At 65.9% G+C, this 111,855-nt stretch carries 102 protein-coding genes and 2 tRNA genes (2 of these 104 cut by a window edge); 46 read left to right on the plus strand and 58 right to left on the minus strand.

What is annotated here, in order from left to right:
- Nucleotides 1-179: the start of an aldo/keto reductase gene (locus tag AC1RT8_RS11775; protein WP_493075833.1), read on the minus strand. 775 nt of this gene lie to the left of the window's left edge; only the first 179 of its 954 coding nucleotides appear in the window; its start codon is at nucleotides 177-179; the stop codon falls past the left edge of the window.
- A 25-nt stretch (nucleotides 180-204) separates the two neighbouring features.
- Entirely contained in the window at nucleotides 205-1,215 is a 1,011-nt protein-coding gene (locus AC1RT8_RS11780; RefSeq protein ID WP_493075834.1) for a zinc-binding alcohol dehydrogenase family protein, read from the minus strand.
- A gap of 98 nt (nucleotides 1,216-1,313) precedes the next feature.
- Between AC1RT8_RS11780 and AC1RT8_RS11785 the strand changes: the two genes are divergently transcribed.
- Genes AC1RT8_RS11785 through AC1RT8_RS11805 form a run of 5 tightly spaced genes read left to right on the plus strand, consistent with a single transcriptional unit; the run spans nucleotide 1,314 to nucleotide 8,048 of the window.
- The gene (locus tag AC1RT8_RS11785) at nucleotides 1,314-2,174 is read left to right on the plus strand and encodes an SMP-30/gluconolactonase/LRE family protein (RefSeq protein ID WP_493075835.1); all 861 of its coding nucleotides are present in this window, start codon (nucleotides 1,314-1,316) and stop codon (nucleotides 2,172-2,174) included.
- Nucleotides 2,171-3,679 carry a family 43 glycosylhydrolase gene (locus AC1RT8_RS11790; RefSeq protein ID WP_493075836.1) on the plus strand — a complete coding sequence of 503 codons (1,509 nt, stop codon included), beginning with the start codon at nucleotides 2,171-2,173 and terminating at the stop codon, nucleotides 3,677-3,679. Before AC1RT8_RS11785 ends, AC1RT8_RS11790 begins: the two co-directional genes overlap by 4 nt.
- A 23-nt stretch (nucleotides 3,680-3,702) precedes the next feature.
- Nucleotides 3,703-6,351 carry a glycoside hydrolase family 3 C-terminal domain-containing protein gene (locus AC1RT8_RS11795; protein ID WP_493075837.1) on the plus strand — a complete coding sequence of 883 codons (2,649 nt, stop codon included), beginning with the start codon at nucleotides 3,703-3,705 and terminating at the stop codon, nucleotides 6,349-6,351.
- Between the two features lie 24 nt (nucleotides 6,352-6,375).
- Nucleotides 6,376-7,215, plus strand: a complete 840-nt coding sequence (locus AC1RT8_RS11800) for a phytanoyl-CoA dioxygenase family protein (protein WP_493075838.1) — start codon at nucleotides 6,376-6,378, stop codon at nucleotides 7,213-7,215.
- 2 nt (nucleotides 7,216-7,217) lie between these two features.
- Nucleotides 7,218-8,048: a sugar phosphate isomerase/epimerase family protein gene (locus AC1RT8_RS11805; protein ID WP_493075839.1), complete on the plus strand. Its 831-nt coding sequence runs from the start codon at nucleotides 7,218-7,220 to the stop codon at nucleotides 8,046-8,048.
- A 275-nt stretch (nucleotides 8,049-8,323) separates the two neighbouring features.
- Here AC1RT8_RS11805 and AC1RT8_RS11810 read toward each other — a convergent pair whose 3' ends face one another.
- The 6 genes from AC1RT8_RS11810 to AC1RT8_RS11835 are packed head-to-tail and all read right to left on the minus strand — an operon-like array spanning nucleotide 8,324 to nucleotide 16,720.
- Nucleotides 8,324-9,361, minus strand: coding sequence for a cupin-like domain-containing protein (locus AC1RT8_RS11810; RefSeq protein ID WP_493075840.1), 1,038 nt, complete (start codon nucleotides 9,359-9,361; stop codon nucleotides 8,324-8,326).
- Nucleotides 9,342-10,874 carry a tryptophan halogenase family protein gene (locus AC1RT8_RS11815; protein ID WP_493075841.1) on the minus strand — a complete coding sequence of 511 codons (1,533 nt, stop codon included), beginning with the start codon at nucleotides 10,872-10,874 and terminating at the stop codon, nucleotides 9,342-9,344. Before AC1RT8_RS11815 ends, AC1RT8_RS11810 begins: the two co-directional genes overlap by 20 nt.
- On the minus strand, nucleotides 10,871-12,226 hold the full coding sequence (locus tag AC1RT8_RS11820; protein WP_493075842.1) for a tryptophan 7-halogenase: 1,356 nt from the start codon (nucleotides 12,224-12,226) through the stop codon (nucleotides 10,871-10,873). Before AC1RT8_RS11820 ends, AC1RT8_RS11815 begins: the two co-directional genes overlap by 4 nt.
- The gene (locus AC1RT8_RS11825; protein WP_493075843.1) at nucleotides 12,223-13,743 is read right to left on the minus strand and encodes a tryptophan halogenase family protein; all 1,521 of its coding nucleotides are present in this window, start codon (nucleotides 13,741-13,743) and stop codon (nucleotides 12,223-12,225) included. The genes AC1RT8_RS11820 and AC1RT8_RS11825 overlap by 4 nt, the downstream gene beginning before the upstream one ends.
- Nucleotides 13,740-15,818 (minus strand): LamG domain-containing protein, encoded by a 2,079-nt coding sequence (locus AC1RT8_RS11830; protein ID WP_493075844.1) that lies wholly within the window; start codon nucleotides 15,816-15,818, stop codon nucleotides 13,740-13,742. Before AC1RT8_RS11830 ends, AC1RT8_RS11825 begins: the two co-directional genes overlap by 4 nt.
- 20 nt (nucleotides 15,819-15,838) lie before the next feature.
- Nucleotides 15,839-16,720 (minus strand): SMP-30/gluconolactonase/LRE family protein, encoded by an 882-nt coding sequence (locus AC1RT8_RS11835; RefSeq protein WP_493075845.1) that lies wholly within the window; start codon nucleotides 16,718-16,720, stop codon nucleotides 15,839-15,841.
- Between the two features lie 91 nt (nucleotides 16,721-16,811).
- Here AC1RT8_RS11835 and AC1RT8_RS11840 point away from each other — a divergent pair, with 91 nt between their 5' ends.
- The 7 genes from AC1RT8_RS11840 to dgoD all read left to right on the plus strand — a co-directional run bounded on the left by AC1RT8_RS11840 (nucleotide 16,812) and on the right by dgoD (nucleotide 29,124).
- The gene (locus AC1RT8_RS11840; RefSeq protein ID WP_493075846.1) at nucleotides 16,812-17,558 is read left to right on the plus strand and encodes an SDR family oxidoreductase; all 747 of its coding nucleotides are present in this window, start codon (nucleotides 16,812-16,814) and stop codon (nucleotides 17,556-17,558) included.
- The gene (locus AC1RT8_RS11845; RefSeq protein ID WP_493075847.1) at nucleotides 17,542-18,351 is read left to right on the plus strand and encodes a FadR/GntR family transcriptional regulator; all 810 of its coding nucleotides are present in this window, start codon (nucleotides 17,542-17,544) and stop codon (nucleotides 18,349-18,351) included. Before AC1RT8_RS11840 ends, AC1RT8_RS11845 begins: the two co-directional genes overlap by 17 nt.
- Before the next feature lie 59 nt (nucleotides 18,352-18,410).
- Nucleotides 18,411-20,870, plus strand: a complete 2,460-nt coding sequence (locus tag AC1RT8_RS11850) for a hypothetical protein (protein WP_493075848.1) — start codon at nucleotides 18,411-18,413, stop codon at nucleotides 20,868-20,870.
- On the plus strand, nucleotides 20,867-22,396 hold the full coding sequence (locus tag AC1RT8_RS11855) for a tryptophan halogenase family protein (RefSeq protein ID WP_493075849.1): 1,530 nt from the start codon (nucleotides 20,867-20,869) through the stop codon (nucleotides 22,394-22,396). Before AC1RT8_RS11850 ends, AC1RT8_RS11855 begins: the two co-directional genes overlap by 4 nt.
- On the plus strand, nucleotides 22,393-24,528 hold the full coding sequence (locus tag AC1RT8_RS11860; protein WP_493075850.1) for a beta-galactosidase: 2,136 nt from the start codon (nucleotides 22,393-22,395) through the stop codon (nucleotides 24,526-24,528). Before AC1RT8_RS11855 ends, AC1RT8_RS11860 begins: the two co-directional genes overlap by 4 nt.
- Nucleotides 24,529-24,664: 136 nt before the next feature.
- Nucleotides 24,665-27,862: a TonB-dependent receptor gene (locus tag AC1RT8_RS11865; RefSeq protein WP_493075851.1), complete on the plus strand. Its 3,198-nt coding sequence runs from the start codon at nucleotides 24,665-24,667 to the stop codon at nucleotides 27,860-27,862.
- A gap of 89 nt (nucleotides 27,863-27,951) precedes the next feature.
- Complete coding sequence (gene dgoD / locus AC1RT8_RS11870) at nucleotides 27,952-29,124, plus strand: galactonate dehydratase (protein ID WP_493075852.1); 1,173 nt, start codon at nucleotides 27,952-27,954, stop codon at nucleotides 29,122-29,124.
- Between the two features lie 36 nt (nucleotides 29,125-29,160).
- Here dgoD and AC1RT8_RS11875 read toward each other — a convergent pair whose 3' ends face one another.
- From AC1RT8_RS11875 to AC1RT8_RS11905, 7 genes are all read right to left on the minus strand, one after another.
- Nucleotides 29,161-30,357, minus strand: coding sequence for an MFS transporter (locus tag AC1RT8_RS11875; RefSeq protein WP_493075853.1), 1,197 nt, complete (start codon nucleotides 30,355-30,357; stop codon nucleotides 29,161-29,163).
- Nucleotides 30,354-31,142: a cyclase family protein gene (locus tag AC1RT8_RS11880; RefSeq protein ID WP_493075854.1), complete on the minus strand. Its 789-nt coding sequence runs from the start codon at nucleotides 31,140-31,142 to the stop codon at nucleotides 30,354-30,356. The genes AC1RT8_RS11875 and AC1RT8_RS11880 overlap by 4 nt, the downstream gene beginning before the upstream one ends.
- On the minus strand, nucleotides 31,139-32,095 hold the full coding sequence (locus AC1RT8_RS11885) for a fumarylacetoacetate hydrolase family protein (protein WP_493075855.1): 957 nt from the start codon (nucleotides 32,093-32,095) through the stop codon (nucleotides 31,139-31,141). The genes AC1RT8_RS11880 and AC1RT8_RS11885 overlap by 4 nt, the downstream gene beginning before the upstream one ends.
- Before the next feature lie 7 nt (nucleotides 32,096-32,102).
- On the minus strand, nucleotides 32,103-34,487 hold the full coding sequence (locus tag AC1RT8_RS11890) for a TonB-dependent receptor (protein ID WP_493075856.1): 2,385 nt from the start codon (nucleotides 34,485-34,487) through the stop codon (nucleotides 32,103-32,105).
- Between the two features lie 36 nt (nucleotides 34,488-34,523).
- Entirely contained in the window at nucleotides 34,524-35,261 is a 738-nt protein-coding gene (locus AC1RT8_RS11895; RefSeq protein WP_493075857.1) for a GntR family transcriptional regulator, read from the minus strand.
- Nucleotides 35,262-35,365: 104 nt separating this feature from the next.
- Nucleotides 35,366-36,712 carry a sensor histidine kinase gene (locus AC1RT8_RS11900; RefSeq protein ID WP_493075858.1) on the minus strand — a complete coding sequence of 449 codons (1,347 nt, stop codon included), beginning with the start codon at nucleotides 36,710-36,712 and terminating at the stop codon, nucleotides 35,366-35,368.
- A gap of 294 nt (nucleotides 36,713-37,006) precedes the next feature.
- Entirely contained in the window at nucleotides 37,007-37,408 is a 402-nt protein-coding gene (locus AC1RT8_RS11905; protein ID WP_493075859.1) for a hypothetical protein, read from the minus strand.
- A 113-nt stretch (nucleotides 37,409-37,521) separates the two neighbouring features.
- Between AC1RT8_RS11905 and AC1RT8_RS11910 the strand changes: the two genes are divergently transcribed.
- Entirely contained in the window at nucleotides 37,522-38,256 is a 735-nt protein-coding gene (locus tag AC1RT8_RS11910) for a response regulator (RefSeq protein WP_493075861.1), read from the plus strand.
- 11 nt (nucleotides 38,257-38,267) lie between these two features.
- On the opposite strand, the gene AC1RT8_RS11915 is transcribed toward AC1RT8_RS11910, so the two are convergent.
- Nucleotides 38,268-38,972 carry an EF-hand domain-containing protein gene (locus AC1RT8_RS11915; RefSeq protein ID WP_493075862.1) on the minus strand — a complete coding sequence of 235 codons (705 nt, stop codon included), beginning with the start codon at nucleotides 38,970-38,972 and terminating at the stop codon, nucleotides 38,268-38,270.
- 427 nt (nucleotides 38,973-39,399) lie between these two features.
- Here AC1RT8_RS11915 and AC1RT8_RS11920 point away from each other — a divergent pair, with 427 nt between their 5' ends.
- The 3 genes from AC1RT8_RS11920 (at nucleotide 39,400) to AC1RT8_RS11930 (ending at nucleotide 43,367) form a co-directional block, all read left to right on the plus strand.
- The gene (locus tag AC1RT8_RS11920; protein WP_493075863.1) at nucleotides 39,400-39,579 is read left to right on the plus strand and encodes a hypothetical protein; all 180 of its coding nucleotides are present in this window, start codon (nucleotides 39,400-39,402) and stop codon (nucleotides 39,577-39,579) included.
- 91 nt (nucleotides 39,580-39,670) lie between these two features.
- Complete coding sequence (locus tag AC1RT8_RS11925; protein WP_493075864.1) at nucleotides 39,671-42,820, plus strand: PepSY domain-containing protein; 3,150 nt, start codon at nucleotides 39,671-39,673, stop codon at nucleotides 42,818-42,820.
- Complete coding sequence (locus tag AC1RT8_RS11930) at nucleotides 42,810-43,367, plus strand: DedA family protein (protein WP_493075866.1); 558 nt, start codon at nucleotides 42,810-42,812, stop codon at nucleotides 43,365-43,367. The genes AC1RT8_RS11925 and AC1RT8_RS11930 overlap by 11 nt, the downstream gene beginning before the upstream one ends.
- 15 nt (nucleotides 43,368-43,382) lie before the next feature.
- Here the strand turns inward: AC1RT8_RS11930 and AC1RT8_RS11935 are convergent, their stop codons facing one another.
- Nucleotides 43,383-43,856, minus strand: coding sequence for a hypothetical protein (locus AC1RT8_RS11935; protein ID WP_493075867.1), 474 nt, complete (start codon nucleotides 43,854-43,856; stop codon nucleotides 43,383-43,385).
- Nucleotides 43,857-44,182: 326 nt separating this feature from the next.
- Between AC1RT8_RS11935 and bamA the strand changes: the two genes are divergently transcribed.
- From bamA to AC1RT8_RS11950, 3 genes are all read left to right on the plus strand, one after another.
- A complete protein-coding gene (gene bamA, locus AC1RT8_RS11940; protein ID WP_493075868.1) occupies nucleotides 44,183-46,717 on the plus strand; it encodes an outer membrane protein assembly factor BamA in 2,535 nt (844 codons plus the stop codon).
- A gap of 96 nt (nucleotides 46,718-46,813) precedes the next feature.
- On the plus strand, nucleotides 46,814-48,352 hold the full coding sequence (locus AC1RT8_RS11945; protein ID WP_493075869.1) for a methyltransferase regulatory domain-containing protein: 1,539 nt from the start codon (nucleotides 46,814-46,816) through the stop codon (nucleotides 48,350-48,352).
- Nucleotides 48,353-49,505: 1,153 nt separating this feature from the next.
- Nucleotides 49,506-49,997, plus strand: a complete 492-nt coding sequence (locus AC1RT8_RS11950) for a PilZ domain-containing protein (protein WP_493075870.1) — start codon at nucleotides 49,506-49,508, stop codon at nucleotides 49,995-49,997.
- 6 nt (nucleotides 49,998-50,003) lie between these two features.
- Here the strand turns inward: AC1RT8_RS11950 and AC1RT8_RS11955 are convergent, their stop codons facing one another.
- Nucleotides 50,004-50,576, minus strand: coding sequence for an aspartyl/asparaginyl beta-hydroxylase domain-containing protein (locus tag AC1RT8_RS11955; protein ID WP_493075871.1), 573 nt, complete (start codon nucleotides 50,574-50,576; stop codon nucleotides 50,004-50,006).
- 121 nt (nucleotides 50,577-50,697) lie between these two features.
- On the opposite strand from AC1RT8_RS11955, the gene AC1RT8_RS11960 reads away from it, so the two are divergent.
- Both AC1RT8_RS11960 and AC1RT8_RS11965 read left to right on the plus strand, forming a co-directional pair.
- Nucleotides 50,698-51,909 carry a hypothetical protein gene (locus AC1RT8_RS11960; protein WP_493075872.1) on the plus strand — a complete coding sequence of 404 codons (1,212 nt, stop codon included), beginning with the start codon at nucleotides 50,698-50,700 and terminating at the stop codon, nucleotides 51,907-51,909.
- Nucleotides 51,906-53,816: an asparagine synthase-related protein gene (locus AC1RT8_RS11965; RefSeq protein ID WP_493075873.1), complete on the plus strand. Its 1,911-nt coding sequence runs from the start codon at nucleotides 51,906-51,908 to the stop codon at nucleotides 53,814-53,816. Before AC1RT8_RS11960 ends, AC1RT8_RS11965 begins: the two co-directional genes overlap by 4 nt.
- Before the next feature lie 36 nt (nucleotides 53,817-53,852).
- Here AC1RT8_RS11965 and AC1RT8_RS11970 read toward each other — a convergent pair whose 3' ends face one another.
- Complete coding sequence (locus tag AC1RT8_RS11970; RefSeq protein ID WP_493075874.1) at nucleotides 53,853-54,032, minus strand: hypothetical protein; 180 nt, start codon at nucleotides 54,030-54,032, stop codon at nucleotides 53,853-53,855.
- A gap of 336 nt (nucleotides 54,033-54,368) precedes the next feature.
- Between AC1RT8_RS11970 and AC1RT8_RS11975 the strand changes: the two genes are divergently transcribed.
- From AC1RT8_RS11975 to AC1RT8_RS11990, 4 genes are all read left to right on the plus strand, one after another.
- Nucleotides 54,369-54,893: a phage tail protein gene (locus AC1RT8_RS11975; protein WP_493075875.1), complete on the plus strand. Its 525-nt coding sequence runs from the start codon at nucleotides 54,369-54,371 to the stop codon at nucleotides 54,891-54,893.
- Nucleotides 54,894-54,931: 38 nt separating this feature from the next.
- Nucleotides 54,932-55,468: a phage tail protein gene (locus AC1RT8_RS11980; RefSeq protein ID WP_493075876.1), complete on the plus strand. Its 537-nt coding sequence runs from the start codon at nucleotides 54,932-54,934 to the stop codon at nucleotides 55,466-55,468.
- Between the two features lie 14 nt (nucleotides 55,469-55,482).
- Nucleotides 55,483-56,031 carry a phage tail protein gene (locus AC1RT8_RS11985; RefSeq protein ID WP_493075877.1) on the plus strand — a complete coding sequence of 183 codons (549 nt, stop codon included), beginning with the start codon at nucleotides 55,483-55,485 and terminating at the stop codon, nucleotides 56,029-56,031.
- A 117-nt stretch (nucleotides 56,032-56,148) separates the two neighbouring features.
- The gene (locus tag AC1RT8_RS11990) at nucleotides 56,149-56,601 is read left to right on the plus strand and encodes a GNAT family N-acetyltransferase (protein ID WP_493075878.1); all 453 of its coding nucleotides are present in this window, start codon (nucleotides 56,149-56,151) and stop codon (nucleotides 56,599-56,601) included.
- A gap of 65 nt (nucleotides 56,602-56,666) precedes the next feature.
- Here AC1RT8_RS11990 and AC1RT8_RS11995 read toward each other — a convergent pair whose 3' ends face one another.
- From AC1RT8_RS11995 to AC1RT8_RS12015, 5 genes are all read right to left on the minus strand, one after another.
- Nucleotides 56,667-56,969 (minus strand): DUF6916 family protein, encoded by a 303-nt coding sequence (locus AC1RT8_RS11995; RefSeq protein WP_493075879.1) that lies wholly within the window; start codon nucleotides 56,967-56,969, stop codon nucleotides 56,667-56,669.
- Between the two features lie 126 nt (nucleotides 56,970-57,095).
- Nucleotides 57,096-57,572, minus strand: a complete 477-nt coding sequence (locus tag AC1RT8_RS12000) for a lasso peptide biosynthesis B2 protein (RefSeq protein ID WP_493075880.1) — start codon at nucleotides 57,570-57,572, stop codon at nucleotides 57,096-57,098.
- Nucleotides 57,544-57,807, minus strand: coding sequence for a PqqD family protein (locus tag AC1RT8_RS12005; RefSeq protein ID WP_372856882.1), 264 nt, complete (start codon nucleotides 57,805-57,807; stop codon nucleotides 57,544-57,546). Before AC1RT8_RS12005 ends, AC1RT8_RS12000 begins: the two co-directional genes overlap by 29 nt.
- Nucleotides 57,804-58,709 (minus strand): sulfotransferase domain-containing protein, encoded by a 906-nt coding sequence (locus tag AC1RT8_RS12010; RefSeq protein ID WP_493075881.1) that lies wholly within the window; start codon nucleotides 58,707-58,709, stop codon nucleotides 57,804-57,806. The genes AC1RT8_RS12005 and AC1RT8_RS12010 overlap by 4 nt, the downstream gene beginning before the upstream one ends.
- Nucleotides 58,706-59,641, minus strand: a complete 936-nt coding sequence (locus AC1RT8_RS12015; protein WP_493075882.1) for an HPr kinase/phosphorylase — start codon at nucleotides 59,639-59,641, stop codon at nucleotides 58,706-58,708. The genes AC1RT8_RS12010 and AC1RT8_RS12015 overlap by 4 nt, the downstream gene beginning before the upstream one ends.
- A gap of 186 nt (nucleotides 59,642-59,827) precedes the next feature.
- On the opposite strand from AC1RT8_RS12015, the gene AC1RT8_RS12020 reads away from it, so the two are divergent.
- Nucleotides 59,828-60,970 carry an aminotransferase gene (locus AC1RT8_RS12020; RefSeq protein WP_493075883.1) on the plus strand — a complete coding sequence of 381 codons (1,143 nt, stop codon included), beginning with the start codon at nucleotides 59,828-59,830 and terminating at the stop codon, nucleotides 60,968-60,970.
- 137 nt (nucleotides 60,971-61,107) lie between these two features.
- Here the strand turns inward: AC1RT8_RS12020 and mtnA are convergent, their stop codons facing one another.
- The 5 genes from mtnA to AC1RT8_RS12045 all read right to left on the minus strand — a co-directional run bounded on the left by mtnA (nucleotide 61,108) and on the right by AC1RT8_RS12045 (nucleotide 64,051).
- Entirely contained in the window at nucleotides 61,108-62,145 is a 1,038-nt protein-coding gene (gene mtnA, locus AC1RT8_RS12025; protein WP_493075884.1) for an S-methyl-5-thioribose-1-phosphate isomerase, read from the minus strand.
- Nucleotides 62,142-62,777, minus strand: a complete 636-nt coding sequence (gene mtnC / locus AC1RT8_RS12030; RefSeq protein ID WP_493075885.1) for an acireductone synthase — start codon at nucleotides 62,775-62,777, stop codon at nucleotides 62,142-62,144. Before mtnC ends, mtnA begins: the two co-directional genes overlap by 4 nt.
- A complete protein-coding gene (locus AC1RT8_RS12035) occupies nucleotides 62,778-63,320 on the minus strand; it encodes a 1,2-dihydroxy-3-keto-5-methylthiopentene dioxygenase (protein ID WP_493075886.1) in 543 nt (180 codons plus the stop codon).
- A complete protein-coding gene (locus AC1RT8_RS12040) occupies nucleotides 63,317-63,949 on the minus strand; it encodes a methylthioribulose 1-phosphate dehydratase (protein ID WP_493075887.1) in 633 nt (210 codons plus the stop codon). The genes AC1RT8_RS12035 and AC1RT8_RS12040 overlap by 4 nt, the downstream gene beginning before the upstream one ends.
- Nucleotides 63,950-63,977: 28 nt before the next feature.
- A tRNA-Gly gene (locus AC1RT8_RS12045) sits at nucleotides 63,978-64,051 on the minus strand.
- Nucleotides 64,052-64,185: 134 nt separating this feature from the next.
- Here AC1RT8_RS12045 and AC1RT8_RS12050 point away from each other — a divergent pair.
- Nucleotides 64,186-65,484, plus strand: a complete 1,299-nt coding sequence (locus tag AC1RT8_RS12050; RefSeq protein WP_493075888.1) for a methyltransferase family protein — start codon at nucleotides 64,186-64,188, stop codon at nucleotides 65,482-65,484.
- Here the strand turns inward: AC1RT8_RS12050 and AC1RT8_RS12055 are convergent.
- The 5 genes from AC1RT8_RS12055 to AC1RT8_RS12075 all read right to left on the minus strand — a co-directional run bounded on the left by AC1RT8_RS12055 (nucleotide 65,481) and on the right by AC1RT8_RS12075 (nucleotide 70,461).
- Nucleotides 65,481-66,734 (minus strand): RNA polymerase sigma factor, encoded by a 1,254-nt coding sequence (locus tag AC1RT8_RS12055; protein ID WP_493075889.1) that lies wholly within the window; start codon nucleotides 66,732-66,734, stop codon nucleotides 65,481-65,483. The two genes, AC1RT8_RS12050 and AC1RT8_RS12055, sit on opposite strands and share 4 nt — an antisense overlap.
- Before the next feature lie 314 nt (nucleotides 66,735-67,048).
- Nucleotides 67,049-67,489: a YciI family protein gene (locus AC1RT8_RS12060; RefSeq protein WP_493075890.1), complete on the minus strand. Its 441-nt coding sequence runs from the start codon at nucleotides 67,487-67,489 to the stop codon at nucleotides 67,049-67,051.
- 281 nt (nucleotides 67,490-67,770) lie between these two features.
- On the minus strand, nucleotides 67,771-68,211 hold the full coding sequence (locus AC1RT8_RS12065) for a hypothetical protein (protein WP_493075891.1): 441 nt from the start codon (nucleotides 68,209-68,211) through the stop codon (nucleotides 67,771-67,773).
- 89 nt (nucleotides 68,212-68,300) lie between these two features.
- Entirely contained in the window at nucleotides 68,301-69,674 is a 1,374-nt protein-coding gene (locus AC1RT8_RS12070) for a glutamate--cysteine ligase (protein WP_493075892.1), read from the minus strand.
- A 43-nt stretch (nucleotides 69,675-69,717) separates the two neighbouring features.
- A complete protein-coding gene (locus AC1RT8_RS12075) occupies nucleotides 69,718-70,461 on the minus strand; it encodes a 16S rRNA (uracil(1498)-N(3))-methyltransferase (protein ID WP_493075893.1) in 744 nt (247 codons plus the stop codon).
- Nucleotides 70,462-70,623: 162 nt separating this feature from the next.
- Here AC1RT8_RS12075 and AC1RT8_RS12080 point away from each other — a divergent pair, with 162 nt between their 5' ends.
- From AC1RT8_RS12080 to AC1RT8_RS12095, 4 genes are read left to right on the plus strand one after another with little or no spacing between them, the layout of a single operon-like run.
- Nucleotides 70,624-71,028: a hypothetical protein gene (locus AC1RT8_RS12080; protein WP_493075894.1), complete on the plus strand. Its 405-nt coding sequence runs from the start codon at nucleotides 70,624-70,626 to the stop codon at nucleotides 71,026-71,028.
- Between the two features lie 57 nt (nucleotides 71,029-71,085).
- On the plus strand, nucleotides 71,086-72,030 hold the full coding sequence (gene ubiA / locus AC1RT8_RS12085) for a 4-hydroxybenzoate octaprenyltransferase (protein WP_493075895.1): 945 nt from the start codon (nucleotides 71,086-71,088) through the stop codon (nucleotides 72,028-72,030).
- A gap of 31 nt (nucleotides 72,031-72,061) precedes the next feature.
- Nucleotides 72,062-73,408 carry a TldD/PmbA family protein gene (locus AC1RT8_RS12090; RefSeq protein WP_493075896.1) on the plus strand — a complete coding sequence of 449 codons (1,347 nt, stop codon included), beginning with the start codon at nucleotides 72,062-72,064 and terminating at the stop codon, nucleotides 73,406-73,408.
- Nucleotides 73,401-74,195 (plus strand): 3'(2'),5'-bisphosphate nucleotidase CysQ, encoded by a 795-nt coding sequence (locus tag AC1RT8_RS12095; RefSeq protein ID WP_493075897.1) that lies wholly within the window; start codon nucleotides 73,401-73,403, stop codon nucleotides 74,193-74,195. The genes AC1RT8_RS12090 and AC1RT8_RS12095 overlap by 8 nt, the downstream gene beginning before the upstream one ends.
- Before the next feature lie 554 nt (nucleotides 74,196-74,749).
- On the opposite strand, the gene AC1RT8_RS12100 is transcribed toward AC1RT8_RS12095, so the two are convergent.
- The 5 genes from AC1RT8_RS12100 to AC1RT8_RS12120 all read right to left on the minus strand — a co-directional run bounded on the left by AC1RT8_RS12100 (nucleotide 74,750) and on the right by AC1RT8_RS12120 (nucleotide 78,604).
- Nucleotides 74,750-75,010, minus strand: a complete 261-nt coding sequence (locus AC1RT8_RS12100; RefSeq protein ID WP_493075898.1) for a hypothetical protein — start codon at nucleotides 75,008-75,010, stop codon at nucleotides 74,750-74,752.
- A gap of 4 nt (nucleotides 75,011-75,014) precedes the next feature.
- A complete protein-coding gene (locus tag AC1RT8_RS12105; RefSeq protein WP_493075899.1) occupies nucleotides 75,015-76,127 on the minus strand; it encodes a DNA alkylation repair protein in 1,113 nt (370 codons plus the stop codon).
- A 98-nt stretch (nucleotides 76,128-76,225) separates the two neighbouring features.
- Entirely contained in the window at nucleotides 76,226-76,594 is a 369-nt protein-coding gene (locus tag AC1RT8_RS12110; RefSeq protein ID WP_493075900.1) for a hypothetical protein, read from the minus strand.
- Nucleotides 76,595-76,699: 105 nt separating this feature from the next.
- Nucleotides 76,700-77,404 carry a hypothetical protein gene (locus AC1RT8_RS12115; RefSeq protein WP_493075901.1) on the minus strand — a complete coding sequence of 235 codons (705 nt, stop codon included), beginning with the start codon at nucleotides 77,402-77,404 and terminating at the stop codon, nucleotides 76,700-76,702.
- Nucleotides 77,405-78,604, minus strand: coding sequence for a toxic anion resistance protein (locus AC1RT8_RS12120; RefSeq protein WP_493075902.1), 1,200 nt, complete (start codon nucleotides 78,602-78,604; stop codon nucleotides 77,405-77,407).
- Nucleotides 78,605-78,770: 166 nt separating this feature from the next.
- Here AC1RT8_RS12120 and AC1RT8_RS12125 point away from each other — a divergent pair, with 166 nt between their 5' ends.
- Nucleotides 78,771-80,006 carry a glycoside hydrolase family 27 protein gene (locus AC1RT8_RS12125; protein WP_493075903.1) on the plus strand — a complete coding sequence of 412 codons (1,236 nt, stop codon included), beginning with the start codon at nucleotides 78,771-78,773 and terminating at the stop codon, nucleotides 80,004-80,006.
- Nucleotides 80,007-80,056: 50 nt separating this feature from the next.
- On the opposite strand, the gene AC1RT8_RS12130 is transcribed toward AC1RT8_RS12125, so the two are convergent.
- The gene (locus AC1RT8_RS12130) at nucleotides 80,057-80,443 is read right to left on the minus strand and encodes a VOC family protein (RefSeq protein ID WP_493075904.1); all 387 of its coding nucleotides are present in this window, start codon (nucleotides 80,441-80,443) and stop codon (nucleotides 80,057-80,059) included.
- A gap of 55 nt (nucleotides 80,444-80,498) precedes the next feature.
- On the opposite strand from AC1RT8_RS12130, the gene AC1RT8_RS12135 reads away from it, so the two are divergent.
- Nucleotides 80,499-81,266 carry an AraC family transcriptional regulator gene (locus AC1RT8_RS12135; RefSeq protein WP_493075905.1) on the plus strand — a complete coding sequence of 256 codons (768 nt, stop codon included), beginning with the start codon at nucleotides 80,499-80,501 and terminating at the stop codon, nucleotides 81,264-81,266.
- A gap of 1 nt (nucleotide 81,267) precedes the next feature.
- Here the strand turns inward: AC1RT8_RS12135 and AC1RT8_RS12140 are convergent, their stop codons facing one another.
- Together AC1RT8_RS12140 and AC1RT8_RS12145 are read right to left on the minus strand one after the other, a co-directional pair.
- Nucleotides 81,268-82,389, minus strand: a complete 1,122-nt coding sequence (locus tag AC1RT8_RS12140) for a glycoside hydrolase family 5 protein (protein WP_493075906.1) — start codon at nucleotides 82,387-82,389, stop codon at nucleotides 81,268-81,270.
- Nucleotides 82,390-82,499: 110 nt separating this feature from the next.
- The gene (locus tag AC1RT8_RS12145; protein ID WP_493075907.1) at nucleotides 82,500-82,871 is read right to left on the minus strand and encodes a hypothetical protein; all 372 of its coding nucleotides are present in this window, start codon (nucleotides 82,869-82,871) and stop codon (nucleotides 82,500-82,502) included.
- Nucleotides 82,872-83,074: 203 nt separating this feature from the next.
- On the opposite strand from AC1RT8_RS12145, the gene typA reads away from it, so the two are divergent.
- Nucleotides 83,075-84,913 (plus strand): translational GTPase TypA, encoded by a 1,839-nt coding sequence (gene typA / locus AC1RT8_RS12150; RefSeq protein ID WP_493075908.1) that lies wholly within the window; start codon nucleotides 83,075-83,077, stop codon nucleotides 84,911-84,913.
- 3 nt (nucleotides 84,914-84,916) lie between these two features.
- On the opposite strand, the gene AC1RT8_RS12155 is transcribed toward typA, so the two are convergent.
- Nucleotides 84,917-85,318 (minus strand): EVE domain-containing protein, encoded by a 402-nt coding sequence (locus tag AC1RT8_RS12155; protein WP_493075909.1) that lies wholly within the window; start codon nucleotides 85,316-85,318, stop codon nucleotides 84,917-84,919.
- Between the two features lie 81 nt (nucleotides 85,319-85,399).
- Between AC1RT8_RS12155 and AC1RT8_RS12160 the strand changes: the two genes are divergently transcribed.
- The 3 genes from AC1RT8_RS12160 to AC1RT8_RS12170 all read left to right on the plus strand — a co-directional run bounded on the left by AC1RT8_RS12160 (nucleotide 85,400) and on the right by AC1RT8_RS12170 (nucleotide 86,759).
- Nucleotides 85,400-85,879, plus strand: a complete 480-nt coding sequence (locus tag AC1RT8_RS12160) for a DUF805 domain-containing protein (RefSeq protein WP_493075910.1) — start codon at nucleotides 85,400-85,402, stop codon at nucleotides 85,877-85,879.
- A gap of 135 nt (nucleotides 85,880-86,014) precedes the next feature.
- Complete coding sequence (locus AC1RT8_RS12165; RefSeq protein WP_372856917.1) at nucleotides 86,015-86,389, plus strand: hypothetical protein; 375 nt, start codon at nucleotides 86,015-86,017, stop codon at nucleotides 86,387-86,389.
- 100 nt (nucleotides 86,390-86,489) lie between these two features.
- Nucleotides 86,490-86,759, plus strand: coding sequence for a DUF3297 family protein (locus AC1RT8_RS12170; protein ID WP_493075911.1), 270 nt, complete (start codon nucleotides 86,490-86,492; stop codon nucleotides 86,757-86,759).
- On the opposite strand, the gene AC1RT8_RS12175 is transcribed toward AC1RT8_RS12170, so the two are convergent.
- The 4 genes from AC1RT8_RS12175 to AC1RT8_RS12190 are packed head-to-tail and all read right to left on the minus strand — an operon-like array spanning nucleotide 86,692 to nucleotide 90,321.
- Nucleotides 86,692-87,522 carry an isocitrate lyase/PEP mutase family protein gene (locus AC1RT8_RS12175; RefSeq protein ID WP_493075912.1) on the minus strand — a complete coding sequence of 277 codons (831 nt, stop codon included), beginning with the start codon at nucleotides 87,520-87,522 and terminating at the stop codon, nucleotides 86,692-86,694. The genes AC1RT8_RS12170 and AC1RT8_RS12175 overlap by 68 nt on opposite strands.
- A gap of 29 nt (nucleotides 87,523-87,551) precedes the next feature.
- Entirely contained in the window at nucleotides 87,552-88,373 is an 822-nt protein-coding gene (locus AC1RT8_RS12180; protein WP_493075914.1) for a class I SAM-dependent methyltransferase, read from the minus strand.
- A gap of 44 nt (nucleotides 88,374-88,417) precedes the next feature.
- A complete protein-coding gene (locus tag AC1RT8_RS12185; RefSeq protein ID WP_493075915.1) occupies nucleotides 88,418-89,218 on the minus strand; it encodes a LytR/AlgR family response regulator transcription factor in 801 nt (266 codons plus the stop codon).
- Entirely contained in the window at nucleotides 89,215-90,321 is a 1,107-nt protein-coding gene (locus AC1RT8_RS12190; protein ID WP_493075916.1) for a sensor histidine kinase, read from the minus strand. The genes AC1RT8_RS12185 and AC1RT8_RS12190 overlap by 4 nt, the downstream gene beginning before the upstream one ends.
- Before the next feature lie 270 nt (nucleotides 90,322-90,591).
- Here AC1RT8_RS12190 and AC1RT8_RS12195 point away from each other — a divergent pair, with 270 nt between their 5' ends.
- A complete protein-coding gene (locus AC1RT8_RS12195) occupies nucleotides 90,592-91,182 on the plus strand; it encodes an HD domain-containing protein (RefSeq protein WP_493075917.1) in 591 nt (196 codons plus the stop codon).
- A gap of 98 nt (nucleotides 91,183-91,280) precedes the next feature.
- Here AC1RT8_RS12195 and AC1RT8_RS12200 read toward each other — a convergent pair whose 3' ends face one another.
- The 3 genes from AC1RT8_RS12200 to AC1RT8_RS12210 form a co-directional block, all read right to left on the minus strand.
- Nucleotides 91,281-94,592, minus strand: coding sequence for a TonB-dependent receptor (locus AC1RT8_RS12200; protein WP_493075918.1), 3,312 nt, complete (start codon nucleotides 94,590-94,592; stop codon nucleotides 91,281-91,283).
- A 146-nt stretch (nucleotides 94,593-94,738) separates the two neighbouring features.
- Nucleotides 94,739-96,907, minus strand: coding sequence for an NAD-dependent DNA ligase LigA (gene ligA / locus AC1RT8_RS12205; RefSeq protein ID WP_493075919.1), 2,169 nt, complete (start codon nucleotides 96,905-96,907; stop codon nucleotides 94,739-94,741).
- A 786-nt stretch (nucleotides 96,908-97,693) separates the two neighbouring features.
- A complete protein-coding gene (locus AC1RT8_RS12210) occupies nucleotides 97,694-97,900 on the minus strand; it encodes a cold-shock protein (RefSeq protein WP_034159288.1) in 207 nt (68 codons plus the stop codon).
- Between the two features lie 350 nt (nucleotides 97,901-98,250).
- On the opposite strand from AC1RT8_RS12210, the gene AC1RT8_RS12215 reads away from it, so the two are divergent.
- Nucleotides 98,251-98,562, plus strand: a complete 312-nt coding sequence (locus tag AC1RT8_RS12215) for a hypothetical protein (protein WP_493075920.1) — start codon at nucleotides 98,251-98,253, stop codon at nucleotides 98,560-98,562.
- Nucleotides 98,563-98,569: 7 nt separating this feature from the next.
- Here AC1RT8_RS12215 and AC1RT8_RS12220 read toward each other — a convergent pair whose 3' ends face one another.
- From AC1RT8_RS12220 to AC1RT8_RS12230, 3 genes are read right to left on the minus strand one after another with little or no spacing between them, the layout of a single operon-like run.
- Complete coding sequence (locus tag AC1RT8_RS12220; protein WP_493075921.1) at nucleotides 98,570-99,781, minus strand: tetratricopeptide repeat protein; 1,212 nt, start codon at nucleotides 99,779-99,781, stop codon at nucleotides 98,570-98,572.
- Nucleotides 99,781-101,445, minus strand: coding sequence for a DNA repair protein RecN (gene recN, locus AC1RT8_RS12225; RefSeq protein ID WP_493075922.1), 1,665 nt, complete (start codon nucleotides 101,443-101,445; stop codon nucleotides 99,781-99,783). The genes AC1RT8_RS12220 and recN overlap by 1 nt, the downstream gene beginning before the upstream one ends.
- Before the next feature lie 18 nt (nucleotides 101,446-101,463).
- Nucleotides 101,464-102,276, minus strand: a complete 813-nt coding sequence (locus tag AC1RT8_RS12230) for an outer membrane protein assembly factor BamD (protein ID WP_493075923.1) — start codon at nucleotides 102,274-102,276, stop codon at nucleotides 101,464-101,466.
- Nucleotides 102,277-102,399: 123 nt separating this feature from the next.
- Between AC1RT8_RS12230 and AC1RT8_RS12235 the strand changes: the two genes are divergently transcribed.
- Together AC1RT8_RS12235 and AC1RT8_RS12240 are read left to right on the plus strand one after the other, a co-directional pair.
- Nucleotides 102,400-103,224, plus strand: a complete 825-nt coding sequence (locus AC1RT8_RS12235) for a class I mannose-6-phosphate isomerase (protein ID WP_493075924.1) — start codon at nucleotides 102,400-102,402, stop codon at nucleotides 103,222-103,224.
- Nucleotides 103,225-103,277: 53 nt separating this feature from the next.
- A complete protein-coding gene (locus AC1RT8_RS12240; RefSeq protein ID WP_493075925.1) occupies nucleotides 103,278-104,459 on the plus strand; it encodes a glycosyltransferase in 1,182 nt (393 codons plus the stop codon).
- Here AC1RT8_RS12240 and AC1RT8_RS12245 read toward each other — a convergent pair.
- From AC1RT8_RS12245 to yajC, 5 genes are read right to left on the minus strand one after another with little or no spacing between them, the layout of a single operon-like run.
- Nucleotides 104,438-105,625, minus strand: coding sequence for a DUF3089 domain-containing protein (locus AC1RT8_RS12245; protein WP_493075926.1), 1,188 nt, complete (start codon nucleotides 105,623-105,625; stop codon nucleotides 104,438-104,440). The genes AC1RT8_RS12240 and AC1RT8_RS12245 overlap by 22 nt on opposite strands.
- Nucleotides 105,626-105,682: 57 nt before the next feature.
- Nucleotides 105,683-106,054 (minus strand): MTH938/NDUFAF3 family protein, encoded by a 372-nt coding sequence (locus AC1RT8_RS12250; protein ID WP_493075927.1) that lies wholly within the window; start codon nucleotides 106,052-106,054, stop codon nucleotides 105,683-105,685.
- 21 nt (nucleotides 106,055-106,075) lie between these two features.
- The gene (gene secF, locus AC1RT8_RS12255; RefSeq protein ID WP_493075928.1) at nucleotides 106,076-107,044 is read right to left on the minus strand and encodes a protein translocase subunit SecF; all 969 of its coding nucleotides are present in this window, start codon (nucleotides 107,042-107,044) and stop codon (nucleotides 106,076-106,078) included.
- Nucleotides 107,045-107,057: 13 nt separating this feature from the next.
- Complete coding sequence (gene secD / locus AC1RT8_RS12260) at nucleotides 107,058-108,656, minus strand: protein translocase subunit SecD (RefSeq protein WP_493075929.1); 1,599 nt, start codon at nucleotides 108,654-108,656, stop codon at nucleotides 107,058-107,060.
- Between the two features lie 4 nt (nucleotides 108,657-108,660).
- Nucleotides 108,661-108,987 (minus strand): preprotein translocase subunit YajC, encoded by a 327-nt coding sequence (yajC, locus tag AC1RT8_RS12265; protein WP_372856935.1) that lies wholly within the window; start codon nucleotides 108,985-108,987, stop codon nucleotides 108,661-108,663.
- A 167-nt stretch (nucleotides 108,988-109,154) separates the two neighbouring features.
- Between yajC and AC1RT8_RS12270 the strand changes: the two genes are divergently transcribed.
- The 5 genes from AC1RT8_RS12270 to AC1RT8_RS12290 all read left to right on the plus strand — a co-directional run.
- Entirely contained in the window at nucleotides 109,155-109,466 is a 312-nt protein-coding gene (locus AC1RT8_RS12270) for a putative quinol monooxygenase (RefSeq protein ID WP_493075930.1), read from the plus strand.
- A 60-nt stretch (nucleotides 109,467-109,526) separates the two neighbouring features.
- Complete coding sequence (locus tag AC1RT8_RS12275; protein WP_493075931.1) at nucleotides 109,527-110,201, plus strand: hypothetical protein; 675 nt, start codon at nucleotides 109,527-109,529, stop codon at nucleotides 110,199-110,201.
- Nucleotides 110,202-110,624: 423 nt separating this feature from the next.
- Nucleotides 110,625-110,701 (plus strand) — tRNA-Pro (locus tag AC1RT8_RS12280).
- 214 nt (nucleotides 110,702-110,915) lie between these two features.
- Nucleotides 110,916-111,329 (plus strand): hypothetical protein, encoded by a 414-nt coding sequence (locus AC1RT8_RS12285; RefSeq protein ID WP_493075932.1) that lies wholly within the window; start codon nucleotides 110,916-110,918, stop codon nucleotides 111,327-111,329.
- A gap of 349 nt (nucleotides 111,330-111,678) precedes the next feature.
- Nucleotides 111,679-111,855 carry the 5' end (the start) of a plasmid pRiA4b ORF-3 family protein gene (locus tag AC1RT8_RS12290; RefSeq protein WP_493075933.1) on the plus strand. 435 nt of this gene lie beyond the right edge of the window, so only the first 177 of its 612 coding nucleotides appear in the window; the start codon lies at nucleotides 111,679-111,681; its stop codon lies off the right edge, out of view.

The raw sequence follows: 111,855 nt of genomic DNA on the forward strand, positions 1-111,855 counted from the left end.
GGCACGGGGCCGTCGTGCCTAGCCAGCGCCATGCCCAGCCGGCGCTCCGCCAGGCCGAAGCCATAATGCGGCGCGACGTCGACATAGCCGATGCCGTGCGAAAGGGCCGCCGCGACCGTCGCGATGGCGTCGTCGTCCGACATCGTCCAATAGAGATTGCCAAGGGCGCTGCAGCCCATGCCGAATCGCGGCAGGTGCATGTATCTAGACCTCGATCAGCGCCTTGATGACATGGCTCTCCGGATCGATCCAGTCGAGCAGCGCGCGCGGAAACTCGTCCAGCGTGGCGCGGTGCGAGCCGAAGGCATGGGTCGGCACCTTGCCTTCGCGCATCGCCTTCATGACGGTCTCGAAGTCGGCGATCGTGGCATTGCGCGACGCCAGCAGGGTCGTCTCGCGCTTGTGGAATTCCGGGTCCGAGAAGGTGATCGCCGAACTCACGACCGAAATCAGCACATAGGTTCCGCCATGCGCGACATAGGCAAAACCGGTTTCCATCGCCTTGGGATTTCCCGTGGCGTCGAAGACGATATCGAAGAAATCGCCGTCGGTGACGTCGCACAGCGCTGCCTCGGTATCGTCCGACAGCCGCACGACATGATCGACCCGGAGCTCGCGCTCGGCGAACGCCAGCCGGTCTTCCCGGGTATCGACGACCACGACCCGTGCCCCCGCCAGCACGGCGAACAGCGACGCCGCCAGCCCGATCGGCCCCGCCCCGACGACCAGCACGCGTTGGCCGGGGCGGATCGCGGCGCGGCCGACGGCATGCGCGCCGATGGAAAGGAACTCGACCATCGCTGCCTCGTCCAGGCTGAGACCGTTTGCCTTGAGGATGAACTGGACGGGAACGCTGACATAATCGGCGAGCGCGCCGTCACGGTGCACGCCGAGGACTTCCAATCTGGTGCAGCAATTCGTCTTGCCCTGCCGGCAGGCGACGCAGGTTCCGCAGGAAAGATAGGGCATCACCAGTACGCGATCGCCCACCGCAAGGCCGCTGCCTTCCGGCGCTGCCTCGACGTCCCCGGCGAACTCGTGCCCCATCACCCTGGGATAGGAGAGATAGGGCTGGCGGCCATGGAAGATATGCATGTCGGTGCCGCAGATCCCGACCCGCCGGATACGGATCAACGCCTCGTCCTCGCCGCGGGCGGGCGTCGGCCGCTCCTCCAGCGCGAGCGAGCCGGGCTCCAGACACACCAGTGACCGCATGCGAATCTCCAAACAATCTTGCCTTTACCTGTAATATAGGACTACACCTTATTGTCGATAGGCATACGCATATTGGAGTGGATGTGGGAGTAGTTGCGGTGCAATGCGCATGGGACGCCGGCTGCCTGCTTGGCGAAGGGCCCGTCTGGGATGCGCGCATAGGGGCCTTGCATTTCGTCGACCTGAAGGGCGGTGCCGTGCACTCCTGGCGGCCGGACGGCGAGCACCGGACATGGCGGCTCGGCGGGATCGTCTCGGCGCTCGCGCTGACCGAGGCACCGGATGCCATCCTGTGCGCCACCAGCCGCGGCTTCGAGCGCCTGTCGCTCGACACCGGCGCGCGCACGCTCGTCGCCCCGCCGCTGCCCCTGGCCGGAGACATGCGCACCAACGACGGCGCGTGTGACGCGCACGGCAATTTCTGGATCGGGACAATGGACGATGCGGAGCGGAGCTTTGTCGGAGCGCTCTACCGAATCGGCTTCGGTCAGGAACCCGTGACGAAACTTGACGGGGTCGGCGTGTCCAACGGGCTCGGATGGAGCCCGGACGGCGGGACATTCTACTTCACGGATTCGATGCGCCAGTCGATCTACCGTTTCGACTGCGATGTCGCGTCGGGCACCCTGGGCGAAAAGACCCTCTTTGCCGAGCTGGCGGATGGGGAAGCGCCGGACGGTCTGGCGGTCGATGCGGAGGGCCATGTCTGGAGCGCGATCTGGGATGGGGGGCGGATCGTCCGCTACGATCCCGACGGTGGCATCGACCGGATCGTCGAGCTGCCCGTGCCGCGCCCGACCTCGCTCGCGTTCGGCGGGCCGGACCTTGCCACGCTCTACGTCACCACGGCGCGCATCGGGCTGTCCGATAACGTACTGCGCGCCGCGCCGCTGTCGGGCGCGCTGCTCGCGCTCGAGTCCGGTGTTCGCGGCCTCGCCGCCCGACAGGTGCGGCTGTGACACGCGCGCGCCGCGCCGGCGTCGTCGCCGCGCTTCTGTCCCTCGCGCTCGCCACCCAGGCCGAGGCGCAGAAGCTGGTGACGCCGGGCTATCTGTTCAATTCGGACCCGACCTGTCGGCAGATCGGCGACCGTTTCTACCTGTTCACCACCCAGGATCCTTTCACGGTCCCGTTCCAGCGCGACAACAGCTTCTTCCGCGGCATGTTCGCCTATCACGCCCTCAGCACGACCGATTTCGACCATTGGGTCGATCACGGCTCGATCCTGACCGGCCGCGACGTGACCTGGAATTCGGGCGGGGCGCTGTGGGACGGCGATGCCGGCATCCCGCACCAGGGTCGCTTCTATGCCTATGCGCCCTTTCGGGTGAACGCCAAGAGCGAGCAGAATTACGGCCGCTTCCAGCTCGGCGCCTTCGTCGCCGATCGGCTCGACGGCCCGTACCGCGACGTCTTCGCCGGGCCGATGCGCGGCGCCGACGGCAAGCCGATCGAGGCGCTCAGCCCCTATGTCATCACCGCCGATGATGGGAACCCCTATCTGCTCTGGGGCTCGGGCGACACCGACAAGCATGAGGTGTGGATCGGGAAGCTCGCCGCCGACATGACGAGCCTGGCCGAGGCGCCCCGCCAGCTCCGCGTTCCGGCGCGCGACGTGTGTGGCAATCTCGAATATTTCGAAAGCCCGATGCTGTTGAAGTCGGGCGGGCGCTGGATCCTCACCTATGTCGCCTATAAGGAGATCAGGGCGAAGGGATGCGAGGCCAAGGGTTCCTATGTCCGCTATACAAGCGGGCCCAGCATGTTCGGGCCGTTCGACCAGGAGACGCCGCGGACGCTGATCTATCCCGCGCCCGGCGGGCATGAATCGACCCAGCAGGGCATGTGCCGGTACAAGGGCCGCGACTATCTCGCCTATCATGTCCCTTATGACGATGTGCAGCCCTATGCGGATCATCACCGTCAGGTCGCGATCACCCGGCTGGAGTTCCTGAACGACGGTACGCTGCGCCCCGTCCGGCCGGAGCAGGATGCCGGCGTCGGCACCCCCGGCGTCACCCATTTGACCCTCGATGCCTTTGCCGCGCGCCGCGAGGCGGCCGAGTTCCATGTCCGCACCGGCGCCACCGGCGAGGCCGGGCTGGCCGGCGAATATCAGATGAAGATGAAGCCGGGCGGCTATCTGCTTTTCCGCAACATGGATTTCGGCACCGGCGCGCGCGCATTCCGGGCCGAGGTCAGCGCGGAACAGCCGGACATCCGCGACGCTCGGCTCGAACTGCGGCTCGACAACCCTTCCGGCCGGCTGCTCGGGACGGTCCAGATCGAGCCGACGGCGGGGCGGACCAGCTACCGGCTGACCGGAACGACAATCGGCGCCCCGGTGCGCGGCGTGCATGATCTGGTCCTGGCCGCGCGGGGCTCGGGCGCGGACATCGACGGGCATCTCTTCAACATCACCTGGTTTGCGTTCGATCCGAAAACGGGTCGCGCGCGGCGATGACTTTCACGGGAGGAAAGCAGAATATGGCATCAAACACTGTCCGGACGCGCCGAAGCGCAACGGTGGTCGCACTGCTCCTGGCGAGCGTACCGTCGCTCGCCCAGGCGCAGCTCTATCGCGACCCCGACGCGCCGGTCGAAAAGCGCGCGGGCGATCTCGTCGGGCGGATGACCCTCGACGAGAAGGTGCGCCAGATGCAGAACGCGGCCCCGGCGATCCCGCGGCTCGGCGTGCCCTCCTATGAATATTGGAACGAGGCGCTGCACGGTGTCGCCCGCGGCGGCGAGGCGACGATCTTCCCCCAGGCGATCGGCATGGCGGCGACCTGGGATCGCGACCTGATGCACGCCATGGGCAACACGATCGGCGTCGAGGGCCGCGCGCGGTACAATCTCGCCCAGGCGCAGGGCAATCACGACCGCTATTTCGGGCTGACCTTCTGGACGCCGAACATCAACATCTTCCGCGATCCACGCTGGGGCCGGGGACAGGAGACGCTGGGCGAGGACCCGTTCCTCACCGGGACTCTCGCCACGGCGCTGGTCCGCGGCATCCAGGGCGACGATCCCCGCTATCTCCAGGCGATCGCGACGCCGAAGCATTTCGCGGTGCATAGCGGACCGGAACCGCTGCGGCACGGGTTCGACGTCACCCCCAGCCCGCGGGACCTGAACGAGACCTACCTCCCGGCGTTTCGCCGCGCGGTGGTCGACGGAAAGGCGCATTCGCTGATGTGCGCCTACAACGCCGTCGACGGTGTTCCGGCCTGCGCCAATCCTCAATTACTGCAGACGACGCTGCGCACCGATTGGGGGTTCGACGGCTTCGTCACCTCGGATTGCGGGGCGATCGACGACATCACCCGGGGCCACCATTTCACCAAGACCAATGTCGAAGGGGCCGCGGTGGCGGTGAAGGCGGGCACCGATACCGCCTGCACTTTCCGCGACGAATATCTCGATCTGGGCGAGAGCGTGCGCAAGGGCTTCATCGCGGAGAGTCAGCTCGACGTGTCGCTCCGCCGGCTCTTCGCGGCGCGGATCCGCCTCGGCATGTTCGATCCGTCGGCGCGCGTTCCCTTCTCGACCGTGCCGATCAGCGCCAATCACAGCCTCGATCATCAGGTGCTGGCGCTCCGCGCCGCACGCGAATCGATCGTGCTGCTCAAGAATGACGGCGTGCTGCCGCTCGCGTCGAAGGCCGGCAATATTGCCGTTATCGGGCCGAGCGCGACGTCGCTCATCGCGCTCGAAGGCAATTACAAGGGCACGCCCGTCTCCCCCGTGCTGCCCCTGGACGGGGTCGAGAAAAGGTTTGGCGCGGGCCGCGTGACCTATGCTCAGGGCGCACCGTTCGTCGATCAGATCGCCCTCCCGGCGCCGCGCACCTTGTTCGGACAAGGCCTGAAGGTCGAGTTCTTCAACGGTACCGATTTCTCCGGGCCGGTCGTGGCGCGGCGCACCGATCGGCAGATCGATTTCGACTGGAACGCCGTCTCTCCTGCCCCGGGGGTCGACCCCAACGCCTTCTCGGCGCGCTGGACCGGCACCATCGCGGTGCCGGCGCCGGGCGATTATAGTTTCGAGGTCGCCGACCGCCGCTGCGACCCGAGCGAAGACCATGAAAGCTACGCGCTGCGTGTCGAAGGCAACGCGGATTTCCGGGCTGGCTCGACCTGCGAGGATTTCGGCAAGCCGCGCAGCACGGTGACGATCCACTTCGCCGACACGCGTCCGCGCCGGTTCAGCTTCGACTACAGCCACCGGTCGCCGCGTTTCTCGGCGGGCGTGACCCTGTCCTGGAAGGCACCCCGTCAGGTCCTGCTCGACGAGGCGGTGGCGGCGGCGCGCAAGGCCGATGTCGCGATCCTGTTCGTCGGCCTGGTGCCCTGGCTCGAGGGCGAGGAGATGCCGCTGAAGGTCGAGGGTTTCGACGGCGGCGACCGCACCGATCTGCGTCTGCCCAGTGCGCAGCGCGAGCTGGTCGACGCGGTCGCCGCGACGGGCAAGCCGGTCATCCTCGTCCTCGAAAGCGGGTCGGCCATCGCGCTCGGGCCGACGGGCGAGAAGGCCCGGGCGATCCTTCAGGCCTGGTATGGCGGCGAACGCGGCGGCGAGGCGATCGCCGATGTGCTGAGCGGTGCGGTCAACCCTTCCGGGCGCCTGCCGGTCACCTTCTATGCGTCCGCCGGCCAGCTCCCGCCCTTCACCGCCTATGCGATGAAGGGCCGGACCTATCGCTATTTCGACGGCAAACCCGAATATCCGTTCGGCTGGGGGCTGAGCTATACGCGCTTCGCCTATTCCGACCTCTCGGTCGGCGCGCCGACTCTCGCCGCGGGCGGCGAGCAGCGCGTCTCGGTGAAGATTCGCAATGCCGGCAAGCGGGCCGGCGACGAGGTCGTCCAGCTCTATCTGTCGGGTCCAGCATCGGCGTCGGCGCCGCTCCGGTCGCTGCGCGGCTATGAGCGCGTGAGCCTGGCCCCGGGCGAGACGAAGACCGTGCAGTTCACTCTGTCGCCGCGCGAACTCGCCTTTGCCGGCGAGGACGGCCGGATGCGGGTCGAGGCGGGGCGCTACCAGCTCTGGGTCGGCGGCGGGCAGCCGGGCGGGCAGGCGCCGGGCATCTCGGGAGAGTTCCAGACCACAGGCAGCACGGTGCTTCCGCGCTGACCATCTGATCGAAAGGAGTGCGTAATGGCTAAGGGAATCGTCGGTGCTGAGGACGTCGCTGCCTATCGGCGGGACGGCTATGTGCTGGTGCGGGGCATGCTCTCGCCGGAGGAAATCGGCGCGGTCGCGCGCGCGGCGCGCGAGGACCGGGTGCTCGACCAGAAATCCTATGGCAAGGACGACGGCGAAGGCGGCATCGTCCGGCTGTCGCTCTGGAACCATCCCACCGACACGATCTACGGCATGGTGGCGCGGTGCCGCTCGATCGTCGGCTCGGCCGCCCTGCTGCTGGAGGACGAGCCCTATCATTATCATTCGAAGATGATCATGAAGGATGCGCGCGTCGGCGGTGCTTGGACCTGGCACCAGGATTATGGCTATTGGTACCAGAACGGCGTCCTCGAGCCGAACCTGACCAGCGCCTATATCGCGGTCGACCGCGCGACGCGGGAGAATGGCTGCCTTCAGGTGGTCCGCGGCTCACACCGCCTGGGGCGGATCGAACACCAGCTGTCGGGCGACCAGGCCGGCGCCGACATGGAGCGCATGGTGGAGATCCTCGAGCGCTACGAACTCGTCCATGTCGAGATGGAGCCGGGCGATATCCTGTTCTTCCATGCCAATATGCTGCATCGCTCGGATCAGAACCTGTCCGAACACTCGCGCTGGTCGATGATCTGCTGCTACAATGCGAAGTCGAACGACCCCTACAAGGAGTCGCATCACCCGCGCTACACGCCGCTCGATGTGGTTCCCGACAGCGCGATCCTGGAGGCGGCCGAGCGGCGCTTCACCGCCGACGAGAAAGCCGCCTGGCTCGACGATGCGGACGACCGGAGCGCACGCGGCCTGACGGCGGCCTGAGCATGGCGAACGGACCTCGCGTCGCGAGCTTCATGAACTGGCTCGCGCTCGATGGCCTCGCAGAGCCGCCCCGGGGATGGCCGGCGGCGATCCGGGCGGCAGGCTATGACGGCGTGCAGCTCATCGAGCCGCTTGACGCCGGCCTGCTCGCGTCGATCCGGGCGGAGGGGCTCCGCGTCTGCGGCAGCGGCCGGGTCAACCTGCCCGAAGATGCTTCCCGCCTTGCCGCGCAGGGCGCCGCGTCGGGGCTCGAATGCCTGACGATCCATCTGGGCTGGGGCATCGAGGAGGACGATGAGGCGTACCGGCTGATCGAGGCGGTGCTAGATGCCGCATCGGTCGAGCGCCTGCCGCTGTTCGTGGAAACCCACCGGGCGACCTTGCTCCAGGATCCCTGGCGGAGCGTAAAGTTAGTCGAGCGCTTCCCGGAGCTGCGCATCAACGCGGATTTCTCGCAATGGTATACCGGCCTCGAATTTCCCTATGGCGATTTCGACGACAAGCTCGCCTTCATCCAGCCGGTGATCGACCGGGTCGGTTTCATGCACGGACGGATCGGCGACGGGGGCGCGATCCAGGTCGATCTCGGCACGCTGGAGGAGGCGCTGGCGCTGCCGTTCGTCGAGCATTTCCGCCAATTCTCGGACGCCGTCTTCCGTAGCTTCCTCGACCGTCACGGGCCGGACGCCGAATTCCCGTTCGCGCCCGAGCTCCTGTCGTCCCGCGTCTTCTACGCGCGCCTCTTTGACGGCCGCGAAGTTTCGGACCGCTGGGAGCAGTCGCGGCTGCTCGTGCGGCTTGCCGAGCGATGGCTGGACGAGGCAGCGTCATGACGGACCGACAGTCAGGGGCCTGCGTCGATTCAAACTGACGGCCGACCATGGCAGGGTGGGATCGAAAGGCGCTCTCCTTGGGCGCTCCGCTCTTTCTCATCGCGGGTGAAATGGATTTCCCTGTTCCGGAGGAATTTTTCCCTGTTATCCGGAAACGAATTCCCTGTTATTTCCCTGTTCCTGGGCCAGGAACAGGGAATTTCGCGCTTCCGCCAGTGGGTCCGTCTAGATCGCGTTGCGTCAAATCTGAGCCATCGGACGCGCTGCCGCGGGGATCAGATTCGACGCACGCCGCCTAGATCGTCGTCCGGCAGGCCACGCAGCCCCGCGAGCCGCGCACCGCCCGTCTCGGCCAGCACGCCGCGCGCCGGTTCCGGAATATGGGCCGCGGGCGGCAGCCCTTCCTGCAGCACATAATAGCGCAGCATGACCTCGAACACGCGGCGCTGGTCGGGCGGCAGCCGGGCCATGGTCAGCATCGCCTGCATTGCCGCATCGAGTGGGTTGGCGACCTTCTGTCGGGACGCATCGATCCACCAATAGTTGATCAGCACGTTCACCGCGTCGAGCGACTGGACATGGTGCCACCAATAGAAGGGCAGATAGAGCGCGTCGCCCGGTTCGAGTTCCGCCACCAACGCCATCGCCATCGCCTCGGCAAAGGCCGGGAAACGTTCTAGGTCGGGCGCGGTCAGGTCGACCAGGCTGGTGAGCGGCCCGGCCGGGGTGAATTCGACCGGCCCGACATAGAGCTTGTCCATCGCCTCAGGCGGGAACAGCGTGAATCGCCGCCGACCGGCCACGTTGACGGCGATGTTCTCGCTGAGATCGGCATGGATCGCGACGCAGAGCGCATTGCCGATCCAGATGCGCGGCACCGCCACCGCCGGCGGCAGCGCGAGCGGGTTGGCCTCCATGAAGCCCGGCAACAGCGTCGGCACCGCGGCGGATTGCAAGGCGATCGCATGGGGCCGCGCGACGCCACGGTCCCGCAGCAGCCGGTCGAGGAAATTGCCCAGACTCGATCGGCCGCGCAGGAAGTTGAGCCCGGCGAGATCGCGCTTGTACGACAGGCGACCCTCCACCTCCGGCGGCGCGACCACCACGTCGATCGGCCCGTCGACGGCCAGACCAGCAATGTAGCTGAGGATGGCCTCGTCGCTTTGCCGCGCCTGCGCCACGGCGGGCCAGTGCCGCGCCGCGCCGCGCAACACCGCGGGGCGCCCGAGCGGACGTATCTCGGCGTCGAAGCGCACCCGGTCGACCGCCTCGAACACCGGGATCGGGGCGGGTTCAGGCAACCGGTAGGTCATCGGGTTGCGGCTCCGTCGCGTTCATCCGGTGCAGCGCGTCCATGTGCAGCGGCATGTCCGCCACCGCACCGGCGATGCCGGCCTGCGCCAGGTCGATCTGGCGCCCCACCTTGTCGGGGTCGAGCGCGTCGGTCAGCGGATCGTACCCCGACGGCCAGCCATTCTGGCCGAGCATGACCGCGACCCAGCTGTTCAGGGTGAACAGGTCGTTGTCGCCCTTGAGGTATCGGCCGCGGCGCAGGAACAGGTCCATGCGCTGCGCCAATGTCTCGGGCACGCTCATGTTGCGGCAATAGCGCCAGAAGGGTGTGTCGTCGCGCTGGGTCAGCTTGTAGTGCAGGATGATGAAATCGCGCACCGCCTCGAAGCTCGCGCGCATCTGGCGATTATATTCGTCGCGCTCGGCCGCGGCGAAATCCTTGTCCGGCATCAGCGCGAGCAGCATCGATATGCCGTGCTGGATCAGGTGGATGCTGGTCGATTCAAGCGGCTCGACAAAGCCCGCCGCAAGCCCGAGCGCAACGACATTGCGGTTCCAGGCGAGTCGTCGGCGCCCGGTCGCGAAGCGCAGCGGCCGCGGTTCGGCCAGCGCCGCGCCCTCAAGGTTCGCGAGCAGGATTGCCTGTGCCCGATCGTCGTCGAGAAAGGCGGATGCATAGACATGGCCGTTGCCGGTGCGGTGCTGGAGCGGAATGCGCCACTGCCAGCCGGCCTCGCGGGCGGTCGAACGGGTAAAGGGATGCGGGGCGCCGCGATTCTCGCTCGGCACCGCAATCGCCCGGTCACAGGGCAGCCAGTGCGACCAGTCCTCAAAGCCCGTCGAGAGCTGCTGCTCGGTCAGCAGGCCGCGAAAGCCCGAGCAATCGATGAACAGATCGCCGCCGATGCGCGTGCCGTCCGCCAGCAGGATCGACTCGACGAAACCCGATTGCGGATCCAGCGCGACGTCGACCACGCGGCCTTCGCGCCGCACGACACCCTGCCGCTCGGCAAAGCCGCGCAGGAACAGGGCATAGCGGGTGGCGTCGAAATGATAGGCATAGGCGATGTCATGCGCCGGCTGGGACGGGTCGGCCCTGGGGTGGGTGAACCGCCCGGCCAGCGCGGCCTGCGCGCCGATCGAGAAGGCGTCGATCGGCGGTAGCGGACGACGCTGCCGTTCGCGAAGATAGAGCTGGTGAAAGTCGATTCCAGCGATGTCGCGCCCGAACCGCCCAAAGGGGTGGATGTAGCGATCCCCGGGCCGCCCCCAATCGACGAACTCGATGCCGAGCTTGAACGTGCCCGAAGTCGCGCGCAGAAACTCGGCCTCGCCGATGCCGAGCAAATGATTGAACTTCTGGATCGGCGGGATCGTTGCCTCGCCCACGCCGATTGTACCGATCTCGTCGGATTCGACCAGCACCACTTCGGTGCCGCCGGGAACGATGAAGCGTCCCAGCGCCGCCGCGGCCATCCATCCCGCGGTGCCGCCGCCGACGATGACGATCCTGTCGAGGCGCTGCCCTGTCATCGTGCATTCTCCATCGGGAAGCGCCGTCCGGTTTCGACGGCAGCGTCGATTCGCTGCCGCGCAACCGCGAGCGGTATGGCGCGGGCAAGCGCGTCGCGCCGGCGCGGGCGGATACCCAGCCCGAGCATCAGGCCGATCCATTCGTCCGCCTCGATGCCGTCTTCGTCCCGCGGCACGAGCCGCCCGCGCTCGGCGAACAGCTCGAGGTCTTCCGCGAGCGCGGCGGACATCGTCTCGGAGACGCTGCGGTCCGGGGCGAGGTAGTGGAGCTGCGCGAAATCACGCAGGCGGTCGGCGTCCAATGCGGCGCGGTGATTGTACAGACCAAGCTCGGCGGGATTCAGATCGCCGCCCGGCCAATGCCCGATCAGCCGTTCGATCTGCCGGCAGATCAGATGCAGCGCCGTCGCCCCGATGGGGTCGAGCGCGACCGCCGCCAGGCCGATCGCGACCACATTGCCCCGGAAAGGCTCGGCGAGTCGGCCAGGTTCCAGCGCAAGCGCGCAAGCCTGATCCGGCTGCTGTTCTTCGGTGTCGAGGGGTGCGTCCTGCGCCAGTCCGGTCAACCGGATCGTCGTCCCGGCGAGCGGCGTTTCGATGTGCCAGCCCTCCGGCCGGACGACCAGCCGGTCGAACGGTGCCGCCGGAGTAGTCGAGCCGCGGCGTTCCCAGACGAGCCGGCGCGTCGGCAGGCAGGGCGACCAGTCGATCCACCCCGCCCCAGACCGGCCGATCAGGGACCGTTGCCCGCCGGTCGCATCCACATAAAGGTCGGCCGTCAGGTCCAGGCCGTTCGACAGACGCACCTTTTCGATGACCGCCCCGTCGCCCGAGCGCGTGATGTCGCCAATAGCCGCCTCGATGCGGACGACGCCGGCGCGCTCGCTCAGCGCGCGAAGCGCTCCCCGATAGCCATCGAGATCGAGCTGAAGCGCGGGCGTCCCGTCGACGCATCCGCCTCGGACGATCGCGCTCCAGGCCGGAGCCTCGGCATCGTCGTCCTCTTGCAGGCATACCCACAGATGGTGGATCGACACTCCCGCACTGCCCTGCGGCAACGGGCAATGAGTCCGCAAAAAAGTCTCAGTGCCCAGCCCCTCGACGATGGTCCCGAACCGGACGCCGCTCGCCATGCGGTGCAGGATGTCGCGGTCGTCCAGGCCGATGGCGCGATGATAAGCACCGAGCGACGGCCGCCCCGCGCCGGCCAGATCCTCCACGGCATCCTGTGTCCGGCCGGTGTCGATCCAGCTGACCTTGAGCCCAGGGAGGCGCCGCGCCAGCGCGACCGCCGCCATCGCGGCAGCCAGGCCGCCGCCGGCCACCGCCACATGGTGCAGCCGCCCGGTCATGCCGGACCTGCCGGGCAATAGCCCGCGACATAGTCACCGTGCGCCGTCATCCCATCGCTCGTCGCGGCGATCCGCTCGCGCATCTCCCGCAACGCCTCGGCCAGAACGGACTCGGCCATCATATCCGCGCGGACGTCATGGTCGCGCGGGAGGATGCCCTGGCCGATCAACACGGCAAGCCAGCTCGGCTCGAGGAACAGGCCCTGCGCATGCGGTTCGATCCGGCCCCGAGCTCGGAACAGGGCGATGCGCTCGACCAGGCTGTCGGGGATCGGCATCGTCCTGACATAGTCCCAGAAGGCGGAATCGGCGCGATCGGTGGCGTGATAATGGAGGATCAGGAAGTCGCGGATCCGGGAATATTCCAGGTCGATCGTGCGATTGAACGACTCCCGCTCGACCGACGAGCTGCTTCCATCGGGAAACAGCTCGAGCAGGGCGGTGATCGCCGCCTGGATCAGATAGATGCTCGTCGATTCGAGCGGCTCGAGAAAGCCGCCCGACAGGCCGATCGCGATGCAATTGCCGACCCAGGCGCGGCGGCGGCGCCCGGCCTTGAAACGCAGGATGCGAGGCTCGGCCAGCGGCGCGCCCTCGATCGCGCCAAGCAGCGCGTCGGCGGCGGCTTGTTCCTCGATAAAGGCGCTGGCGAAGACATAGCCGTTGCCGGTCCGGTGCTGGAGCGGGATGCGCCAGCGCCATCCCGCCGCCATGGCATAGGCCGAGGTATAGGGCGCGAGGGCCTGAGTCGTGCGGCAGGGCAGCGCGACCGCACGATCGCAGGGCAGCCAGGCGCTCCAGTCCTCGAAGGGTTCGCCCATCGCGCCGTCGAGCAGCAGCGCCCGAAACCCCGAGCAGTCGATGAACAGGTCGCCTATGATCCTGCGGCCGTCGGCAAGGATCAGCGCGCTGACGTCGCCGCTCTCATGGCGTTCGACATCGACCACCCGGCCTTCGCTGCGTACCGCGCCGGCAGCTTCGGCGATCCTGCGCAGATAGGGCGCGAAGCGCGTCGCATCGAACTGATAGGCATAGCCATAGCCCGCCTCGATCCGGCGGTCGTCCTGCGCCGGATGCGCGAAGCGATTGCCGCGCGCCATGGCCGCCGGGAGGCAGAAGGCGTCGAGCGGACCCGGCGCCAGGCCTCGATTCGACGCGCGCGCCCAGAGATGGTGGAAGCCAACGCCGTTCGCGTCGCGCCCGAACCGGGCAAAGGGATGGAGATACCGGTCTCCGGCCCGGGTCCAGTCGACGAATTCGATGCCGAGCTTGAAGGTCGCCGAGGTCGCCAGCATGAAATCGGCTTCGTCGATGCCGAGCCGTGCGTTGAACCCGCGCAGATGCGGCAAGGTCGCCTCGCCCACGCCGACGATCCCGATCTCCTCGGATTCGACCACCTGTACGGTGCACGAGTTGCCGACCAGGCGTACGAGCGCCGTGGCCGTCATCCACCCCGCCGTGCCGCCGCCGACGATCACGACGGAAAGGGGGGATGCGCGGGCCTCGGCCGCCGTCATGGCTCGGGGGTAAGAGTGACGACGAGACTCTGCTCGGCCTGGAGTGGCGCGAACACGACCAGCCTGCGGCCCTGTAGCGTCTCGACCAGCCCGGTCTTCGCCGCTGCATCGCCCGGACGCGCGCCCTCGATCGTCACCCGGGCATTGCCCTGCCAGCCCTCGACTACGAACGCCGGGTTGACCAGCGGCTGCTGCGTGCTGGCGGCGATCTCGATGCGGACGGGCCCGGCGGTCGCGCCGCGCTCGATCACATAGGCGCGTTGTGCCGCATCATAGCGCGCCGTTCCGCCGTCCCCGACCTTGGCGGCCGGCGCCGTCAGCCAGGAGCGCGCGCGCGGCGCCAGCTCGGCGGCGCCCTGTGTGGTCAGGCCTGTCAGCAGGTGCCGTACCAGGCGCTTGCTATCCTTCTCGGCGATCGGCCAATAGATATGCGAGAGCGAGCTGTGGCTTGGCCGGTCGGATGTCAGCGCCGGGCGTCCGCTGGAGCGGACCTGCGCCACCGGCCAGTGGTTCCACCATTCGAAGCTCGACATGGATGGTTCCCAGTTGATCCCTTCGAACTTCGCCGGTCCGGCGCCGGCGACCTCGAACGGTTTCCACGTCGATTTGAGGTTGATCCACTGGATCATCGGATCGTCCAGCCCGGTGAAATGATCGGGGCCCCGCGGTTTGGCGAAGTCGGTCGCGGTGCGCTTCAGCCATTGATAGGTTCTGGTCTCGCCTTTCAGATTGGCGAGCGTCAGGGCGTCGAGGTTGATATTGTCCTCGGGCGTCTCGCCCGCCGGGATCACGACGATCGATTCCTGGAACTCGCTCGCCTCGCGTTCGGGATGGTCGGTCCACAGGATCTGCTTTCGCACCGCGACGGCATCGGGATAGACCGTCCAATATTCGTCGGCCCAGGCGCCCCAGTCGTGCGGATCGGCGGCGTCCGCGAGCTTGTCGTTCTCGACCTCCGACAGGGCATAGCGCCAATGCACCACCGCACGCGCAGGCGTGCTCTCCAGAATCTCGACATGCGAATAGCGGACATGCCGGTCGGACATCGGCTCGCAATCCTCACCGTCCGGGCAGCGCGGCTTGCCGTAGATCTCCATGAACTGGTCGCTGTACCAGCGCCCGTTCTCGGTGACCCAGGCCGGGATGTAATTGGCGCCCTGCCAGAAGACGAGCTGGACTGGAGAGTCGGCGAAGCGCACGACGACGTCGCTGCCATCGGCCACGCGGCGCGGGCTGTCCCAGGCGGGGTCGTAGCGCAGCGTCGCATGGAAGGCGCCGAACGGACCAGGCCCGCCGCTCCAATGTGGCAGGCCGGGTGCCGGCGCGGTCGCGCGCTGCGCAACGGGGACATCGCCGAGCAGCGCGCGCGCCTGGCGGACGGTCATCGCCCGGTCGAACACGGTCAGCCGCGCGATGCTGCCCTCGAGGCCGAAGCGGACCGGCAGCAACGGGTGGATCGCGTTGCTCGGAAAGGGCAGGGCCGGCGCCCGAGTCCGGCCGATCAGCAGGGGCGTGTCGCTGCCACCGGGCGCGGCCTCCGGCACATCGGCCGCGGCGGCGGCGATCGGCTCGCCGTTCATCCATAGCTGCATCCTGCCCTTCTCGAAGCTGAGCGACACCAGGGTCCAGGCGCGCGGGCCGATCGCGCGCGCGGAGACGATCCTTTGCGCGGCACCGCTCGCGTCGCGGCGCTGGGCGATCAGATGCCCATAGGCGTCGAACCCGAGGAAGAGCGTTCCGCCCGGTGCCGCCTGGTCGAGGATCGGCGCCTCGTTCCAGGGCAGGGCGTCGAGCTTCACCCAGGCGCTGACACTCCAGCTCGACCCATCGACGAGCCGCGCGACCGGCGCCATCGAGATCGACGCGGTGTCGCCGTCGAGCCTGACGGCAGGGCCGAGGGGAGAGTCGGCGATGGTGAAGGCGCCGTCGATCCGGGCGCGAGCGCCGCTGACGCCGTCGACCAGCGCCGATGCCTGCGGATCATAGGCGAGCCGGACGACCGCGTTCTGCGCGGCGGCCTGGGTCGCAAGGGGTGCGAGCGCTGCGGCGCCGAGCAGACGAAGGAGCAAGGTCATGAAGATTCCCGGAGTAAAGGTTAGCCGAACAGGAATTCGGGCGTGCCCGAGACGCCCAGGTCGAGTGCGTAGAGCGCGCCCTCGTCGGCGCTGTCGCGTCGGTCGGCCGGCAGGCCGAAGCGGGCGGAGGTCACGAACAGGGTCGCGAGGCCGGGGCCGCCAAAAGCGCAGCTCGTCGGTTGCGCGCAGGGCAGCTCGATCACCCGGTCGACACGACCGTCCGGACCGACGCGCATCACACAGCCGCCACCGACCCGGCAGTTCCACAATCCTCCTTCGCGATCGAGTGCCGATCCGTCCGGAAGTCCCGGCGCACCGCCTGCAAGGAAGGGCCGGCGCTCGCCCAGGCCGTCTCGGTCCATCGTATAGAGATAGAGTTGGTCGGCCAGGGTGTCGGCGCATCGAAAACTGCCCTCCGCTCCCCATGCCATGGTGTTGCAGATGCCGAACTCCCGGGGGGTGAGCGCATCGACCCGTCCGTCCGGCCACACGCGATAGATCGCGCCGCTTGATCGGGTCATCGGCACCGGCTCCCCGTCCGGGCCGATATTGTCCTGCATGGTGCCGACCCAGAAGGCGCCGTCGGGCCCGACCTTGCCCTCATTGAGGCGGTTGTCGGCAAGGTCGGGTTCCGGGGTCGCGAGGGGACGGAAGGCACCCTGCCAGTCCCACAGCACCACCTCGCGCTTGAGGCCCACCACTGCCTCGCCATTGGCGCACAGTCCGATCGAGGTGGCGAGATCCGGCGTATCCCATGATTCAAACTGCCCCGATGCCGGGGTAAGAGCGTTGATTTTCCGGCCGACAATATCCACCCAGACGACTCGGCCGGTGCGGTCGCACCACAGGGCACTCTCTCCGACCGAATCGCCGCCCGCATGAATCCGTTCGATGCTGGCCACGCTTCCTCCCTAGTCATTGTCTCAAAACATTAGTTACCTATCATACAGAAATGTCAATAATGGCGCCAACTGCCAAATGGGAGAAAAGCGAATGAAGGACAGGACAGTGCTGCTGACGGGCGGCCTGGGCTCGCTGGGGCGGGCTCAAGCATGTGCGTTCGTCGGCGCGGGCGCACGGCTGTTGCTGCTCGACCGAGCGCCGGCCGGCGAGGCGCGGCCCATCATCGCGGAAATCGATCGCGCCGGGCCGGGCAGCGTCGACTATGTCGAGCAGGACCTTGCCGATCTCGAGGCCTCGCGTGCCGTGGTCGGGGCGCTCGCGGAAAAATTCGGCGGGATCGACGTGCTGATCAACAATGCGGCATTGATCGTGAACCGCCCCTTCGAGCAATTCTCGCTGGCGGAATATGAAGAGCAGATGCGGGTCAATGTCGGCGCGGCCTTCGCGATCGCCCAGGCGGTGGCCCCGGCGATGAAGGCGAAGGGCGCTGGATCGATCGTCAATTTCTGCTCGGTGACGCTGAGCGGCGCCTGGGACGGCTATGTTCCCTATGTCGCGTCCAAGGGCGCCATGCTCGGCCTGACCAAGGGCCTGGCGCGGGAGCTTGGTCCTTTTGGAATCCGCGTCAACGCCGTCTCGCCCGGTGCGGTGGTGTCGGAGGCTGAAGCACGGGTTTTCGGCGATCGCGCGGAGGCTTATGCCGCGTGGGTCATGGAGCGGCAGTGTCTCAAGGAGCGTATCGAGCCGGAAGATATCGCGTCGGCCGTACTCTTTCTGGCAGGCGATGGCGCGCGCATGATCAGCGGCCATGTGCTAGAGGTTGACGCCGGATGGTGAGCAACGTTGTCAGTATCTGTCAGCGAGCCTAAGACGATATTGTATCAAGGCTTTGGAGAATATCATGGCGGACTTCGATGCCCCGCTCGAAAAGGAAGCGCCCTGGCGCGGCGACGGCATGGTTGCGCGCACGATCAATGCCGTCATCGATCTCATTCAGTCCGGCGGACTTCGGCAAGGCGATCCCCTGCCTGCCGAAAGCGCGCTCGCCAAGCGTTTCGGCGTATCGCGGATCGTCATGCGGGAGGCAAACCGGTCCCTGTCGGCGCTCGGCATCGTCGAGGTCGGCAACGGCCGGGGTGCGCGCGTCTCGGTACCCGACGAGAATGTCGTGGGGCTTCTGCTCGACCATGTGGTCCATACCCGCCATGTCACCGTACAGCAGGTGCTCGACGTGCGGCGCAGCCTCGAGGTGCGGGCCGCTGCCCTTGCCGCGCTGCGCCGTTCCGATGAAGAGGCCGAAACAATTCTCGGTCATGCGCGCGCGATGCGCACGGCGTTCGACCGCCCGGACGATATCTGGCAGCACGATATCGCGCTCCACGCCGCGATCGCCGACGCCAGTCAGAATCCGCTCTTTTCGATCATGATCAAGGCTTTCGCGCCGGTCACCCGGCAAACCTGGCCGCTGGGTTGGAAGAATCGTGTCCACGAGGAGCGCGAATCGATGATCGCTGAGCATGAGGCAATCGCCGAGGCCATTGTGAAACAGGATATCGTGGCAGCGCGCAACGCGATGTCCGCTCATTTCGACGATACGGTGCGGGTGCTGGCAGGTGCTGGCGTTACCTAGCTGTATTGCGATTCGGCCAAACCTTTAATACAGGTACCTCCACAATATAGGGGAGGTATATGATCGACAGGCGAACGCTGATCAAAGGCGGCACCGCCGCGGGGTTCGTCGCGCTGGCCCATCCCGCGCGCGCGGCCGGCCGAACCGGTACCGTTCGCGTTCGGCGCGACTGTGCCGACACGGCGAAGACTCGCCTGGCCGTGCGGGAGCTGCGCAGCGGTGTCGTCGCCCTTGGCCTGGCCGGCGACGTTGTGGAAACGCCGGATGGAGGCTCGGGCCTGGCATTCATCCTGTCGATCGCCCCGGCGCTGGGTGGCGAGAAATATGAGATCGCACGGACCGGCGAGACGATAATATTTCGGGCGGCAAGCGAACAGGCATTGCTTCACGCGGTATTCGACCTGCTCGAGCGGCAGGGCGCTGTGTTCGGCCTCGACGGCACGACGGTCCCGCCGGAGGGCGTCAAAGGCTGGACCCTTCCCGAAACCGGCCGGCCCTGGCGCGCCGCACCTGCCTTCGCCACACGGGGCCTGCTGCCCTGGCCCGACTTCCTCAATTGCATCAGCGTGTTCAACCAGGAGGATTTCCGCGCCTATTTCGCGGCGATGCTGCGCATGCGGCTCAACCTGTTCGGCATGCATGTCTACACCGATACGCTGCAGCCGACCGAAGCCTATCTGTCGGTGCGCTTCGCCGGTGCCGGGCAGCAGGCGGAACTGGAAACGACGGCGACCCGTGGCTGGGGCTATCTGCCGCAGCGCACCTCGACCTATGGCATGGGGTCGGCGGCGCTGTTCGACCGGGAAACCTTCGGGTCGGACGCGGCCCGCCTCGCCGCGGACAATTGGGAGATCGCCGACCGCACCGCGACGCTGCTGCGCGACGGCCTCTCCTTCGCGCGCGACCTCGGCATTCGCACCGGCATCGGATTCGAGCCCTACAAGCTTCCGGCGGCGATCGGCGATGCGCTGCCGCCCGAGGCGAGGACTCACCCGGCAGGCTTTGCCGAGAGCGTGACGGCCAGGCGGCTGCTGGAGGCCCGCCTCGCCGACCTGCTCGAACGCTATCCGATGGTCGACCATGTCTGGCTCTGGGAGGACGAGACGTCCAATTGGGACAGCCGCGCGAAGGACGTGCCGATCTCGACCACGGCCTTTCTCCAGGCGCATGACTTCCTGCGGCGACATGCTCCCGAAAAGCGATTGGTGGTAGCTGGCTGGGGCGGCTTCGCCCGCCACTTCGCGCATCTGCACCGGAGTCTTCCGGGCGACATCGTGTTTTCGGCGCTGGGCGATACGCTCGGATGGGATCCGGTGTCGGACGCCTTCGGCACGCTCGGTGACCGCGAGCGCTGGCCGATCCCATGGCTTGAAGACGATCCCTCCATGTGGTTCCCGCAATTCCGCGCGTCGACCGTCGAACGGGATATGCGCCGCGCCCGGTCGCTGGGGTGCCAGGGCATGCTCGGCATTCATTGGCGGCACCGGATCGTCGATCCCACCGCGACCTATTTCGCCGGGGCGGGCTGGGATGCGTCCCTCACCACGCGCACCCATTATGCGCGCTTCGCCCGTGCCCAGGCTGCACCGGCGCGCGCGCCGAAGCTCGCCGAACTCATGCTCGACTGCGACACGGGCGGCGCCATCGCCTCCACCTTCACCGGCAAGACGACGCCCGACGGCCATGCCGGGCATGCCGAGCTGTCGGCCGACTATCAGGAAGCCTTCAAATATCGCGAGAACACGCCAGACCCGACGATGCTGGTGCGCCAGCGCCGGACGGCGGCCCGGTTAGAAGCGCTGAGCCGGCTTGCGGACTCGGCGCTCGAGCGAGAGCGGCTCGGCTACCTCGCCGGCTTCGTCAAATTCATGGTGCCCTATTGCGACGCCTATACGAATGCGCATGCGCTCGATGCGGTGCTGGTGCGCGCCGACGCCCTGCGCAAGGCCGGCGACATGCCCGGGGCGCAGGCGCTGGTCCGAGCGGAGGGCGTGCCACTCTGGCTCGCGCTGCTGCCCCAGGTCCGCGCGGCGGTGCTCGACTTCCAGGCGGTGATCGCGACGCGCAACGATCTCGGCCAGCTCGCCTCGATGCAGAACAAGCTGGTGCGCATCGCCGTCGAGCGCCTGAAGCTCTCGCTGGAGGAATTCCTCGGCGAGCTTCCCGAGGAAGCGGCGCGAGCCCATGCCGCCGCGCTGGCGCCGCCCGCGCCGACGCCACGCCTGTTCCTGCCGACCCGGCCGTCGATCCTGCGCGCCGGCGAAACCTTGCGCCTGTTTGTGGTGGCCCCCGGCGTCGCGCCAGGCACACCGATCGCGCTGCTGCATCGCGGGCTCGGGCAATCGGAGTGGTCGCGCTCGCCGGCTGTTCATGAGGGGCGGGCCGTTCATAGCGTCACGCTCGGCCCGTTCGACGCCGCGCCAGGCGTGCTTGAATATCGCGTCGAGGCGCAAGGCGCGCAGGGCCCGATCTCCGATCCGCCCGAAGGGGGCGCGTATCACGCGGCGCTTTTCGCATGACGGGCGTCAATCCTGGCGGGCGTGTGTCCAAGGTGGTCATCCTCGGTGGCGGCACGGCGGGCTGGATGACGGCGGCGGCGCTGTCCAAGATCCTCGGCACGAGCGGCGTCGCGATCGAGCTGGTTGAATCCGACGAGATCGGGACCGTGGGGGTCGGCGAGGCCACCATCCCCCAGCTGCTGCACTTCAATGCCTTGCTCGAACTCGACGAGGACGCCTTTGTCCGTGCGACCGAAGCGACCTACAAGCTGGGCATCGAGTTCGTCGACTGGACGGCCGTGGGTGAGCGCTATTTCCACCCGTTCGGCTCCTATGGGCTGCCGATGCTCGGGGTCGATTTCCAGCATTTCTGGCTGAAGGGCAGGCTGCTCGGCGATGCGACACCGCTCGACGCCTATTCGATCGCGGCGGTCGCGGCGCGTGAAGGACGGTTCGTACGGCCGATCCCGGCGCAGACGCGGTCGCCGCTCAGCCGCCTGTCCTATGCCTTCCAGTTCGACGCGATGCTCTATGCCCGCTTCCTCCGCGGCGTCGCCGAGCCGCAGGGTGTCCTGCGCACCGAAGGCATGGTCGTTGACGTGGTGCGCAACGGTGAATCCGGCTTGGTGCAGTCGCTTCGGCTCGCCAACGGTCATGCGGTGGAAGGCGACCTGTTCATCGACTGCTCGGGGTTTCGCGGGCGGCTGATCGAGCAGGAGATGGGCTCGGGCTATGAGGATTGGAGCGACTGGCTGCCGTGCGACCGCGCCGTCGCGGTACCCTCGGCACGCATCGAGGAGCCTATTCCCTATACTCGGGCGACCGCCCGCGCCGCGGGCTGGCAATGGCGCATCCCGCTCCAGCACCGCACCGGCAACGGCTATGTCTATTCCAGCCGCTTCCTGTCGGACGATGAGGCGATCGCGACCCTGCTCGGCAATCTGGACAGCGAACCGCTCGCCGAACCGCGTCCGCTGCGCTTCACCGGCGGCTATCGCCGCCGCCCCTGGATCGGCAATGTCGTCTCGATCGGCCTGGCCAGCGGGTTTCTCGAACCGCTCGAATCCACCAGCATCCATCTGGTGCAATCGGCCATCGCCCGGCTGATGACACTCTTCCCGACACGCGCCTTCGAGGCCGCCGAGATCGAAGCGTACAACCGCCAGACGATCCAGGAATATGAGACCATCCGCGATTTCCTGGTGCTCCACTACAAGGCGACCAGGCGCGACGACACGCCTTTCTGGCACCACTGCCAGGGCCTGCCGGTCCCCGAAGGGTTGCGCCGCAAGCTCGACCTGTTCGGCGCCAATGGCCGGATCATTCGGGAGAATGACGAGCTTTTCACCGAGACGAGCTGGTTCGCCGTCATGGCGGGGCAGGGGGTCGCGCCGCGCGGCTATCATCCCGTACTGGACGTACTCTCGCACGACGAGACGCTCGAACGGCTGGCCGATGTCCGCGCGGTGAATCGGCGGGTCGCCTCGATCATGCCGCGCCATGGCGATTTCCTGGCCGGACACCGGGATCTGCTGACGCCGCCATGAGCAAGGCATTCGGATTAAGCCTGGCCGCGCTGCTGCTGATCCAGCCGGCGCATGCGGAGTTGCCGTCCGACGTCCCGCAGATCCTCTACGGCAGTTCCTATTACAGCGAATATATGCCCGCCGATATGGGCCCCGATCGGATCGCGACCGACGTCGCGCTGATGCGGCAGGCGGGGATCCGCGTCGTGCGCATGGGGGAGTCGAGCTGGGGGACCTTCGAGCCGGCCGATGGCAGGTTCGATTTTGCCTGGATGGACCGGGCGGTGGCGGCGTTCGGTGCGGCGGGAATCAAGGTGATCCTCGGTACGCCGACCTATTCGCTCCCGCCCTGGCTCGCACGGGCGCATCCCGAATTGCTGGCAAGGCCGCTGGGCGGCGGCGCGGTCGGCTATGGCATGCGCCAGAACATGAATTACGACGACCCGCTGTTCCGGCGATATGCGGAGCGGATCGTCACGCGACTGGTGGAACGTTACCGCGAAAATCCTGCGGTGATCGGCTGGCAGCTCGACAACGAGACCGGCCCGAACGGCGCGGCCAACGACGATATCTTCAGCGCCTTTGTCGGCCATCTGAGGACGAAATTCGGCACGCCCGAGGCACTCGACCGGGCGTGGCTCCTCAATTACTGGGGCCAGGCGATCCACGACTGGGACGACATGCCCCGGCCGGACTTCACGGTCAGTCCGAGCTACAAGCTCGAATGGAACCGCTTCCAGAAATCACGGGTCACCCGCTATCTCGCCTGGCAGGCGACACTGGTGCGCAAGCTGCGCCGGCCGGACCAGGTCGTGCTGCACGATTTCTCGAGCGCGATGCGCGGCGATGTCGACGAATTCGCCATCGCGCCGCTGCTCGATGTCGTCGGCATCAACGTCTATCACGCCGCGCAGGACCGGATGGACGGCCAGTGGCAGGCCATGACGGGCGACTATGCGCGCTCGCTCAAGCGGCAGAATTATGTCGTGACCGAAACCAGCGCCCAGACGATCGGGTGGAATTCGCAAGGGCAATATCCGCCACTTGACGGGCAGTTGCGGCTCGACCTTTACGCCAATGTCGCGAGCGGCGCGAACATGCTGCTCTACTGGCATTGGGCGTCGCTCCATGCCGGGCTGGAGACATATTGGAAGGGCGTGCTCGGTCACGATCTCCAGCCCGGGCGCGCCTATGCCGAGGTCAGCCGCACCGGTGCTGAGCTTGCCCGGCTCGGGCCCGCGATCGCCAATCTGAAGGTGCGAAACCAGGTGGCGATTCTCTACAGCGCGGATTCCGCCACCGCGCTCTCGTTGATGCCGTATCAGAAGGATGGCGGCGGCGACTGGAAACCCGAGCAGACCAGCGGCTATGCGACCACGCTGCGCCAGATGCACCGTGCGCTCTATCAGGCCGATATCGGTGTCGATTTCCTGTCGGCGGACGATCCGGCGCTCGACCTGACGCGCTACAGGCTGGTGCTGATCCCCAGCCTCTATATCGCCGATGAGGGGCTGCTTCGCCGGATCGAGTCCTATGTGCGTGGCGGCGGGCACGCGCTGATGACGTTCAAGAGCGGCTTCGCCAACCAGGACAATGCCGTGCGGGCGCAAATGGCACCGGGGCCGTTGGCCGATGTCGCGGGCTTCACCTATCAGGAATTCTCGACGCTCGACCGCCCGGTCGCGCTGAAGGGTGACCCGTTCGGGGCCGGCGAGGCCAATCAGGCCAGCATCTGGGCCGAGTTCATCACGCTCGGCACGGCACGGGCGCTCGCCTGGTACGATGATCCCGCGCTGGCGCGCTGGCCCGCCATCACCCGCAACCGGTTCGGCGCAGGGTCGCTGACCTATGAAGGGACCATTGTCTCGGATGGCCTTCAATACGGCGTCGTGCGCGACCTGCTGCGCGAAAGCGGCGTGTCCGCGGTGCCTGCGCGGCCGGAGGCGGTTCGCACGCGGGAAGCGGTTGACGGCGCCGGCCGGCGGATTCGGTTCTTGCTCAACTTCTCGCAACGTCCGGAATCCGTCGCCTATCGCCACGCGGCCGGGACGGAGCTGATCGGCGGCAAGCCCGTTGCGCCGGGCCAGACGATTGCGCTCGGCCCCTGGGATGTCGCCATCGTTCGGGAAACGGCGCCATCGCACGCCCATTAGCAGAGCTTTGTGTCATTATACGTAAAATATCGATTGAACTATAATACAGGTTTGGTAATAACTGTCGCAGAATCGAGTGCGAGCACCATAGTTGCCGCACATTGGCCCGACAGGGGGGCAGGGAGAGGGGATGGTAATGAAGGCTTTGGACAAGGCGTTTCTCCGGCGGCTGGGAACGATGCGGACACTCGCGGCGGGGGTCTCGGCCATCGCCCTGTCGATAGCGACCGGCGCTCAGGCGCAGGTCGCCGATCAGACCGCCCCTGTCCCGGGCGGACAGGGTGCGCCGGCCGGCCTCGATACCGCCGCCCAGAACGAAGCCGATGCGACCGCGGGGGACATCATCGTCACCGGTATCCGCGCCTCGCTCCAGTCCGCGCAGTCGATCAAGCAAAACGCCGACACTTTTGTCGATGCCGTCACGGCCCAGGATATCGGCGCCTTGCCGGACCGGTCGGTCGTTGAGTCGCTTCAACGCATTCCGGGCGTCACGATCAGCAAGTTCCAGGGCGGCAACGATCCCGACCATTTCTCCGCCGAGGGTACCACGGTCCAGATCCGCGGCCTCAGCCAGATCCAGACCCAGGTCAACGGCCGGGACAGTTTCACGGCTGGCTTCGGCCGCACGATCAATCTCGCGGATTTTCCCGCTGAGCTGCTGAGTTCGATCGAGGTCTACAAGGAGCCGACCGCCGACATGGTCGAGGGCGGGCTCGGCGGAACCGTCAACCTGAACACGCTGAAGCCGCTTGATCGCAAGGGCTTCCATGCCGCCTTCGACGTCGAGGGGATCTATAGCGACTTCCGCGACAAATGGTCGCCGGTGGCCTCGGCACTGGTAAGCGATACCTGGGAGACGGGCATCGGCACCTTCGGCCTGCTGCTCGACTATTCCTATTCCGACCTGAAGGTCCGCTCGGATGGCATCCAGGCGACCAATTTCCAGACCCGCGACGGGCTGACCACGCCAGCGGGCGTGCTCCGCAACCGGCTGCCCGGGAAGAATGTCGCGTTCGCCCCGATCGGCGCGAGCTTCCGCACGCAGGATACCGATCGCAAGCGCTACGGCACCGCGGTGGCCGCACAGTGGGAGAGCCCGGACCATACGATGCAGCTGACCGGCCAGTTCCTGCGCACCCTCGCGACCCGGGCCTGGACCGAGCATACGTTCGAAACCGAAAGCGGCCTCTCGGAATATAATACCTATCCGGCCGGATGCCTGCCGAGCGCCAACTCATCGGCCAATTGCCCGCCGGGTTTCGCCGATTATCAATATGACGCGGACGGCGTCTTCCAGAAGGGCTATATCACGCAACCCGGCACCGGCTGGCGCAGCGCGACATCGGGCCAGCCCAATTCGCCGAGCCCGACCGGCGGCATGCAGCAGAATCTGTCGCGTCGCGACCGGTTCGAGCGGACCGTGACCAGCGATTTCTCGCTCAACTGGAAATGGAAGCCGACGCCGCGCCTGTCGCTCTCGCTCGACGGCCAATATGTCACGTCGCGCTCCCGGGCGTTCGATTTCACCTCCTATACCGACACCTTCGCCGACGAGGAACTCGACCTGACCGGTTCGCTGCCGGTGGCGATCCCGCACAAGCCGCTGAACAATGCTTCGCCCAACGCGCGCATCGCCGGCCAGAACGACAGCCAGTATTTCGCCGATCCGGCGAATTATTTCTGGCGCGCCGCGATGGACCATATGGACGAGAGCGACGGGGACGAATGGGCCTTCAAGGGCGATGTCAGCTACGACATCGACGAGGACATCCCGTTCCTCCAGAAGATCCAGGGCGGGGTGCGCTATTCCGACCGCGAGCAGACCGTGCGCTATACCGCCTATAATTGGGGCTATGTGAGCGAGGTCTGGGATGGGACAGGCGATGCCGTCTATCTCAACCAGGCAGGCCAGAGCCAGGCCGAGCTTTTCAAGTTCGACGATTTCTTCCAGGGCAAGACGCCGGGCCCGCAGGGCTGGTATTATGCCCATCAGCAGCTCGACAATTATGCCGACGCGTCGAGCTTCTTCCAGAACATCAACAAGGTCTGGCAGCAGTCGAACGGCGGGTTCGCCGGCGGCTGGGCGCCGGTCGGTCAGCGCGCCGGCGTGGTGCCCGGCACGCCCTATCTCCCCGGGGAGATCGACAGCTCGGGCGAGAGCACCACGGCCGCCTATCTTCGCCTCGACTTCGGTTCCAAGGAACCCATCTTCGGCGGGGTGAAGGTCCGCGGCAATATCGGCCTGCGCTATGTCGATACCAGGAACCATGCCACCGGCTCGATCCAGTTCCCATCGAACTCGCTCGGCGGCAGCTATGCCCAGATCTGCCAGACCGGGTCGTCCCCGCCGCCGATCTGCGCGCGGGGCGAGCCATTCTACAACAGCCTCGTTGCCTTCAGCAATTCGGCCTCGACCCAGGCGGAGGTGAAGACCAGCATCGGCCATTGGCTGCCCAGCGTGAACCTGATCGTCAACCCGACCGACAATCTCCAGCTTCGTTTCTCCGCGTCGAAGCAGATCCAGCGGCCCGACTTCGGCTTCCTGCGCAACTATGTCGCGATGTCGGTCAATCCTGGCGAGGTGCCGCTGACCGCGACGGCGGGCAATCCGTACCTCAAGCCCGCGGTGTCGCGCCAATGGGATATCGGTGCCGAGTGGTTCTTCGCGAAGGTCGGGTCGATCAGCGTCGATTATTTCCAGAAGAACATCGACGGCTTCTTCTATCAGAGCACCGTCCAGCGAAGCTTCACCAACAATGGCGTGACCCAGACCGCCTTCCTGCTCGCGCCGGCCAACTTCAACGGCACCGGCACGATCAAGGGCTTCGAGGTCGCCTATCAGCAGGCGTTCGACTTCCTGCCGGGCATTCTCAGCGGGTTCGGCGCCGGCGCCACCTACTCGCATGTCGTGAGCAAGGGGCTGCCCAACGCCTTCCTCTCGAACGTGTCGGTCGCTCCGGCGGCGCAACCCTCGACCGGGCGCGGCAATCTGCCCTTCGAGGGGCTGTCGCGCGACAATATCAACCTCACGGGCTTCTACGAAAAGGGGCCGGTGTCGCTTCGAGTGGCGTATAATTGGCGCTCGCGTTTCCTCGAAACCGCGGTCGACCAGATCTATCCCTATTTCCCGGTTTATCAGAAGGGTACCGGGCAGCTCGACGCGTCGGTATTCTATAATCTGACGAAGCAGATCAAGATCGGCATCCAGGGCGTCAATCTCACCAACACGGTGACCCAGACCGAACAGCAATACACGGCGAGCGGCATGATCGCCCCACGATCCTATTTCATCACCGACCGGCGGTTCGCGGTGATGTTGCGCGGGAATTTCTGACCCCCGGGTTCACCCCCCGGGTCTCTCCTGTGGCCTTCCCGTTCGCGGGAAGGCCACTTTTTTGGACGTAGAACTGACGAAGGGCATCCATGCGAATTACCCGAGTGACAACGAAGATCGTGCACGCGGAAATGCGGAACTGGGTCTTCGTGCGTGTCGATACCGATGTGGACGGGCTTTACGGCTGGGGCGAAGCCACGCTGGAATGGAAGACCCGGGCCGTCGACGGCGCGGTCCGCGACCTCGAACCGCTGATCGTCGGTCGCGATCCGCGCGACATCGAACAGCTCGTCCGCATCATGACCAAGCACAGCTTCTGGCGGCTCGGCGTCATCGGCCGATCGGCGATCTCCGGCATCGAGATCGCTTTATGGGACATCTTCGGCAAATCGCTCGGCCTGCCCGTCTGGCGGCTGCTCGGCGGCAAGGTTCGGGACCGGGTCAAGGTCTATACCCATCTCGGCATGGGGGACATGCGCGCGGTGTATGAGACCGACAGCGTCGACGCGATCGCCGAGCGCGGGCGCGCGGTCGTCGAGAAGGGCTATCGCGCGCTGAAGGCGGTGTTCATTCCCTATTCGCATTACGGGGTCGACCGGCGCGCCGTCGATCATGTCGGCCGGATGATGGAGGGCCTGCGCGGGGCGGTCGGTCCCGACGTCGAGATCATGGTCGATTTCCATGGCCGCCCGGCGTCGATCGGCGCCGCGCTCGCCTATATCGAGGCGCTTGCCCCAGGCCTTCCCATGTTCGTCGAGGAGCCGCTCCCGCCGGGCGAGAACCGCTCGCTCGCCCAGCTCGCCACCCGGACTCATGTGCCGATCGCCACGGGCGAGCGCCTCGTCGACCGGGCTGAATTCGATGATCTACTTCGTTTGCGCGCCGTCGACATCATCCAGCCCGATATCTGTCACTGCGGCGGCCTGCTCGAGGCCAAGAAGATCGCCGCCATGGCCGAGGCCGCATCTGTCGGGGTGGCCCCCCACAATCCGCTGGGCCCGATCGCCGGGGTCGCCGCCCTGCATTTTGCGATCTCCACGCCAAACCATGTGATCCAGGAGGAAATGGTAGGGGCGGTACCCTGGTACGACGACGTCGTGCGGGGCCCTATCCGCATGGTGGACGGCTATTGGCAGCTTCCCGAGGCGCCAGGCCTGGGTATCGAAGTCGACGAAGCGGTGTGCGACGCCCATCCTTTCGAGCAGGAGGTGATCCACGCCAGTGAGGCAGTCCTTGCCGACGGCACGATCGTCGATTGGTAACGTGTCCCTCACCGGCAAGGTGGAATGGCGAAGGCCTCAGGGCTCGACCGCCGCCGGCGCGAGGCGCGCCAGCCTTGGCGCGAGCAGCGCGGCAGCCGCCAGCAGCGTGCCGGCAAGGGCGAACGGAACCCGGTAACCGCCGCTAACGTCGAACAACACGCCCAGAAGCACCGGACCGATCGCGCCGCCGATCAGGAAAAGAGCATAAAGCGCGCCATAGGCCTGGCCGTATTGCGCCCGGCCGAAATAGCGCGCGGTCAGAAAGGCGATCAGATCGCCCTCCGCACCCACCGCCAGACCGGTGATCAGCGCGGCCGGGATGGCCACTTGGGCACCCCCGACCGCCAGCAGCAGGATCCCCGTCGCAGCGACCGCAAAAAGCGCCGAGGCAACGACGGGCGCGGGCAGTCGATCGAGCGCCGCGCCGGCGGTCAGCCGGCCGATGACCGCGGCGACGCCGATCAGGGACGTGATGCCGCCGGCTCGTGCTGGCGAGAGACCGGCATCGCTCAGCATGGGCACGAAATGGACCACCGTGCCGAGCACGGCGATCGACGCGAGGAAGATCGGCAGGCCGATGCCGGCAAAGGCCGGATCGCGCAGGATCGCGCCGAACGGTGCGGCGACGGTCCCGCGAACGCGGGCAGCCGGCGCGCCGCGCAGCAACAGGGCGACGGGCACGCTCAGGGCCAGCACGGCAGCGGACAGAGCGAGATAGCCGGTGCGCCAGCCATCCAGTGCGACCAGCGGGGCGAGCAGGGCCGGCACGGCGACCGCGCCCACGCCGGTGCCCGTCAGGGCGATGCCGAGTGCGACGCCGCGGTGGCGCCTGAAGGAGGCGACGACGAGGCGCGCAAAGGGCAGGGGGCTGGATCCGGCGGTGAGCAGCGACACGATCGCGGTGAGGGCGATGAAGCTGGGGAGCCCGGCGACCCCGACTGCCATCGCGGCGAAGCCCGCCGAGAGCAGGAGCATGGACGCCAGCCCGACCGCGAAGCTGCCGAGACGATCGACCAGCCGTCCCATGGGAATCGCCATCAGGGCAGTACAGACCGTGCCGACCAACGCGCCGAGCGACGCCTCGCCGCGAGTCCAGCCAAACTCGGTGGCGAGCGGCTTCAGGAAAATGCCGAGCGAATAGAAATAGAGCGAGCTCACACCGCCTGTGATGCCCAGCAGGCTGCCGAGCAGTACCCGCCAGCCATTGGCGAATTCGCCGCGTGCGGTGCTCATGCGGCGGTGTCGAGCATCGCGACTGCACGCACCCAGCCCGCAGATGCGCGCTCGATCTTGATCGGAAAACAGGCGATAGTGAAGCCGGTCGACGGCAGCGCTTCCAGATTCTGGAGCTTCTCCATCTGATAATAGGGACGGATACGGCCGGCCTTGTGTCCCTCCCAGATGATCCGGGGATCCCCTGTCTCGGCGAAGCGACGGGCCGTAAAGGAGAATGGCGCGTCCCAGGACCAGGCGTCGGTGCCGACGACCCGTACGCCGCGCCCGGTAAGGTACAATGTCGCCTCTGCACCCATTCCGCAGCCGCGGTCGAAATAGCCGGGCTGGCCATAGGTTGCCGCTGCCGAGGTATTGACCAGGACGATATCGAAGGGCTGGAGGTCATGACCGATACGGGCGAGCTCGCCCTCGATCTCGTCCGCGCCGACGATATGGCCGTCCGCCAGGTGCCGGAAGTCCAGCTTCACGCCGGGGCGCAGGAACAGATCGAGCGGTGCCTCGTCGATCGAGGGTGCCGGGCTCGCACCGTCATCGGTGGTGGAGTGATAATGCCATGGCGCATCCATATGCGTGCCGCTGTGTGTCGTGAGGCTGATGTCCTCGACCGCCCAGGCCTCGCCGTCGGGCAGATCTTCCGCGGTCAGGCCGGGGAAGAAGGGCAGCATCTGGGCGACGCCGTCCTTGTGCGTCGTATAGCGGATCTGCGGATGCATCGGCGGTGGATCGGTCACCACCCGGCTGCTGATCGGCATCGAGATGTCGATGAAAATCCTGTCGCTCATAGTCTTGCTCCCCGGGGCACATGAGGGGCGTCGATCGTCGTGGCGATCCGGCCGATGCCCTCGATCTCCAGTTCGATCACATCGCCGTGCTGCAGGAAACGCCCGAGTTCGAGGCCGCAGCCGCCGCCGACCGTTCCCGAGCCGAGGATTTCTCCCGGGTGCAGCGTCTCGGAAGCGCTGACATGAGCGATGATGTCGGCGAACGACCAGTGCATCGTCCCGACCCTACCCTCGCTCCAGATGTCGCCATTGACCCGCGCGCGCATTGTCAGCACGCCCAGATCGCCGATCTCGTCAGCGGTGACGATCACCGGCCCGAGGATGTTGGCACCGTCGAAATCCTTGCCCTTGGCGGGGCCAAGCGGGCCCTGCATCTCGCGGAACTGCAGGTCCCGTGCGGTGAGGTCGTTGAAGATCGTATAGCCGAAGATATGGGCCTGCGCGTCCTCCGCCCGGATGTCGCGTCCGCCGGTGCCGATCACGCAGGCGATCTCCAGCTCATAATCGATGACGGTCGAATTGGGCGGCCAGCACACCACGCTGTCCGGGCCGGCGACCGCGAACCGATTGCCCTTGTAGTAGATCGGCTGCTCGAACCAGATCGGCGGGATGGGCATTGGTTCGGGGGGGGCGGGCGGCGCCCCCCATTGCGCGCGCAATTGCGCGCCGCGCCAGCCGGCCATGCGCATATGCTCCTCGAAGACGAGGAAATCGCGAATCTGCGGCGGCACGGGCAGCGGCGCCAGCCAGCGCACCGAGCCCGGATCGATCCGGTCGAGCGACGTCTCCACGATCGTGCCGGCCGCGGCAAGCGCTGGTGCACCGCCTTCGATCAACGCCTGCATCGAGGCCAGTACCGGCGCCCCCGATCGCGACAGGGGAATGATCGCCCCGGTCGGGTCGAGGGCACCGAGTTCGGGTCCGGCCGGGGTTTCGAATGTCATCAGCCGCATGGTCGGCTCAGAACCTGAAGGAGCCGGCGACACCCCAGCTGCGCGGCGTGTTCAGTGTCGCGATGGGAAAGCCGGTAAAGGGTACGATCTGGGACACATGCCGGTTGTCGAAGACGTTGCGTCCATAGAACGCGACTTCCCAGGACTTGTCGTGACCGGCCACCGCGATTCGCAGGTCGACCTCGCGCCACGCTTCGCCGACATATTGGTTCGAATCCTGGTTGGTCTCGAGGAAATAGCTCTTGGACTGTGCCCGGACGGTGCCGGTGGCGCTGACCGAACCGAACGGCACCCGCACGCTGTAGTTGAGCGATGCATATCCCTGCCATTCGGGCGCGCGGGTCAGGCGGTTGCCTGCGACATTTTGCGGCACCACCGTCACATTCTGCCCCAGGACGATGACTCCCGTGCCGGACGGCAGCGCGGCGAGTGTGCCTTCGCGGATCCGGGCATCGAGATAGGTGCCGTTGAGCGTCAGCGTCAGGCCCTTCACCGGTGCGACCACGCTCTCCAGCTCGATGCCCTTCACGCGCGCCCTGGGCACGTTGACGATGGCGACGCCGCCAGTGAGCACCGCCTGGCGGATATGGAGGTCGTCATAGTCGGTCAGGAAGGCGCTCAGGTTCAGGCGCAGCGCGCGACCGAAAAAGTCGTTCTTAGAGCCGATCTCGTACGACGTGATCTTCTCCGAGCTGTTCTCGAGCGGGTTGGTCGGGTCGGTCGGCACTGCGGTGTTGCCGAAATTGTTGAACCCGCCGGCGTTGAACCCCCTGGAGAAGCTTGCGTAGAGCAGATTGCCCTTGGCTGGCTTGAAGTTGATCACGGCACGGGGCGAGAGATTGTCGTAACTGCGCACGCAGATCAGCGTCGCGCTTGGGCAGGTGCCCGAAGACAGCACTGGGCCGGCCAGCACGCTGTTGGTGATCGTGCGAACGCTGTTGTCGATCGTCGCGTTCTTGCGGTCTCGGCTGTACCGCAGGCCGCCGATCACCGATAGCTGGTCGGTCAACTCATAGGTAATGTCGGCGAAGGCTGCATAGGAATCGACCTTTTGCTGTGCCTGGAACAGGGCGGTCGTGCCTGCCGGGCGCCCCGCAAAGATCGGGCCCGTCGGGCCGAAGCCCGTCGCGACGGGCGGACCACCCTGCAGATTGACGATGTTGATGAATGCATCGGTGTTCTGATGGAAATAATAGAGGCCGACCGTCCATTTTAGCGGGCCGCTATCAGGCGACGCCAGACGCAGTTCCTGCGAATAGCTTTCCTGTTTCTGGTCGGTCGTGTTGGTGTTGGTGCTGGCCGCCGGTGTGGCGAACGGCGTCACTTCCTGGGCGCCGCGTACCTGGAACTTGCGATAGCCGCTGATCGACGTGAGCGTGATACCGCCGAGTTTCCAGTCCACCAACAGGGTCGCATCGGTCGCGAGCGTCCGGGTAAATTGCGGCCCGACGATCTGGACCGTCCGGTCGTCGAGCACGGCTGCATAGTCTGTCCGGCGCAGATAGGGATCGCCGACATAGACGGTGCCGAGCGCCGGCCCGCGAGGCGCCAGCGCCACGGCCGACAGCGGCAGCGTGGCGGCGCGCGAGTCGCCTTCGGAATGATCGACGATCAGGTCGATCGTCGGGCCGCCGGCCGGTGTGACGCGAAGCGAGACGCGTTCGCTGGTGCTCGAGCCTCCACCGAAGCGGCGGGCGTCGACGCTGTTGCGCGCCCAATCGCCGCCCGCATTATGGCCGACCGCGACGCGCAGCGCGAGCACGTCGCTCACCAGCGGCACGTTCAGCGCGCCCGACGCCTTGAATTCGTCGAAGCTGCCCCAGCTCGCATTGACCTCGCCGCCCAACGTCATGGTCGGACGCTTGCTGGTCAACAGGATCGCGCCGGCGGTCGAATTGCGGCCGTAGAGCGTACCCTGCGGTCCGCGCAGCACCTGCACCGAATCGAGGTCGAGAAAGTCGGACACCGACTGGCCGAGCGCAGGCACATAGACGCCGTCGACATAGACTGCGACCGGCTGATCGGTGAACAGGCTGCCGCCGCCCGCCGGCCCGCCAAGGCCGCGGATCGAGATCGGCGCGAGGCCGTAGCTGACGCTCTTGGAGACGACCAGGCTCGGGATCGCGCCTGACAGATCCTGCAGTGAGGCGACATTGTTGCGTACCAGCGTATCGCCGCTCACCGCGGAAACCGAGATGGGAACATCCTGTGCGCTCTCGCGGCGATGCTGCGCGGTCACGACGATATCGGCCACGACGGTTTCCTGATCGGTGGACTGCCCTTGCTTCGGTGTCGGCGCAGCGGTCGACGCTCCCGCATCCTGCGCATGGGCGATGCCTTGCATCAGGCAAAGCGCTGCCGTGGCGACCGAAGCCGCAAAACGAACCTTCATTTTCCTCTCCCCTAGCGCCCGGTCGTTACCGGGCGATCAATCGGCCGGTTGCCCGGCCTCCTCCCAGAAACGCGCGTCCTGCAACGCATCGACCGTGATCATCATGTGCCGCTGGATCTGCTCCACCGCGGCATCGGCATTGCGGTCCAGCGCCAGAGCCACCAGCCGCTCATGTTCTTCGATATGCGCGTCGCCGGATACCTGGGGGATCACGATCAGCCGGCGGTAGCGTAGATGCTGGTCCTGAAGCTGGCGTTGCAACTGAAGCAGACGGGTGGATCCGCACGCACCGATCAAGGCGGCGTGCAATGCATCATGCGCGGCCTCCCAGGCCGTCAGCTGGTCAGCACTTTCGAACGCGCTTTCCGCGCGGCGGCGATAGAGATGCATCGCGGCAAGCAACTGGGCCTCCCAATCGGCGTCGCCGCGCTCGATCGACAAACGCAGCGCGCTGCTCTCGATCGCGCACCGCGTGATCGCGATATCCGCCAGGTCGTCGCGCGACAGCGGCGTCACACGGAAGCCCCGATTGGGTTCGAGTTCCACAAGGCCCTCGCCGACGAGCCGCGACAATGCTTCCCGGATCGGCGAGAAGCCCACGTCGAAGCGTGCCTTCAGATCCTCCATCCGCAGGCGCGAAGCAGGGGGCAGCGAGCCGCACATGATATCCCGGCGGATGGAATTTTCGACTGGATCACCTTTTGCCATAAACGCAAATTGGATCGATTCGCGAAAAGAGTCAAGATTTTCGAAAATCTTTGTTCCCGCACTCATGTCGGCGCCGATGTGTCGGCATATCAATGCGTCGCGCAGGCGCTCGCGCTCAGCCTTTTCATTGCGGATGGGGCGGATCAGATGTGGGGGAGGCGATCAGGATCCTAACAGGGCAGGGAAACCGATACCTTCAGCCCGCCTTCGTCGCGGTTGGACAGCGTGATGTCGCCGCCATGTGCCCTGGCGACGGCACGGGCGCTTGCAAGGCCCAGGCCGCTCCCTCCCGTGTCGCGGCTGCGGGACCCATCGATCCGATAGAAGGGCTCGAAAACGCGATCGACATGGGCCGCGGGAATACCCGGGCCGCTGTCGATGACGATGATACGTGCCAGTCCCGCGTCGCGTGCCAGGCTGAGGCGCGCGCTTCCGGCATATTGGACCGCGTTCTCGACGAGGTTGGCGAGCATCGCCCGCACGCCCGCCACGTCGGCATCGATCGCCACGTCGGGACCATCCTCAAGCGTCACATCCGCCCCCCTGTCCGCCAGATCGTTGACGACGCTCTCGAGCAAGGAACGCAGACTCAGCCGCTGGCGCTTCGCCGGGCTGTTCACGCCCTTGATGAACGACAGGATGCTGTTGATGCGCGCGCGCATCTCGCGGATCTCCGCATTGGCCGCCGCCCGCGTGCCTGGCGCGACGTCGTCGACAAGCACGCTGAGGCGCATCAGAGGGGTCCTGAGGTCATGAGCGATCGCGGCAACCATCGTGGTGCGATCCTCGACATAGCGTTGCAACCGTGTCTGCATGGCGTTGAACGCCTCCGCCGCCGCGACGATCTCGGGCGGACCCCGCGGGCTGAGAGGGCGAGCGCTCGGATCGCGCCCAAGCCGTTCGGCGGCGCTGGCGAAAAGATCGACCGGGGCAGCGATACGGCGCGCGACCAGCCAGGCGATCGGCACCACGAGCAGCACCGCGCCGGCCAGCCAAAGAAGCGCCTGCCATTGCCACGGCTCGATGCCGCGCGACGCGGGCCGCACGACGCGCCATTGCCCCCCGGGCAGGCGCTGGGCTGCCCGGAAGCTTCCCACGATCAGGTCGGTGTGCGGCACGCCCGCCACTTCCTCGGCATGCATCGGCTTGCCGATCAGCGAGATCTTCCGGCCACCCATCTTGCGGCGTTCCTCGATTCCCGGGGGACGCGAGATCTGCACGCGCACCAGGTCCGGCGCGGCTCCAAGATATCGTGCGAGCAGGTCGCCGACGCGCCGGTCGCGTTCGTCCAGCGCGCCGCTTCCGGCCGACTCCTCCACGCTTACCTGCAGGGTCTCGGAATTCGTGCCCGAGCGCAGCGCGCTCGCGATTTCGGTCAACAGGTAGACGCGCGGCTCGGGCAGCCTCACCATCAACACGAGCGCGAAGTTGAGCACCTGGGCACCGAGCACGGCAGCCAGGATCACGACAAAGATGCGCAGGAAAAGCGGCGGCCGTTGCCAGATGATCCGTTTCATAAAAACTGCCCTTCCGGCGTCGGTTCCTACCGCTCGCCCGTGTCTGCGGCCCAGAAGCACAAATCGCCGCTCGGGCAGACGTCACGCCTCTTCGATACAAATGTTTCCGCAGCACTTCGGCCGAAGCCTAGTCCGGAAATATTGCAGATACGCAAGCGGGCGAACGAACAACCGCAGGGGTCCGCAACCAGCGTCCACCACGGTGGCATGGCGTCAAATGGATAAGATATGGAACTCCGGCAGGCATCTGCGGCCCGGGCACGACCGAAAAGCGCTCTGGTCAGCCCCGTCAAGTCAAGCGACGGCACACCGTTTTTCAACGAGCTCGAACACGCCGTCATCCAGCTTTCGCGCGGGGACCGGCTCGCCAGCACTGCCGAGCCGCATCCGGTACGGCGTTTCGTCAACAGGATGCTTGGGTTGCGCCGGCCCGGCCCGTTGTCCGGACCCCGGCTCGAGGCGTTGCGCCGCACCTGCGTGGCGCTCCGCGGCCGCGACGGCAATCTCCTCCCCCGGGAGGAGGCGCTGTTTCTCGCTGCCGGATTCTCCACGGCCCATCTTCATCGCCTCCGCTTCCTTCTCCGGACAGAATCCGGTCCAACGGGATAGGATCCCGTGACGAGGCGCGATCGCGATCCGATCCCCCACGCCGTTCACGTCGCGCGTCGCCCGCAGGCAGCAAGGGATCTTGCGCATGCAATGGCGAGGCACTGGCGGCTTCACACGATATACAGGTCGGCTGGCATAGCGCTCTTTGCCGATACATTCCTCGAGAAGTCCGCCCGTGGCGGGGCGGGAGATTAAGGGACATGACGGAAACCGAAGTCAGGGCAGAGCCCTTGGGCGCCACCTTGTTGATCGTCGACGACGACGACGTGATCCGCACCGGACTCGGCGAGAGCCTGGAGCGGCGAGGCTATCGTGTCCTGACGGCGACGAACGTGGCCGAGATGGACCGGATGCTCGCGTCGAACCCGGTCGATCTGGTCATCCTGGACATTATGATGCCCGGTGAGGACGGGCTGTCCGCATGTCGCCGTCTTGCGGCCAATGCCGGCCCGCCGGTCATCATCCTGAGCGCCCTGGGCGAGGAGGGAGACAGGATCGTCGGGCTCGAAATCGGTGCCGACCATTATCTCCCCAAGCCGTGCAGCCCGCGGGAAGTCGTCGCGCATGTCCGCACCTTGTTGCGCCGCCACCAGTCCCCGGAGCCGCCCAGGAATATCCTGTTCTTCCGGGGCTGGAGGGTCGATCTCGACTCGAACGAACTGTTCGACAGCGATGGCGTGCTTGTCCACCTCACCGACGGCGAATTCGCGGTGCTGCGGGTCTTTGTCGAAAAGCCACGGCGCATTCTCAGCCGGGATGAACTGCTGCAGGGCGCCCGCGGCGCGGATTCCGACGCGTTCGACCGGGCGATCGACATCCAGATAAGTCGGCTGCGGCGCAAGCTCAACGCGCCGGGCGACAGCCTGATACGAACGGTCCGGAACGAGGGGTACATGCTCGCGGCGAAGGTCTCGACGGCCGCTGTTCCGATGTAGGGGCGTACCGGCTAGCGGCGCCCGATGCGCGGAAGCTCGCCTCGGGTCAGCGCTCCGTCCCTATCGGCGTCCAGGATTCGGAAGCGTTGTTCGGCGGTCAGCGCGAATTCTACCGGACTGATACCACGGTTCCAGTTCCTGTCCGCGGCCGCGACGGGTTCGGGGATATTGAGATACGAGTAGCGGCCGGCGCCTCCCTGGGGCGAATAGGGCGCGGAGCGCGCCGCCGGCGCGTCGGTCGAGCCAGAATCGCGCGACCGGCCGCCGGACTTGGGGCCTTCCCCGGGCTTCCCGCCGCTATGATCGCCCTCGGACCCTCCGGACCGGCCTTCTTCGGAGTGCGATTCGGCCTTGCCGGAATCTCCGGAGCGGATTTCGGGTGCGACGTCTTCCTCGTACCGCGTGATTTCGATCGGGTCGATCTCGCCGTCGGCGTTCACGTCCAGCGTGGCGTAGAAGCGGCTGGCGTCGGAGACGAATTCCTCAAGGCTGAGGCGGTGGTCGCGATCCCGGTCCGCACCGTCGAACCATGTCGCGTCGGGCCCGTCCTCGGTGTTGTTGCGGAAGGGCTCGCCCATCGGGCTGATGAACACCCTTTCCCGCTTCTCCCCATTGTCCTTCTTGTCCTGGCGCCCCTGGGCGAAGGCCTGGGCGGCCGGGACCATGAGGCCGGCGAGGCAAAACGACGCCAGCAGGTGAACGAATAGTCTACGCATCGATCTGCCTCCGTGAGGTTCGGCAGTGGCGCGTGGATTATTCCACGGTGTGTCGGTTCATGTCCGGGGCGGAAAAGCCGATATCGCCGGACGGGGTGCCGGGCCGGGCGAACCGTCTTCGAAATGTGCAGGAAATAATCGAATATCTGGCAACCGCATCCAGTCGCCAAGGCGGCCGGTATGAAAGCGGACAGGAAAAGCGTCGGCCGGTCGGCAGCCCATGCGCGCTGCGTTACCGGCCGCCATCGTCCGGTGCGGCCGGTGGTCGCGACGGGCGCGGATCCGCTTCGCTCGACCTGCCGGTACTGCGGCTGCTCCATCGTGCGATGGCCGGTCACCGACCGCTGGCTCTATTCGGGACCGCTGCCCGTGTCGCCCGTTGCCGCGCAGCCCCCAACCCATCCACAACGAAACCAGGAGTAGTTCCATGAAGATACCGCACGTCCTTCTTGCCGTCGCCGGTGCTGCGCTCCTCGGCGCCTGCGCCTCGGACGGTTATGACAGCGCCCGCCCGGACGACGGGCGCGGCGAGGGGAATCCCGGGCATCAGGGAAAGCCCGGGGAAAACAAGCTCGCGCCCGGTGCCAGGCCGACCGCCGTTTCCTGACGGCTTTCCGGTCCGGCTTGCGGCGACCTGATCATCGCCAGGGAATCGATCATCGCACCGACAGGAACCGGCTCTCCGGTGACCCATATCCATGACCCGAAAACTCATCTTCCAGATTCATTGGTTCCTTGGCGTCACGGCCGGCCTCGTCCTCGCCATCATGGGCGTGACGGGCGCCGCACTCGGTTTCGAGGACGAGATCGTGGCCGCGCTCAGCGCCAGCCGCGTGACCGTCCCTGCCGGCCTCGCGCCGTTGCGGCCGGACACGCTTGTCGCTCGGATTCAGGAACAGCGTCCCGATGCCGCCATCGGGCAGATTCGCCTTTCCTCCGATCCGGCCCATGCCGCCCAGGTACGATTGCAGGAATCGCGGGGGCACGGCGAGGATCGGGGTGTGACTTATGTGGACCCTTATACCGGCCGCATCCTGGGTCGGTCGGTTGGGGGAGCATTCTTCAATGTCGTCGAATCGCTGCACCGCTTCCTCGCGCTCCCGCCGGCCCCCGGCGAGAAGAGCAGCTCGCTCGGGCGGCAGATCACCGGGCTCGCGGCCCTGTCCCTCATCTTCTTCGCCATTTCAGGAATCTACCTGCGGTGGCCGCGCCAGCCTCTCAACTGGCGGTCGTGGTTTGTCCCCGATCTGCGGCGTACGGGCAGGAACCTGTACCGCGAGCTTCACGTCATCCTGGGGAGCTGGCTACTCGCCTTCTACCTCCTGGCGGCGCTCACCGGATTGATGTGGTCCTACGACTGGTACCGCCAGGCGATCAGCGTGGCGCTGGGCGGCGCCGGCGATGCGAAGGGGCCGTTCGACGACCATGGCAAGCGGCTGCGGCCATCGGAGCGACCGCAAAGCGGTCCGAATGCGGCGGACGACTCCTTCGCACCGCGCACGCAAGAAGATCTGGTCCGGCGCAACCCGGCTCCGGCTGCGTCATCGAGCCCCACGGCGTTTTTTGCGCCGGTGACCGGCAAGAGCGCCGCCACGGCGCCCGCGCCGCAACCACCGCTGCGCCGCGCCGATGAGTCCCGCTCTACCGGTGAATCGAAAGGCGCATGGGACGGGCATATCGGCCCACCCGGCGACAGCGACCACATGGACAGGGGCAAGGATGCCGAGCACGAGGACCTGTTCGACGAGCTTGGCATAAGCCCTGACGTGGAAAAGGCGCTAGGCCCGACCGGCGATGCCGCGGACGATGCGGTTCCGGCAGATCTGACCGTGGCGGCGGCGTCAGGCGCGTCTTCGCCGCCGTCGACGCCAGTCGAGCGGACGACGCGTGGCCCAGAGATAGGAAGGGGCGGGCGAGGTGCGTATGCCCGCCCTGATCCCATCGGCATCGCAGCCGATTCACCCCGGCCGACGGCGCCGGTGCCGTCCAATGCTTCCCCGGCCGCGGCGGTGCGGCAGAAGGATCGGCCAAGGGTGGATGCCGGCGGTGCCTTCGCACCGTCGCTCCCGGTGGCGTCGCTCGACGGGATCTGGGCTCAGTTCCTCCGTCTCGCCGGACCGAATTATGGCGAAGCCGGCATCTCGATGCCCCGCGGCGGCGGTCCGGTGAGGGTCGACCGTCCCCTGCAGGGCGGCTTCCATGACGGGATCATGGATCGCTATCATTTCGACTCGCGCACAGGGGCGCTGGTTCGAACGGACCTGGCGGCCAACCGTCCGATCGGTCCCACCATCACGGGCAGCGTGCTGGCCATCCATAGCGGCGCCTTTCTCGGTCTCCCGGGTCGGGTGCTCATGGCGCTGGCGAGTCTGTTCATGCCGCTGTTCTTCATAACCGGCATCCTGCTCTACCTCCATCGTCGCGCCAGAAAACGCCGGACCGGCCCTCGCGCCGCCAGCCCTCTCGTCGGTCCCGAGGTTAAAAGCGACCTGCTCGTGGTCCATGCGAGCCAGACCGGCGGAGCGCAGCAGCTGGCCGAGAGAACGGCCGGCGCCTTTGCCGAGGCGGGAAGGCCGGTCCGTCTGTTGCCGATGTCCTCCCTGAGCAGCAAGCATCTCCAGTCGGCCCGCCTGGCCCTCTTCATCATCAGCACCTATGGCGAGGGCGCTCCGCCGGACGGCGCCCGTGCCTTCGCCAGGCGGCAGATGGGCGAACCGATCCTCCTCGCCGGCCTGCACTATGCCGTCCTCGCGCTGGGTGATCGCGAATATCCCCGTTTCTGCCGTTTCGCCCATGACGTCGACACGTGGCTCTTCGCATGCGGCGCCAGGCGATTGTTCGATCCGGTCGAGATGGACAGCGACGACGATGTCGCCGCCCGCGAATGGAGCGATCGCCTGACATCGCTTGGCGCAGCCGTCGATGGCGCGGCGTGGGAACCGGTGCCGTTCCGTCCCTGGCTGCTCGCCCAACGTCACCTGCTGAACCATGGCAGTCCGGGCGGGCCGGTATACCATCTCCGCTTCGGCCCGCTCGACCAGGCGTTGCTGCGCTGGCAGGCAGGCGACATTGCTGAAATCCGCCCCCGCAACCGGCCCGAGATTGTCGACCGCCTGCTGAACCAGGCGAGGCTCGACGGCCGGCAGGTCATCGACGGGCTGTCCCTGCGCGATCATCTGTCCCGCGCCGTGCTGCCCGTGGCGCTTCCCTGTCCCGTCGTTCCGTCAGATCTGGTGTCCTCGCTTCGCCCGCTGCCGACCCGGGAATATTCGATCGCGTCCATCCCAAGTGACGGTTCGCTCGACCTGGTGGTCCGGCAGGTCGTCAAACCGGACGGTCTCGGTCTTGGATCAGGCTGGATGACCGAATATCTGCCGCTCGCGGGCGATATCGAGCTGCGCATCAGGGCCAACCCGACTTTCCATCGGCCGGACGACGGGCCGTTGATCCTCATCGGCAACGGTACCGGCATTGCCGGCCTGCGCGCGCACCTGCGCGAGAGTGACCGGTCGGGCAATGGCGGGCATTGGCTCCTGTTCGGGGAGCGTTCCCCGCGACACGACACTTTCTTCGCGGACGAGATTGCGGCGTGGATCCGGAACGGCACCTTGGCGCGCTTCGACCCTGCCTGGTCCCGCGACGACCTCTCGCCATGCTATGTCCAGCAGCTGGCGCGGGAAAACGCCGCGCTCCTGAAGGCCTGGGTGGCGGCCGGCGCCACGATCATGGTCTGCGGCAGCCTTGAGGGAATGGCCCCGGGCGTGGATGTGGCGCTGGGGGAGGCGATCGGTGGCGAAGCGCTGGACCTCCTCATCGACAAGGGTCGTTACCGCAGGGATGTCTACTGATGCGGCGGCATCGCCCAGCCGGGTCGACGGACGGCGCGACGGCGTCACCCTCCTAGTGCTCGGCTCGCTCATCGCCCTGGGATTGACCGGCGTGTTCCTCGTGATGGCGACGGAGAAATTCGTGCCTTTCGCTCCCTCCTGGTTGCTGCTGGGACTGCTCGGTCATGCCTGCGCTTCGATCGATGGATCGCTGGCGCTCTGGTACGGCGTGGCGTTGCTCGGATCGGCAGCCGGTTCCGTGATCGCGGTGCTGGCCGGCGATGCCTTTGGCAGAGTGCGCTGCTTCCGTTTGGCGCGCCGGCTCCTCGGGCATTTTCATGGCGGCGAGGCCGGCTTCGGCAAGCTGGTCGACAGGCTGGAGGCGCGGGCATTTTCGACGATGATGTTCGCCCAGCTGGTCCCGGGGCTGCGGACCATCGCGGCGCCCGTGGCCGGTGCCCTCGGCGTGCGGCTGTCGGCCGCGCTCCCCCCGCTATTGATCGGCGCCGCCTTCTGGAATGCCTTCTTCATGATTGCGGGCTACGTCGCCTTCGTCTCGGGCAGGTAGCCGCGCGACGCGAGATCAGGGGATGTCGGCTTCTTCCGCGGCGGCGGCGCGGCGCTCGGCCATCCATTGCCGCAGCATCTGCGCGGTGCAGCCGGTCTGCCCGTTGCTGCCGACCGGCGAACAGCTGTTCGGCCGGGTGGGCCGGCTCGCCTCGTCAAGCATTTGCGCGCGACGAGTCCATGATTGCGATGGCGGATCGTCCCGCTTCTCGCGAAAGCGCCTCGGGATGCGGTATCGTTCACCCTCGGGCTGGCGGGCGCATACCACGACCTCGCCGCCGCTCGGCGTCGGACATTTGTCGTCGCCATAGACCGTCACGGCGACCGTGCGCTCCTGTGCGGTGGCGCGAACCGGCGCTGCGCCGCCGGCCGCCATCGCCATGAAGACGAGGGCATACGCGCCCGGCCACGGATACGAGGCGCGGCGCTGACATGCTTGAAGCCGGATCGCCGATGTGTCGGGGACGATGGCAGCTGAACCGGAAAACATGACATAATCTCCTGATCCGCGTCCGGTGGCGCCACTTTGTATCCCTGGAATATCGCTCCATTGCCGCGATGCGTCCGCCCGGCCGGACGCGCACCAGGAAGCAAGGGCCTGCAACGGCCGTTACGCTCGGTTCGATGGCCGAACCGGCCGGGGATGTTTCCGCCTCTCGCCTCAATGGAAACGTGGGAACATCGCAGGGGAAGATTTGCCGCGTAGCCGAACACCTCATTCGAGGTGCCTTTTCAATGCTGTCTGTCGCGTTTGTTCGCCAGCGACCCTTCCGGGTCGCCGCATTTCTGTTGAGTGCGGGGGCAGCAGCCAGCGCCATGGCGCAAACGGCCGAGCCCCAGACGATGGCACGGCCGGCTCAATCCCGATCGGGCACGATCAAGTCGCTGCGCGTCGAGGGAAGCCAGCGGATCGAACCGGATACCGTGCTGAACCACACCAAGCTTCGCACCGGCGAGCGCTATTCGCCGGAGATCGTCGACGAAGCGATCCGCGACCTTCTTGCCAATGATTTTCTCGCCGACGTGGCGATCGCCGGCCTGGACACGGGCGATCTCGTCATTCGCATCCGCGAGAGCGCGATCGTCAACCGCGTGGTGCTGGAAGGCAACAAGCGGCTGAAGAGCGACAAGATCCAGAAAGAGATCAAGCTGGCCCCGCGGCAGGTCTTCACGCGCAGCGCGGTGCGCGCCGATGTCGCCCGGATCGTCGAACTCTATCGCCGGCAGGGCCGGTTCGACGCGAGGGTGGAGCCCAAGATGGTTTCGCTCGACCAGAACCGCGTCGATGTCGTGTTCGAGATCACCGAGGGACCGAAATCGAAGGTTCGCCAGATCAACATCCTCGGCAACAAGATCTTCTCCGACGGCAAGCTGCGCGGCGAGATGGCGACGAAGCAGGCGCGCTTCACCTCGTTGCTCAGCTCGAACACGAGCTATGATCAGGATCGCCTCGCCTATGACCAGCAGAAACTGCGACAATCCTACCTGACGGCGGGCTATGCCGATTTTCGCGTCATCTCCGCGATCGCCGAACTCACGCCGGACAAGCGCGACTTCATCATCACCTATGTCGTCGAGGAAGGACCGCGCTACCGGTTCGGCGACGTCACCGTCGACAGCGACATCCGCGACTTCGACGCGAAGAGCCTGGCGAAGGGGCTCTCGATCAGGAAGGGCGACTGGTACAACGCGAAGTCAGTCGAAGACATTGTCGATTCGCTGGGGCAAACCGCCGGCCTGTTCGGCTATGCCTTTGCCGAGGTCAGCCCCGAGTTCCAGCGCGATCGCGAGGGGCTGACGATGTCGCTGAACTTCCACATCGCGGAAGCCAGGCGAACCTATGTCGAGCGGATCGACATCGCCGGAAACCGCAATACCCTGGACAAGGTGGTCCGCCGCGAATTCCGCGTTTCGGAAGGGGACGCCTTCAACAGCTTCCTGGTCAAGCGCTCGCAGGATCGCATCAGCTCGCTCGGCTATTTCCAGGACAAGCTGGAGGTCAAGCAGACCCAGGGTTCGGCGTCCGACCGCGTCGTGCTCACGGCCGATGTCGAGGAAAAATCGACCGGCGAGCTGAGCCTGTCGGCGGGCTATTCCAGCCTCGAAAGCTTCATCCTCAGCGCCGGGATCACCCAGCGCAACTTCCGCGGCAGGGGCCAGGAACTCCGTCTGAGCGGCGATCTCTCGGCCTATTCCAAATCCGTCAATGTCGGTTTCACCGAGCCCTATCTGTTCGGCAAGCAGGTCGCCTTCGGTGCGGACGTTTTTCGGCGCGACTATAATTCCTACAGCGTCATCGGCGATACCGACAGCTCCACCTATGAACAGATTACGACCGGCTTCCAGCTACGCTTCGGTGTGCCGCTCACCGAATATTGGTCGGCGTCGTTCCGCTATGGCCTGAGTTCGGATCAGGTCACGCTCGATCCCGTCACCTACTATACCAACGGTCAGTGCGATCCGGCGCTTGCCGGGCAATATCTCTGCGAGGCGGTCGGGGATCGCCTTACCTCCTCCGTCGGCATGTCCTTCGTGTTCGACAACACGAACAGCCGGTTGCGGCCGACATCGGGCCAGCATCTGTCGCTGAGCCAGGATTTTGCCGGTGTCGGCGGCGATGTCCGCTATATCCGCTCAAGGGTGGATGCCACCAAATATTGGGGGCTCGGGTCGGGCTTCGTGCTCTCCGCCCATGCCGAGGGCGGCTATATCGCCGGGCTTGGCCAGGAGGTTCGCCTCACGGATCGCTTCTTCCTCGGCGAGCCCGAGATGCGGGGCTTCGACATCCGCGGTGTCGGCCCACGCGTGACCCGCTATCCCTATGACCTGACCACCATCCCGGCGACACCGCTGACGGACGAGGACAGCATCGTCCAGAATGCGCTGGGCGGTAACGCTTATTATCTCGGCCGCCTCGAACTCCAGCTGCCGCTGGGCGCCGGGGCTCGGGAGATGGGCCTTCGCCCGTCGCTCTACCTCGACGTGGGCGCCGTGTTCGGGGCACCGCGTCCGACGGTGAGCGATGCCTGCGCCGCGCCCAACGGCGCTACGCCACCGGTCGCGTGCGTCGGGCCGATCCGCCAATATACCGATGCCAGCGGCAACCCGCTCTACCTGAACCCGGACGGCTCCACGACCACGGTCAATACCGGCTCGCCCTACAACTACTCGCTCGGCGCCTATCGCGAGGTCTATTTTGGCGACACGCCGCGTCCGCGCGTGTCGATCGGGATCGGCGTGAACTGGAATTCGCCGATGGGGCCGTTGCGCTTCGATCTCGCGAAGGCGTTGGTCACCGCGCCCGGCGACGACACGAAGCTCTTCAGCTTCAACGTCGGGACCCAGTTCTGACGGTTGCCGCCGGTTCTGCCGGCCCCGGCACGTCCGCGCCCCGTCGCCGAAAATCACGTCATCCCCGCACCTGCCTCAGACAAAGGAGTCTCATTCATGGATTGGTCCGACGGCTATTTCACCGACCTCGAATACACGCACGGCTATTATGACGAGCTCAGCCCGGGGGTATTGCGGCTCAACTGCCTCGCGGCCGGCATCGCGGCGCCGATCGGCGACGACTTCACCTATCTCGAGCTTGGCTATGGCCAGGGCCTGTCGGTCAACATCCATGCGGCGGCCACCAACGGGAGCTATTGGGGCACGGATTTCAACCCGATCCAGGCGGTCCATGCGCAGGCAATGGGTAGCGCGTCGGGAGCCGATCCCCAGCTCCTGAACGAATCGTTCGAGCAGCTCGCCGCGCGCACCGACCTGCCCCAATTCGACGTCATTGCGCTGCACGGCATCTGGAGCTGGGTCTCCGACCGGAACAAGCGCTTCATCACCGACATCATCCAGCGGAATCTTCGTGTCGGGGGCATCGTCTATATCAGCTATAATTGCCTGCCCGGCTGGGCGGCGGGGATGCCGATCCGACACCTCATGACCTTGCACAGCGAGGCGGGCGGCACCGACCTTGGCGGCCCGTCCGGAAAGATCGAGGCCGCGCTGGCATTCGCGCTGCGTGTGGCGGACGCCGGCGCACAATATTTCCAGGCAAGCCCGGGGGTCGCGGAATATCTGCGAAACCTCAAGGATGCGAACCCGAACTACCTGGCGCACGAATATTTCAATCGCGACTGGAGCATCGTCAATTTTTCCGACGTGAACGCTTATATGGAGAACGCGAAGCTCAGCTTCGCGTGCGCGGGCAGCCTGCTCGATCACATGGACGAATATCATATGCGCCCCGAGAGCCAGGCGCTGCTGGCGGAGATCAAGAACCCGCTGCTTCGCCAGTCGGTGCGCGACTATGTCGTCAACCAGCGGTTCCGGCGCGACATCTTCGTCAAGGGCGCCCGCAAGCTCACCGGTCTTGAGCTGCAGAACGCGTGGCTGCAACAGCGATTCACCCTGATGACGCCGGCGGCGGAAATCTCGCTGAAAGTCGAGGCTCCCCTGGGCGAGCTCACGCTGCATTCCCATATCTACGAACCGATCATCGAGATGCTGGCCGACAACGAATCCGCGCCCAAGACCATCGCCGAGATCCGCGAGCATCCTGCCCTCAAGACGCTCGAAGTCGGGGGCGTGGTGGGCTCTCTCCTGGTGCTCGGGGGCCTTCGTCATCTCAAGCCGGCGCAGGAAGTCACCACGCGAATCCACGAGCGCTGCCGGTCCCTCAATCAATATCTGTGCGAACGCGCCTTTTCGAGTTCCGACATCGGCTCCGTCGCCGCCCCGGTGATCGGCGGCGGCGTCAGCCTCCCGCGCGAATTCCAGCTCATCCTCCTGGCGATCTTCAAGGGGATGGAGACGCAGGAAGAGCAAGCCACCTATCTGAGCGACATTTTCGAAGGGGCCGGTGAGAAGCTCGTGAAGAAGGGCACGCCGCTCGCGCCGGGCGAGGAGACTCTGCGGGAGTTCAGGATGATTGCCGGCGAATTCGAGGCCAAGGTCGAACCCAAACTTCGCGCCCTTGGCGTCATCTAGGGCAGATCGAGATCCGACGGCGGCTTGTGCTTGATTCAACCTCTCCGCGGATGATGGCAATGTGGGGTCCGGCGGCACCCTTACGGGGGTATCGACCCGCTCTTCGACAGCTCCGGTTAGTGAATTTGAGCTGGCTGATACCTGGCTGTTATTCGATAACAGCCAGCATTGCCGGAAGGCATTGAAAGCGTGTCGTAAATTCAGGGCTGAAATCCAACATAACAGCCAGCAAAAAAATATCGTCCAGGAACAGCCAGCAAATCGTCCTTTGTTGGATGTAAGCTGCACCTGGGCGAGGTTCAAAGAGCCAGGGATGGCAGGGTCGGAGGGGCGCCGCGCCGCCATCTCCCGACTTTCCCCGTTCGCCGAATGTCATCCGGAACCCGTCCCGCTCATGATCCGACCTGAGCAACATTCCGATATTTCCCCGACACATCAGGTCCACAGGAAGGCGGTGGACGCCGCTCCGACGGGCAGGCTCGACGAACGCGAAGGAACCGGACATGTCTACACCTTCACCACGACATAGCGGACTGGTGATCAACGGGAATCAATTACAGCTATGGCAGCAATGGTGGCATCAATGGAATCCGGCCACGGTCCGGATCCGCATCGGTTTCGCGCGCGCGGACGCGACCGCGCCTGCCTTCAATATCGGGCGTGGCAGTCATCGGCGGCGGGATCAGCCGCTCCTGGATGGGGCCGGCGCCATCCCGGCGGAAACGGAGCCGGACTCTCCGGCATCGGGGATCTTCGGGGCGATCGATAGCGGCCCGGTGCCGAGCACGGCTGTGGATCGGAAGCGGTGCATAGACTGAGTTGGTGGTTTGCGGCCGACTGGCCTTCTGGCTGCGCTTCGCCGATCCGGCGCTGCTCGTCCGGATCGACCGCTGGGAGGGCGATTCGGGTGCATGTGCTGGAGAGTTTTGGCACATGACTACGACAACCCGTTGTGGCAATATTTATCAAATCATTGTTATATAATGATATTATAATCATCCTTTCAGCAAGAACCGGCCCGTAGGTGTGCCAATACTCGCCAACATGACAGGTTGGCCATCGGCTTGCCCCTCATCGCTCGTTCGTCGGGACGTAAGCTTTTGGTAATCTAAACCATCGACGGTTCGACGCCTGTTCTGGCGTTGGAGTGATGATGGCCCTGATTGCGCGCGTGTACCGTTCCGATCCGGACGAACGGCGCGGGGCGGCCCGATATCCCGTACTGGTCGACGCGACCCTGCGCGCGTCGGACGACGGCATGCCGCTCGACGTGCTGATCTACGATCTGTCGATGACCGGGTTCAGGATGGAGACGTCCGAGGCGCTCGATATTGAATCGATGATCTGGATCGGCATCGCCGGGACTAGGGTCAACGCAGCGGTCGTCTCGCGGCGCGGGCCCAACGGCTATGGCTGCGAATTCGTGACGCCGATCACCTTCTACCAGCTCACCGAGGCGCTGAACCCGCCCCCGACCGTGGTGTCGCTTGAACGACCCGGTCGGCCCGACACGCCGGAAGGGGCGCCCGCCCGCATTCCCTGGACCCGCATTCCCTGGACCCGTATTCCCTGGAATCGTGTGACCTTCGCCGCGATTGCCGGCGGTGCCTTCATCCTCTGCATCGTTTCGCTCTGGCTGGCCTGAGTCGCGTTACGATGCCAGGGCAAGCTGGTCCATGAGCCAGTCGTTGGTGCTGCAATCGATCACCAGATGGACCCGGTCGGTGGTGCCGCGATTGGCCACGCTATGCGGGTCGGACAGGCGCAGATACCAGACGTCGCCCGGCGCCATGACGACCGGCACCCGGTTGACCATGAACTCGACCTGCGGGTTGGTGGTGATCGGGATATGGATCCGCGCCGTACCCCATTCGGCGGCGAGATCATGGTCGAAATGCTCCTTGATGACCGATCCGGGCGTGAGCCGCATCAGTCGCACCGTCTGGAGGCCGCACTGGAACCAGTCGATCGCGGCGCGGATCGCGGGTGCCATGTCGAGCAACGGGCTATAGGCATATTCCGTGACCGACGGGTCCGAATAGGCCTGCAGGATCGGATGAGTCGCGCCGGCCGAATAACGGAGCGGCAGCACGCTCCAGTCGCCTTCGTAATTCTGCTTCACGAAATGATCGACCCAGGTCGCGCCGGCGATCCGGCCCAGGTCCTCGGCCAGCCGGTCGCCGTCGAAGGTGACGGGCAGGCGCGCCCGGTCGGCGAAGATCAAGGGTGATTGGCTCTGCATTATTAGCATGATAGGCAAACCATCCAGCACGGGCGCGACGCCCGTTTCCGGATCAGCCTATCGGCCGCGGGGGCGGTTGGAAAGAAATCGTTCGCGGTCCTTCATGACAGACACCAGCCTTCTCGACGCGGCCGCACCGATCGACCGTTTTCGCACGCTGTTGATGGCCGATTCCGCTCTGCAGCAACGGCTTGGCGTGATCGCCGAGCAGGAGATTTTCGTCGACGCGATGATCGCGGCCGCGGCGGAAGCCGGGATCGCCATCACGCCGGAGGAGGCGAATGCCGGGTTGAAAGCCGATCCGCTCGGCATCTGGCGCTTCAGTGGCGCGCCGATCACCAGCCACACGGCGCCGGAAGGGGATTGGCTGCCGATCGCGATCGTGCCGAGCACGGGTGAGCTGGCGGTGGATTGGGTCCACTTCGCCGGGCACCCCCTGGCCGATTCCTTCTTCGAGGATTCGCTGCGCCGGGCGCGCCATCTGCCGCTCAACATGCTCATGCGTCCGCGCACCCCGCTCCAGGCGCTCGCCGCGCCGGCCGGCGAGGAGCTGCGGGTCCCGGCGGGCTTCGTCTTCCATCAGTCGCGCTGCGGCTCGACCCTGGTGTCGCAGATGCTCGCGGCCGATGTCCGCAATATCGTCGTGTCGGAAGCGGCGCCGATCGATTCCATCGTGCAACTCGTCGCGGCGCGGACCGATGTGCCGATCGAGCAGCGGGTTGCGCTGCTGCGTGCGATCATCGGCGCGCTCGGCCGCGACCGGCTCGGCGGGGGCGGCCACTATGTGGTCAAGCTCGACAGCTGGCATACGCTGGCGCTGCCGCTGTTCCGGCTCGCCTTTCCCGACACGCCGTGGATTTTCCTCTACCGCGATCCGGTCGAGATCCTGGTGTCGCACGCGCGCATGGCCGGGGCGCAGACGGTCCCCGGCGCGATGCCGTTCGAACCCTATGGCATCGAGAACGCAGCGGAGATGGCGCCGGACGACTATGCCGCGCGCGCGCTCGGGCGCACCGCGGAGGCAGTGATCGAGCATCTCGCCCTCGGCGGCGGCATGCTGGTCAATTACACCGAGCTGCCGGAAGCCGTTGAGGCGCGCATCCTCCCGCATTTCGGCATCGTTCCCGACGAGCGGGGCAGGGCTGCGCTGGCGGCGGCATCGGGCCGCGATGCCAAGGCACCGCTCGAACGTTTCGCCAGGGACAGCGACGCGAAGCAGCAGGCGGCGAACGAGAAGCTCCGCGCCAATGCGGCGCTCCATATGGACGAACCCTATCGCCAGCTCGAAGGGCTTCGCCGCGCCGGCGAAAAATGAGCGCGATCTTCGGCATCGTTCGATTCGACGGCGACCCCGTATCGGCACGCGAGCTCGAGCGGATGGGCCACATCCTTGCGCATCGTGGCCCCGACGGCCGGCGTACGACGATTGAGGACAGAGCTGGCGTCGGGCAGTGCCTGCTGCGAGTGAACCGGGAGGATTGGTACGAGGCGCAGCCGATCCAGGATGGTGGCCTGACCCTCGTCGCCGACCTGCGGCTCGACAATCGCGAGGCGCTGGCCGAGGCGATCGGCATCGCCGCCGATGTGCTGCGCGACATGCCCGACAGCGACGTGCTGCTTGCTGCCTACCGGCACTGGGGTGAGGATTGTGTCGACCATCTGCTCGGCGATTTCGTCTTCGCGCTCTGGGACGCGCGGGACCGCACGCTGCTGATGGCGCGCGATCCGATGGGCCAGCGCGGCGTCTATTTCCATCATGGCGATGGCTTCTTCGCCTTTGCCAGCGAGGTGAAGGCGCTCTGGGCGGTGGAGGGCGTGCCCCGCCGCCTTTCCGAGCTGGGCATTGCCCAGCGCGTGCTCGTGCCGCTTGATCCCAACCCGGGCGGGACGATCTATGACGCGATCGGCACGCTGGGCGGTGGTATGGTGCTGCGCCTGAACGCCGATGGTGCAGTGTCGAAGCGCACCTACTGGGAGCCTCACGCCGCGCCGGAGCATCTCGGCCGTGACGAGGCCTATTATGTCGACGCGTATCGAGCCGTGGTGACGGAGGCGGTGGCGTGCCGGGTGCGCCGGCTGGCCCGCGCGCCGGCGCTCTGCTTCAGCGGTGGCTTCGACAGCGGCAGCATCGCCGCGATCGCGGGCCCGATCGTCGCGGCGCAGGGACGTCGCGTTGTCGCGGTAGCCTCGGTCCTGGACGAGGGCGAGCGCCGGCTGGTCAGCGATGCCCGCGCGGCGGTCGAGGCCTTTCGGCCCTATCCGTTCCTCGAACTCCATTATTATGTCCGCGGGGAGGAGGGGGTCTTCACCGACCTCGAGACAAGCTTCGCGATGTCGGACGAGAGTGCCGGGACGCCCTATGTCCGGCGCGGCCTGCTCCGCATAGCGGCATCCGCCGGTGCCAGGCTCGTGCTGGACGGGCATGGCGGCGACTATACCGTCAACGTGAATGCCAAGGCGATGCTCGGGCGAATCCTGCGCCGCGGCAAGCTGGGGCGCTTCGTGCGCGAGTTCCGGCTGCGCGTGCGGGTGACGGGGCGAACCTGGCAGCAGGTCGTGCGTCATGACGTCCTGCCGGCCCTGCTCCCGTTGCGGGCGTCGCTCGTTGGGCACCTCCTTCGGAACCGGTTGACGCCGGTCTGGCGCAACCGCCCGGTAAATCCGGCATTCGCCGAGACGATGTTCGCAGAAGGCGCCATCGATCCCGCGCGGTTGCGCGACGCGCGCGTGATCCAGCATCGCTGGCGCGCCTTCAGCCTGCATCATCTGCGCAAGGTGGCCGCGATGCAGCCGACTCACCCGACCCTCGCCGCGGCGCACGGGATGGATTTCTCGCGGCCCTTCCACGACCGGCGCGTGGTGGAGCTTGGTCTCGCCATCCCGGAATCGCTCGAATTCAGGGGCGGCCTGGAACGCCATCTGGCGCGCCATGTCTTTGCCGACATCCTGCCGGCGCGGCTGCTGGCGCGCGGGCCCGGCAACGATGCCGAGGAGCCCGATATGTTCCGCATGGCGAGGGAGGGCGCGCCCGACGCGCTTGCCGAGGCGCGGCGGCTGGATCGCGATGGGCGGTTATCCCGCTATCTCGATCTGGACAGGATTGAAAAGATGGTGGCCGAGGCGGACGAGGCGCGAAAGCCAGGGCATGCCGCCATATATACTGCAGCCCGGACGATCGCGCTTGCGCGCTTCATCGCGTGGTTTGACGCCAGCAACCGATGATGCGGCCGGCCGCGCGGCCGGCCTGCGCCCTAAAGATCAGGATCCGTACGGGCCGAAGAAGGTCGTGCTGCCGTCCGGCGGATTGTCGGCCACATGGGCCTCGGCATTCTGTGCCACCGAAACGATGACGCGCGGGGTCGACCAGGGTTTGCGCGACTCTGCAGCGGTAGCCGCCAAGGTGTCGGACAGGTCGATAGCAGGCGTGATTGACGTCATGACGAACGATACCCCCATGGCGCATGTTGCACCGAAACAGTTAACCTCGGGACTATGACAGAACGAAAAATGCTGCGCAACAGCGGCGATTGTACGGCGTCGCTGTTGCTGTCCGATTTTAGGTCTCGCCGGCGGCATGACCATTTTGTCATGAATAAATATGCGTGATTGCTCATGCGGTTACCAGCTTGTCTTGGCGCGGTGAGAGACTGAACCGACTTTGGCTGCTATTTGCTATTGAGTCTTTGGGGCACACGGTTACAACCATCAGGTCAACACTCGGGGGGCTGGTGTTGCACGATGCTGCGCCTCCTGAAGAACGCGTGAGGGGCTGCCATGACGCAACCATATGTAGGCGAAATCAGGTTCTTTGGGTTCAATTTCCCACCGCGAGGTTGGGCGAGCGCCGCCGGGCAGATACTGTCGATCGCGCAGAACCAGGCGCTGTTCTCGCTGCTCGGCACCACCTATGGCGGCAACGGCGTCACGACCTTCGCGCTGCCCGATCTGCGGTCCAGGACTCCGGTCGGCATGGGCAATAACGGCGGTGTCGGTACCTACGTCCAGGGCCAGGTGGGCGGCACTGAGAATGTAACGCTTATCCAGACCCAGATTCCGCAGCACAACCATTTCCTTGTGGGCACCACGATGACCGCGACGCACCGCCCGCCGATCGGGCGCACGCTTGGCGCGGACACATCCGATACCATCGATTTCTATGCGCCTGGCGGCACGCCGGTGACGCTGGATCCCGCATCGATTGCGCCTGCTGGTAGCACCCAGCCACATAATAATATTCAGCCCTATACCACGCTGAATGCCTCCATCGCGCTGCAGGGTATCTACCCGTCGCGAAATTGAGGTTTTGAGAAGCGCGGCAGAACGGCACGGAGGACGAAATGAGCAATCCCTTTCTTGGTGAAATCAGAATGTTCGCGGGCAATTTCGCGCCACGCGGCTTTGCGCTCTGTGCGGGGCAGTTGATGTCCATCGCGCAGAACGACGCGCTCTATGCCTTGCTCGGCACGACCTATGGCGGCGACGGGCAGGTGACCTTTGGCCTTCCTGACATGCGGGGGCGGCTGCCCATCAACCAGGGACAGGGTCCGAGCCTGTCGAATTATGTCATCGGCCAGATGGCTGGAACGGAATCCGTCACGCTGACGGTCCAGCAGATGCCGGCGCACAGTCACCTGCTTTCCGCGACGACGGCCACGGGAAGCCAGCCCGCGCCTACCAATACGTCGTTTACGGCGACTCTGCTCGGCACGGCCGAGCTGTACGCCGTCCCTGGGGCGAACCCGCTCAAGCAGGGCGCGATGAACACCAACAGCATCAGCGCCCTGGGCGGCAACCAGCCGCACGAGAACCGGATGCCCGCGCTGGTGATCAATTTCATCATCGCGCTGGAAGGCGTCTTCCCCAGCCGCAATTAATTCGGAGAGCGACCGTGACAGCACCATTTCTTGGCGAGATCAGGATCTTTGGGTTCAACTTTCCGCCGCGCAACTACGCCTATGCCCAAGGGCAGATTCTGCCGATCAGTCAGAACACTGCTCTGTTTTCGATCCTCGGCACTACCTATGGCGGCAATGGACAGACGACCTTCGCGCTGCCGAACTTCAGCGGCTATGCGCCGATGGGTAACGGCGACGGGCCGGGGCTTTCGTCCTATGTCCTGGGCGAGATCAGCGGCCAGACGGCCGTCACGATCGACGTCACCACGATGCCCAATCACAATCACGGCCTGAACGCGGCCGCGCCGAATCCGCAGAATCCGGCGCAGATCGTGGGGACCCCGACGAACACCGCTTTCCTGTCGGCGTCCGGTCCCGGCTCTGCCTACACGAACCCGCCGATCACGCCGGGGACACTGGTGAACATGGCGCCGACCGCGATCAGCCTGACGGGCGGCGGCCAGCCGCACTCCAACCAGCAGCCCTTTCTGGTGCTGAACTTCTGCATCGCGCTGCAGGGTATCTTCCCACCGCGCAACTGATCGGGACTGTTCCTGGTGATATCGGACAAGGCGCCGTCGGCATTTTCTCTGCCGGCGGCGTTGCTTTCACAAGGCTATAGGCTGCGCCCCGAAACGGAGGACGATACCGTCTTCCTGATGCAGCTCTTCGCCACGACCCGCGCCGACGAGTTGGCCCGAACTCAGTGGAGCGACGACCAGAAATGGTCTTTTGTTGCGCAGCAATTCGAACTGCAGCGCCTCCACTACCGGACCTATTATGCCGACACCGCGTTCGACGTGATCGAACATAATGGCCTGCCGGCCGGGCGGTTCTATCTCCAGGAAGTCGGGCAGTTCCGCATCATCGATATCGTGCTGATGCCGGAATGGCGCGGCAAGGGTGTCGGCACGGCAATCGTCGAGGCGCTGATCGAAACGGCCCGCGCCCGCGGCAAGGACATCGACATTTTCGTCGAGAAGTTCAATCCGGCGCTCGAATGGTATCGCCGCCTGGGCTTCACGGAATATGACGATACCGATATCTATCTCGAGATGAGATGGGTCGCGGAGACGGCTGACGCGCAAGCGTCCACAACTACAGGCAGCTGAACAGCTATTGCGCCTCCCCACCTCGGTGAGGAGGAATTATCTCATCGAGCGGCAGTCGCCATCGATCAGCTGAATGTCGCGCAATATCGAACGCCGTCAGCTCCCTTGGAGGCGGGTACGATGAAGATGACGACGTCGCCCAGCGCGTCATGGCGGAACTGATACAGGCCCTGTGGCAGGATCTCGTCACTGCCGCGAAAGATCAGGTCGAATGGCGCGCGCGCATCCTGCGAATGGCGCTTTAGCGCCCTGGCTTCTTCGAGCACCATCGGGAGCGGCGGCAGGCCTTCGGCGATGATTGAAAACATCGTTCCGACATGCGGCTCGAAGTCCTCCAATTCTTTCCTGTCGATGGCGACGTCCGTCATTTCCAACTCCGCTTGCTCCGGCGATCCCCCGCCACGTGACGCTGATTGAGTGCCCCAAGCATGCGGGACAATCAAGCGCCGCGGCTGCCCGTACCGGCACGAGAAACAACCAAGTATAGCACAGGCTCAGACGAAGCAGCCCAGCTCCGCCATATGCGGGGCGACCGGATAACCGGTGACCTTCACCCCCGCGGCATCGAGCCACGCATGCGCATCGATCGGTTTCGCATCGCTCTTGCCCGCGCCGAAATGCATCACGCTGGGAATGCCGCGCCGGCGCAGCATCGCCTGCGCGGCCATCGCCTGTTGCAGGCAGACCGACCTGAACGGCATCCATGGCGCACTGGTCCGCACGGCCCAGCCAATGTCCTTCGCCGTACGCGCCTGCGCCTCGCCGATGCCGCAGGCCTGGGTCGCGACGCGCGGATCGGTCGGCGGCACGAAAGCGCCGAAACCTTTCGAAACGCGCCGGAACGGGAAGATCGCCAGCGCCAGGCGCGCTGCGAGCATGCTCGCCGCCGCTTCGGCCACGAGCAGCTGTCGCCGCGGTCCGAGCGTCAGCGCGGTGCGGAGCTTATGCGCGATCGACCGAGACGGCGCCATGCTTCTCCATCTCCGCCAGGAAGCTGCCGACCTCTGCCTCGCAATCCTCGGGTGACACCTCGAACTCGCGTACCAGCGTCGCACAGACGGTGGCGATGTCGGACGGTGTCTCGATCAATTCCCAGATACGCGCGCCGACTTCGTTCATGCCGATATATTTGCCGTGCTCGGGGCTCATCATCATGATCTCGTCGCCCACACGGGCGCTGAGCCAGTCTCCCTTCCGCTCGATCAACTTGCGATCCTTTCTTCACCGGCATTCGACAATGGATAGCCCAGACGCAGCATCATCGCCGCATGATCGGCCTCGATCCGGGCGATCTGGTCGGGCGTGAGCTCGTCGTGCCATCCCCCTGATACCCCGCGCCGGAAAAAACCGCCACCCGGCCGCGCCCGCGGCGCCTCGCGGAATCCGCGCTCGGTTTCCTGTTTCTTGAGCTCGCCGAAATCGGCGAAGCGCGCTGCTTGCGCGGCCTCCTCCAGCGTCACCTCGACATGGGCAAAGGCAAGCGCCCGGCGGAAGGTGCCGGGAGCATCGGCCTGCAGATCCTCGTATCGGACGAGATGGACCGGCAGATCGGCCTGATCGAGCCAGCTTTGGTTGTAACCGCTCCAGCCGGGCAATTGCTGGCGGAGCTGGTTGGGCTGCCGGTCGCGCTCGCCGCAAAAACTGGCCTCGGCCTGGCCCATGAACATGATCGATTCGTCGATCGGCCTCGTGCCGTGATTGGCCAGGCTCGGTGCGACATCGCGCGGATCGCGCACGATCAGGATCGCGCCGTCCGCACCTTTCAATCCGCCAAGCAGCGGTTCGCCATCGCTGGTATAGGTCCAGGCGTCATGGGTCTTCATGAAGCGGATATCGCCGATCATGGTCTCGCGTTCGGCTTCCTCCTGATCGCCCTGCGCGATCGACGCGTAGACACGCGGGCGCAGCCGGTCGCATTCCTCATGAGTCAGCAGGCCGGACGGGAACAGCATGGCATTGTCGAACCAGGCGCGCGCGCTGGCGATGCCGCCCTGGCGGGGCAGGTCGTTGATATCGACCGCTGCATCCTGTCGCAGGTTCGCGACCAGCAACCGGAACCAGGTGTTGCCCGATTTCGGATAGGAGGCGAGCCACCAGGTCTTCTTCAAGCCGCCAGCTCCAGCAGCCCCAGTTCGCGCCAATGCGCCTCGAGCCAGTCCATCACCACCGGCATCTGGGTGAAGTTCATCTCCCGCGTCAGCGTGAACACGCCTGCCCGTTGCGAGATGGTCGCCGCCGCCTGGAAATAAAGGTCGGCCTGCGCCATGCGCCGCACCATCGCCGGGCGATAGGCATTGTTGCGCACCATCAGGCCGCCATCGACGATGTTGGGCCGCTCGATCCCCGGCGCATGCGGCGGACGCGCCTCGCGCAGCACATAGATGGCGGACAGCGGCAGCGCGGCGGCGGTCGCGGCGCGCGGCTCGACATAATATTTCTGGATCGCCGGCCGCACCGGCGCGGCGACGCGTTCGGTCAGCGAGAGCCGGTCGATCGAATTCTGCCACAGCTTCAATTGCCGCCCGTCGGGCTCGACCCAGGGCGTGCCGTCGGCATGGACTGAGATGCCGCAAAAATCGTCGGTGACCAGATCATATCCGGCATCGACCAGCGCCGCCGCCAGAGTCGATTTGCCCGCGCCGGACGGGCCGCAGAACAGCACCGCGCTGTCGCGCACGCGCACCGCGCTGGCGTGCAGCACGATGCGGCCGCGTTGATGCAGCAGGATGCCGAAACCGGTGCTGCTGATGAAGATCGCCGCTTCTTCGATCGAGCTACCGTCCTGCAACGCGAACAGGATCTCGCGTCCGCCCGTCAGCAGGATACGCACCACGCCCGGGACATCGAACAGGAACCGATCCGGCGCGATCTGCCAGTTCACGCCGCTGATCTCGGCTTCATCCAGCGCCGTCGGTACATCGCCGGCGCGGATCGTGACGTCGATGGCCTGCGCACAGCCTGGATCCAGCGCGATCAGGCCCGGCAGAGCAAGCTCGCTGGCGACGTTAAGTCCCGAAACCAGATAGGAAAACAAATCCATACCCCCGACATGTCGTGCGGCTGGATGAAGGCCGCAGCGACGCTGGGCGCGTTGTGAGCGATCCCCGTTTGCGCCGCAACCATTCGACAGCGATTCCGCCTTGCGATCAAGCCTCTTGCGTCCAGATTGCGTCCCCAGGCGGGGCAAATACTGGCGCACCGCCGCGCGCTGCGGCATGGAGGCGCGATGAACCCGATCTATGCGTCGCTCGGCACCACCATCTTCGAGGCCATGTCGGCCCGCGCGCGGGAGACCGGCGCGATCAACCTCGGCCAGGGTTTCCCCGATGGCCGCGGGCCGGAGGACGTCCTCGCCGAGGCCGCCCGCGCGCTGCTCGAGGACTCGAACCAGTATCCGCCGATGCCCGGCACCGCGGCGTTGCGCCAGGCAGTGGCCGATCATTATGCGGTGCATCAGGGCCTCGACCTCGCGCTGCAAGAAGTGATCGTCACCTCTGGTGCCACCGAAGCATTGGCGGCCGCGATCCTCGCGCTCGTCACGCCGGGCGACGAGGTGGTGATGTTCCAGCCACTCTACGACGCCTATCTGCCGCTGGTCGAACGCGCGGGCGGCGTGGCGAAGCTGGTGCGGCTCGAGCCGCCGGCGTGGCGCATCACGGCGGAAGCACTGGCGGCGGTGGCTGGTCCGCGCACCAAGCTGCTGATTCTCAACAACCCGCTCAACCCTACAGCGACGATGATGACGGATGCCGAGCTGTCGCTGCTCGCCGATTTCTGCACCAGCCATGATGCGATCGCGATCTGCGACGAGGTGTGGGAGCATGTCGTGTTCGACGGCGCCTCGCACCGTCCGCTGATCGCCCTGCCCGGCATGCGCGAGCGCACGGTCAAGATCGGATCGGCGGGCAAGATCTTCTCGCTGACCGGCTGGAAGGTCGGCTGGATGTGCGCTGCCCCGCCGATCGCCCAGGTACTGGCCAAGGCGCACCAGTTCCTCACCTTCACCACCCCGCCCAACCTTCAGGCGGGCGCGGCGTACGGCCTGGGCAAGGATCCCGCCTATTTCACGGAGATGCGCGCGGGTTACCAGCGCTCCCGTGACCGTCTCGCATCCGGCCTCGAAAAGCTCGGCTATGCCGTGCTGCCCAGCGCCGCGACCTATTTCCTCGCGATCGACCTGCCGCGATCGGGCGTCAACATGGGCGATGTCCAGTTCTGCAACTGGCTGATCGAGGAAGCGGGGGTGGTCTCGGTGCCGTTCTCCGCCTTCTACGCGAAGGACGCGGTGACCAGCGTGGTGCGGCTGTGCTTCGCCAAGCAGGATGCGACGCTGGATGCCGCCTTGGAGCGGATGGTCAGGCGGCCCTGAGCTTTTCGGCGCGGACTTTTGTCATGCCCCTATGGCATTTTGCGCCGTGACGAACATCGAGATTATCAGATAATATCATTATATATCAATATTTTAATTGGTATCCGGAAATCGTCCTTTTGTTGGAGAGTGTGACATTAATCGTCAACTCGATCCAACAGCCCGCGCTCCGTGAGGTAGCCCGTGACCAGCCGCGCTGGCGTCACGTCGAAGGCCGGGTTGGCCGCGCCCGACGCCGTTACACGGATGCTGCCGCCTTCGCCAACAACGTGAGTCACCTCGTCGGCGCTGCGTTCCTCAATCGGGATGTCGGCGCCGGTGGCGGTCGCCGCATCGAAGGTCGTGTAGGGCAGGGCGACATAGAAGGGCACGTCATTGTCCTTCGCCGCCAGCGCCTTCAGATAGGTTCCGATCTTGTTGCACACATCGCCATTGGCGGTGACCCGGTCGGTACCGACGATCACCGCGTCGACCTGCCCCTGCATCATCAGATGCCCGCCGGCATTGTCGGCGATCACCGTATGCGGCACGCCGTGACCGGCCAGCTCGAACGCCGTGAGCAGGGCGCCCTGGTTGCGCGGGCGGGTCTCGTCGACCCAGACATGCACGGGAATGCCGGCATCATGCGCCAGATAGATCGGCGCGGTCGCGGTGCCGTAATCGACCGTCGCCAGCCACCCGGCATTGCAATGAGTCAGGATGTTGAGCGGCCGGTCAGGGTTCTTTGCGTGCAATTCCCGGAACAGCTCCAGCCCATGCTCGCCGATCGCGCGGTTCAGCTCCACATCCTCGTCGCAGATCGCATCGGCCCGTGCGAAGGCGGCGGCGGCGCGCTCGCCCGGGGGCAGGGGGCGCACGGCCTCGACCAGCTTGTCGAGCGCCCAGCGCAGGTTGACCGCCGTCGGCCGCGCGGCGAGCAGGGTCGCATAGGCGGCATCGAGCGCTGCGTCCGACCCGTCCTCGGCGAGCGCCATCGCCAGGCCATAGGCCGCGGTTGCCCCGATCAGCGGTGCTCCGCGCGTCCACATTTCGCGGATCGCCTGCTCGGCCGCGGCGGCGCTGCGCAACTCGACCCATACGATCTTCCACGGCAGTTCGCGCTGATCCATGATGCAGGCGCCGAGTCCGTCCTCGGTGCGCCGGATCGAGCGTTGGTGGGACCCTTCGAGCTTCATGCCGTGATATCCCCGAAAGTCGCGATGTCGCCCGTGCCGCCGTCGCGATCGATCAGCAGGGCCTGCATGCCGGCCGCGCGGGCGGCGGCAATCTCCTGCGCCGTATCCGACAGGAACAGCACGTCGGCTGGCTCGAACCCGGTAGCCCCGGCGATCGCCGCATAGGATGTGGCTTCGCGCTTCGGCCCGGTCGTGGTGTCGAAATAACCCGAGAAGAGCGGCGTCAGATCGCCCGCGTCGCTATGCCCGAACAGCAATTTCTGCGCCGCGACCGATCCCGACGAAAAGACATAGAGCGCGATTCCCGCCGCATGCCAGCGTCTCAGCGCCGCCACCGCATCGGCATAGACGTGCCCAGTAAACGCGCCTTCGCGATAGCCGTCTTCCCAGATCATCCCCTGCAGCGTCTTGAGCGGTGTGGCCTTGCGATCCTCGTCGATCCAGCGCGTCAGAGTCTCGACGGGGTCGCCCGGCTCTGCTGCAGCCACCTCGGCCAGGATCGGCCCCGCCGCTTCGGGATGCGCCGCGACGAAGGCCGGCAGCCGCTCGCGCGCATAGGGAAACAGCGTCTCCGCCACGAAGGCGATGCTCGAGGTCGTGCCCTCAATGTCAGTCAGGATCGCGCGGGGCATTCAGGTGAGGGCGGGTTCGTGGCGCGGAAAGCGATCGGCGATGCTGTCGCCGGTGAAGCGCGCTACCCAGCCATCCGGGTTGACGAACAGCCGGATCGCGGTGAAGCGCGGCGCCGGCCCCATGTCGAACCAGTGCTTCATGCCGGCGGGCACGGAGATCAGGTCGCCTGTGGTGCACAGCATGTTGAACACCCGGCCGCCCTCATGCAGCGTGAACAGACCCTCGCCATCGACGAAGAAGCGGACCTCGTCCTCGCCATGCGTATGCTCGGACAGGAATTTGCCGCGCAGCATTTCGCGATCGGGATGGTCGGGCGCCAGCGCCACCACGTCGACCGACCGATAACCGGCCTCGGCTTTCAGCGTTTCGATCTCGGGCGCGTAGACATCGAGGATCGCTGCCGCATCGGGCAGGGGACGCGTCGGCCAGCGTTCGAACCGGACGCCGATCGTTGCCAGCTCGGCGGCGATCGTCGCTCCGTCGGACGTGTCGAGCAACGGAGTGGCGCCGTCAGCCTCATCGAACACCTGCAAATGGCTCATGCTTCGCTCCTTTGACGGAAACCAGCCTCGGCCAGTTCGGCGGCGATCATCCATTCGACCGCTTCGATCACGCGCTCCGCCTCGGCCATGTCGCGGCCCCAGCCGTACAGGCCGTGGCTGCGGATAAGATAAGCGGGTGCAGCGCCCGGCGCCAGCAATCGCGGCGCTATCGCGGCGTCGATCACGGCCATGTTCTGGCTGTTGTCGACGATCGGCAGGTCGACGCTGGCCGCGTGGGTGATGATGCCGGGTAGTGCCTTCAGCATCTCATGTCCGGCGAGCGTATAGCCGTTGAGGTCGGGAAAAGCCCGGCTCAGCCCGACGGCGGCGGGCGAATGGCTATGCAATACCGCCCCAGCATCGGGAAAGTCGCGGTACAGCGCAAGGTGCAGGGCGGTCTCGGCCGAAGGTTTCTTGCCGTCGAGCGATGCACCGGCCGCGTCGACGCGCATCACATCGTCCTCGGTCAGCCGGCCCTTGTGGCGCCCCGACACCGTCACCGCGAAGGTGCCGTCGTCCAGCCGCATCGAATAATTGCCGGCGGTGGCGGGGGCCCAGCCCTTGGCGTCGAGCCAGCGCCCGACCGCGACGATCGCGGCCCTCGCCTCGGCAAGCGTGGTGGCGGCCATACGGTGCTGATCCCACACAGGTTGGTTGTGGAGCGGGTAGCGGGAATCGAACCCGCGTATTCAGCTTGGAAGGCTGCTGCACTACCATTGTGCTATACCCGCGCTGAGGGCGAATTACCGGCAAGCGCCGATGCGCGCAACCCGCGCCGTTCGCGAGACTTCCGGAAAGCGATCGTGGCCGCTCGGGCCCTATCCTTCACGGCTTGCTTACCATTCCCGCGCTATCTCCTCGCGCGATGTTCCACGACACGTCCCTTGCCAACGCCGCCAAGGTCGGTCCGCGGCCGCAATCCGCCGTCAGCACCGGCGTCGGGCTGGCTGGTCTCGCCGGCCTGCTGACCTGGGTCGGCATCGCGCGCTGGTTCGGCATGGACGGGCCCTATGCGGCTTTGGTCAATGTCGCCGCCTGTGCGCTGCCGATGATCCTCTGGTCGGTGTTCGTCGACAAGGTCCATCGCAATCCCACCACCGGGCTCGACTGGTCGGCGGCGAAGCCGTGGCGCGAGACGATCGACGTCAGCATGACCAAGCTCGCCGGGCTGTGGCTCACCTGGGCCGGCATCGCGCTGATCTACGGCACCGGGCGTTTCTATTGGGAAGGCAATTTCGCCTTCGCCATGTGGTGCTTCGGCCTCGCCGCGCCGGTGCTGTTCGTCGCCTCGATCCCGTACATCCTCATCCTCGATCGTTATGCGGTCGAGCCGAAGGATGGCTGCTGGTCGCTCGGCGCCTGGCTGATGGGCCTGAAGGAACCGGTCGACCGCGAGGCGATCTTCAACCATCTGCGCAGCTGGGGCGTGAAGGCCTTCTTCACGGCGTTCATGGTCGCGATCGTGCCCCCCGGCTTCGGCGACTTCATCCGCGCCGACACCAGCCAGGTGCTGCACAATCCCGTGGCGATGGCGAACTGGCTGATCACCTTCATGTTCACCATCGACGTCGCCTTCGCGACCGTCGGCTATATCGTCGCGCTGCGCCCGCTCGATTCGCATATCCGCACCGCCAACCCTTATGCGGCGGGCTGGATGGCGGCGCTGATCTGCTATCCGCCCTTCATCCTGATGAGCGACGGCGGCCCGCTCGATTATCATATCGGCACGGCTGACTGGACTCACTGGTTCCAGGGCCATCCGATCCTGCTGGGGCTGGTCGGCGCGATCCTGGTCGGGCTCACCGGCATCTATGCCTGGGCGACGATCGCCTTCGGCTTCCGCTTCTCGAACCTGACGCATCGCGGCATCCTGACGCATGGCCCCTATGCCTTTTCGCGCCACCCGGCCTATCTGTCGAAGAACCTGTTCTGGTGGATCTCGACCATCCCGTTCCTGACCACGGGCAGCGTCGTCGATGCCGGCCGCGCCGTGCTGCTGATGAGCGCGGTCAGCGGGGTCTATTACTGGCGGGCGAAGACGGAGGAGCGACATCTCGGCCTCGACCCGGCCTATCGCGACTATTCCGACTGGATGGCGCGCAACGGCATGGTGCCGCGCTTCATCGGCTGGATGCTGGGCCGGCCGGCTCCAGCACGGACCTAAGCGAGCGCGGCGGCGCGCTCCTCCATCAGTTTCCGTTCCCGATCGCTGCGCGCCAGCGTCGCCGCCTTGAGCAAGGCGCATCGCGCCTCATCGTTCCGCCCCAGCCGGGTCAGGAACTCGCCCCGCACGCTGAACAGCAGATGATAGTCGCCGAGCGACCCTTCAGCGATGATCCCGTCGACCAGCGCCAGCCCCACAGCCGGCCCATACGCCATCGCCTTCGCGACCGCGCGGTTGAGATCGACCACGGGCGAGGGCAGCACCCGGTACAGATCGTCATACCGCGCGGCGATGCCCGCCCAATCGGTCGCTTCCGGCGTCAGCGCGCGGGCATGGCAGGCAGCGATGGCGGCCTGCAGCGTGTAGGGACCTGACGGCGACGTTCGTTCCGCGACCGCCAGTGCCTTGAGCCCATGCTGGATCAGGGTCCGGTCCCAGCGCGACCGGTCCTGGTCGAGCAGCAGCACCGGCGCGCCGTCCGGCCCGGTGCGCGTGGGCAGCCGCGACGCCTGCAGCTCCATCAGCGCGATCAGCCCGTGCACCTCGGCATCCCCCGGCGCGAGCCCGGCCAGGATCCGCCCGAGCCGCATCGCTTCCTCGCACAGCGCCGGCCGGGTCCAGGCATCTTCGGCCGCCGGGGAATAGCCTTCGCTGAAGATGAGATAGATGACCTCGAGCACGGAGCAGAGCCGCGCATCGCGCTCGGCGCCACGCGGCACTTCATAGGCGACATCGGCATTGGCCAGCGCTTTCTTGGCGCGCACGATCCGCTGCGCGACCGTCGTCTCGGACGTCAGGAACGCGTTGGCGATCTCTTCGGTGGAAAGACCCGCGATCAGCTTGAGCGTCAGCGCGACCCGCGCCTCGGTGCCGAGCACCGGGTGGCAGGCCGTGAAGATCAGCGCGAGCAGCTCGTCGCCGATATCGTCGTCGATCCTGTCCTCGATCGTCTCGGCCGACAGGTCGACCGGATCGAGCTCGTCCGCCAGTTCCCGATGCTTGCGATCGATCATGCTCGACCGCCGGAAGCCGTCGACCGCGCGGCGCTTGCCCGCCGCCATCAGCCAGGCACCGGGATTGCGCGGCACGCCTTCCTCCGGCCATTGCCGGAGCGCTGCCTCGAGCGCTTCCTGCGCCAGCTCCTCGGCCTGCGAAAGATCGCGGGTGAGGCGGGCCAAGCCTGCGATCAGCCTGGCGGATTCGATCCGCCAGACCGTCTCGACCGCCCGCAAGGTCTCCGCCGTTCCCATGGCGGCTTTCTAGCCATGGGAACGGCCGGGGCAAGTCGGGTAGATCGCCGCCTTCTTCCTCTCCAGTGGGAGTTTTGCCTGGAGTCAGGTCAATCATGCCCCCGGCATGATTGAGAAATGCCCGGGGGGCATTTCGACCTGTCGCCCGGCAAAACTGATAGTGAAGCTTGGCAGCTTGCTGCCTAGCGTAACTTGGTGAGGGGCTCCGGGAGTTCTCGATAGCTCCCGGAGCCCCTCACCAACTTCGACTAGATCGCTGCGCTCTCAAGTCTCCGTATCCTCTCCCACCGGAGAGGAGGGTGGTATCGATTCACCTACGCTTTGGATTCGCCGTAATTGCCGGTCTGGTTGCGCATCGCCTCTTCGCGCGCCTGCAGCTCGGGCGTGAAGGCTTCGCCGAAATCCGCGGCTTCGAATACCCGGCGGATCTCGATCTCGTGATGCGCGCCGTCGGTGTTGGGCACGCGGCGGACCCATTCGATCGCCTCGTCCATCGACTTGACCTGGAGCAGCCAGAAACCGGCGATCAGCTCCTTGGTCTCGGCGAACGGGCCGTTGAGCACGCTGGTCTTGTCCTTCCCCTCGAAGCGGACGCGGGCGCCCAATGACGAGGCGCGCAACCCTTCGCCGCCCAGCATGAGGCCGGCCTTCACCAGCTCTTCGTTAAAGGCCGTCATATCGGCCAGCAGCTGCTCGCTCGGCATGATTTCGGCTTCGGAATCGGCACTTGCCTTCATGATCACCATTACACGCATCGATAGTCTCCTCAGGAGCGATCCCGGGATGCTCCATCCCGTTGAAGATACACTCTGCAGATACGTCGAGCGAGCCGCGCGGAAATCGACACGACCGCAAAAATTTTTTCAAAAAAATTCGGCGGCCCCGGTACGGGCCGGGACGGACCAGGTCCTGGATTGAGAAACTGCGAGTGGCAGGAACCGGTGGTTTGCTGTCGGGCGGCTTTTGCCGGCGGGCATGCGAAAGCGGTCGCGGGGGGCTCTGGCAGCTCGGATGCCCGCCATATCTGCGACACGAGTCAGCTGCTCGTCGATGCTCCGTCACCCTGCCAGGATAGTGCCCGGTAGAACAGCCACATCGATTGGGCGAACAGCGCCGTCAGCCACAGATAATAGCCCGGCCCCACGACGACCGGATACCGGCCGGTGTCGGTCGTGACCTCGCTCCACCACAAGGTTTGAACCGCCGGCAGCATGATCGCCACGGATGCGAAAAGGAAAAGTGGCGTCGACGGCCGCCGACGGCCGATCGCGTACGGCATCGACAGGAGGAAGGGAATGTTCGCGAACCAGCCGAACTGCAGGTTGAGGAATCCCATCCAGCCGATCGAGAGCAGCGTCCATCCCGGCCCGATCGCTCCCGGTCCGTTGCCCCAGCCGGCTGCGGGCACGATCAGTGACAGCAGCCAGAGGCACGCGATCGTTCCGCCGATCCATCTGCGCTCCGCCTTGCCTTCCATCGGATGTTCCTAAGGGGCGAAGGCCTTCGAATGACTTAATTCCGGGCGAGTGGGTCGATAGCGGCCATTCCCCGGTTATGGGTTCAGGACTAGAACCGCATCTCGTCATAGACCTTCGAGACGTTTCCGCCCCAGGGCCCGTGATACTTCTCCAGCAGCACCTGCGCCGGCACCTTGCCCGACCGCACGATCTCGCGCAGCGGATCGAGGAAGCCCGTCTCGTTGCTGCCCGAAGCATCGAAGCGTGCCCTTGCGGCGAGCCCCGCATTGGCGATGTCGAGCACTTCGCCCGCAATGTCGCGCAGCCTGCCGCCGCCCGGGATCGGCGCGTCGAGTGCCAGCCTCGGCACCGAATCGCGCAGTGCCTGGCGCTCGTCGATCGTCCAGTGCTTGACCACATCCCAAGCCGCATCGAGCGCGGTACCGTCATAGAGCAGCCCGACCCAGAGCGCAGGCAGGGCGCAGATCCGCCCCCAGGGCCCGCCGTCAGCGCCGCGCATCTCGAGGAAGGTCTTCAGCCGCACCTCGGGAAAGGCGGTCGAGAGATGGTCGTTCCAGTCGTCGAGCGTCGGCAGCTCGCCCGGCAGCACCGACAACTCGCCCTTCAGGAAATCGCGGAAGCTCAGGCCCGCCGCGTCGATATAGCGGCCCTCGCGGTAGACGAAGTACATCGGCACATCGAGCGCATATTCGGCATAGCGCTCATAGCCGAACCCGTCCTCGAACACGAAGGGCAGCATGCCCGTGCGCGCCGGATCGGTGTCCGACCAGATATGGCTGCGATAGCTCAGCATGCCGTTGGGTTTGCCCTCGGTGAAGGGCGAATTGGCGAACAATGCGGTCGCCAGCGGCTGGAGCGCGAGCCCGACGCGGAACTTCTTCGCCATGTCGGCTTCGGTCTCGTAATCGAGATTGACCTGGATGGTGCAGGTCCTGAGCATCATGTCGAGGCCGAGGCTGCCGACGCGCGGCATGTGGCGCAGCATGATGGCGTAGCGCCCCTTGGGCATGATCGGCAACTCGGCGCGGGTCTTGTCCGGCCACATGCCGAGGCCGAGGAAACCGATGCCGAACTTGTCGCCGATCGCCTTCACCTGCTCCAGGTGCCGGCCGGTCTCGGCGCAGGTCTCGTGCAGATTGTCGAGCGGCGCGCCCGAAAGCTCGAACTGTCCGGCGGGCTCGAGGCTGATATTGCCGTCCGGGCCGGCCAGCGCGATCACCTTGCCGCCCTCCTCGACCGGACGCCAGCCGAAATCGGTCAGGCCGTCGAGCAGGTCGAGGATGCCGCCGGGCTCGTCATAGCTCGGCGCGTGATGGTCGGAGAGGGAATAGACGAACTTCTCGTGCTCGGTGCCGATCCGCCAGCGATCGACCGGCTTCTCGCCTTTGGCGAAGCTCTGGATCAGATGGTCGCGGTGCTCGATGACCGCCTTCTTCTCGGTCGAAACGGTCTTCGTGCTCATGGCGGCGCTTTAGCGGGGGGAAGGGGGCGACGCTAGTGGGAGGTCACCAGTCGCCCGCGGCCGCCATCCACAGGCTCACCGCCGCCGCCGCTGCCGTATCCGCGCGCAATATGCGCGGTCCTAACCCGATCCCCACCGCGCCCGGCAAAGCCCGAATCGCCTCCCGCTCCTCCGCGTCGAAACCGCCCTCCGGTCCGATCAGGATCGCCGCCGGCCCTTTGGCCGCGCGCATCGCCTCAAGCGCCGGCACGCCGCCGGTCTCGTCAGCGAAGAACAGGGTCCGCCCCGCCGGCCAGTCGCGCAGCAGGGCCGGCAGCTTCACCGGCTCGGCCAGCTCGGGCACCGCGGTTCGCCCGCATTGCTCCGCCGCCTCGATCATATGCGCGCGCAGCCGGTCGAGATTGAGCCGGTCGACCATTGTCCGCCGCGTCAGGACCGGCACCAGCCGCGCGGTGCCCAGCTCGCACGCCTTCTCGACCATCCAGTCGATCCGCCCCTTCTTAAGCGGCGCGACGCACAGCCACAGATCGGGCACCGCCTCGCGCTCGCGCAGATGCGCGGTCACGTCGAGCAGCAGGTCGCGCTTGCCGACCGTCGCGGCGATGCCCAGCCACTCTCCGCTCTCGCCGTCGAACAGCTTCACCGGGTCGCCCGGCCTCATTCGCATCACCGACAGCAGATAATGCGCCTGCGCGCCCTCGACGCGAAGCTGCGCGCCCTCGCGGAGCGGCGTCTCGACGAACAGCCGGGGGGTCGATTGCGGCGGCCAGGCGGGGGTAGCGGGCATCGGATATTCCTAGCGCCCAATCCATATGGGCCGCCACCTTCTTCTCCCCCTCCCGCAAGCGGAAGGGGGACCAACCCGGCTGCGGCGAGTTCATTCCATCGAATGCGCGCGCTCAACTCCCACTATTATGATATACTTTCGCCAGGCAATGGGAGGGAAAGCATGAAGGCGTCGTCACTTGCTATACTGGTCGCATTGGCCCTTGGCGGTTGCGGGCCACGAATCGATGGCACCACCCATGCGCCCTCGGGGCGCTATGCCGGCGTCGGCATCTATCCGGCCGATCGTACCTGGACGAAGATGAGCGATGCGGACAAACCCGCCGACAAGGCGGCCGCGACCATTTCCGATGATCAGGTCGTGATCGTGACGGTGGACAGCAATACCGGCGAGCTGCGCCAGTGCGGTAACCTGTCGGGCTATTGCATCGGCCTGAATCCCTGGGCCCGTCAGCTCGGCAAGCCACAGACCGCGCCGGTCAGCGTGACGGAGCACGCGCCCGAAAAGACCGTGGATCGCTCCGAGACGCCGGCATCGAACGTCGCCGCGCCGACCGACCCCGAATAACGCCCCTGCCGCGTCGAGAAAGATTGCCGTCGCCGCCGGTCAGGCTACAGAAACGCCATGACCATCGTGCCCGAGATCGTCCCCGACACCGAGCATCGCGGCCTTGTCGGCCTGTTGCCGCCCGCGGCCCGTCCCTATGCGCTGCTCGCCCGGTTCGACCGGCCGATCGGCTGGTGGCTGCTCTACTGGCCCTGCGCCTGGGGCGTCGCGCTGTCGGGCAACCGGCAGGGCGACTGGTGGCTGCTGCTCTGGCTCTTGGTCGGCGCAATCGCGATGCGCGGTGCCGGCTGCGTCTATAACGACATCGCCGATCGCGAGCTCGATGCGAGCGTCGAGCGCACGCGCAACCGCCCGCTTGCCAGCGGACAGGTGTCGGTGCGCGCGGCATGGATCTGGCTGCTGATCCTGGTCGCGATCGGCTTCGCGGTGTGGTGGCACATCAACCTCTACGCCAAGGGGCTGGCGCTGCTCACCTTGCCGATCGTCGCCATCTATCCTTTCATGAAACGGATCACCTGGTGGCCGCAGCTCTGGCTCGGGCTGGTGTTCAGCTCGGGGGCGGTGGTCGGCTTCGCGGCGGCCGAGGCGACGATGTTCGAGATGCGCTGGTGGAACCTCGTCGCGGCGATGGTGCTGCTCTACGCCGGCGCCATTGCCTGGGTGGTCGGCTACGACACCATCTATGCGATCCAGGACAAGGAGGATGACGCGCTGGTCGGCATCCGCTCCTCGGCGCGCCGGCTCGGCAGCCGGGTGCGCCCGGGCGTCGCGATCTTCTACCTCATCGCCCTGGGTTTCTGGTCGGCCGCCTTCTGGCAGGTGCGCCCCGATCCGCTCGCGCTCCTCGCGCTTCTCCCGGTCGCGCTCCATTTCGCCTGGCAGGTCGCGACGCTCAGCGCGGACGACGGCGACAACGCGCTCGCTCGTTTCCGCTCGAACCGTTTCGCCGGCTTCCTGATGTTCGCGGCATGTTTTGTCGTCGGCGTGTCCTCAGCGCTTTGACCTTCGCGGCCGTCATCCCTAAGTCGCCGTGATGCTGACGATCGATCAGGCGCGGGATCGCGCCCAAGATATAGTTGCCCGGGCCAGGGCCGCCGGCGCCGACGCCGCCGATGCGGTGTTCGCCGACGATACCTCGCTCGACGTCTCGATCCGCCTGGGCGCGCTCGAAGATGTCGGCCGTTCCGAAAATGCCGAGCTTGGCCTGCGCGTGTTCGTCGGCCGCCGCTCGGCCAGTGTCTCCACCTCGGACCTGTCGTCCGCAGCGATCACCACGCTCGCCGAACGCGCCGTCGCGATGGCGCGCGAGGCGCCCGAGGATGCCTGGGCCGGGCTTGCGCCGGAGAATCGCCTGCTCCACGGCGCCCCGCCGCATCTCGATCTCGACGATGGCGGCGTGGTGTCGCCCGAGGCGCTGAAGGAAGCCGCACTCGCCGCCGAGGATGCGGCCCGCGCCGTCGCCGGCGTGTCCAACAGCGAAGGCGGCGGCGCCAGCGCCTCGCGCGCGGTCTGGGCGCTCGCCACCAGCCATGGTTTTGCCGGCGCCTATGCCGCGACCGGATACGGCCTGTCGGCCAGCGTGCTTGCCGGATCGGGCGGCGAGATGGTCCGCGACTATGCGCATCATTCCGCGCGCCACCGCTCCAGGCTGGAGGACGCCCTGTCGATCGGCACCCGCGCCGGCGAGCGCGCGGTCGCCCGGCTCAACCCGGGCCGGCTCGCCAGCGGCGCGATGCCGGTGGTGTTCGACCCGCGCGTCGGATCGAGCCTGCTCGGGCACCTGATCGGCGCGATCTCCGGCCAGGCGATCTCGCGCAAGACCAGCTTCCTGCTCGACGCGCTCGGCACCCAGGTCTTTTCGAGCGGCGTCACCATCTGCGACGATCCGCACCGCCCGCAGGGCCTGCGCTCACGGCCGTTCGACGGCGAGGGCCTGCCCGTTTCTCCGACCGAGTTCGTCTCGCACGGCATGCTCGAAACCTGGCTGCTCGACAGCGCCTCGGCACGGCAGCTCGGGCTCGAGCCGACCGGCCACGCCACGCGCGGCGGCGGCGGCAGCCCGGGCGTCACCACCAGCAACATGCATATGTGCGCCGGCGCGATGCCGCGCGAGACGCTGATCGCCGACATCAAGCGCGGCGTGTTCGTGACCGAACTGATCGGCATGGGGGTCAACGGCGTGACCGGCGACTACAGCCGCGGCGCGGCCGGCTTCCTGATTGAGGGCGGCGAGATCACGACCCCGGTCGCCGAATTCACCATCGCGGGCAATCTGAAGGACATGTTCCTCAATCTCACCCCCGCCAACGATCTCGAATTCCGCTACGGCACCAATGTGCCGACGATCCGCATCGACGGCATGACGGTGGCGAGTGGCTGATCGCCCCGGTAGCGGGGATCTGGCCGACGCGATCGCCGCGATCGCTGCCGAGGCGGGCGCACTGGCGCTGGCCAAATGGCGCACTGACTTCCGCCAATGGGAAAAAAGCCCGGGCAATCCGGTGTGCGAGGTCGATCTGGAAGTCGACGCGCTGCTCCATCAGCGCCTCGCCGCGCTGGTGCCCGATGCCGGCTGGCTGTCGGAGGAGACGGTCGACAATGAAGATCGCCTGTCCCAGTCGCGCCTGTGGGTAGTCGATCCCATCGATGGTACGCGCGACTATGTCCGCGGGCGGGAGGGCTGGGCGGTCTCGATCGCCCTGGTCGAGGACGGCCAGCCGCTGATCGGCGTGCTCGACGCGCCCGCACGCAGCGAGGTCTGGCGGGCCGAGGCGGGCAAGGGCGCGACGCTCAACGGTTTCCCGATCCGCGCCGGCAACCGCGCCGTCTTTTCCGGCGCCCGCGTGCCGACAGACAGCCTGCCCAAGGTCGACAGCGACCTGGTTGCGGTGGCCAAGCCCAATTCGATCGCGCTCCGTATCGCGATGGTCGCGGCGGGTGAGGCGGATCTCGTGGCGACGCTGCGTTGGGGCTATGAATGGGACATCGCCGCCGCCGTCCTGATCGCGGCCGAGGCCGGCGCAACAGTCAGCGACGCCTTCGGCAAGCCGCTCTTCTTCAACACGCCGAGCGCACAGGCGTTCGGGGTCCTGACCACGACGCCGGGCATCCATGCCGCAGCGGTGGACCGGCTGGCGGATCGCGCGAAGACGCTGGCGGTCCGATAGTCCCGGGTCGATCGATTCAACCGCAATGCGAATCGCGGCACGATGCGGATCGGCCGAGTCTCGTAAGCGAAGCCCGGTCCGCTCTTTCTCATGACGATCGAAAACCAGTGTAACGGCCCCGGCCGTCATGCCGGTTCCGGCATCGGTGGACCCCGGAACGAGTCGGAGCTTGTCCCGTTCGAGCAAGGCGCCCTTGTGTCCCCGCGAAGGCGGGGACCCAGTCTGTGCTCCCGCCTTCGCGGGAGCACAAGGGTACAGGATCCCAAGTCGACGGTGGCGTCCGGGATAAGCACCGAATGAGTCCGGCGTGAGAAATAAGGCCGTCCGCATCGGCTCTGGACACTGCCCCGTTCTCGCGCGGGCACTCCCTTTTATCGACGCGCCTCTCCCTGTTCCGTGCGAATTTCTCCCTGTTATTCAGGAACAGGGAGAATGCCAATCAACATGTTGATATAAAAAGAAAATATCTCCAACAAAGTTGGAAATAACAGGGAGAGAAAAATTCAGCGCCCGTTCCGCCCGGTTACAGGGCTGGAACAGGGCAGGTCGGGGCATTATCCCGGCGTCCGGACCAGCTCGACGATGTCGACATCATGGCTCATCCAGCCGCGACCGGCGCCCGCCTCGGCCGCCAGCGCGCGCGTCTTCTTCGCCTCGGCCAGCGACTTGCTATGGCCCCAGAACACCTCGGTCTTGCCGTTGCCGAGACGGGCAACGATCCGCCAATAATGGGTGAACTCGGTCGCGGTCGGCCCGATCGTCTTGACGTAGCCGTCGGGCAAGGTCGCGGTCAGCAGATATTTCTTCTTCGCCATGTGCTCAGCCCGCCAGCAGTTCGAACGCTGCGCGCGCCATGGTCTGTCCGTTGACGATCAGTTCCACCTCATGCGTGCCCGGATGATGCCGCCTTGTGCTGAAATCCTTGATCGTCTGCCGGATCGAAAGGGCGACCGTCTCGCCGGGGCCAAGGTCGAACGTGCGAAGCTTGAACACCTTGGCGGCGCGTTTCCCGCCGGTCCGCGCGTAATGAAGGCGGTAGTCGACCACCAGTCGCTGCGCCCCGGCGGATGTCGATCTTACCTCAGCAGCGATCATGATCGCGCCGCCAAGCCGCACCGTCCCCGGCCCGACCGAAAAGTCCGATACCTCGACCGCCGCGCCATGCCCCACGCCGATCAGCGCCAGCGCCCGCGGATCACCCTGCTTGATCAGCGTCCGCAACGCATGGCGGACGATCCACATCGTTCGGGCGTCGTCGGTCGGCCAGGCCGCGAGCCGGTCGACCAGCCAGTCTGGCCGATCCTTGGCGATATCGTTCAGATGGTTGGCGACCGATTTGCGGACATAGGCGCTGGGATCGCGCTTCAGCGCCTCCAGGATCGGCGCCGCCAGCGTGGGATCGGCCTTGAGCGCCGGCACGCGCCCCGCCCAGGGCAGCCGCGGCCGGCTGCCTTCGCTGGCGAGCCGCCGGACATGCTCGTCCTCATGCCCGCTCCACGCGAGCATAATGGCAAGCGTCCCCGCGCTGTCCTGCGCCAGAAACGGCCGTATCGCGAACTCGGCGGTGCCGAAGCGGGTCAGGTCGGCGAGCGCTTCCATCGAAAGCGCGACGTCGCCGAGCCCATGTCGCGCAATGAATTCGGTCACCGCCACAGCCTGGAAACCATGGGTCAGCCGCGGCGCCATGGCGCGAACGATCTTCACCGCCTCCGCATAGTCGGCGGGCAACGCGATCCGCAGGGCATCCGCGATATGACGCACCCGCTCCATGATCGACAGCGCGTCCAGCCCCGCCGACGCGGCATCGAGAAAGGCGGCGCGGTCAAAGCGCGGCGAAGCGAGCGCGCCCGTATCGGCGATCACGGTCAGCGCTTGCGGCCCGAGAATGTCCTTGAGCAGGGCGGGGGTGGCCGCGTCGCTTGTCATTGTCATGCCCGTCCCGATCATATGGCCGAGAGATCGACCCTCCGGACAGCAGCTCTAGCGTTCTGCCTGGGCCGGGCAATGTGCCAGCCCGTTATGCGCTCATGTCAGCCGGTCGCCTGGGCATCCAGCCACCTGACGGCTTCCTCCCGGTCAAGGCAGGCATGCACGTCGATCCCGTGGAAGATGCGGCTCAGCTGCCGGCCGGCAAGCGCACTGGCATTCACCAGCGCGAACGCCGATGTCCGCGGGGAGGCGAGAGCGAGGTCCCGCAATGCCTGGACGACGTCCTGCGATTGAATCTTCGCGCCGGACACGTCGTAGAGCAATTGGTGCGGGCCGCGATAGGCCGGCAGCGCGTCGATCGCCCGTTGCAGATCCTGTTCGAACCGCTTCACGTCGTCCAGCGACGCGAACCCGGCCAAGGTGATATGAATGCGATGCCGCTCTGCCTCTGCCTGGACGTCAAACGCCATCCTGACCCTCCCCCGCTCTCCTGAGCCTGTAGCGGAAGTAGCAACAGTCGCGGGCGGTGAATAGTCCGAACGGTCGGTCTGCGAATAGATCAGATAGGTTCCGATCTAAGCTTCGCCCAGCCCGTCGTCCCGATACTTGATCTCCAGGAACCGCCCCCGCGTCGCCAGCAGGTTGAGATCGCCCTCGGCCAGCTGCGCCGACATCTGGCCGATCTCCTGCTCGATCACCTTCAGCCCTTCGGCGAGCTGCGCATCGGGCGTCTTGCCGTTGCGCTCCACGCCGCGCAGCGGCTGGGGGACCTTGGCATAGTCGCGGATCAGCTCTGGCAATTGCTCGCCGACCAGCTTGCGGATCTCGGCCGCCGCCGGCTCGCGCTCGTCGAGCGCGGCAAGCTGCGGCGCGAGCGTCTCGAGCTGAACGCCGATCCCGTCGACCAGGGTCTGGGCAGGGGCGGGCAGGGCGGGGCGCTGCTGTTCGAGCCATTGTTCGGTCTTGAGCGGCAGCGCCTTGAGCGGCACCTCGACCAGCTTCTCGGCCACCACCGGCGCCTCCAGCGAGACGAAGGCGAGCAGGAAGGTCACCAGGATCAGCGCGGCGAAGACCAGCAGCGCCCCGCCCATGCCGATCGGGGAGAACCAGCCGAACACGATCGTCGCGATGATGATCGCGAGGTCGGCGGTGACGATCAGCCCGGCCCGCTTGGCCAGGCCGGTGCCGCGCCGCCGGCGCTTGCGCTGCATCAGCGCCTGTTCGCGTCGCTCGTTGAGGAACTGGGTGGTCCTGGCGATCTGGCGATCGACGTCGGTCATTTACACGGCTTCCAGCTTGAAGGTTTCGCCCCCGCTGCCCGAATTCTGCGCTGCCCCCTCGGCCCGGGCGATATAGCCCTTCGACTTCTCGACCTCGTTGCCCAGCACAGTGACCGTGGTCTTCATCGAATCGAGCGCCTTCAGCTTGAAGGTGTCGATCGCGTCCATCGTGTCATAGATATTCTGGAAAGCGCGCTGCAGCACCTCGATCGGGATGGTCGCGCCTGCCGCCTGCTCATGGATCGTCGCGGTCTGGCTCTTCAGCAGTTTGCCGGTCGAATCGATGATGTTGGCGGTGGTGGTGTTCAGCGCGGTGATCTGCTCCAGCACCAGCTTCTGGTTGGTCAGCGCCTGCGCCACCGTCACCGCGGTGCGCAGCGCGGAAACCGTGGTGGTGGAGGCACGGTCGACGCCCTTCACCAGCTCGACATTGTTCTTCTTCACAAGGTCGAGCGCGAGATAGCCCTGCACCGTCACCGCCATCTGGGTCAGCAGGTCCTGGGTGCGCTGGCGGACATAGAAGAGCGCGCTTTCGCGGATCGCCTTGGCCTTGGCCGGATCGGTGTGGTCCAGCTCATTGGCCTTGTCTTCCAGCTTCTCGTCCATCGTCTTCGACAGGATGATCATCTGTTCGAGCCGGCCCATCGCGGTCCACAGATTGGCGCGCTCGACGTCGATCGCGGCATTGTCCATCAGCAGCTCGTCCTTGCCGCTGCCCAGGCTCTTCAGGATCGAGGCGATGTGAGTCTGCGAGCTTTTATAGCCGTCGAAATAATTGCGCATCGAATTGCCGAACGGGATGATCCCGAACAGCTTCTTCGGCGCGAGCAGGTTTCCCTGCTTGCCCGGATCGAGATCCTCGATCGTGCGGCGCAGTTCGGCCAGGTCGGCGCCGACACCCGATTCCTGGTTCATCGCCTTGACCGGCCGGTCGAGGAATCGGTTCGATTGCCCGGCCGCCTCGCGGATCTCCTTCTGGCCCATCGCGCTGATTGCATCGACTCGCTTGCCGAATTCGGGCGAGTTCACGTCCTGCGCGACCAGATCCTCGATGAAGGTCTCAACCCGCTCCTGCAGCTGGGTACGCTTGGTGTCGTCGACCGGCACGAGGCCGACGGCCTTTTCCGGCGCGACCACCGGCACGGGGTCGGGCGGGGTCAGCACCAGGTCGGTGGTCGCGGTGTCAGTCTCGGTCGCCATCACTCTCTCCACGCAGTCGCCGCCCTAGATGACGGCGATTCGAACGCGCTTCAAGTGTATCATTCAACTATAACACTTGTCACGTGCCGGCAGGCTAGCCGAAAATTGTTGCGCAATCGATGGCGCTCGCGTCAGGTGGCCGGCGTTGGACAAGGGAGGGGAATCGATGCGACGTGCGATAGGCCGGATGGTGGTTGCGCTGTTCGCGCTGCTGACGTTCGCCACGGCGGCGACTGCGCAGGAAACCGTCGATCCCAACCGCCTGCCGCCCTCGCGCGATCCGGCGCGTATCGCCAATGGCCTGGCGCAAACCCCGCCGATGGGCTGGAACAGCTGGAACAAGTTCGGCTGCAATATCAGCGAGACGACCGTCCGCGCCGTCGCCGACGCGATGGTGTCGAGCGGCATGCGCGATGCCGGCTATCATTATGTCGTGATCGACGATTGCTGGCACGGCGCCCGCGACAAGGATGGGTTCATCACCGCCGATCCGGTCAAGTTCCCCTCGGGAATCAAACCGCTCGCCGACTATGTCCATTCGAAGGGCCTCAAGTTCGGCATCTATTCCGATGCCGGCATGATGACCTGCGGCAAGCGCCCGGGCAGCCAGGGCCATGAATATCAGGACGCGCTCACCTATGCGCGCTGGGGCGTCGATTATCTGAAGTATGACTGGTGCTTTACCGGCACGCGCAATGCGGAAGAAGCCTATGCGCTGATGGCCGACGCGCTCCGGGCGAGCGGCCGCGATATAACCTTCAGCATCTGCGAATGGGGCCAGAACGAGCCGTGGCGATGGGGCAGGAAGATCGGCAATCTCTGGCGCACCACCGGCGATATCTGGGACAGTTTCGCCGGCACCGACAAGGAACATTGGTGGGCGCATAATGTGCTCGACATTGTCGACCGCAACGAGCCGCTCTGGCCCTATGCCGGCCCGGGCCATTGGAACGATCCCGACATGCTGGAGATCGGCAATGGCGGGATGACCGACACCGAATATCGCAGCCATTTCAGCCTCTGGGCGATGATGGCGGCGCCGCTGATGGCGGGCAACGACATCGCCTCGATGAGCGCGGAGACCAGCGCGATCCTGCTCAACAAGGACGTGATCGCGATCGACCAGGACCCGCTCGGCGTACAGGGCCACCGCGTTCGCGACGATGGCGATCACGAGGTCTGGTCGCGGCCGCTCGCCGATGGCGGCCGGGCGGTGATCCTGTTCAACCGCGGCGCGACACCGGCGACGATCAAGGCCGACTGGACCGAACTCGGCTATCCGCGCGGGCTGAAGGCGGAGGTGCGCGATCTGTGGGCGCGCAATTCGCTGGGGCGCATGGCCGGCAGCTTCTCGGCCACGGTCGAGCCGCACGGCGTGGTGATGGTGCGGTTGCTGCCCTAACCCACTTGCACTTCCCCGGCGAAGGCCGGGGAAGATAGGGTGGGGAAGCCCTACGTATGCGGCACCGTCACATATTGCATCGCGCCGATATCATTGCCCTCGGTATCGAGGAACCGGATCAGCGCGCCGACCGTCGGGATAATGCCCTTGGCGTAAGTGATCGTCCCGCCATTGGCTTCGACCAGCGCCGCGACCGCATCCACATCATCCACCGCGAAGGTCGGCTCCACCCCGTTCAGGCCGGCACCAGTGCGCGGCGTCTGGCGCGCGTGCATCAGGCCCTGAATGCCGGGCGACGCTTCGTCGCCGGTATGGATCAGGTAGAAGCCCGGCGGCCCCCAGGGCTCGAATACCCAGCCGAACACGGCTTCGTAGAAGGCGCGGGCACGGTCGACATCGTCGACATGGATGGCGAAGGAGGCGAGGTTGGTTGGCATGCCCGTATCGTGCGCCGCTGGCGGGCGAGCCGCAATAGCGCTATTCTGCCAATGAATGTCGCAAAAACGTCGTACCGCCGCTGACGAGCCCTATCTGGTGGTGCGCAGCAGCGCGTCCGATCTCGTGCCCGGCCAGATGATCCGCGAGCATGCGCATGACTGGCACCAGCTGATTCACGCGACCAGCGGCGTGCTGATGATCACGACCGGCGGTGGTTCCTGGGTGGTGCCGCCGAGCTGGGGCGTCTGGGTGCCGGCCGGCATACGCCACGCGATCCGCGCCTCGGGGCACTCTGCCTTCCGTACTGTCTATGTCGCGCCGGGCTGCGTGCCTGATCTGCCCATGGCCTGCACGGCGATCACCGTCTCGCCGCTGCTGCGCGAGCTGATCCTGCGCATCGTCGCGATCGGCATGGCCGACCGGCGCGACACGGTCGAATCGGCGCTGGCCATCCTGCTGCTCGACGAGATGCGCCGCTCGCCCGTGCCGCCCTTCGACCTGCCCGAGCCGCGCTCCGACGCGACCCGCCGCGCGGCGGAATGGCTCTTCTCGGGCGGCGCTGAGGCGAGCATTCCGGAAATAGCGCGTGCCGTCGGCCTCGGCGTTCGCGCGCTGGAACGCCGCTTCGTCGCGGAAACCGGCATGAGCCTCGGTCGCTGGCGCCGCCAGGGCGCGCTGCTCGCGTCGCTCGAACGTCTCGGTGCCGGCGCCAGCGTCAAGCAGGCCGCGGCGGCCGCCGGCTATGCCACCCCCAGCGCCTTCGTCGCCGCCTTCCGGGCTCAGTTCGGCACCACGCCGGCGCGCTATTTCGCGGCGGAGTGATTTATCGCAGCGTGGTCGTCGTGCGGATCGCGGCCACCATGCCCGGAATCCAATGGTCGCCGTCGCGCAGCCTGAAGGTGTTGGTATAGGCCCAGGCACAGCTCTGCACGCCGACCGAGGCATAGGCCGAGGTGATCGTGCCGTAATAGTTGATCCGCTCGCTCACCGGCACGCCGGCCACATCGTTCGCGCCATATTCGCCGACGAACGGCACCCGGCCGGTCCGCGCGATATAGTCGCGCACCGTCTGCAGGTTGCGGTCGATCTCGGCGATATCGGCCGCGCCCCCGAACACGCGCCCGAGCGGCGGGGTCGGCGTCACCCAGGTCGCGCCTTGATGGGTGAAGGCGAACGGATCGTAATAATGGAAGGTCGGCACGACATTCTGATCGGCTGGCATCGGCAGGGTCGCGAGGCTGCCGATGCCGCTCCAGCCCTCGCCGCCGATGATCACCGGCCGGGTCGGGTTGGTCGCGCGGATCTCGGCCAGCGTGGGCGTGATGATCGCCGGCAGCTTGGCGTTGGTCAAATTGGTGTTGGGTTCGTTGATAAGCTCGAACCAGACGGTCGCGGGCGCGGCGGCGAAGGTCGCGGCGATCTGTTTCCATAGCCCCGCGAAGCGCACCGCATTGGCATCGGGTGCGGCCATCAGCTCATCATAATTATGCATGTCGACGATCACGTTCAGCCCGGCGGCGGTCGCCAGGTCGACGACATGGCGAACCCGAGCCATGAACGCCGCATCGATCGTGAAGGGCGCGGCCGTGGCGGCATGGCCCGAAAAGCGTACCGGCAGGCGGATGCTGGTGAAGCCCGCTGCCTTGATGATGGTGAAATCGTCCTCGGCGATCGCCCGGCCCCAATCGCCCTCGTTCGGCGCCTCCAAATGATTGCCCATGTTGACGCATTTGCCGAGCGGCAACGCGATGCCGGCACTCGGAATCGCGGCGGCGGCGGGGGTATAGGATGCGACAGGCGTCGGGGTCGGCGTGGGAGAAGGCGAGGGCGAGGGCGAAGGGGCGGGGGTCGGAGCCGGCGCAGCGGCGGCCGTCGCGGTCGCGCCGCCGCCACACCCGGCCGTGCACAGCGCCAGAACGCCGGCGAATATCAGGCCTCGCTTCATCGCAACCCCTTCCGACACCGCTCGCGATCGGCGATGCTCATTGTTAACGTTGTCAATCTGCACGGCGGCAATGTCTCGCGCAACCCCTGAACATGCTGCTGAAACGGGAATCAGCGCTTGCGCGCGCCCTTGTCGGCGATCCGGTCCCGCTGCCAGACGGTGAAGCGCGCATTGCGGGTCGATCGCATCGCCCGCCGCATCGCCGCCTTGTCGAATCCGCGCGCGTCGCCGATCCGGTCGAACAGCTCATGCTCCGGCACCGCGCCGGCCGGCAGCACGAACAGGATCCGATCCTCGGCGTCCGCCAACAGCCAGCAGGGATCGGTGGCGAAGGGGCCGGTATCCCAGGTCTCGACCATGATCTTGGCGACCTTGCCCAGCATCCGCCGCCCGGACAGATCCTCGATCCGTCGCGGCCGCGCCGAGCCCCTCGCTCGTGCCCGCGCATCACGCAGATGATGGAACAGGTTGTGCAGAGTCATATTGCCCCCTGCTCGCCATGATAAATGCCGCCAAATCCAACGAAAAGCGGGAATCTGGAGGGCTTTGTCTCGAATCTGCGCGGCCGGGACACGCCGTTGCAGCGACCCAGGTGCTTCTTCGCATGACATCCGGCCTTTCCGCGACGCAGCAATTGCGCTATCGGCGCCCGCAACCTTTTCCCTGCAAAATATCGAGTGACCTAATGAGCCTCCGCAACGTGGCGATCATCGCCCATGTCGATCACGGCAAAACCACCCTGGTCGACCAGCTCTTCCGCCAGTCCGGCACCTTCCGCGACAACCAGCGCGTCGAAGAGCGCGCGATGGATTCCAACGATCTCGAAAAAGAGCGTGGCATCACGATTCTCGCGAAGTGCACCTCGGTCGAATGGGACGACCATCACGGTCACAAGACCCGCATCAACATCGTCGACACGCCCGGCCACGCCGATTTCGGCGGCGAGGTGGAGCGGATCCTGTCGATGGTCGATGGCGTGGTCCTTCTGGTCGATGCCGCCGAAGGCGCGATGCCGCAGACCAAGTTCGTCACCGGCAAGGCGCTGGCGCTCGGCCTTCGCCCGATCGTCGTCGTCAACAAGATCGATCGCTCCGACGCCCGCGCGCAGGAAGTGCTCGACGAGGTGTTCGACCTGTTCGTCTCGCTCGACGCCAATGACGACCAGCTCGATTTCCCGGTGATCTTCGCCTCGGGCCGCAACGGCTATGCCGGCGACAATCCCGACGTGCGCGAAGGCACGCTGGCGCCGCTGTTCGAGACGATCGTCAGCCATGTGCCGCCGCCCTCGGCCGATCCGGACGGCCCGTTCAAGTTCCTCGTCACTTTGCTCGATCGCGACAATTTCCTCGGCCGCATTCTGACCGGCCTGGTCTTTTCGGGCTCGGTCAAGACCAACATGGCGATCCACGCGCTCGATCCCGATGGCAAGGTCGTCGAGACCGGTCGCGCCTCCAAGATCATGGCGTTTCGCGGGCTGGAGCGCGTGCCGGTCGACGAGGCCAATGCCGGCGACATCATCTCGATCGCCGGCCTGACGGTCGCGACCGTCGCCAACACCATTGCCGACGTATCGGTCAGCGAGCCGCTCCATGCCCAGCCGATCGATCCGCCGACCCTGTCGATGCGCTTCGCGGTGAACGATTCGCCGATGGCTGGCCGCGAGGGCAGCAAGGTGACGTCGCGCATGATCCGCGATCGCCTGTTGCGCGAGGCCGAATCGAACGTCGCGATCAAGGTCACCGAATCGGCCGACCGCGACAGCTACGAAGTCGCCGGCCGCGGCGAGCTCCAGCTCGGCGTGCTGATCGAAACGATGCGCCGCGAGGGCTTCGAGCTCGGCATCAGCCGCCCGCGCGTGCTGTTCGGCGAGGACGAGAATGGCGGCAAGACCGAGCCGTACGAAATCGTCATCATCGACGTGGACGAGGAATATTCCGGCACGGTCGTCGAGAAGATGAACATCCGCAAGGCGGAGATGACCGACATGCGCCCGTCGGGCGGCGGCAAGATCCGCATCACCTTCTCCGCGCCCTCGCGCGGCATGATCGGCTATCATGGCGAGTTCCTGTCGGACACGCGCGGCACCGGCATCATGAACCGGCTGTTCGAGAAATACGGGCCCCACAAGGGCAAGATCGAGGGCCGCAAGAACGGCGTGCTCATCTCGAACGGCGCGGGCGAGGCCAATGCCTATGCGCTCGGCCCGCTCGAGGAGCGCGGCATCCTGATGGTCGCCCCGCAGGAAGCGCTCTACGAAGGCATGATCGTCGGTGAGAATGCCAAGACGGACGACCTCGAGGTCAATCCGATGAAGGCGAAGCAGCTGACCAACTTCCGCGCATCGGGCGGCAAGGACGACGCGATCCGCCTGACCCCGCCCTGGCGCCTGACGCTCGAGCAGGCGATCGCCTATATCGACGACGACGAACTGGTCGAAGTCACCCCCAAGTCGATCCGCCTGCGCAAGCGCTACCTCGATCCGAACGAGCGCAAAAAGGCCTCGCGCGCCAAGCAGGCAGCGTAAGCTTTACCCCTTCGCCATTCCCGTCAGCACAGCCCATTCGGCGTCGCTGACGGGGCTGACCGACAGCCGCGACTGGCGGAGCATCTCCATCCCCGCCAGCTTCGGCTCGGCCTTCATTGCCGCCAGCGTGACGGGTTTGGCCAGTGCCTCGACCGGCTTGACCGCGACCGATACCCAGCGCGGCTCGTCGCCGTCCTGCTGGGCCGTACGGGTGATCTCCATCACCCCGACCGCCGCCTTTTCCTTGCCTGAGTGATAAAAGAACCCGCGATCGCCCACCGCCATCGCCTTCAGGTGCAGCGCCGCGGCCGGATTGCGCACGCCGGTCCATTCGGTCGCGCCCTCGCGGATCAGGTCGTCCCAGCTATAGCTTTCGGGTTCGGATTTCAGCAGCCAGTACGCCATCATCGCCTCCTTGGGTGAACCCGACTTTACTTTGCCCGACACGCGTTTCAACGTCCGCGGCAGGAGAGGGGAGCCACGACCATGGACTATATGCTGCTGCCGCTGCGCCGCTATGCTGATTTCCGCGACCGCTCGCAGCGCAAGGAATATTGGCTGTTCATCCTGTTCCAGTGGCTGCTCTTCCTGCCGCTCGGCGCGATCTTCATCGTCCTGGGCGGTGACGTGAAGAAGCTCGTCGACCAGCCCTTCACGCTCCAGGGCGGCGCCGGCGACACGGTCCAGATCATCGGCTGGGTGCTGGTCGCTGCCCTGCTCATCCCGCTGCTCGCGGTGCAGGTGCGGCGGCTGCACGATCAGGGCCGGACCGGCTGGTGGATCCTGCTCAGTCTCGTGCCGTTCGGCCAGTTCCCGCTGTTCGCCCTGATGTGCTTCGACGGCACGCCCGGCGCCAACCGCTATGGCCCCGATCCAAAGCGCCGCGATACCGTCCACCGTCAGGACTGGCGTGACGCGCCGGCGGATGCGGCGCGCGTGGTGCAACGCCCGAAGCTCGGCGATTAACCACGCTGAACGCTCGTTAAACAGTGCATTCCGTACAAGTTCAGACCGACTCGGCCATAGCGGTGCAACAAGCTGGACGGCTTCCGCGTTATACCCTCGATGCGGATTCGGGCTTGCTGAGTAGAGGAGGTTGAAATGAACACTCTTGTGAAGAAGGCCGGCCTCGGCGTGGCGCTCGCCGCCACGGCGCTGACCACGGCGCTCCCCGCCGACGCGCAGCGCTATCGCCGCTACCGGCATGATGACGGCACCGGCACCGCGATCGTCGCCGGTATCGCCGGCCTCGCGATCGGCGCCGCCATCGCGTCGAGCAGCCGCGATCGGGACCGTTATTACCGCCAGCGCGGCTATGATCCCTATTATGACGACGGCTATTACCGGAGCCACGGCTATTATCCGAACGACGGCTATTACGCCTATCGCTACCGGCCGAACTATAATCGCTGCTGGGTCGAGCGCCGCTACGACCGCTATTACGGCCGCAGCGTCCGGGTCCGCGTCTGCAACTGATCGCGGACAAGCTCTGAACGAGACGGCGCGGGTTGCTCCCGCGCCGTTTTCGTATCCATGCTCTGGCATCGCGCGCGATTTTGCGTCATGAGCCCGCCCCATGACCGATACACCGCCAGACCGCCTGTCCTCCAACCCGCGCAGCCCCTTCTTCGACGAGGAGAAGCTGTCCCGCGGGATCGGCATCCGCTTCAAGGGCGCCGAACGCCGCGACGTGGAGGAATATTCGATTTCCGAAGGCTGGATCCGCGTCGCCCTCGGCAAGAAGGTCGATCGTCACGGCCAGCCGCTGACCCTGAAGCTCAGCGGCCCGGTCGAGGCCTGGTTCGAGAACCCGCCGGCCGGCGCCGGGGACGAACCGGAGGCGTAACCTCCGCCTGGTTCCAGTCGAACGCCGCCTGCGCCGCCGCGGTCAGCGCCGCCATCGCGGTGCGATAGGGGTTCGGCCCATGGCTGATGCGCGAGACGCCGACGCCCGCGACCTCGCGTGAGCCGGGTGCGCCCGGAAATGCCATGAAATTGATCGGCAGCGCCACCTCGCGGCAGATCCTGCCCAACAGGGTCAGGTCGACCAGCCCGGGCACGAAGAAGCCGCTGGCGCCCGCCGCCGCATAGGCACGACCGCGCTCGATCGCTGCATCCACCTTCGCCATATCATGCGTCTCGGGGCCGTTCTGCAGGAAGATATCGGTGCGGGCGTTGATGAAGAAGGGCACCCCCGTGGCGCTCCGCATCGCCGCGATCCGCGCGGCCTGGACCTCGATCGGGTGCAGGCCTTCGCCGCCCACCACCTGATCCTCGAAATTGCATCCGATCGCCCCGGTCGCGGCCAGCCGCTTCGAATTGGCGGCGATGTCCCTGGGCTCGACGGCATAGCCGCCCTCGAAATCGATCGATACCGGCAGGTCCACCGCGCCCGCGATCCGCGTCGCGCCAGCCAGCGCGACCTCCAGCGGCAGCCCTTCGCCATCGCCATAGGCCTGTGCCGCGGCGACCGACCAGCTCCCGGTCGCGATCGCCTTGGCGCCGGCGCTCGCCACTGCCCGCGCGCTGCCGGCATCCCACGCATTGTAGAGGATCACCGGATTGCCGGCCACGTGCAACGCCGCGAAAGCCCTGAATTTTTCCTGCATCTCCAGCCTCGACCCGATATTGTTTTACCCTATCTGCGACCGAGCAGCCGCCCGGTCAATCGGCTGAGGCGGCTCGGCTCCACCAATGGATGGGCCCGGTCATAGTGATCGAACACCGCCGGGTTTCGCGCGCCCCATATCTCCATCCTGCCCCAGCCGCGGCGTGTGTGCGGCGTGGCCCGATTGAATCTCAGGCGCGCATGGGGGAAGCCGCACGAGGCGAGCATCTGGCGAACCACATTCTCGCCCGTGGGAAGCCAGGCAAGCCCGTCGACGCCCGACATCGCTTCGGTCGGGCTCTCCTGGTTCAGGATCAGGGCGTCGCGCCCGCCGGGCATGGTGGCGGTGTTGACGATGATCAGCTCCTTGGTCAGGTCAGCAGCGATCTTCAGCCCGGCGACCGGATCGGGCAGGTGATAGAGGATGCCGCTGAACAGCGTCACGTCAAAGGGCTTCAAGCCCAGGTCCGGCACCTCGGCCAGCCCGCAAACGCCGGCGTCGATGTCCTCGCTCGGCAAATGCTCGGCCAGGAAGTGCGCCTGGCGGATCCAGTGTTCGCGCACGTCGAAGCCGAAGCAGCGCCCGGCCCCGAGCTGCCGCGCCGCGAACAGATAACCGCCCGCATTGCACGCACAGTCGAGAAAGGAACGGCTCTTCAACCCCTCGGGGAACAGATCGGCGACCGTCCGCTCTAACTTGGGGAAGGGATCGATGACACTCGGCGTGCCGAGCACCGGGTCCGGTTCGGGGCGCCAGGCCGGGTCCCCGGTGCGGACCCCCGGCGCAATTTCCACATCATGGTGCCAGGGCCCAAGGCGCCGGATCTCGGCCCCAAGCTCGTCCGTCGTCATGCCTAGCCCCCGCTTGCACCGCGCCCGAGGCGCGATGTCGCGCCTTAATGCACGAAGCGGGCGACCACGTCACGATAGGAACGCGACACCTTCACCTGAGCGCCCGATCCCAGCACCAGGAAGCATTCGCCATTGGTGTGCGGCTTCACTTCCTTGACCAGGTCGAGATTGACGATGGTCGAGCGGTGCACGCGCTGGAACCGCCGCGGGTCGAGGCGTTTCTCCAGATCCTTCATCGTCTCGCGCAGGATCAGCGTGTTGTCGCCGGTATAGATGCACATGTAATCGCCGGCCGCGTCGATCCGCTCGATCGTGTCGACATCGACCCGGAAGATCTGCCCGCGGTCCTTGATGTTGATCAGCTTCTCGAAGCGGTTGGCCGACACCTGATCGCCGCCATCGGTCAGGTTCTCGACCGAATCGGGCGCCACCTCGGCCAGCACTTCCTTCAGCCGGTCAACTTCCTCGATGCCGCGCTTCTCGGCCAGGCGCAGCCGCACCCGATCGAGCGTGTCGGCCAGGCGCGATTCCTCGACGGGCTTCATCAGATAATCGATCGCCTGCGCCTCGAACGCCTTCAGCGCATGGTCGGAATAGGCGGTGACGAACACGAACAGCGGCGGTTCGACCTCCATCAGGCCCTGGACGACCGAGAAGCCGTCGAAACCGGGCATCTGGATGTCGAGGAAGACGAGGTCGGGTTTGTGCGTCTTGATGGCGCGGATCGCCTCGCGTCCATTCTGGCATTTGTCGATGATCTCGACGTCTTCGTGCGCGGCAAGGCGAAGCTCGAGCCCCTGGATCGCCAGCGGTTCGTCGTCCACCAATATCGTACGGATCGTCATGCTACCTCTCTAACCGGTTCCTCGAGCTGGAACGGAATCTCTATCTCGACCCCGAAGCCGCCCCCGGGGATGGAGCGCGTCTCGAAGCGGTGGTCGGGCCCATAAGCCTGAACGAGCCGCTCCCTTATATTGGCGAGCCCAACCCCGGTTGAAAGGCTTGGACGTGCTTTCATTTCATTCAAGCCCGGGCCGGTGTCGGATACGGCGATCTGCACCCGATCCCCGCTGAGCCGCGCCGTGACCGCGATTTCGGCGCCTTCTTCCTTGGGCGTGACGGCATATTTGATCGCATTCTCGACCAGGGGTTGCAGCAGCAAAGAGGGTAAACGCGCCCTGGCGACGCGGGGATCCACCTCGAAATTCGGGCGCAGCCGGTCCTCGAAGCGCATTTTCTCGATCTCGAGATAGAGTTTCAGCGTCTCGACCTCCTGCGCGATCGTCACATGCGCGGTCGGCTCGTTGGCCAGCGTATAGCGCAGGAAGGAGGACAGCCGGCTCAGCATCGCATTGGCCCGCTCGGTCTGCTTGAGCAGCACCAGGGTCGAGATCGAATTGAGCGTGTTGAACAGGAAATGCGGGTTGAGCTGATAGCGCAGCATCGCGAGCTGCGCCGAACTCGCCTGGTTGCCCAGCGCTTCGAGCTGGTCGATCTGCTCCTCGACGATCAGGTAGAAATTGATCCCGAAATAGAGCGCGGACCAGCCCGCCAGCACGGTGAAGTTCAGGAACACGGTGCCCAGCACCAGGCTGAAATTCAGGCCCGGATTGGCCATCTTGATGAACGAGAAGGAAAAGGCGTCGAGCACCGCATAGAGCACGGTCGCCGCGCCCAGGGTCAGGATCGTCAGGATCACCGCCGCGATGCGCGGCTGGCTGCGGTAATAATGATAGAGCGTGGAGAGCAGCAGGGTGATGCAATAGCCCACGATCGATTCGACCACGACGAGCAGGGTCGCGGTCAGATCGAGTCCGTTGGAGATGCTGGAGACGCTGCGCAGGATCAGATAGCCGGTCCAGCCCGCCGCCTGGAGCCGCCAGAAGGCACGGCTCTTGTCCTCGAAAAAGGGCCGCGAGAAGATCGCGGGCTTGGTGAACAGCGGCATGGGCGGGGGTCTTAACCCGACTGGGACCGATGCGCAAAGTGCGGTAGGGTGGAACAGAGCGAAGCGTTCCAGCTCCCTCTCCCCTTGTGGGAGAGGGAAGGGGCCCATCGCGGAGCGATGGGAAGGGTGAGGGGGACACGCGTGAGCGTTCCGAACCTCACTCCCCCTCATCCTTCCGTCGCTTCGCTCCTCCCTCCTTCTCCCACAAGGGGAGAAGGAATGATTGCCAACGGGATGTAAAAGCCCGGCTGAAGTGAGGAGAGACACGCCATGACCGAGCATCAGGATCGCGCGCAATTCACCGCGATGACCGAGGGCACCCAGCAGGACTGGACCATCATCGGCACGCATTTCCGCGATTTCGCGAAGGAACTCCCCGCCCGCGTGCTCACCCATCTCAAGCTGCTGGAGGGCGATTTCGGCGGCTTCCCGGTCGATCGGCTCGAACATTCGCTCCAGACCGCGACCCGCGCCCACCGCGACGGCCGGGACGAGGCCTATGTCGTGATGGCGCTGCTCCACGACATCGGCGACACGCTCGGCACCTTCAACCATCCGGAGATCGGGGCGGCGATGCTCCGTCCCTTCGTGTCGGAGGAGGTGCACTGGATCGCCAACACCCACGGCGTGTTCCAGGGCTATTATTTCTTCCACTATCTCGGGATGGACCGGGACCTGCGCGAGAATTACCGCGGCCACGCCCATTTCGAGGCCTGCGCCGAATTCTGCGAGAAATACGATCAGTCGGCGTTCGACCCGGCCTATGAAAGCGCACCGCTCAGCTTCTTCGAGCCGATGGTCGGCCGGGTGTTCTCGCGGCCGATCAACTCGGTGTATGCGAAGGCGGCGGAGGCGGCCTGATCATGTAGGCGGTTGGCCCGTCTCATATTCGACAGGCTCAAACGAAAACCGCCGCCCCCTTGCGGGGACGGCGGCCTCGTTCGTCCGGTGCTTGTCGCTTAGAAGCTGAAACGCGCACCCACGCGGATCGAGTAGAGCGACTGACGTGGATAGATCGTGTCAGCCGGTGCCACGAATGTCGCAACGCCATTCACCGTCGTCGTCGTAGCGGGCGTGTACCGATACTGGGCGCACGCCTGGTTCGAGTTCGTAACCGCCACACCGCCCGCGGTCAGGCACGACACACGGACCGGCGCGACGTTGTACGGGAACGCATATTCCCTGATCTGACCCCAGTTCTTGTTGATCAGGTTGGTGAAGTTATCGATGTCCGCGAAAAGCGTGATCCGCGACTTGCCCACGAAGGTCGGTAGTTCCTGCGCCAGATGGAGATCGAGGCGCGTGAACCATGCCGAGGTGAACGCGTTACGTGGGGCAACCTGGCCCGCATATTTGTTCAGACCCACCGACGCGAAGTAGTTGAGGATTGCCGCCTTGTCGGTGTCGTTCGCGTAGGAAACCAGCGGATCGCTCGCGCCGGTCGGCACATAGAGCAGGTAGCGCGCACCTGTTCCGATCGTGCCGAACACCGTGCTGCGCGATCCCGAATCCAGGAACGTGAAGCTGTATGGATGGCCGATACGCGTCTCGCCGAACAGGGCGATCGTGGTCTTGTAGTCCTTGTAGAAGGCATGGTCGAAGGTGAGGTTGTACTTGATGTTGTACTTCACCTGGTCGTTCGCCGTGCCGTACTGCACGACGTTCGGATCGTAGAACGCGCCGTTGGAGTAGTTCGACGACGCCGTCGAGGAGGTGGCGGGCGCCTGATCCTTGACGTCCTGATAGGTGAAGCTCGCGCCCGCGCTCAGGCCGAAATCCCAGTCGACATCGGCCCGCAGGACGCCCACATAGCTGCGGCCCTTGGTGGTGTTGGTGAGATAGATATCGGAGTTGGTGTCGGCGAAGCTGGTCACCGGCGAGTAGCGCGCGCGGCCGTCCGGCGTCAGCAGGCCATTCGCCTTCACGCGAAGATCGGTGAACAACACCTGCTGGCGAACCTTCGAGTAGAAAAGGTCAGCGCCAAGGTTCCAGCGGCCGAGCCCGCCCAGATCCAGGCGATAATCGGTCGACAGGGTTGCCCGCCACTGGTTGGGCAGCTTGAAGTTGTGATCGAGGGCGTTGGTGGACGACGTCGCGACGACGGTGCCGCTGTTCAGGAGGGTATTTGCCGCTGGGTTGATCGTGGCCCCGTTCACGCCGTTCAGGATTGCCGCACCCTGGACCGGGTTCGCGCCGATATAGGCGTTGGGGTTGCTGGTCGCGCGGACGTCGATCGAGTTGGTCAGGATGCCCGTGTTCGAGAAGCTGTTCGAGATATACACATCCGGTGAGCCGCCGGCGAAGATGCCGAGGCCACCGCGGACGCTCAGGTTCTGGATCGGCTTATAGTCGAACCCGATACGCGGCTGGAAAACACCCCGGCCACCGATATAGGCATCGTTCGTGAAGCCATAGCGATTGTAGAAGTTGGGGTTCAGCGCAGCGCGGCTGTTGCCGCCATACAGGTCGTACCGCGCGCCGTAGGAGAGGTTGAACGTGTCGCTGACGCGCCACGAATCCTGGATGCCAAAGGCATAGGACTGGTAGCTGAAATTTGCTGCGGAATCGTCGGGATTGAGCGACGGCACCGTGTTCCCATAGCGCAGGCGCTGTGCGTTGCCGGCCGCGAAGTCCGCGAGCGAGTCGAAATAATAGTCGCCGGCGCTCCGCTGCAGGAAGGCGTTGAAAATGCTGGTCGTGGAATAGTCGACGAACACCTTCAGGTCATGATTGTTGCGATGCAGGCGGGCCTGCAGCGAGCCACCATAGGTCTTGCTGGTCAGCGCATTGGTTTGACGCGAGATGTCCGGACCGATGGAAACCTGCGGGTTGCCCGATGCGCAGGCGATTGCATTCGCATCGCTGGTGGCCCGGTCCGAGGTCGGCGCGGTACAAATCTGGAACTGCGCGAAGCCGCGACCCAGGATCGGATCCTGACCGCGCTTATAATCCTTGATGAACGCACGGGCTTCGGTCGAGAACTCCTCCGACCAGTCGGAGTTCAACTGGAAGACGCCGGTATGAAGACGGTTCGACGAGATATAGCCGTTCGATTCGAGGCCCAGGCCGGGAGGGGGCGTGGTGAAGGCGTTCTGGTTGAACTGGATCGAATCCTTCGTGTAGCTGTAGGTCAGCGAGGCGCGTTGCGTATCCGAGATGTTCGCGTCGAGCTTGGCGACCACGCGGTCGTCGCTGTCCTTCGAATTGTTCAGGACGCCGCCCGCGTCGTAATTATATTTCGACTTGGCGACCGCAACGATCTGGTCGACTACTGCCTGGGTCAGGCCGGGGATGGCCGTGCCGGCGTTGTTGTCGATGGGACCTTCAGGGATCGGCGTTCCGGCGCGGATGCGCTCGCCAGCGACCATGAAGAACAGCCGGTCCTTGATGATCGGGCCCGACAGCTCGACGCCGTAATCCTCGCTCTTGAACTTCGGCAACGTGACCACGCCGGTGGGCACGCCCGGGCCGGCCTTGGTCTTCTTGCCGGTCAGGCCGTCGCCGGTGACGCTGTAGAAGCCTGTGCCCTGGAAATCATTGCCACCCGAACGCAGCACGATGTTGATCGCGCCGCCCTGGAAATTGCCTTCGCGCACGTCGTACGGCGCGACCTTGGTCTGGAACTGGCCGATCGCGTCGAGCGGGATCGGCGAACGGCGGCTGGGGAGGCCGTCGGGGTTCAAGCCGAAATTGTCGGTGATCGGCACGCCGTCGACGGAGAATTTGTTGAAGCGGGCATTCTGGCCAGCGAAAGAAACCGCACGACCGCCGCCTGGGGTGTCGTCGAGGCGGGCGAAGGGATCGCGCCGCGCAAGGTCGCGAATGTCGCGGTTCGTGGTCGCGATGTTCGCAATATCCTTGGAGGTAAGGACGGTAGCGGGGCCCTGCGAAACCGAGCCCGCGCGGGCGATCGACTGTGCCGTCACAACGATATCGGGACCGGAGGCCGCCACGTCGATCGGCAGATCATAGGCCTGACCGATCTCGGTGGAGACGTCGGTTACTTCCGTGTTGCCCAACGCGCTCGTGACCGAAACCGTATAGGGTCCGCCAACGCGAAGGCCCGTGATATTGAAGGAGCCGCTTCCATCCGTCGTGGCGGTGGAGCGCGAGCCCGACGGCACGTGCAGAACGACGACTTGGGCGCCGGCAACCGGTGCGCCGTTCGACGTCACCGTGCCGCGGATAGCCGACGTCGTTTCCTGCGCGCTTGCGGCAGCCGGAATGACAAGGGCGGCAACGGCGACGCCCAGAAATAGATTGTTTCGCATGATTTTCCCCTTTTAGGCGTCAGTCGCAAGATGCTCGGCGCTTTCGCCGTCGCTGGCCCCATGCGACTCGAACGTTTCGGATAAATGACAGGGGGGATTCTTCAAGTGGGGCGCAGCATTCGGCCATGCTGCGTTGCAAAAAAGCATCACTTCGCGGCGGCGACGATCTCCGCCCATGCTGCCTCGTCGATCACCCTAACCCCGTGTTCTGCCGCCTTTTTCAGTTTCGACCCCGCACCGGGCCCGGCGATGACAAGATCCGTTTTGGCTGAGACTGATCCCGATACCCGGGCGCCCAGCGCCTCGGCCTGGGCCTTGGCTTCGTCGCGGCTCACCGTCTCCAGCGATCCGGTGAAAACCAGCGTCATGCCGCTCACTTCTGACTCGCGGATAGTGGAGACATAGGCGGCGGGACTGACCTCGCTCAGCAGGTCGGCCCAGGCCTCGCGATTATGCTCCTCGGCGAAGAAGTCGACCAGCGCCTCGGCCACCACAGGCCCGATTCCCTCGACCGCGGTCAGCTCGGCGCGTGCCTCTTCGTCGCTTGCCGCGCGAGTCGCGACGTCGGCGACCCGCTCGACCGTGCCGAACGCCTTGACCAGGTCGCGCGCGGTGACGCTGCCGACATGGCGGATGCCCAGCCCGAACAGGAAGCGCGCCGGGTCAGGGCTTCGCTTCGCCTCGATCGCCGCCAGCAGATTGTCGACCGAGGTCTCCGCCCAGCGCTCGCGCCCGATCAGCTCCTCGCGCTTGCCCTTCAGGCGGAAGATGTCGGCGGGCGAATGAAGCAGGCCGTCATGGAAGAAGGAGTCGATGCTGGTCGCGCCCAGGCCCTCGATGTCGAGCGCGCCCCGGCTCGCGAAATGGCGCAGCCGCTCGACTCGCTGTGCAGGGCAGATCAGCCCGCCGGTGCAGCGCACATCGACCTCGCCTTCCTCGCGCACCGCGTCGGACTGGCATTCGGGGCAGTGCGTCGGGAAGGGCCAGCTACCGCGGCTCTCGTCGCGCGACAGATTCTCGACGATCTGCGGAATCACGTCGCCGGCCCGCTGCAGCACCACCCGGTCGCCCGGCCAGACGTTCAGCCGCGCGATCTCATGTTCGTTGTGCAGCGTCGCATTGGTGACGACCACGCCGCCCACCGTCACCGGCGTCAGTCGCGCCACCGGGGTCAGCTTGCCGGTGCGGCCGACCTGGATGTCGATCCGCTCGAGCGTCGTCTGCGCACGCTCGGCCGGGAATTTGTGCGCCAATGCCCAGCGCGGCGCCCTGGCCACCGAGCCCAGCCGCGCCTGCCAGTCGAGCCGGTCGACCTTGTAGACCACGCCGTCGATGTCGAACGGCAGGTCGGCCCGCGCCGTCTCGATCGCCCGGTAGTGCGCCAGCGCTTCGGTGATGCCCTCGACCCGGACGAACATGTCGCTGACCGGCAGGCCCCAGGCGGCGATCGTGCGGATCACGTCATATTGCGTGTCGCCCGGTACCGCGGACACTTCGCCCCAGCCATGGGCAAGGAAGCGCAGCGGGCGGCTCGCGGTGACGGTCGCGTCCTTCTGGCGCAGCGATCCCGCCGCGGCATTGCGCGGGTTGGCGAACTGACGCGCCTTGCTGACGTCCCCGGCCGCCTCGGCTTCGGCGAGCAGACGGGCGTTGAGTGCGGTGAAATCCGCCTTGGCCATGTAGACTTCGCCGCGGATCTCGAAAATCTGGGGAATACTATCCTCTCCGTTCGCTTCGAGCGAAGTCGAGAAGCCTTGCGTGCCCTCGCCGTTTCTCGACTGCGCTCGAAACGAACGGAGTTGTTGAGGAACGTCGCCGATGGTGCGCACATTGGCGGTCACGTCCTCGCCGACCTGGCCATCGCCGCGGGTCAGCGCCTGTACGAGCTTGCCGCGCTCATAGCGCAGCGAGCAGGACAGGCCGTCGATCTTGGGTTCGGCGGTCAGCGCGACGGGCACATCCTCCGCCAGGCTCAGGAACCGCCGCACACGCGCGACGAACTCGGTCGCGTCCTCATCGGCAAAGCCATTGTCCAGGCTCATCATCGGCCGCGCATGCGCCACCTTGGCGAGGTGGCTGGCGGGCGCCGCGCCGACCTGGGCGTTGGGCGAATCGGTGCGGATCAGGCTGGGAAAAGCTGCCTCGATCGCATTGTTGCGCCGGATCAGCGCGTCATAATCGGCGTCCGAAATCTCCGGCGCATCGTCGGTATGATAGAGCTTGTTGTGATGGGCGATCTCGCCGGCGAGCCGCTCCAGTTCGGTGGCGGCTTCCTCGTCGCTCTCGGGGAGCGGGGTGGACAGGGTCGTGCTCATGACGAACCGCTAGCGCATCAAACGTGAAATCGGAACCACCACAACCGTTCGTGCCGAGTAGAGATCGAGTAGGCGCAGCCGTATCGAGAGTTCGTATCGAGGTACAGGTGGAGCGCGGTACGCTTGTCCCTCGATACGCCATCTCGACAAGCTCGATGGCACTCGGGACGAACGGATCGGGTTTACGCACGATGATCGCGCCAGGGCGGCATGTCGATTCAACGATCCGCATCGGCATGGCAGCAACGCGCGGCCGAAGCGCCGATCACGTTCCGGCCTGCTGTTTCTCATTGTCGGTTATGTTGGACGATTTTCCGCGATTATTTTGCGCGAAAACCACGCTTTTTCGGCATGAGCAGGGGAAAGTTTTCCGCTGTTATCCGTAACAGGGAAAACCAGTCCCAAGATATTGAAAAGGCGCACTGATTCCAGCCCCGAAATCCAACATAACAGGGGAAGGAAAAAATAAACGCCAATAACAGCGGAAAATCCGAGTCGCTGTTGGACGGGAGGACTAGTCGTCCTCCATCATCTCCGCGACCATCTTGGCTTCTTCGTTGACGGAGCGGCGCTCGGCCGTCTTCTCGGCGCGGCTGGCCATCTCGTCCCAGGCTTTGGCTGCACGCAGCCAGCGGGAACGGACATTGTCCAGAGTTGCAGCATTCGCATCGGCTTCCGCCTGACGGGCACGATCGCGATAGAACAGGGCGGTGGTATTCGTACGACTTCTCCGCGGGTCGGGGGGAGCGGAAGGGGCGCCGGCCGGAGCCGGCGCCCACCCGTCATTTACGCGCTGGCGAGGTTGACCGCGGACATCTTGCCGCGACGGTCCTGCTCGAGCTCGTACGACACGCGCTGCTCCTTATCGAGCGTGCGCATGCCGGCTGCTTCAACGGCGCTGATGTGGACAAAGGCGTCGTTCCCGCCGCCTTCCGGCGCGATGAAGCCATAGCCCTTGTCGGCGTTGAAGAATTTTACGGTGCCGATCGGCATAAGTATTTCCTTGGGTAGCCCGGTGGTGGCATCGCCTTGCACCGGTTTGGGGCCGAGAAGAGAGAGCGGAGCACCGTCCGGCCCCGGCCGGCGCATCCGAGCACGGGCGCGCTACTCCGTGAACACGGAAGCGGTGCGAATGAAGGTCGAAGAGAGAACCAGAAGAGCGATCCAACGGCTTGGCAAGCGGGAGCGCGAAGGTCTCTCAGTCACGCGATGCTTGTGGGCGGAATCGCGAGATGGCAGGGCTATAGCACAGCCTTGCGGAAAAGTCGCATCGTAATGAAGCGGCCATGTTCCGGCCCTTTTGTCATGATGTTTTCAGCGCCTCCGATGGGGAAAGGCGGCCCATGATTGCGGCACTATTGGCGATGCTCCAGGCCGCGGCCGGCCCTGCCGCCGAAGCACCCGCGCCGCGCCGCAACCCGACGCGCTGCCCGGAACGGACCGAGGAGGACGGCGATATCGTCGTCTGCGGCCGTCCCGAACCGCAGGAACAGTTCCGCCTTCGCCCGCTCACCCACCGCTATGATCCGGTCGGCGGCCCCGGCACCGGCTTCCGCGTCGGGGGCGGGCAGGGCAATATCTATGCACAGGGGACTCAGAGCCCCGACGGCAAGCCCGACAAGCGCATCATGGTGACGCTGAAATTCCCGTTCTGAGCGGGGCCTATTTCGGCATGGGCTCGCCGGCGGGATCGGTGATGCCGATCTTCTTCAACCGCTCGAGCATGTCCTCGCCGCGCTGTCCCATATGATAGGCGGCCATCCAGTAGAGCTTGGCGCTCTTCGCATCCTCCCGTTCGAAGAACAGGTCGCCAAGTACCGTCAGCGCGATCTCATTGGGCTGGATCTCGAAGGATTTTTTGGCATCGGCGAAGGACTCGTCGAGCTTGCGCTGGTTGAAGCGAGCCCAGGCCCGGCCGCCGAGCGCCATCCAGGATTCCTTGATCGCCAGCGCCTTGTCGAACTCGCGCTCGCCGGCCCAGCTATGCGCGGCGCGAATATAGGAGAAGCCCAGATTAGCGTGCCAGTCGGCATTGCCGGGGTCGAGCGCCGCCGCCATCTGGCGGTCCGCCGTCGCCTGGATGTCGTCTTCCACGATAATCCAGGCCACCGCTCGCGTCGTGAGCAGTTCCGCCTTCGCCTTGGCGGAAGGGGCTGCGAGATAGGCGGCGGTGCAGGTCGCGATCAGGCCCTTGCGCCCAAAGTCGCCGTCCTTCTGCGCCGCGAGGCAGGCGGTACCGGCGTTCGGCTCGGCGCCTTCGGTCATCCGGGTGAGCCGCCCGAGATGCTGCTCGGCAACGGCCTTCATGCCCTTGTCGCCTGCCGCGTCCGCGATGGCCCGGGCGCGGGCGATGTCGGCCCGCGCCTCGTCGAACCGGCCGGTCCATAGCAGGTCTTCAGCGCGGGCATTATGGGCCACGCCATCGTCGGGGGTGAGCGCCAGGACGCGATCGCGGTCAGCGACGGCACCGGCGGCATCGCCCAGCTTCACCCGCGACATCGCCCGCTCGTTGAACAGATGCGTCGTCGCGGCGCCCAGCGCCGCCGACTTGTCCAGGTCGGCCAGCCCCTCGGCATAATTGCCCAGCTCGTTGTTCGTGTAGGCGCGTTCCTGCAGGATCTTCACATTGTCCGGATCGGCCGCCACGGCCGCGTCGAGATCGGCCAGCGCGGCGATCGAGTCCCGTTTCTCGTTGTGAATATAGCCGCGTTCGAAGAGCAACTGCCCTTTGGCAGCGCCACTCGCTGCGGCGATCGCCCGATCGCAGGCCTTGGCCGGATCGGTGTCGGCGACGGTCACCTCACGAGGGGAGCAGGGGCTCGCCGCCGGCTGATCCTGCGGGGCAAGGAGCAACGCGAGCGTTATCCCGATCATCACGCTGCCTCCAGTAATCGTTCCGCCTGGGCTCGTGCCTCGTCGGTGATCGTCGCGCCGGACAGCATCCGGGCAATCTCCTCGCGCCGGTCGCCATCGTCGAGTTGCACCACGCCGGTGCGGGTGACGACGCCGTCATGGCTCTTCGCGATCAGCAGGTGATGGGCGCCCCGGGCCGCGACCTGCGGGCTGTGGGTCACCACCAGCAACTGAGTGTTGGCCGCCAGCCGGGCGAGCCGCTCGCCGATCGCGCTGGCCACCGCGCCGCCGACGCCGCGGTCGATCTCGTCGAAGATCATCGTCGCGGCGCTGCCCTGCTCCGCCAGCGCGACCTTCAGCGCCAGGATGAAGCGCGACAGCTCGCCGCCGCTGGCGATCTTCGCCAATGCCCCGAACGGCGCACCCGGATTGGTCGAGATCTCGAACTCGACCCGGTCCTTGCCCGAGGCGCTCCAGAGATCGTTGCCGAGCGGCGCCACCACGGTGCGGAAGCGCGCGGCATCGAGCTTGAGCGGCGCCAGCTCGCCCTTGACCGCGGCATCGAGGCGGCCGGCCGCTTCGGCGCGGGCCGCGGTGATGGCGTCCGCCTCGGCCTCATAGGCACGCGCTGCCTCGGCGACCGCGCGTTCCAATGCCACGATCCCCGCGCCGCCGCTTTCGATTCGCTCCAGCTTGCCGGCCAGGTCGGCGGCGAGCGCGGCAAGGTCGTCGGGCTGTACCCGGTGCTTGCGGGCAAGGGCGCGCAACTCGAACAGCCTGGTCTCGTCCGCTTCGAGTTGGGCGGGATCGAAAGCAAGTGCTTCCGCCGCCTCGTCGACCTTCTCCTGCGCCAGCCCGCCCTCGACCAGCGCACGGTCGATCGCCGCCAGCGCCTCGCCCAGAGCGTCGTGATCCTCGGACACGCGCTCGAGCGCCCGCGCCGCCTGGCGGAGCCGTGCAAGTCCGCCCTCGGACCCTTCGAGCAGGTCGGCGATCGCCTGCAGGTCGCCCGCGATCTTCTCGCCCCGCTGCATGCCGGCGCGGCGGGTCGCGAGGATCTCCTCCTCGCCGGGCTCCGGGCCGAACCTGGTCAGCTCGCCGACGGCATGCTCGAGCCACTCCTGGTCGCGCGCGGCCGTGTCGAACTCGGCCCGTGCCACCGCCAGTGCATCCTCGGCCTCGCGCCAGGCGCGGTGCGCGCGGGCGGCGGGGCCGGTATCGATCCGGCCGAACGCATCGAGCAGCGCCCGGTGGCCGCGCGGGTTGAGCAGGCCGCGATCGTCATGCTGGCCATGGATCTCGACCAGATGCACCGCCAGTTCGCGCAACAGGCCGGCAGAGGCGGGCTGGTCGTTGACGAACGCCCGGCTGCCGCCGTCGGATTTGACGATGCGGCGGATGATCAGCGGTTCGCCCGGATCGATGTCCAGGCCGTTCTGTTCGAGCAGCGAGGCGATCGGGCCGTCAGCGTGCGGCGTGTCGAAGCTTGCGCTGACCACTGCCTGGTTGGCGCCCTGGCGCACCAGCCCGCTCTCGCCGCGCGCGCCCAGCGCCAGCCCCAGCGCGTCGAGCAGGATCGACTTGCCCGCACCCGTCTCGCCGGTCAGCACGCCCAGGCCGTCGCCGAAATCGAGGTCCAACGCCTCGATCAGCACCACGTCGCGGATGGATAAGGATGTCAGCATTGCGGCATAAGCGCCGCGTCAGGCGCCCGTCTTGGCCGGCCCGGCCGCCGCTGCCTTCACCGGATGCTCCTGCATCAGCTTGTAGGCGCGCTGGTACCAGTCGGTGCCGGGATAGTTGGCGCCGAGCACGGCCGCCGCCTTCTGCGCCTCCTCTGGCACGCCGAGCGCGAGATAGGTCTCGGTCAGCCGCATCAGCGCCTCTGGCACGTGAGTCGTCGTCTGATAGTCGTCGACCACGCGGCGGAAGCGCAGCGTCGCGGACAGCCACTGGCCGCGCGTCTCGTAGAATCGGCCGATCTCCATCTCCTTGCCGGCGAGATGGTCGCGCACGAGATCGATCTTCAGCCGCGCATCGGCGGCATATTTGGAGTTCGGATAGCGCCGGGTCAGCTCGCCGAGCGAATCGAGCGCCTGCTGCGTGATCTTCTGGTCGCGGGTCACGTCGCTGATCTGCTCGTAATAGCCGAGCGCGACGAGGTAATAGGCATAGGGCGCATCGCGGTTGCCCGGATGGACCGAGATGAAGCGCTGCGCCGACTGGATCGAGCTGGTGTAATCGCGGTCGAGATAATAGGCGAAGGCGCTCATCAGCTGCGCGCGTCGGGCCCAGATCGAATAGGGATGCTGGCGTTCCACTTCGTCGAACAGCGCCGCCGCAAGCTTGTACTGCTTGCGGTCGAGCCGGTTCTTGCCCGTCGTGTAGAGCGTGCCCACATCGCGGGCGACATAGGGAATGTCGCTTTTGGTGCGGCCGCCGGCACAGCCGGAAACGGTGAACGCCGAGGCGGCAACAAGCGCAAGCGCGATCGAGCGGGACAGGGGGATACGCATCGTAGCGATCCTTAGCCCAAGCCCTCCCGCCCGAACAATGTTTTTCGCGCGTGCCCTCGCGGCGGGATCGGATGGCGGGTGAGGCGCGTTGGCGCTATCACACGCCATTCCCAGGGGACTCGCATGACCGCAACCTTGCTCGCCACCAAGCGCGTTGAGAAACCATGGGGGCGGCACAGCCTGTGGCCGGGCTTTCCTAACCCCGCGCCCGACGGCGATCCGGTCGGCGAGGTATGGTTCCAGACGCCGCACGCGGCCGAGCCGGAGCTGCTGATCAAGTACCTCTTCACCAGCCAGAAGCTGTCGGTCCAGGTCCATCCGGACGATGCGGCGGCGCGGGCGGCGGGTTATCCGCGCGGCAAGGACGAGGCCTGGGTGATTCTCGCCGCCGAACCCGACGCGACGATTGCGCTGGGTACCAGGGTGCCGATGTCGAAGGATCAGCTTCGCGCCGCCTCGCTCGACGGATCGATCGAGCATCTGCTCGACTGGAAACCGGTCAAGGCGGGCGATTTCTTCTATTCCGAGGCCGGCACGGTCCATGCCATCGGCGCCGGGATCACGCTGATCGAGGTCCAGCAGAATGTCGACCTGACCTATCGCCTCTACGATTATGGCAGCGACCGCGAACTGCATCTGGATGAAGGCGTAGCCGTCTCCGATCCGGTACCGTTCGTGCCGTTGCCCACCCCGGCCCCGGCATCGGACGACCGCACGATCCTGGCCGAGGGGCCGAAATTCGTCCTCGAACGCTGGCCCGCCGGTCACCGCGTCGTGACTCTGCCCGAAGGCATGATGGGCTGGTTCGTGCCGATTGCCGGCGAGGGCGTGGCTGACGGCGTAGCGTGGAAGGCGGGCGAATGCCTGACCTTCGAGGGCCGCTGCGAGATCCAGGCATCGATCGGCAGCGACCTGCTGTTCGCCTATCCCGGGGATAAACGCCTCTGATCATGGCTGGGGCGTGGGAGGATTAACCTTCCCGCGCTACACTCGCCGCCGCCATGCTCCGCGTCCTCACGCTCTCCACCCTGTTCCCCGATGCGACGCGCCCCAATTTCGGGGTATTCGTCGAACGGCAGACGCTGGGTCTCGCGGCACGGCCAGATGTCGACCTGCGGCTGGTCGCGCCGGTCGGCCTGCCGCCCTGGCCGCTGCGCGCCTTGTCGCATCACGCGCCGCTGGCGGCGCTGCCTGAGCGCGAGACCTGGAAAGGGATCGATACCCTCCGCCCGCGCTTCATCACCATCCCCGGCGCCGCCGGGCGCTATCATGTCCGCGCGCTGATCCCGCGGCTGGTGCCGCTGCTCGCCGAGATCCGCCGCGACTTCGCGTTCGAGGTGATCGATGCCGAGTTCTTCTTCCCCGACGGCCCCGCCGCGGTCGCGCTCGGCCGTCACTTTGGCGTGCCCGTCTCGGTCAAGGCGCGGGGGGCTGACGTGCATCACTGGGGCCATGCGCCAGCCACTGCGGATCAGGTGATCGTGGCCGGGCGGGGCGCCGACGGGCTGCTCGCCGTGTCCGAGGCGATGAAGGCGGACATGGCCGCGATCGGCATCCCGGCCGAGCGCATCCGGGTCCACCACACCGGGGTCGATCTAGACCGCTTCGCTCCGCGCGACCGCGTATCGGCCAAGGCGGCTTACGGCGTGACCGGCCCGCTGGTCGTGTCGCTCGGCGCGCTGATCCCGCGCAAGGGGCACGACATCGTGATCGACGCTGTCGCTACACTGCCGGGCGTAACCTTGCTGATCGCGGGGGAAGGCCCAGAGCGAGGGGCGCTGCGGACGAAGATCGAGTCGCTCGGCCTGGGCGATCGGGTGACGCTGCTCGGCTCCATCCCGCATGCCGATCTGCCCGCATTGCTCGGCGCTGCAGATGTGATGGCATTGGCCTCAGCCTCCGAGGGACTCGCCAATGCCTGGGTCGAGGCGCTTGCCTGCGGTACGCCAGTCGTCATCACTGCGGCGGGCGGCGCGGGCGAGGTCGTCACCGATCCAGCCTATGGCCGAATCGTCCCCCGCGACCCGGGTGCCTTTGCGCAGGCGATCGGGGAGCTGCTCGCCCACCCGCCGGACCAGGCCGATGTCCGCCGCGGCGCCGAGCGCTTCACCTGGGAAGCGAACAGCGCCGCGCTGTACGCGCACCTCGCCGGGCTGGTCGATCAGCGCCGCTTGGGCTTGTAGGGCGTGCCCCGCCATGCCGCCGCCTGACGGTCGGCAAGGTCGACCAGATTGCCCATCTCCACCGGCATGTCGATCAGGTGCAGGCCCCAGTCCTTCAGGATCACGCCGCCGATCGAGACGTCGCCGACGATCGTGTCGGTGCGCGGATCGGCGGGATTGGCGTTCACGGTGACGGCGAGATAGTCGAACCCGTCCTTCGACACGCATTCGGCCGAGATCAGGTCAGGCACCTTCACGAAGGCGGTGGTGACCGGCAGATTGTCGCTGGTCCACGAGCCCATCGGCGCGCTGCCCGCACCGGCACCCTTGGTGCCGAGGATCGCGTCGGTCACGACCTTGCCGCCGCCCAGCGCCGCTGGGTTGGTGCAGGCGGCGACCATGCCGGCATCGGGCACCTTGCCGAAGCGGCTGTTCGCCGGTGGCGGCGAATCGGCGCGGAAGCTGGTGTAGCTGATCACGCAATTGAACTGGTCGTCCTTGCGGCACAAAGGCAGCCGCTTGAAGTCGCCGCCGACATCCTTGCCCGGCGGCACCGCGACATTGGCGCCGATCAGCATCGCCGAGATGATGTTGCGGCGGATCGGGGAGGGCTCGATCGTCTTCGCGATCAGCGTCTTCAGCACGAGCGATCCCTGGCTGTGCCCGATCAGCACCACGCCGCGCCCCTTGTTGTCGCGCGCCAGATAGTCGTTCCACGCTGCCGTCACGTCATTGACCGGCATGTCGCGGTCCATCGTCACCGGCTGGCCGGTGATGAAGGCGCGCAGCGCGGTCAGCGTGACCTGGCGATAGAGCGGCGCGAACACCCGGCATTCCGAGGCGAAGCGCGCCGCCTGCGATGCCGCCACCGCCAGTTCCTCGGGTCCCGGCGTCATGTCGCTGTTGGGCGTCGCATCGTTGGAGACGGTCGGATAGACATAGAAACAGTCGAACTGCGGGCCGGGCGCCGGTTTGAACTTCTCGATCTTGCGCTTGCCGTTCGCCTGGATGACGGTGACGTCCTGGTTGGCCGAGCAGGCATCGACGCGGCCGGGCCGGCAGAGCCAGGCCGAGTCCTGCGCGTAATCTGGCGCGGGCGCGGGGCTTGCCGCAGGCGCGGTCTGGGCGGCGGCGGGAACGGCGAACAGCGGTACGGCGAGCAGCGACAGTCCGGCAAGAAGCTTCATGCGATCTCTCCCCCAGCTTTTGAGCTTGGGGTATGATAACCGCGCACCCGCCGGGGGTCAAAGCGGGTAGAGAGCGCCCACGATCCAGCGACCCTCGCCGCGCAGCACCGCCCAGGCGCGGGCCGCGGCGCGGCTGTCCATCGCCTCGATGCCGAGCCCGCGCGCCTCGATCGCGCGCACGAAGGCGAGGGGCGGTCGCACCAGCGCCGGGCCGGTGCCGAGCAGCAGGAACTCGGGGAACGGGTCGAGCGCGAGCAGGGGCGCGACATCGTCGGCGCCCAGCTCTTCCAGCGGCGGCGGGTTCCAGCCATCGGCGCGCACCGGCGAGATCAGCAGCGCGCGATAGACTCCGTCGTCGACCTTGAAGCCGCCGCTCGAAAAGGCCGAGATGATCGGCCCGTCGGTCTGCTGGCCCTTATCCATGCGCATGGTGGGTTACCCCGACAGGCCTCAGGGCATGTCCTTGAAGGCGACCCGCTCGGGCTTGGATCCGGGCGTATCGTCACCCTTCGGCTCGGCGCGCAGGCCAAGCGAGATCAGCAGCGAGGACGAGACGTAGATCGACGAATAGGTGCCGACGAAGATGCCGAGGATCATCGCCGCGGTGAAGCCGCGCAGCACATGGCCGCCGAAGATCAGCAGCGCGAACAAGGCGAGCAGGATGGTGACCGAGGTCATCACCGTGCGCGGCAGCGTCTCGTTGACCGAGAGGTCGACGATCTGCGGCATGTCCATCTTGCGATAGCGGCGCATATTCTCGCGGATGCGGTCGTCGATCACGATCTTGTCGTTGATCGAATAGCCGATGATGGTGAGCACAGCCGCGACGATGTTCAGGTCGAACTCGAACTGGGTCAGCGCGAAGAAGCCCAGGGTCATCAGCACGTCGTGGATGATCGCGACCGCGGTCGAAACGCCGAACTGCCATTCGAACCGGAAGATCGCGAACAGGCTGATGCCGACCACGGCGAGGACGACCGCGAGGATGCCCTTCCAGATCAGTTCGCCCGACACTTTGCCGCTGACGGCATCCTGCTTCGAGAAGCGGGCGTCCGGGAACTCCTTGTTGATCGCGGTCTGCACCGCCGCGACGGTCTTGTTGGTCGCGTCCTTCTCGGTGCTCTTGGGCGGCGGCAGCTTGATCGAGATGGTCTTGCCGTCGGTGCCGACCGACTGAAGCCGCACTTCGCCGAGGCCGAGGCGATCGACGACCTGCCGCAGCTTGTCGGTCGAGGGCGGGGTCTCGAACTTCTCTTCGATCATCAGGCCGCCGACGAAATCGACGCCGAGGTTGAGGCCCCGCGCGAACACCAGGGCGACCGCTGCGATGGTCAGCAGCATGGTCAGCCCGAACGCCCATTTGCGCAGGGAGACGAAGGGAAGGTTCGTATTGTCGGGGACGAGTTTCAGGAGACGCATAGCCGGTCGCCGATCAAATGTTGAGGTGGCTGGGGCGCGCGCGGCGGACCCAGAGCACGACGAGCATGCGGGTGAAGGTGACGGCGGTGAACACCGAGGTGGCGATGCCGATCAGCAGCACGACCGCGAAGCCCTTCACCGGGCCTGAGCCCAGCAACAGCATGATGAAGCCTGAAATGGCATGGGTCGCGTTCGCCTCGAAGATCGTCCGGCTCGCTTCCTTATAGCCAAGCTCGATCGATTGAATCACCGATCGCCCGCGTCTCTGCTCTTCGCGGATTCGCTCGTTGATCAGCACGTTCGCGTCGACCGCGGTACCGATGGTCAGCACGAAGCCGGCGATGCCGGGCAGGGTCAGCGTGCCGTTGAGCACCGCCAGCACGCCCATGATGACCGCCACGTTGATGACCACCGCGAAATTGGCATAGATGCCGAAGCGGCCATAGGTCACCAGCATGAAGGCGATGACCAGGATCACGGCGATCAGCGAGGCCTTGATGCCAGCGTCGATCGAGTCCTTGCCGAGGTCCGGGCCGACGGTGCGTTCCTCGATCACCTTCAGGGCGACCGGCAGCTTGCCCGACCGCAGCGCGATCGCGAGATCGTTGGCGCTGGCGACGGTAAAGCTGCCCGAGATCGAGGCAGTGCCGCCGAGGATCGGCTCGTTGATGTTGGGTGCTGACAGCACCTGATTGTCGAGGATGATCGCGAAGGGATGGTTGACGTTCGCCTGGGTCACCCGGGCGAATTTCTTGCCGCCTTGGCTGTCGAAGGTGATCACCACCTCCGCCTCGTTGGTCTGCGGATTGTTGCTCTGCTGGGCGTTGATGAGCTGATCGCCGGTGATCATCACCGAACGCTTCACTGCGATGAAGCGGTTGGGGCTGCTCGGATAGGGCAGCACCTGGCTGCCGACCGGCGCGATGCCCTGCGCGAGCTGGTTCGGATCGGTCACCGATTCGTCGACCAGCTTGAACTCGAGCTTGGCGGTCTTGCCGAGCAGGTCCTTGAGTTGCTGCGGGTTCTGCAGGCCGGGCACCTGGACGACGATGCGGCTGCTGCCCTGGCGGACGATGGTCGGCTCCTTGGTGCCGAGCTCGTCGATGCGTTTGCGCACGACCTCGGTCGCGTCGCCCATCGCCTGGTTGATCTGCTGGTCGATTCCCGCCTGGGTCGGGGTCATGACGAAGCGGGTGCCGTCGAAGACCTCGATGTTCCAGTCGCGCTGGCCGGTCAGGCCGGCGCCGGTGGTCAGGTTGTTGAGCTGCTCGCGCGCTGCATCGACCTGGGTCACGTCGCGCAGCATGAAGCTGACCTTGCCGTCCCGCGTCGAGATGTCGCCGATATCGATCCGCGGATTGGCACGGCGCATCGCGGCGGCGACTTCGTCGCGCTTCTGCTCGACCCGCTGGTTGATCAGGTCGTTGGTATCGGCCTCGAGCAACAGATAGCTGCCGCCGGCGAGATCCAGGCCCAGATTGATTCGCGGATGGGGCAGCCAGCCCCAGGCCTTGGTCTGGCTCTCCGGGAAGAAGCTCGGGATCGCCAGCGCCATCAGCGCGGCGAGCAGCACCAGGATCGAGACGACCTTCCAGCGCGGGAAATCAAGCATCGGATTAATCGTTCGCCGGCTTGGTGCCGAACGGAGTGACCTCCGCCAGCATCGCCTTCACCACGCGTACCTTGACGGTGGGCGCGATCTCGACCTCGACATGACGTTCCTCGACCTTGGTCACCTTGCCGACCACGCCGCCGGCCGTCACGACCGAATCGCCCTTCTTCACCGCCTCCAGCGTGGCGCGGTGCGCCTTCGCCTTTTGCTGCTGCGGGCGCAGCACCAGGAAGTAGAAGACCGGGATGAGCAGCAGGTACGGGATGAGCACCAGAAAGGAACCGCCACTCGAGGCGGCGCCGGTGGCTGCATAGGCTGGGGTTGCGAACATGGTATCCTGAATGGCTTGGCCGAAATGGCTGGGGGTATCGAAAGGGACAAGGCCCACTCTTAAGCGCCGCGCGCTATCACTTGTCCGGTGACCACGCAACAATCGGTTGGCCCTGCGACCGGCCCAAGCACAGACAAGCACAGATAGGCAAACACGGGGGGAGCGCCATGACCATCATCGTATTGGGACATATCCGGGTCGGCAGCGGCGAGGGCGCAAAGCTGCGCGACCTGCTGGTCGAACATATGGCGACGACCAATGCCGAGACCGGCTGCGAGTATTATAACTTCGCTTACGACGCGGGCGACCCCGATCTGATCCGCATCTCCGAACGCTGGACCTCGGTCGAGGCGCTCGGGGCGCATGGTGTCGCCGATCACCAGAAGGCGTTCGGCAAGAGCCTGGCGGCGTTCGAGATCAAGGAGATCAGCGTGAAGGCCTGGGACGGCGCGTTCTGGAAGACGCTCATTGGCGAGTGAGGCGGGAACGAACCGAATCGCGCCTGTCGGACGTTCGAATGACAGTCTAGAGACAGGACCATGTTGAAAACCGCGATCGCCCTTCTCCTCCTGCTCGCGCCCGCCGCGGCAGGCTCCAGCCCGTCGCGCGACGGGCTGACCCAGACCGTCTTCACCGTGCGCGACAAGGCATCTGTGCTGGCGCAACTCGCCGACGCGGAAGCAGGCGCCAATGCGACTTTGGCCAGGGCGCCGGGCGACAGCGACGCGCTGCTCACCCGGGCAATGGCGATCGGCTACCGCGCCAAGCTGACCAAGAGCCGGGGCGATGCCCTTGCCTCGCGCGCTCAGTTCGAGGCGCTCGTCGCCAGGAACCCGCGCGATCCCGAGGCGCAGGCAGCGCTTGGCGGCTGGCATATCGATGCGGTCGAGGCGCTGGGCGGGTTGACCGCCCGTGCCGTGCTCGGCGCGCGCAAGGCGACGGGGTACGAGGCGACCGACCGCGCCGTCGCGCTGGGCGGGGATCGTGCCCTGTTCACCGGGCTTGCCGCGTTGCTGCGGCTGTCGCTCGATCCGGGGGATGCGCGGGGGGCGTCGCTGGCGGATGTGGCGAGCCGGGGAACCACGCCCACGACGCTCGACCGGATGATGCAGCGCCGAGCGGCGGAAATGGTCACCGTGCTCAAGGGCGGCGACCGGCGCTTGGTGAAGGCGATGGCCAAGCGCCTGCTGCCACTGGGGCAGATCAAGGAATAAGCGCTCGCGTCGCCCGTTTCGTCCAACAGCAAGGCCGGCGATCCCGCCCTGTTATTGCGCGATAACGGGGCGGGAACGGGCAGGATTTTTTCTCTCCCTGTTATTTCCAACTTTGTTGGAGATATTTTCTATGTATCTCAATATGTTGCGTGGAATTCTCCCTGTTCCTGAATAACAGGGAGAGGGGCGCGTATAACAGGGAGGATTTCGTCGAAACAGGGACCGGACATCTTCCAACAGAGTCGCGGTCATGAGACACAGCGGGCGGGTATGCAGGCAGCACCCCGTCATCGGCACGGTGGCACGATCTTCGGGCGGGTTGAATCGATCACCGGCTGGCCGGGCCGATTGCGACTTGCGGTTGCCGGGTGGCTTCCGCGCTTGCATCCCGCGCGTCACCCGCATATGTGCCCCACCCTCGGTCGGGGCGTAGCGCAGCCTGGTAGCGCATCACACTGGGGGTGTGGGGGTCGCAGGTTCGAATCCTGTCGCCCCGACCAAGATTTCCTACACAATTAGAATCGCTTGCGCGAGCGCCTGCCAGGGGCGCTGTGCATGGCTGCGCGCACTTCTAGCGTATTTCCAGCGGGGCCGCTGAATCGGTATGGAAGAGTGCCCCAATGGTTTAAGGAGCTGGTCTTGAGAAATGGAGCGGGCAACCGCTCCGCGGATTCGAATACCGTCTCTTTGCCACCTTGTGAGGACAAGGAAGTCATGACCATCCGCATCACCAAAGTTACGCCGATTGCGCCGAAAAGGGTCGAGCCAAATTCTGAAACCGGCATTGAAATCTTCCCGGGTGAATTCCAGGAAGTGGAAACTGACTGGTATCAAGCGGACCTCGATGACCTCAAGGAGCTGCTCGAAGGCAAAGACCTCGGATACCGCGAATATCACCTGATGCGAAAAGCAGTCGGCTTTGAAAGCGGGTTGCTAGTCGGATTGCTTATCTGGGGCGGAACAGAAGGGCTCAAGGTGCTGACTGCTTGGCTACCCGCACGGGAGGGCCGCAAGGTTCGGGTCAAGTTTAAGGATGGAACTGAAATCGAGGCATGCTCGGTCAAAGAGCTTGAGAAAATCCGTGACAAATTCCTGCTAGACGCGAACGACGACGCTGGCGACGAATAATCGCGGGACTACGGTGCCAGTTTACTTCACCTCCAAACCCCTAGCCTGCGATCGACCGATCAGCGATGCGGAAGGACCGTGAGACTGGGGGTGCACTTGAAAATCTGTGCCTGCTGATGCGAGACGTGGCGTGGCCGATAAGGGATTAAGTAAACTGTCACCGAAATAAGCGCCACCGAATAAGCGCTGCCGCGCCGGGGCTGGACCGGCAACCGACATTTCTAAGGATCGTCGCCGTGGATTGGCCGCAAACCGCGAACAACGGTGAGTTACTCTCACCGTTTTCAACGTGTCAGCGTCGCTCGCCGTGGAACTGGACAGCGAACGCTGCGCCGGTCACCATTGGGGCATGACCGACCAGATCGCCCGGATTCGTATCAGCCTCATCGATATCGAGCCCGAGATCTGGCGCAGGGTCGATGTGCCCCTGGAGGCCAGCCTCAAGATGCTCCACGATATCATCCAGGGCGCGATGGGATGGATGGACTATCACCTCTGGGAGTTTGAGGTGGGCGACAAGCGCTAT

The sequence above is a fragment of the Sphingomonas sp. GW821-FHT10F11 genome, from assembly GCF_058809095.1.

Excerpts from the sequence above, each read along its gene's own strand:
- AC1RT8_RS12130 (WP_493075904.1), bottom strand. The coding sequence starts at position 80,443 with ATGCCAACCAACCTCGCCTCCTTCGCCATCCATGTCGACGATGTCGAC.
- AC1RT8_RS12040 (WP_493075887.1), bottom strand. The coding sequence starts at position 63,949 with ATGGCCGCCACCACGCTTGCCGAGGCGAGGGCCGCGATCGTCGCGGTC.
- AC1RT8_RS12090 (WP_493075896.1), top strand. The coding sequence starts at position 72,062 with ATGCTGACGATCGATCAGGCGCGGGATCGCGCCCAAGATATAGTTGCC.
- AC1RT8_RS12160 (WP_493075910.1), top strand. The coding sequence starts at position 85,400 with ATGGACTATATGCTGCTGCCGCTGCGCCGCTATGCTGATTTCCGCGAC.
- AC1RT8_RS11895 (WP_493075857.1), bottom strand. The coding sequence starts at position 35,261 with ATGAGTGCGGGAACAAAGATTTTCGAAAATCTTGACTCTTTTCGCGAA.
- AC1RT8_RS11970 (WP_493075874.1), bottom strand. The coding sequence starts at position 54,032 with ATGACGTCAATCACGCCTGCTATCGACCTGTCCGACACCTTGGCGGCT.
- AC1RT8_RS12200 (WP_493075918.1), bottom strand. The coding sequence starts at position 94,592 with ATGCGAAACAATCTATTTCTGGGCGTCGCCGTTGCCGCCCTTGTCATT.
- AC1RT8_RS11925 (WP_493075864.1), top strand. The coding sequence starts at position 39,671 with ATGACCCGAAAACTCATCTTCCAGATTCATTGGTTCCTTGGCGTCACG.
- AC1RT8_RS11800 (WP_493075838.1), top strand. The coding sequence starts at position 6,376 with ATGGCTAAGGGAATCGTCGGTGCTGAGGACGTCGCTGCCTATCGGCGG.
- AC1RT8_RS11960 (WP_493075872.1), top strand. The coding sequence starts at position 50,698 with ATGACAGACACCAGCCTTCTCGACGCGGCCGCACCGATCGACCGTTTT.
- AC1RT8_RS12100 (WP_493075898.1), bottom strand. The coding sequence starts at position 75,010 with ATGGCGAAGAAGAAATATCTGCTGACCGCGACCTTGCCCGACGGCTAC.
- AC1RT8_RS12000 (WP_493075880.1), bottom strand. The coding sequence starts at position 57,572 with ATGGCGCCGTCTCGGTCGATCGCGCATAAGCTCCGCACCGCGCTGACG.
- AC1RT8_RS12180 (WP_493075914.1), bottom strand. The coding sequence starts at position 88,373 with ATGACGACGGACGAGCTTGGGGCCGAGATCCGGCGCCTTGGGCCCTGG.
- AC1RT8_RS12230 (WP_493075923.1), bottom strand. The coding sequence starts at position 102,276 with ATGCGTATCCCCCTGTCCCGCTCGATCGCGCTTGCGCTTGTTGCCGCC.
- AC1RT8_RS12245 (WP_493075926.1), bottom strand. The coding sequence starts at position 105,625 with ATGAAGCTTCTTGCCGGACTGTCGCTGCTCGCCGTACCGCTGTTCGCC.
- AC1RT8_RS12270 (WP_493075930.1), top strand. The coding sequence starts at position 109,155 with ATGACCATCATCGTATTGGGACATATCCGGGTCGGCAGCGGCGAGGGC.
- AC1RT8_RS12235 (WP_493075924.1), top strand. The coding sequence starts at position 102,400 with ATGACCGCAACCTTGCTCGCCACCAAGCGCGTTGAGAAACCATGGGGG.
- AC1RT8_RS11830 (WP_493075844.1), bottom strand. The coding sequence starts at position 15,818 with ATGACCTTGCTCCTTCGTCTGCTCGGCGCCGCAGCGCTCGCACCCCTT.
- AC1RT8_RS12115 (WP_493075901.1), bottom strand. The coding sequence starts at position 77,404 with ATGACCGACGTCGATCGCCAGATCGCCAGGACCACCCAGTTCCTCAAC.
- AC1RT8_RS12055 (WP_493075889.1), bottom strand. The coding sequence starts at position 66,734 with ATGGGAACGGCGGAGACCTTGCGGGCGGTCGAGACGGTCTGGCGGATC.
- AC1RT8_RS12065 (WP_493075891.1), bottom strand. The coding sequence starts at position 68,211 with ATGGAAGGCAAGGCGGAGCGCAGATGGATCGGCGGAACGATCGCGTGC.
- secD (WP_493075929.1), bottom strand. The coding sequence starts at position 108,656 with ATGCTTGATTTCCCGCGCTGGAAGGTCGTCTCGATCCTGGTGCTGCTC.
- AC1RT8_RS12015 (WP_493075882.1), bottom strand. The coding sequence starts at position 59,641 with ATGGATTTGTTTTCCTATCTGGTTTCGGGACTTAACGTCGCCAGCGAG.
- AC1RT8_RS11905 (WP_493075859.1), bottom strand. The coding sequence starts at position 37,408 with ATGCGCAAGATCCCTTGCTGCCTGCGGGCGACGCGCGACGTGAACGGC.
- AC1RT8_RS12155 (WP_493075909.1), bottom strand. The coding sequence starts at position 85,318 with ATGGCGTACTGGCTGCTGAAATCCGAACCCGAAAGCTATAGCTGGGAC.
- AC1RT8_RS12190 (WP_493075916.1), bottom strand. The coding sequence starts at position 90,321 with ATGCCGCTGTTCACCAAGCCCGCGATCTTCTCGCGGCCCTTTTTCGAG.
- AC1RT8_RS12240 (WP_493075925.1), top strand. The coding sequence starts at position 103,278 with ATGCTCCGCGTCCTCACGCTCTCCACCCTGTTCCCCGATGCGACGCGC.
- secF (WP_493075928.1), bottom strand. The coding sequence starts at position 107,044 with ATGCGTCTCCTGAAACTCGTCCCCGACAATACGAACCTTCCCTTCGTC.
- AC1RT8_RS11990 (WP_493075878.1), top strand. The coding sequence starts at position 56,149 with ATGCAGCTCTTCGCCACGACCCGCGCCGACGAGTTGGCCCGAACTCAG.
- AC1RT8_RS11855 (WP_493075849.1), top strand. The coding sequence starts at position 20,867 with ATGACGGGCGTCAATCCTGGCGGGCGTGTGTCCAAGGTGGTCATCCTC.
- AC1RT8_RS11950 (WP_493075870.1), top strand. The coding sequence starts at position 49,506 with ATGGCCCTGATTGCGCGCGTGTACCGTTCCGATCCGGACGAACGGCGC.
- AC1RT8_RS11945 (WP_493075869.1), top strand. The coding sequence starts at position 46,814 with ATGGATTGGTCCGACGGCTATTTCACCGACCTCGAATACACGCACGGC.
- AC1RT8_RS11880 (WP_493075854.1), bottom strand. The coding sequence starts at position 31,142 with ATGAGCGACAGGATTTTCATCGACATCTCGATGCCGATCAGCAGCCGG.
- AC1RT8_RS12215 (WP_493075920.1), top strand. The coding sequence starts at position 98,251 with ATGATTGCGGCACTATTGGCGATGCTCCAGGCCGCGGCCGGCCCTGCC.
- AC1RT8_RS11850 (WP_493075848.1), top strand. The coding sequence starts at position 18,411 with ATGATCGACAGGCGAACGCTGATCAAAGGCGGCACCGCCGCGGGGTTC.
- AC1RT8_RS12070 (WP_493075892.1), bottom strand. The coding sequence starts at position 69,674 with ATGAGCACGAAGACCGTTTCGACCGAGAAGAAGGCGGTCATCGAGCAC.
- typA (WP_493075908.1), top strand. The coding sequence starts at position 83,075 with ATGAGCCTCCGCAACGTGGCGATCATCGCCCATGTCGATCACGGCAAA.
- AC1RT8_RS11860 (WP_493075850.1), top strand. The coding sequence starts at position 22,393 with ATGAGCAAGGCATTCGGATTAAGCCTGGCCGCGCTGCTGCTGATCCAG.
- mtnC (WP_493075885.1), bottom strand. The coding sequence starts at position 62,777 with ATGCCCCGCGCGATCCTGACTGACATTGAGGGCACGACCTCGAGCATC.
- AC1RT8_RS11965 (WP_493075873.1), top strand. The coding sequence starts at position 51,906 with ATGAGCGCGATCTTCGGCATCGTTCGATTCGACGGCGACCCCGTATCG.
- AC1RT8_RS12050 (WP_493075888.1), top strand. The coding sequence starts at position 64,186 with ATGTTCCACGACACGTCCCTTGCCAACGCCGCCAAGGTCGGTCCGCGG.
- AC1RT8_RS11910 (WP_493075861.1), top strand. The coding sequence starts at position 37,522 with ATGACGGAAACCGAAGTCAGGGCAGAGCCCTTGGGCGCCACCTTGTTG.
- bamA (WP_493075868.1), top strand. The coding sequence starts at position 44,183 with ATGGCGCAAACGGCCGAGCCCCAGACGATGGCACGGCCGGCTCAATCC.
- AC1RT8_RS12020 (WP_493075883.1), top strand. The coding sequence starts at position 59,828 with ATGAACCCGATCTATGCGTCGCTCGGCACCACCATCTTCGAGGCCATG.
- AC1RT8_RS12175 (WP_493075912.1), bottom strand. The coding sequence starts at position 87,522 with ATGCAGGAAAAATTCAGGGCTTTCGCGGCGTTGCACGTGGCCGGCAAT.
- mtnA (WP_493075884.1), bottom strand. The coding sequence starts at position 62,145 with ATGAAGCTCGAAGGGTCCCACCAACGCTCGATCCGGCGCACCGAGGAC.
- AC1RT8_RS11975 (WP_493075875.1), top strand. The coding sequence starts at position 54,369 with ATGACGCAACCATATGTAGGCGAAATCAGGTTCTTTGGGTTCAATTTC.
- AC1RT8_RS11915 (WP_493075862.1), bottom strand. The coding sequence starts at position 38,972 with ATGCGTAGACTATTCGTTCACCTGCTGGCGTCGTTTTGCCTCGCCGGC.
- AC1RT8_RS11885 (WP_493075855.1), bottom strand. The coding sequence starts at position 32,095 with ATGCGGCTGATGACATTCGAAACCCCGGCCGGACCCGAACTCGGTGCC.
- yajC (WP_372856935.1), bottom strand. The coding sequence starts at position 108,987 with ATGTTCGCAACCCCAGCCTATGCAGCCACCGGCGCCGCCTCGAGTGGC.
- AC1RT8_RS11995 (WP_493075879.1), bottom strand. The coding sequence starts at position 56,969 with ATGACGGACGTCGCCATCGACAGGAAAGAATTGGAGGACTTCGAGCCG.
- AC1RT8_RS12220 (WP_493075921.1), bottom strand. The coding sequence starts at position 99,781 with ATGATCGGGATAACGCTCGCGTTGCTCCTTGCCCCGCAGGATCAGCCG.
- AC1RT8_RS12035 (WP_493075886.1), bottom strand. The coding sequence starts at position 63,320 with ATGAGCCATTTGCAGGTGTTCGATGAGGCTGACGGCGCCACTCCGTTG.
- AC1RT8_RS11935 (WP_493075867.1), bottom strand. The coding sequence starts at position 43,856 with ATGTTTTCCGGTTCAGCTGCCATCGTCCCCGACACATCGGCGATCCGG.
- AC1RT8_RS12080 (WP_493075894.1), top strand. The coding sequence starts at position 70,624 with ATGAAGGCGTCGTCACTTGCTATACTGGTCGCATTGGCCCTTGGCGGT.
- AC1RT8_RS12105 (WP_493075899.1), bottom strand. The coding sequence starts at position 76,127 with ATGACAATGACAAGCGACGCGGCCACCCCCGCCCTGCTCAAGGACATT.
- AC1RT8_RS11815 (WP_493075841.1), bottom strand. The coding sequence starts at position 10,874 with ATGACAGGGCAGCGCCTCGACAGGATCGTCATCGTCGGCGGCGGCACC.
- AC1RT8_RS11820 (WP_493075842.1), bottom strand. The coding sequence starts at position 12,226 with ATGACCGGGCGGCTGCACCATGTGGCGGTGGCCGGCGGCGGCCTGGCT.
- AC1RT8_RS12165 (WP_372856917.1), top strand. The coding sequence starts at position 86,015 with ATGAACACTCTTGTGAAGAAGGCCGGCCTCGGCGTGGCGCTCGCCGCC.
- AC1RT8_RS12275 (WP_493075931.1), top strand. The coding sequence starts at position 109,527 with ATGTTGAAAACCGCGATCGCCCTTCTCCTCCTGCTCGCGCCCGCCGCG.
- AC1RT8_RS11825 (WP_493075843.1), bottom strand. The coding sequence starts at position 13,743 with ATGACGGCGGCCGAGGCCCGCGCATCCCCCCTTTCCGTCGTGATCGTC.
- AC1RT8_RS12145 (WP_493075907.1), bottom strand. The coding sequence starts at position 82,871 with ATGACTCTGCACAACCTGTTCCATCATCTGCGTGATGCGCGGGCACGA.
- AC1RT8_RS11805 (WP_493075839.1), top strand. The coding sequence starts at position 7,218 with ATGGCGAACGGACCTCGCGTCGCGAGCTTCATGAACTGGCTCGCGCTC.
- AC1RT8_RS12170 (WP_493075911.1), top strand. The coding sequence starts at position 86,490 with ATGACCGATACACCGCCAGACCGCCTGTCCTCCAACCCGCGCAGCCCC.
- AC1RT8_RS11795 (WP_493075837.1), top strand. The coding sequence starts at position 3,703 with ATGGCATCAAACACTGTCCGGACGCGCCGAAGCGCAACGGTGGTCGCA.
- AC1RT8_RS12140 (WP_493075906.1), bottom strand. The coding sequence starts at position 82,389 with ATGAAGCGAGGCCTGATATTCGCCGGCGTTCTGGCGCTGTGCACGGCC.
- AC1RT8_RS12195 (WP_493075917.1), top strand. The coding sequence starts at position 90,592 with ATGACCGAGCATCAGGATCGCGCGCAATTCACCGCGATGACCGAGGGC.
- AC1RT8_RS12110 (WP_493075900.1), bottom strand. The coding sequence starts at position 76,594 with ATGGCGTTTGACGTCCAGGCAGAGGCAGAGCGGCATCGCATTCATATC.
- AC1RT8_RS11890 (WP_493075856.1), bottom strand. The coding sequence starts at position 34,487 with ATGAAGGTTCGTTTTGCGGCTTCGGTCGCCACGGCAGCGCTTTGCCTG.
- AC1RT8_RS12120 (WP_493075902.1), bottom strand. The coding sequence starts at position 78,604 with ATGGCGACCGAGACTGACACCGCGACCACCGACCTGGTGCTGACCCCG.
- AC1RT8_RS11865 (WP_493075851.1), top strand. The coding sequence starts at position 24,665 with ATGAAGGCTTTGGACAAGGCGTTTCTCCGGCGGCTGGGAACGATGCGG.
- AC1RT8_RS11875 (WP_493075853.1), bottom strand. The coding sequence starts at position 30,357 with ATGAGCACCGCACGCGGCGAATTCGCCAATGGCTGGCGGGTACTGCTC.
- AC1RT8_RS12060 (WP_493075890.1), bottom strand. The coding sequence starts at position 67,489 with ATGCGTGTAATGGTGATCATGAAGGCAAGTGCCGATTCCGAAGCCGAA.
- AC1RT8_RS12075 (WP_493075893.1), bottom strand. The coding sequence starts at position 70,461 with ATGCCCGCTACCCCCGCCTGGCCGCCGCAATCGACCCCCCGGCTGTTC.
- AC1RT8_RS11810 (WP_493075840.1), bottom strand. The coding sequence starts at position 9,361 with ATGACCTACCGGTTGCCTGAACCCGCCCCGATCCCGGTGTTCGAGGCG.
- AC1RT8_RS11900 (WP_493075858.1), bottom strand. The coding sequence starts at position 36,712 with ATGAAACGGATCATCTGGCAACGGCCGCCGCTTTTCCTGCGCATCTTT.
- AC1RT8_RS12185 (WP_493075915.1), bottom strand. The coding sequence starts at position 89,218 with ATGACGATCCGTACGATATTGGTGGACGACGAACCGCTGGCGATCCAG.
- AC1RT8_RS11920 (WP_493075863.1), top strand. The coding sequence starts at position 39,400 with ATGAAGATACCGCACGTCCTTCTTGCCGTCGCCGGTGCTGCGCTCCTC.
- AC1RT8_RS11980 (WP_493075876.1), top strand. The coding sequence starts at position 54,932 with ATGAGCAATCCCTTTCTTGGTGAAATCAGAATGTTCGCGGGCAATTTC.
- ubiA (WP_493075895.1), top strand. The coding sequence starts at position 71,086 with ATGACCATCGTGCCCGAGATCGTCCCCGACACCGAGCATCGCGGCCTT.
- AC1RT8_RS12125 (WP_493075903.1), top strand. The coding sequence starts at position 78,771 with ATGCGACGTGCGATAGGCCGGATGGTGGTTGCGCTGTTCGCGCTGCTG.
- AC1RT8_RS11840 (WP_493075846.1), top strand. The coding sequence starts at position 16,812 with ATGAAGGACAGGACAGTGCTGCTGACGGGCGGCCTGGGCTCGCTGGGG.
- AC1RT8_RS12210 (WP_034159288.1), bottom strand. The coding sequence starts at position 97,900 with ATGCCGATCGGCACCGTAAAATTCTTCAACGCCGACAAGGGCTATGGC.
- AC1RT8_RS11780 (WP_493075834.1), bottom strand. The coding sequence starts at position 1,215 with ATGCGGTCACTGGTGTGTCTGGAGCCCGGCTCGCTCGCGCTGGAGGAG.
- AC1RT8_RS11930 (WP_493075866.1), top strand. The coding sequence starts at position 42,810 with ATGTCTACTGATGCGGCGGCATCGCCCAGCCGGGTCGACGGACGGCGC.
- AC1RT8_RS12250 (WP_493075927.1), bottom strand. The coding sequence starts at position 106,054 with ATGCGCATGGATAAGGGCCAGCAGACCGACGGGCCGATCATCTCGGCC.
- recN (WP_493075922.1), bottom strand. The coding sequence starts at position 101,445 with ATGCTGACATCCTTATCCATCCGCGACGTGGTGCTGATCGAGGCGTTG.
- ligA (WP_493075919.1), bottom strand. The coding sequence starts at position 96,907 with ATGAGCACGACCCTGTCCACCCCGCTCCCCGAGAGCGACGAGGAAGCC.
- dgoD (WP_493075852.1), top strand. The coding sequence starts at position 27,952 with ATGCGAATTACCCGAGTGACAACGAAGATCGTGCACGCGGAAATGCGG.
- AC1RT8_RS12135 (WP_493075905.1), top strand. The coding sequence starts at position 80,499 with ATGTCGCAAAAACGTCGTACCGCCGCTGACGAGCCCTATCTGGTGGTG.
- AC1RT8_RS12285 (WP_493075932.1), top strand. The coding sequence starts at position 110,916 with ATGACCATCCGCATCACCAAAGTTACGCCGATTGCGCCGAAAAGGGTC.